The organism is Comamonas nitrativorans, assembly GCF_042654765.1.
Taxonomy (GTDB): Bacteria; Pseudomonadota; Gammaproteobacteria; order Burkholderiales; family Burkholderiaceae_C; genus Comamonas; species Comamonas nitrativorans.
In genome coordinates this window covers 309,914-422,417 of sequence record NZ_JBHSEW010000001.1, presented here as the reverse complement: position 1 = coordinate 422,417, position 112,504 = coordinate 309,914, and the positions used below count along the sequence as shown (strand labels likewise).

Genomic DNA, 112,504 nt, shown 5'->3' with positions numbered 1-112,504 from the left:
GCCCCGCATGGCGTGCCGGTGACGCTGAAAATGCGCACCGGCTGGTGTGCGGCGCAGAAAAACGCCGTGGCGCTGGCCCGGCGTTTCGAGGCGGCGGGCGTGCAGATGCTCACCGTGCATGGCCGCACGCGCGAGCAGGGGTATTCGGGCGATGCCGAATACGCCACCATTGCGGCGGTCAAGCAGGCCGTGCGCATTCCGGTGGTGGCCAATGGCGACATCGCCAGCCCGGAAAAAGCCCGGGCCGTGCTGCAGGCCACGGGTGCCGATGCGCTGATGGTGGGCCGGGCGGCGCAGGGGCGGCCCTGGATTTTTCGGGAAATCGCCCACTACCTGGCCACGGGCGAGCATCTGGCGCCCCCCCTGGTGGAAGAGGTGCGGGCCTTGCTGCTGGAACACCTGCAAGACCATTACCGCCTGTACGGCAGCGCCACTGGCGTGCGCAGCGCCCGCAAGCACATCGGCTGGTATGTGCGCGATTTGCCGGGCGGCGAAACGCTGCGCCGCCACACCAACACCCTGGACGACTGCGCGGCACAGACCCGGGCGGTGAACGACTATTTCTTGCGCCTGGGCCGGCAGATGGAGCGTCTGCCCCGGCCGGCCTTGCAAGGCGCAAGTCCTTTGACTTTGGAGAACCCTTTGGAATGCTTGTTCGAGGTGGCTGCATGATCGATGCAGCGACGAACCCGATTACCGACGTGCAGGCCTGCATCCGTGCCAGCCTGCAAGCCTATTTTGACGACCTGGGGGGCGAAACCCCCAGCAACGTCTACGACATGGTGCTGCGCCTGGTGGAGCGCCCCCTGCTGGAAGAGGTCATGGCCCAGGCCGACCAGAACCAGTCCCGCGCTGCCCAGTGGCTGGGGCTGAACCGCAACACCCTGCGCAAGAAGCTGCTGGAGCATGAATTGCTCTAATTCAATAGCTGCTTGCGCTGATGAATAAACGATTTCAGTAACATTTATCTCAACTTTATAGAAGATTCAAGCGATGAAAGCTCTCCTTTCTGTATCCGACAAGACCGGCATCGTGGAATTTGCCCAAGCCCTGCACGGCCTAGGCGTGCAGTTGCTCTCGACCGGCGGCACGGCCAAGCTGCTGGCCGACCAGGGCCTGCCCGTGACCGAAGTGGCCGAAGTTACCCAGTTCCCCGAAATGCTCGATGGCCGCGTCAAGACGCTGCACCCCAAGGTGCATGGCGGCCTGCTGGCCCGCCGCGACCTGCCCGCGCACATGGCGGCCCTGAAAGAACACGGCATCGACACCATCGACCTGCTGGTGGTGAACCTGTACCCCTTCGAGGCCACCGTCGCCAAGCCCGGCTGCACGCTGGCCGATGCCATCGAGAACATCGACATCGGCGGCCCGGCGATGGTGCGTTCTGCGGCCAAGAACTGGAAGGACGTGGGCGTGGTCACGGCGGCCGACCAGTACGAAGCCGTGCTGGTCGAGCTGAAGGCCGCCGGTAAGCTGAGCGACAAGCTGCGCTTTGCGCTGTCCGTGGCCGCCTTCAACCGCATCGCGCAATATGACGGCGCGATCAGCGACTACCTCTCCAGCGTCCAGTTCGAGGACGAAAAGCTGTCCGAGGACTACGTGCCCCAGCGTGCCCTGTTCCCCGGCCAGAGCAACGGCCACTTCGTCAAGCTGCAAGACCTGCGCTATGGCGAAAACAGCCACCAGCAGGCCGCGCTGTACCGCGACCTGTACCCCGCGCCCGGTTCGCTGGTCACGGGCGAACAATTGCAGGGCAAGGAACTGTCCTACAACAACATCGCCGATGCCGACGCCGCCTGGGAATGCGTCAAGAGCTTCGAGCAGCCCGCCTGCGTCATCGTCAAGCACGCCAACCCCTGCGGCGTGGCCGTGGGCCAGGACGCGCACGAAGCCTATGCCAAGGCCTTCCAGACCGACCCGACCAGCGCCTTCGGCGGCATCATCGCCTTCAACCGCACGGTGGACAAAGCCGCCGCCGAGGCCGTGGTCAAGCAGTTCGTCGAAGTGCTGATGGCCCCGGACTTCACCGCCGAGGCGCTGGAAATCTTCAAGCCCAAGGTCAATGTGCGCCTGATGAAGATCGCCCTGCCGCAAGGTGGCAAGACCGATTGGGACAATGGCCGCAACGCCATCGAATCCAAGCGCGTCGGCTCGGGCCTGCTGTTGCAAACCGCCGACAACCACGAGCTGGCGCTGGCCGACCTGAAGATCGTTACCGTCAAGCAGCCGACGCCCGAAGAACTGCAAGACCTGCTGTTCGCCTGGAAGGTCGCCAAGTTCGTCAAGAGCAACGCCATCGTCTTCTGCAAGAACGGCATGACCATGGGTGTCGGTGCCGGCCAGATGAGCCGCCTGGACTCGGCCCGCATCGCCAGCATCAAGGCCGAAGCGGCCAAGCTCTCGCTGCAAAACACCGTGGTGGCGTCCGACGCCTTCTTCCCCTTCCGCGACGGCCTGGACGTGGTGGTCGATGCCGGTGCCACCTGCGTGGCCCAGCCCGGCGGCTCCATGCGCGACCAGGAAGTGATCGACGCCGCGAACGAGCGCGGCGTCGCCATGGTGTTCACCGGCGTGCGCCACTTCCGCCATTGATCCGGCAGGCCGCAAGGCCACAGGCAGCCAGCCCGGGCGCTGCCGCCCGGGCTGGCTGCCTGCCATTCTTTCCTCCCATGACTTCTGCCCCCTTACCGGGGGCCGGCACCAGTGCGCTGGCCTCCCTGAACGCCCTGGACCAGGCGCTGATGTATCCGCCGCGCCACTGGCAGCCGCAGGGGGTGCGGCGGGCGGGTCTGGAGTTTCTGTTTTTCGGCTTCAAGGAGGCACGCAGCTGCCTGTTTGTCGGTCTGTTCTTTCTGGCCGTCTTTGCCGTGCCGCGTGCGGGTGTGCTGGGCCTGCCGCGCTATGACGTGCTGCTGCTGGCGGCGTTGGCGATTCAGGTGGCCATGGTGGCCACGCGGCTGGAGACGTGGGATGAGCTGAAAGCCATCACCCTGTTTCACGTCGTGGGATTTGCGCTGGAGGTGTTCAAGACGTCCAGCGGCATCAAGTCCTGGGCCTACCCCGACTTTGCCTACACCAAGCTGTGGGGCGTTCCCCTGTTTTCCGGGTTCATGTATGCCGCCGTGGGCAGCTACATCATCCAGGCGTGGCGCTTGTTTGACCTGCGCATCCTGCACCATCCGCCGCACTGGATGGCCATCCTGATTGCGCTGTCGATCTACGCCAACTTCTTTACCCACCACTTCATCGGCGACTACCGCTGGTATCTGGCCGCCTGCGCCCTGGGGCTGTATGCCCGCACCACGGTGGTTTTCCGGCCCCTGGACCGTGACCGCCAGATGCCGCTGCTGCTGGCCTTTGTGCTGATCGGCTTTTTCATCTGGCTGGCCGAAAACATCTCCACCTTCGCCGGAGTCTGGAGCTACCCGAACCAATTGGGCGCGTGGTCGGCGGTGCATGTCGGCAAATGGAGTTCCTGGTCGCTGCTGGTCATCATGACCTTCACCATCGTGGCCAATCTCAAACACGTCAAAGCCAAAATTCATGTGCCGGGCTGAACAGGTTCTTACCGTCCCAGCAGCCCCCGCGCCACGATTTCTTTCATGATTTCCGAGGTGCCGCCGTAGATGCGCATCACCCGCGCATCCGTCCAGAAGCGGGAGATGGGGTATTCGGCCATATAGCCGTAGCCGCCGAACAGTTGCAGGCAGGCATCGGCCACGCGGCCGAACATTTCGGTGGTGTGCAGCTTCAGGGCGCTGACGGCTTCGGGCGTGAGCTGGCCCTGTTCGTAGGCGGCGATGCTGGCGTGCAGAAAGGCCTGTGCGGCGGCCACTTCGGTGGCGCATTGGGCCAGGGTGAAGCGGGTGTTCTGGAACTGGGCGACGGGCTGGCCGAAGGCCTGGCGCTCCTGCACGTAGCGCAGCGTGGCGTTCAGCGCCCCTTGTGCCCCGTGGACGGATTGCACGCCGATGACCAGGCGCTCGCGCGGCAGCTCGCGCATCATTTGCGTGAAGCCCTGGCCTTCCACGCCGCCAAGCAGCGCATCGGCGGGCACGCGCAGGTCGTTGAAGAACAGTTCGGACGTGTCGCCTGCGTGCTGGCCGATTTTTTCCAGGTTCTGCCCGCGTGCGAAGCCGGGGGTCTTCGTATCCACCAGGAACAGGCTCACCCCCCTGGCGCCGCCTGCCGGGTCGGTCTTGGCGGCCAGGACGATCAGGTCGCAATGCTGGCCGTTGCTGATGAAAATCTTGCTGCCGTTGATGACGTAGCTGTCTCCATCCCGGATGGCGGTGGTGCGGATGGCTTTCAAATCGCTGCCGGCGCCCGGCTCGGTCATGCCGATGGCGGCCACGGCCTGGCCGCTGACCAGGCGCGGCAGCCAGTGCTGGCGCTGGGCTTCGGTGCCGCAGTGCAGCAGATACGGGGGAATGATGTCGTTATGGACTTCCAGTCCGCCCACCAGTCCGCCGTAGCCCCGACGGGCCAGCACTTCGATCACGGCAAAGGAGAAATGCACGCTGGCCCCGCTGCCGCCGTATTGCTCCGGCACATCGGCGCACAGGTAGCCGTTTTCGCCCATTTTCAGGAACAGCGCACGCGGCACGATGCCGGCTTTTTCCCAATCGCGGTAATGGGGTTCGATCTCGGTGTCGCAAAAGCGCTCCAGGGAATCGGTGAACAAGGCCAGCTCGGCCTGGGCATCGGCGGTCAGCAGGGTATTGGGCAGCATGGGGGAAGGCTCACACTCGTTCAAAAATGGCAGCAATGCCCTGGCCGCCGCCGATGCACATCGTCACCAGCGCGTAGCGGCCGCCCGTGCGGTGCAGCTCGGCAATCGCCTTGGTGGTGATGATGGCGCCGGTGGCTCCCACCGGGTGGCCCAGCGAGATGCCGGAGCCGTTGGGGTTGACCTTGGCCGGGTCGAAGCCCAGTTCCTGCGCCACGGCGCAGGCCTGGGCGGCGAAGGCTTCGTTGGCTTCGATCACGTCGATGTCGGCCAGCTTCAGGCCGGTGCGCTCCAGCACCTTGCGCGTGGCGGGGACGGGGCCGATGCCCATGTAGGCCGGTTCCACCCCGGCGTGGGCGTAGCCGACCAGGCGGGCCAGGGGTTTCAGGCCCAGGGCGGCCACGCGCTCGCCGGTGGCCAGCACCACGGCACCAGCGCCGTCGTTGATGCCCGAGGCGTTGCCCGCCGTCACCGTGCCGCCGTCCTTCTTGAAGGCGGGCTTCATGCCGGCCAGCGTCTCCAGCGTGGTGCTGGCACGCACATGCTCGTCTTCCTGGAACAGCACCACGCCTTTGCGCGTGGCGATTTCCACGGGGGTGATCTGCTCTTTGAAGTAACCGGCGGCAATGGCGGCGGCGGCGCGTTGCTGGCTGACCACGGCCAGCTCGTCCTGCATCTGGCGGCTGATGCCGTAGCGCTCGGCCACGTTCTCGGCGGTGATGCCCATGTGCATTTTTTGCCAGGGGTCGTGCAGGATGCCCAGCATGTAGTCGATGCTCTTGGCATCGCCCATGCGGGCGCCGTAGCGGGCGGCCTGGTCGAAGTAGGGGCCACGGCTCATGGATTCGGAGCCGCCGCCCACGGCCACGTCGCAATCGCCCAGGGCGATGGCCTGCGCGGCGCTGACGATGGCCTGCAGGCCCGAGCCGCACAGGCGGTTCACGTTGAAGGCGGGCGTTTCGATGGGGCAGCCCGCGTCGATGGCGGCCACGCGGGCCAGGTAGGCGTCCTTGGTGTCGGTGGGGATGACGTTGCCCATGACGACGTGGCCCACGGCATCCGGGGCAATCCCGGCGCGGGTGATGGCGGCCTTGACCACGGTGGTGGCCAGCTGGGTGTTGGGCACGTCTTTCAGGCTGCCGCCGAAGGTGCCGATGGCGGTGCGGGCGGTGCCGACGATGAAGATGTCGCGGATGGTCATGGGTTCTCCTTGGGGGTGGGCATGAAGCCGGTGTTCAGCCCGTGAATTGGGCGGGGCGTTTGGCAAAGAAGGCGGCAACGCCTTCACGGAAATCGCTGGTCTGGGCGCAGGCCAGAAAGGCCTGCGCCTCCGCCTGCAACTGTGCCGGCAAATCGCGCGTCAGGCTGTCACGCAGCAGACGGCGCATCTGGCCATAGGCCACGGTGGGGCCGCTGGCGATGCGCTGGGCGAAGGCGTGGGCTGCGGCCTCCAGCTCGGCGGCGGGCAGCACGCGGTTGATGAGGCCCAGGCGCAGCGCTTCGTCGGCGTTGAAGCTTTCGCCCAGCAGGGCAATCTCCAGCGCCTGGCGCAACCCGACCAGGCGCGGCAGTGCCCACGAGGCACCCACGTCGCAACTGGTGCCCAGGTTGATGTAGGCGAGGTTGAACTTGGTGCCTTCGGCGGCCAGGACGAAGTCGCACATCAGCATCAGCGACAGGCCCGCGCCAGCGGCTGCGCCATGCACCTGGGCGATGACGGGGGCGTCCAGGCCATGCAGCAGTTCCAGGGCGGCATTGAGCGGCTCCAGCAAATCCCTGGCCCCTTGCACCGGGTTGGCCTGCAGGGTGGCCAGATCGCCCCCGGCGACAAAGGCCCGGCCAGCCCCCTTGAGCAGCACGGCCCGCACGCTGCGGTCGGCGGCAATGGCCTGCACCGCCGTCAGCAGCGCCTGGGCGGTGGGGGCATCCAGGGCGTTGAGCGCCTCGGGGCGGTTGAATTGCAGGGTGGCGATGCCGTCGGCCTGGGTAAAAATCAAAGGATGGGTCATAAAGGATAGCTGCTTGCGCTTGCTGGATAAGGATTTTTCCGTTTTTTCTGCAATCAATACAGCGCCTCGATCTCCGCCGCATAGGTTTTGTAGATGCTGCTGCGGCGCACCTTCATGGTGGCGGTGACTTCGCCGTCGTCGTGGTCCAGCTCCTTGGTCAGCAGGTGGAATTTGCGGATGTGCGACACCTGGGCCAGCTTGGCGTTGCCGGTGGCGATTTCGTCCTGGACGAGCTGGCGCACCTCGGGCATTTCCACCAGCGAGCGAAAGTGCGTGAACGCCAGCCGCCGCGCCTCGGCCCATTTGCCGACGGTTTCCATGTCGATTTGCACCAGTGCGGCCACGTATTTGCGGCCGTCGGCCACCACGATGCACTCCTTGATGTAGGGGCTGGCCTTCATGGTGTTCTCGATCTCCGAGGGCGTCAGGTTCTTGCCCCCGGCGGTGATCATGATGTCCTTCAGCCGATCGACGATCTTGATCTGGCCGCTGACTTCGCGCACCACGTCGCCGGTGTGCAGCCAGCCGTCCACGATGGTTTGCGCCGTGGCCTCGGGGTTTTTGTAGTAACCGGCGAACACCATGTCGCCGTGCACCTGGAACTCGCCGCTGCCGCTGTCGTCCGGGTTGGCAATGCGGTACTGCACGCCGTCGATGACCGGGCCGACGGTGCCGACGATGACCGCATCGCTGCGGTGGCCGGTAATCATGCCGGTGGATTCGGTCAGGCCGTACACCTCGATCAGCGGTACGCCGATGCTGCGGAAAAAGCGCACCACGTCCGGCGCGATGGGCGCGGCGCCGGTCAGCGCCACCCTGGCGTTGCGCAGGCCGATGAAGTTTTGCAGCGCCCGCAGCACCAGCCAATAGTGCCAGGCGTAGCCCAGGCGCTCGGCCAGGCTCCACTGATCGCGGGGTTTTTCCGCCAGCGGGGTGCAGGCGGCCAGGGCACGCTGGTAGAGCGTGCGGCGCAGCGGCCCGGTTTCCAGCATCTTGATGGTGATGGCCGAATGCAGCTTTTCCCAGATGCGCGGCACGCCCAGGAACATGCTGGGGGCTACCTCGCGCAGGTCTTCCTGCACGGTGCGGATGGATTCGCCGAAATTGACGGTGGAGCCCAGGTACAGCGGGCAGAAGGTGGTGAGCATCTGCTCGGCCACATGGCACAGCGGCAGGTAGGACAGGTGGGAGGTGTCCCGGCCCAGTTGCAGCCGCTCGATGATGCCGGGGGCCACGCCGCGCATGTTGCGCCACGAGATCATCGCCCCCTTGGGTTTGCCGGTGGAGCCGCTGGTGTAGATCATCAGCCCGATGTCGTCCAGCGTCTGTGCGGCCAGCACCTGTTCGATCTGTCCCGGGCCGGTCTGGACGTGCGCCTGGCGGCCCAGGGCCTCGACTTCGGCGAAGGGGACGATCAGGGCGCGATGCTCGGGGGCAAAGCTGCGCAGGCCCTTGGTCTCCATGACGATGATTTTTTGCAGCAGCGGCAGTTCGTGCAGCGCCTCCAGCACCTTGTCGGTCTGCTCCTGGTCTTCGCAGACGATGTGGGTGATGTCGGCATGGCCGACGACGTAGGCCACCTCGGGGCTGGGGCTGGTGGGGTAGACGCCCACCGTGATGCCGCCGACCAGCCCGGTGCCCATTTGCGCCAGCACCCATTCGATGCGGTTTTCGGCAATCACGCCCACATGGCCGCCCGGCGGCAGGCCCAGCGCCAGCAGGCCCAGGCCGAAGTGGCAGGAGCGCTCGTAATACTGCGCCCAGGTGAAGGGCTTCCAGATGCCGAAGTCTTTTTGCCGGATGGCCACGCGCTGCGCGTCGGCACGGGCACGCTCGCGCAGCATCTGGGGCAGGGTCAGTTCGGGAAGGTTCATTGCGTTATCCATTGCACGTCATGTGGCACGGTTGGGCGGTTGGGTTATGACAGCCAACGCTTGCGGCGCTTGTAGTGTTTGATTTCCTTGAAGCTTTTCGCTTCGCCCGTCTCGCCGCCCATGCCCAGGTAGAACTCGCGCACGTCCGGGTCGCTGGCCAGGCGCTCGGCCGTGCCGTCGATGACGATCTTGCCGCCTTCCATGATGTAGCCGCTGTGCGCCACGGCCAGGGCCACGGTGGCGTTCTGCTCGACCAGCAGCATCGAGGTGCCGCGCTCGGCATTGATGCGGGCGATGATGGCGAAGATGTCCTCGGTCAGCTTCGGTGAAAGGCCCAGCGACGGCTCGTCCAGCAGGATCAGCTCGGGCCGGGCGATCAGGGCGCGGCCAATGGCCAGCATCTGCTGCTCGCCGCCCGAGAGGTAGCCCGCCAGCCCCCGGCGCCGTTCGTGCAGGCGGGGGAAGTATTCATAGACCAGATCGAAATCGGGCCTGCCGACGCCGGGGCGGCCATTCAGGGCGTAGGTGGCGGCGATCAGGTTTTCCTCGATGGTGAGGTCTTCAAAAATGCGCCGCCCCTCCATCACGTGCGACAGCCCCCGGCGCACCAGCGCCTGCGGGGCGATGCCGGCGGTGTCCTGGCCGTTGAAGCGGATGCTGCCCCCGGCCAGGGCGCCGTTTTCCAGCGGCAGCAGGTTGGAGATGGCTTTCAGCGTGGAGCTTTTGCCCGCCCCGTTGCTGCCCAGCAGGGCCACGATGTGCCCGCGCGGCACGGCCAGCGACAGGCCGCGCAGGGCTTGCACGACTTTGTTGTAGATGACCTCGATGTTGTTCACTTCGAGGACGTGATCGGTGGGCATGGGCGTCATGGCATGGGCAGGGTTATGGTTTCAGTAGCTGCTACCGATGATGAATAGTGGATTTCAGATATGAAACCATCTGAAATCCTTTTTTATTCAGCGGTAGCAGCTATGAATAGCTTGTTTACAGACGAATCCAGTCGGAGGCGGGCAGCATCTTCTGCGCCTTCATGTCGGCCTTGTAGACGCGCCCGACGGGGATGGAATTGCCGGTGATGGTGATGGGCACGCCGATCACGCCGCCGGTGTCGAAGTCCTTCAGGCTGTTGAGCGCTGCCTTCATGTTGGCGCCGGTCAGGGGCTTTTTCGCCTCCAGGCAGCGCTTGGCCGATTCCAGGAACAGCATGGCGGCGACAAAGCCTTGCATGTAGGGCACGCTCTGGTACTCGGGGCGCATGGCGCGGATTTTTTCCAGCATGGGCGCCGGTTCGGTGTCGTAGTAGTAGCGGAAGGGCATCACGCCCATGAAGCCGTCGCCGTCCGGCCCCATCTTCATGACGGTGGAGTTGTCCATCGTCCAGAAGGTACCCATCCATTGGCTGGTCATGCCCTGCTGCTTGCCCTGGGTGATGAACTCGGGGATGGGCGCCAGGATGTAGCCGTGGAAGATGGTGTAGTCCGGTCTGGCGCGGCGCAGCTTGATGACCTCGGTGGACACATCCACGCTGCCGGCGGGCGTCATGATCTTGATGGGCACCGACAGGCCCAGCGCCTTGGCGGCGGCTTCGCTCTTTTCGATCGGGTCGCGGCCGAATTCGGAGTCGGAATAGACGAAGGCCACCTTGGCGCCCGGTTTTTCCTTGGCGATGTGCTTCAGCAGAATGCCGAACATCTCGGTGTAGTCGGGGCCGACCAGGAACTGGTTGGGGTACTTCTGCGGGTCGTTCAGCTCGCTGGCGAACGAGGCCCCGGCCATCAGGATGTTGCCGTTGCGCTCCAGCTCGGGGTTGATGGTTTTGGAGAAGCCGGTGGAGTCGCCGTAGTACAGGTTCACCTTGTTCTGGCTGGTGATCTTCTTGAAGGCGGCCACCGACACGTCCACCTTGTAGCCTGTGTCCTCGGGCACGTAGCGCACCTTGCGCCCGGCAATGCCGCCCGCGCCATTGACGATCTTGACGTAGTCTTCGATCCCGGCGTTGATGCCCACCCCGGCGAAGGCGAACACCCCGGTCATGGGGATGGAGCCGCCGATGACGACTTCGTCGGCGGCCTGCGCCAGCACCGACAGCGGGTGCGTCAGTGCGGCCGCACCGGCGGCGGCAGCGCCCAGCATCAGGCTGCGGCGGCGGTGGGAAATTCCTTGCTGGTTCATGTCTGTCTCCTTCATGGTGGTAGTGAAAAGTCGTGGCTTAGTTCTTGAACGGCCACAGGTGGAAGAACCGGCGCGTGCGCCGCCACATTTCGGCCAGGCCCAGCGGCTCGAAAACCAGAAAGCCGATGATCAGCGCCCCGAAAATCACCAGCCGCACGGGCGAGAGGAACACCGCCAGCGATGCGCCGCCGGGCAGCAGATCGACGGCCAGCTTGAGCAGCTCCGGCACCATCGTCATGAACGCCGCGCCCAGGATGCCGCCCAGAATCGAACCCATGCCGCCGACGATGATGGCCGCCAGGAAGAAGATGGATAGGGTGAGCGGAAAGCTCTCGGGCGTGACCACGCGAAAGAAGTAGGCCCACAGTCCCCCGGCCACCCCGGCATAGAACGACGACAGCGCAAACGACAGCAGCTTGTATTGCAGCAGCGGGATGCCCAGCACCTCGGCAGAAATGTCGCGGTCGCGGATGGCGATGAAGGCCCGCCCGATGCGCGTGCGAAACAGGTTGGCCGCGCCCAGCAGCATCAGCACCATGACCGGCACGATCAGCCAGTACAGGCGAAACGACGTGTCCAGGTCCATGCCGAACAGGCTGGCCGGTGGCATGGAGATGCCCGCCGTGCCGCCCGTGAAATCGAAGTTGGCAAACAGAAAGTGCGCGATGAACGAGGCGGCAATCGTCACGATGGCCAGGTACAGCCCCTTGACGCGCAGCGACGGAATGCCCACCACCATGCCGCCGAGCATGGCTACCACGCCCCCGGCCAGCAGGTTCAGCAGAAACGGCGTGCCGTAGCGCGTCTGCAAGATCGCCACCGTGTAGGCGCCCAGGCCCATGAAGGCCGCCTGCCCCAGGCTGACCAGGCCCGTGTAGCCGGTCAGAATGTTCAGCCCCGTGGCGCTGGCAATGTTGATGGCCACCAGGCAGGCCATGTAAAGCCAGTAATCGCTGGCCATGAAGGGAAAGACGAGCAGCAGCAGCGCCGCCACCGCCAGCCAGACGTGCTGGGTGCGCGAGTCGAACAGCGCCGCATCGGCGACGTAGCTCTCCTTGAAGGTTCCGATACGCATGGGGGAAGGTTCCTTTTACAGTCGTTCGATATCGCGGGTGCCGTACAGGCCGTAGGGGCGCAGCATCAGCACGCACACCAGCACGATGAAGGTGGCCAGCAGCTTGTATTCGCCGCCCAGGTAGGCACCGGCCAGTGCTTCCACCAGGCCGATCAGCACCCCGGCGACCAGGGCGCCCAGCACGCTGTCCAGCCCGCCGACGATCACCACCACCAGCACCGACAGGCCGAACACCCCCATGCTGGAAGAAATGCCGCCGATCGAGCCGACGATGATCCCGGAGATGGCTGCCAGCATGGCCGAGGCCACCCAGGCCAGCGAGAACACCCGGGGCACGTTGATGCCCACCGAATACGCCGCGCCCTGGTCGCTGGCCGTGGCCCGCAGCGCCACGCCGCCGCGCCAGTAGCGAAACAGCAGCAGCACGGCGGCGATGAACACGGCGGCCACCACCGCGCCCCAGAACACCTTGGGCGCCAGGAAGGCATCGCCCACCATGATGGGCTGGCTGGGCATGAAATCGGGCAGGCGGCGCTGGTCGGCGCTCCAGATCATCTCCACCAGCCCGACCAGCACCGAACCCAGGCCCACCGTGACCATGAAGACGGAAATCGGCGGCTCGCCCAGCAGCGGGCGGATCACGGTGCGCTCGATCACCGCCCCCAGCACCCCCGAGGCCAGCACGGCAGCGGGAATCGCCAGCCACAGCGGCAGCGCCCACATTGCCGCGAAGGTGAAGAACAGATAGCCCCCGGCCATCAGCATCTCGCCGATGGCGATATTGACCACGCGAGTGGCCTTGTAGACCAGCACGAACGCCAGCGCGGCCAGCGCATACAGCCCGCCGCCGGCAATGCCGGTCAGGCTGATTTCGAACAGATAGGCCCAGTCGAAGTCCATCATGCTGCTGCCTCCTGTTTTTGCGCCTGGGCAGGGCGGGCGGCGGCCTGCAACTTGGCCCGCAGTTCATGCACGTTGCCCGAACCCAGGTAGGCGCGGTTTACCTCCGGGTCGGCCTGCACCACGGCGGGCACGCCCTGGGCAATCACCTGCCCGAAGTTGAGTACCACCACGTGGTCGGACAGATCCATCACCATGCCCATGTCATGCTCCACCATCAGCACCGTCACGCCCCATTCGGCCCGCACGTCCAAGATGAAGCGGGCCATGTCCTCGGTTTCCTCGCGGTTCATGCCGGCCACGGGTTCGTCCAGCATCAGGATTTCGGGCCGCATCGCCAGGGCGCGGGCCATTTCCACGCGCTTTTGCAGGCCGTAGGACAGGGCCGAAACGGGCGCGTGGCGGATGTGGTCGATTTCCAGGAAATCGATGATGCGCTCCTCGATCTCGCGGCGCAGCTCGGCCTCTTCCCGGCGGGCGCGGCCCCCGTAGAACAGCGCATCGAACACATTGCTTTTGAGGTGCGCGTGGCGGCCCAGCTTGATGTTGTCCAGCACCGTCATGCCGCGAAACAGCGCAATGTTCTGAAAGCTGCGCCCCAGCCCCAGTTTGGCCCGCTGCGGCGCCGGGGTGTGCGTGATGTCCTGGCCTTTGAAGCGGATGCTGCCCCTGCCGGGCCGGTAAAAGCCCGAGATGGTGTTGAACAGCGAGGTCTTGCCCGCGCCGTTGGGGCCGATGACGGCGGTAATGCTGCCGGGCTGCACGGCAAAGCCCACGCCGGACAAAGCCTTCACGCCGCCGAAGGTCAGCGTCACGTCGCTGACCTCCAGCAGAGGGGCATTCCCTGGGGGCTGACCGATGGTTGTCTCCATAACGTTCCTTGAAGGGCTTCCGAAAAAGCGGTAGGGGTCAGGGTTTTTACTTCTACGTAAAATAAGTTACTCAGGAGTAGATTCTTGGTGCGCCAGACGGTTCTGGGCATTGGTACTTACCCGAAACTTGCAAATTCAAGGAACAAAGACGGTTATGGCTGCTTCCCCTTCATCCGCTGCAAACCTGCCTGTGTCCCCCTGGGCGCAAGCCCCTTCCCGCGCCGAACAACGCCAGGCCAAGCGCGATGCGGTGCTGCAGGTGGCGGCGCAAATGTTCAACGAGCGCGGCTTTCACGCCACGTCGCTGGACGACATCGCGGCCCGCCTGAACGTCACCAAGCCCACGCTGTACTACTACGTCAAGAACAAGGACGCCATCCTGCTGGCCTGCGTGAAAAAGGGGCTGGACATGACGCTGGAGGGCATCGAGGCCTCCCGTGCCGGTGGCGGCAACGCCCTGGACTAGTTGCGTGCCTGCATGCGTGCCTATGCCGAAGTCGTGACCCAGCCCTTTGGCATGTGCCTGATCCGCGTGGGCGACGAAGAGGTGCCGCAGCCCAGCCGTACCGAGCTGCGGCGCCTGAAATCGGAAATCGACCATGCCTTTCGCCGCCTGGTCGAGCAGGGCGTGCAAGAAGGCGTGCTGGCCCCGTGCGACCCCAAAATGGCCGCCTTCGTGATTGCCGGGGCGCTCAGCTGGATAGGGCGCTGGTACCAGCCTGCAGGCACCTACAGTGCCGACCAGATCATTGAGCAATGCACGCAATTGCTGCTGCAGGGGGTGCTGGCCCGCCCTGCCGCAAAGTAATTAAAACAACAGCTATTCGCACCTGTGTCCGGTGTTTCTTTGATGCCACGGAATCGTACTATTCTGTAAAATGAGACTGATTATCATTTGGTGAAACTCTCGTTCACCACCAGTCACAGGGCGACGAAAGGGCATCATGGGCACAGCGGAAACCGCGCTTGAGCAAGGCGTCAGGAGCTTGTACATCGACCACCACGGTTGGCTGCAAGGCTGGCTGCGCCGCAAATTGGGCAATGCTTGCGACGCTGCCGATCTGGCGCACGACACCTTTGTGCGCGTCATGGTTTCGCGCCGCCTGCCCGCGCAGATGGGTGACGAGCCGCGTGCCCTGCTCACCCACATCGCCAAGGGGCTGGTGATTGACCACTGGCGGCGCCAGGACGTGGAACGTGCCTATCTCGACGCCCTGGCCTACCTCCCTGAACCCGAAGTCCCCTCGCCCGAAGCACGCCTGCTGATCCTGGAGGCGCTGCACCGCATCGATGCCATGCTGGCCAGCTTGCCCATCCGCACCCGCCACATCTTCGTGCTGGCGCAGATCGACGGTCTGACTTACCAGCAGGTGGCCGACCAGCTCGGCACCTCGCTCATCACCGTCAAGCGCCACATGCGTACCGCATTCGCCGCCTGCCTGACCCTGGCATGACAAGGCCTGTCGCTCCTGCGCCGGATACAGCGCCGGACATCCCCGCCGCCATCCTGCTCGAAGCAGCCGACTGGCTCGTGCTGCTCCAATCCGGCGAAGCCACTGTGCAAGACCATGCCCGGCTGGAACGCTGGTGCCAGCACAGCCCCGCCCACGCCGCCGCCTGGGAGCGTGCCCAAGGAATGCTCGGCACCTTTCGGCAAGTACCGCCTAAGCTGGGGCACGGCACCTTGCTGCGTCCCGCCCGCCCCCGGCGCAGGCAATTCCTGCTGGGGCTGGCCGCCGTGCCCGCCGGCCTGCTGGCGTGGCGGCTGCTGCCCTGGCAGGAATGGCGTGCCGACCTTGCTACCGGCCCCGGCCAGCAGCAAACGCTCACGCTGGCCGACGGCAGCCAGCTCGTACTCAACACCCGCAGCGCCCTGAACGTCGCCTTCACCGCCGCAGAACGGCGTTTGACCCTGGTGGCCGGGGAAATCCTCGTCACCACCAGCCACCAAGACCCATCGCCCGCACCGCGCCCCTTCATCGTCGGTACTGTCCACGGCAGCATGCGTGCCCTGGGCACGCGCTTTACCGTGCGCCGTGCCCAGGACGCCACCCATCTCACGGTGCTGGAGGGCGCGGTCGAAGTTCGCCCTGCAGACGGCGGCCAGCCCGCCATCGTCCGCGCGGGCGAGCAGATCGGCTTTACCGCTGCTGCTGCCCAGTCCGTGCAACCAGTGGACGTTGCCAGCGCCGCCCTGTGGGAGCGCGGCCTGCTGCTGGCACGCGATATGCGCCTGGACGAGCTGGTGGCCGAACTGGCCCGCTACCACAGCGGCGTGCTGCGCTGCGACCCTGCAGTGGCGGGGTTGACCGTCTCTGGCGCATTTCCCGTCACCGACACCCTGGCCAGCCTCGACATGCTGGAGCAATCCCTGCCCGTGCGCATCGGCAGCGTCACGCCGTACTGGTTGATCGTGAAGCCGCGTTAAAAAAATTTTCAGACGGGTGATACCTTTTTTGCTCTCGTCCGGTGTGTGGGGTGATGAACACACACTGACGAAAGGTTTCCTGCATCATGGCTTTCAAGCAACAACAACTTCGGCCCACGGCGTTGGCCCTGTCCATCGGCTGCGCGTTGGCAGGGCTGGGCGCAGCCCCGGCAATGGCGCAGACCGCCACGCAGGCGCAAAGCGGTGCGGCGGTGCAGGACTACGCCATTGCCCCCGGCAAACTCAGCGACGTGCTGGCGCAATTTGCTGCCGTAGCGGGTGTGCCCCTGTCCTTCGACCCCAAGGCGCTGGATGGCGTGTACAGCAGCGGCTTGCAGGGCCGCTACACCACCGCTTCGGGCTTTGCACGCCTGCTGGCGGGCAGCGGTTTTGAGGCGGTGGATGCCGGGCAGCAGCGCCACGTGCTGCGGCGGGTGGCGCCCCGGCCCAGTGCCAGCCCTGGCGCAAACAATGCCGAAGCCACTCTGCCCAGCGTGACGGTGACGGCACAGTCTGCACGTGGCGATGGATTGCCTGGAGTCTATGCAGGCGGGCAGGTGGCGCGTGGCGGGCACGTGGGGTTGTTGGGGAATAAGGATGTGATGGACACGCCTTTCAGCCAGACCAGTTACACAAGCAAAACAATCGAGGATCAACAGGCACGAACTCTAGTTGACATCATGGCTAATGAGTCATCAGTAATCGTTGGCACCAAGAGCGGTGGCAGGAATGATTTCTGGAGTTTTCGCGGATTTCCGGTTCAGACCTATGGGGGGAGCAATAGTCTGAACGGGTTGGCCGGCATGGCGCCGCTGCAATTTGCCTCCACCGATTTTATCGAACGTGTCGAGGTGCTGCGGGGAGCCAACGCACTCCTGAAGGGCACGACCATGGCTGGGCACGGTGCATTGGGAGGTACAGTCGATCTGGTCACCAAAAAAGCTGACGACGAGCCGTTGACTCAATTGACCACGCGCTACATGTCGGACTCGCAGTTCGGAGTCCACGCTGATGTCGGCCGACGCTTTGGTACGCACAAGGAATTTGGCATCCGCTTCAACGGTTCATACGACGGCGGTGACACGCCGGTCGACACCCAGTACTCGAAGTTCGGCACGGCAGCGATCAATTTGGATTATCGCGGTGAGCGTGTCCGCGTGTCGGCCGATTTCGCGCATCAGTCGTCAGAACTCAGTTCTCCTAGCAGCACGCTTACGATCAATGGGGTATCAGGTGTACTTGGTACGCTTACGGAGGTGCCGATGGCGCCAAGCAACAGCACTGTCTTTTCGCCTTCGTGGGCAGAAGGAACGCATAAGATTACGCTGGGCATGATACAGGGCGAGGTTGACGTCACCGAGAATGCGACTGCCTACGCTGCCATTGGCAAGCAGCAATATGAGGCCTCAGCCACTGACGATGATCTTCTCCTGCTCAACAACTCCGGGGCAGTTGGCATTAAATCCGCCAGATTTCACGATCGAACCGATGTTCTTTCCATGCAGGGCGGCGCCAATGTCAAATTGAATACTGGCCCCATCGGTCACGCGTTTAGCCTGAACTTGTCAAGGATCGAACGGACGTATGACTCTACACCACTGAGCCGGGCTGGTGCCGGTACCGGCACCACTATTCCCGTGGGCTCCCTCTACAACCCGTCCTTCCCGACGGCGCCGGTGTATCCTGCATCACAGGATATTCTGCCGGCCAATGAGATCAAGTCTTCCAGCATTGCAATCGCGGACACCATTTCGTTTATGGATGAGCGCATTCAATTCACTGGGGGCGTGCGATACAACAAAATAGAACAAAATAGCTTCCAATATTCATCAGTCAGCACCCTGACGTCCGTGTACGAATCCACAGCATGGTCGCCGTCTTTCGCGCTGGTCGTGAAGCCGCTGCAGAACGTTTCACTTTATGCCAACTATATTCAGGCGCTTGAAGTGGGCTCTGTTGTCGGCAGTCGCTACATTAATGCAGGTGAAGTATTTTCGCCTTATACAAGCAAGCAATATGAGATGGGCACCAAGGTCGATTGGGGTTCGGTCGCGACAACCTTGGCGGTATTCCAAATCGCCCAGCCGAGCACGATGGCCGTTCCCGCCTCCGGCGGTGGAGAGATGTTGACACTTGACGGCGAACAAAGGAATCGTGGTATTGAATTGACTGCCTATGGAGAATTGTTCAAAGGTGTAAGGCTGCTCAGTGGCGTCACCTTTATGGATGCCACCCAGACGAAAAATGATAGCGGCCGCAACGGCTGGCGGGCCGCCCTTGTGCCGAAGTTCCGGGCGGTGATTGGCGGCGAGTGGGATACGTCGATCATCAAGGGGCTAACGCTGACGGGGCGTCTCACACATACCGGCGATGTGGTGGCTCTCAACCGCAGGCCAGACCTGACCATCCCCTCATGGACGAAGGTCGATATCGGCGCTCGGTATGCTTTCAGATCTTTGTGGAATAACAAACCGATCCGCATAAACTTTAACGTCGATAACCTGTTCGATAAAAGCTACTGGAAGGTCGCACACCCAACAGCAGGCAACCTCATGAAGAGCGACCCGCGTACGTTCCGCCTTTCGGCAACCATGAACTTCTGATTTATGGTGTCTTTTTTGGCTCTGGCGCTGACCATGCTCGGTTGTGCCTGTATTTACCTTGCAAGCCCAAATCAGAAATGGCATGTACGGACTTCTCCTGTCATGTCGTTTTGGGCTGTCGGCAGCCTGTTATTGGCAACCGGTTTTTCCCTATGGATGACGGCATGGCGGCCTTTGGCTGGCTTTTTTGTGGCGCTGCATATCACGATGGTATGTTTGTTTGCCCTTCCCTATATCGCTGCGCTACGCGCAGCACGGCGAGAGGATGGGCATGACTAACGAAATCCGTTCGAATCAAATTCGCCCAGATTGGTGGGGCAAGGCCAGTGCTGGCGCAATTCTGGGTATCGGTTTGGCGCTTGCGCTGGTGGGCCTCTACGCTTATTTGGGGCCGGGGGGGATCAATGCGCCGGGTGGGCGCTATTCGTTGATGCGTTATTTAGAGGCGTTCATCTGGATTGCGGTGTTCAGTACCTGCTTTTTGTTTCGCAGTGGCCGCGCAGCTTGGGTGTGGCTTGGCGTGGCCAACCTTATTGCCTTTGCCGCGCTGTTTGCCTGTCGCTTCCATTTCTTTGCGTGAGGGCCGCATGATTCGCTCTGACACCATCAAAATCTATAAGACTGTCCATACATGGACTGGCATTGCGTGCGGCTTTGCGCTGTTCATTGCCTTCTACGCGGGGGCGCTGACCATGTTCAAGGAGCCGATTGCCCGCTGGGCGTCGCCGCCTGCAGTGGGGGTGGCGGCGGTTCCTTTGGACGATGCGCTTCGCCTTATAGAACTGGTCGCCGCTGCCCATCCTGAAGCACGCGAGGACGGCATCAAGCTGCATTTGCGGGGCCACGAAAATGAGCCTGCACGGGTAACGTGGGAAGAGGACGCCCCGCACCAGGCTGACCAGCCGCATGAACACATCCACTGGTGGGCGACGCTCAAGCCCGATGGCACGTTGCTGACGCAGCAGGAGGAGCCGAGCGAACTGGCAGATTTCATCAACGATATTCACATGCACGTCGGTATTCCACAGCCATGGGGAGCCTATTTCATGGGAGTGATTTCGGTGCTTTACGGCGTGGCGCTGATTGCTGGTGTAATCGTGCTGCTGCCGTCACTCGTCAAGGATTTTTTTGCGCTGCGTGTTGGAAAGAATCTGAAACGCATGTGGCTGGATGCCCACAATGTTGTGGGTATTACTGCATTGCCATTTCATATAGCGATGGCGGTTACTGCAACCGCCTTGAGCTTCAGCAGTCCGCTGTGGTCTTTGCAAGAGGCCGTTATTTTTGGTGGCAAGCAGGCGGTATTGGACGATCTGGATAACGAGCCTTACAGAGCGCCAAAGCCGGTGGGTGAGGCGGGTGTCATGATGCACCCCGCTCAACTGCTTGAAAAACTCAAGGCCCAGGTTCCGGATTTTGAGCCGAAATTCATGGTTTTCAAGAATTTTGGAGATAAAGCAGCCTCGGTAAGAGTCCCGGGCGCCGAGCGCGGTTATGTCGGAGATACCCATCTTGGTGGTGTCATGCTGAGTGCCGTAACCGGCGAATTGCTCAAAGACAGCACACGCCCATCGCGCCAGGACCCGGATCGGCGTGCGTCGGAGACGTTTTACGGACTGCACAGCGGGCAATATGGCGGCGCCGTGGTGCGCTGGAGCTATTTCCTGCTCGGCCTGGCGGGCGCGTGGCTGTTCTACGGCGGCAATTTGCTCTGGGTGGAGGCCCGGCGCAAGGCGCAGCGCAAAGGCGGCGAATGGCCCGTCCAGCGCCGCGATACCTACTGGCTGGCTGCTGGCACCGTGGGCGTGTGCATGGGCTGCATGGCGGGTTTGTCGGCCACCATCGTGGCGGGCAAGTGGCTGCATGGGCATGTGGATGATCTGAACCACTGGCATGCAATCGTCTATTTCGCCGTGTTTTTTGCCTCCATCGTCTGGGCCTTCGCACGCGGCGCGGCGCGGGCGGCGGTGGAACTGTTGTGGCTGTCGGCGGCGTTCACGCTGGCGATTCCGCTGACCACGCTGGCCGCAGCGCTGCTGCCTGCACTGGGGTGGTGGGCGCATACCAGTGCGGCGGCGCTGGGGGTGGACGCGACGGCCTTGGTCGGCGCCCTGTGCTTCGCCTGGATGGCCCGTGCCACCGCCCGGCGTGTGCAGTGCGGCCCGGCGGACAGCGTGTGGTCGGTGCAGCGAACCGTGTGATTGCTATTGCAGGGCGTGCCGATCCGCCCTGCGCAGGAATGAGGGGGATGATTGAAAAGATAGCTTCTTGCGCTTGAAAACAAAAGATTTAAATATGTTTCTATATTGAAATTCAATATTCATCAGCGCAAAAAGCTATCTTTTTCATATGACTGCGGGAATCATTGCGACAGGGCTGCTTCCTCGCTGCTCAGGCGCAGCAGCCGCATGGTGCTGGTGACGTTGCCCGCCTGCTTGCGCAGCGACAGCGCGGCGGCGGCCACCTGCTCGACCAGTGCGGCGTTCTGCTGGGTGATGACGTCCAGGTCGGCAATGGCGTGGTTGATCTGCGCAATGCCCTGCTGCTGTTCGTCGGTGGCGGCGTTGATGTCGGCCAGCAGCGCATCGACCTGGGCCACGGCCTGCAAGGTTTCGTCCATGCGCTCCAGTGCGCCGCCGGTGGCGCTGGTGCCGTCGGCCACGCGCTCGGCCGATTGCCCGATGAGCTGGCGGATGCTGCCTGCCGCATCCGCCGTGCGCGAGGCCAGGGCGCGTACCTCACCGGCCACCACGGCAAAGCCGCGCCCGGCTTCGCCCGCGCGGGCGGCTTCCACTGCCGCGTTCAGGGCCAGCAGATTGGTCTGGAAGGCCACGCCCTCGATCAGCTGGACGATGCTTTGAATGTCCTGCGAGGCGTGGGCGATGCCCTGCATCGTCTGGCCTGCCGCCTGCACGGCGTCGTGGCCGCTGTCGGTCAGCGTTCTGGCATGGGCGGCCAGGCGGGTGCCTTCGGCTGCCGAGGCCGCGCTGTTGCGCACCATGCCGGTGATCTCCTGCACCGCCGAGGCGGTCACGGCCAGGTTGTTCGCCTGGGTCTGCGTACGCTCGAACAGGTGGCTGTTGCCCTCGGCCACTTCCTGCACGCAGCGTTCGAGCTGCTGCACCTCGCTGCGCACGTCCTGCACCACGGTGCGCAGATTCACACTGAGCTGGAACAGCGCCCGTTGCAGGTGGCCGATGCTGCCGCTGGCGCCGGTGGTCACGGTCTGCGACAGGTCGCCGGAGGCCAGCAGGTTCGCCTCGCGCACCAGGTCGGCCAGGGGCGCGACGGCCAGTCGCCGTGCCAGCCAGCCGGCCCCCAGCGTGGCCGCGCCGGCGGTTGCCAGGGTCAGGGGCAGGGGCGCTTGCGCCAGGGCGGGTGCCAGCGCCACGGCCACGGCGGCGGCTTGCAGCCAGACCAGGCGTGCGCCGGTGCCCGCTTGCAGCCAGCGGGCGGCCTGGCCGATCAGGCCCACGCGCTGCACGGCGCCGCGATGCAGGCACAGGCGTATCCGCCCCTGCCGGGCCTGCGCCTGCAATTGCGCGTAGAGCGTTTCGGCGCTTTGCACCTGCTGGCGGGTGGGGCAGGTGCGCACCGATAGATAGCCGACGATGCGTTCGCCCGCCCGCAGGGGCGTGACGTTGGCCTGGACCCAGTAGAAGTCGCCGTTCTTGCGGCGGTTTTTCACCAACCCCGTCCACGGCAGGCCGGCCTGGATGCTGGCCCACAGGTCGCGGAAGGCTTCTGCGGGCATGTCCGGGTGGCGGATGATGTTGTGCGGCTGGCCCAGCAGTTCCTCCTCCTCGAAGCCGCTGACGGCGATGAAGGTCGGGTTGCAATAGGTCAGGTAGCCCTGGGTATCGGTGACGGACACCAGGGTTTCCTGTGGGGTGAACTGGTATTCGCGGTCGGTCGTCGGTTGGTTGATGCGCATGGCGGGGGAAGGGCGGTACCTGGTACTAAATGGCGGAATCGAGGGTGGGAACGGGCGGGGCAGCGGCGGCGGCCTCCTGGCGGCTGGCGCGGCGCAGCCAGCGCTGTTCCAGCTCGGAAGGGGGCAGCGGCCTGCTGCACAGGTAGCCCTGCACCTCGTCGCACAGCAGGGAGCGCAGGGTGTCGAACTGTTCGGCGGTTTCCACCCCTTCGGCCACGGTGCGCAGTTGCAGGGCGCGGGCCATGCTGATGACGGCGGTGACGATGGCCATGCTCCCGACATCGGCCAGCATGTTGGCGATGAAGGCCATGTCGATCTTCAGGCGCGACAGCGGCAGCTTGTGCAGCCGCGCCAGGGAAGAGTAGCCGGTGCCGAAGTCGTCGATGGCCAGGGAAAAGCCCATCTCCACCAGGCGGCGGGAGGTTTTCTCGGCCTTTTCGGCGTTGCACATCAGGGCGGTTTCGGTGATCTCCAGCTCGATGGCCGAGGGCGGCACGTCGTGGCGCTGCACCAGGGCCAGTGCCCGGTCGGCAAAGCCGTCTTGCAGCGAGATTTCCACCGCCGAGATATTGACCGCAATGGTCGGCACCTCGGCCCAGCCCGCGTCGTGCCACTGGCGCCACTGGCGGGCTGCGCTCTCCAGGCACCAGGCGTCCAGGGCGCTGATGAGGCCGCGCTCCTCGGCCACGGGGATAAATTCGCCGGGGCTGACCCAGCCCCATTCGGCGTCGTGCCAGCGGGCCAGCGCCTCCACGCCGCGCAACTGGCCGGTGGCGATATCCACCTTGGGCTGGTAGTGCAGCGCCAGCTGGCCGTCGGTCAGGGCCAGCTTCAGGCGCTGCGCCACGGCGATGCTGCGGGTGTGCCGTTCGCTCATGCCCGCCTCGTACATCAGGTAGCCGCCGTTGCGGGCCTTGACCTGGTACATGGCCAGGTCGGCGCAGTGCAGCAGGGCGCTGACGTTGTCGGCATGGTCGGGGTACAGGGCCACGCCCACGCTGCCGCCGATGCCCCAGGCGCGGTCGTCGATCTGCAAGGGCTGTTGCAGCAGGGCGTCCATCGCGGCGGCCAGCGCCAGCGGGCCGTCGCCGGGCTGGAGCAGGCGGGCCAGCATGAATTCGTCCCCGCCCAGGCGGGCCAGCACGTCGCCGGGGCGCAGCAAGGTCCGGGCCTGCCGGGCAATGGCTTGCAGCACGCGGTCGCCCATGCTGTGGCCCAGGGTGTCGTTGATCTCCTTGAAGCGATCCAGGTCGATGAATATCAGCGCCACCTGTCCGCCCTGTGCATGGGCCTGGTGCAGCAGGCCGTCCAGCAAGTCCAGGCCATGCTGGCGGTTGGCCAGGCCGGTCAGGGCGTCGAACAGGGCCAGGTGGCGGATGTGGTCTTCGGCCAGATGGCGCTCGGTAATGTCCAGCACCGTGCCGTAGCCGCGCACGGGGATGCCCTGGGCGTCGTTTTCAAACGCGCAGCGCACCTCCACCCAGCGCGGCAGCGGGGTGTGGCAGGTGCGGATCAGGAACACACCGGCACCCTGGGCCACGCTGGCCTGCCACTTGGCCTGCACCAGGGCGCGGTCTTGCGGATGCACGCAGTCCAGCAATTGGCCTGCGCCTGCCTCCGGGCCGAAGGCGCCGCCCAGGATGCGGGCGGCCTGGGGCGTGAGGTCGAAGCGCCCGTCCAGCGCGGTGTGCCAGGTGCCGATGTTGGCCACCTCCTGGGCCTGCACCAGATCGCGCTGCAATTGCTTTTGCTCGCGTAGGTCCTGCACCGTCAGCAGCACCCGCGCTGCTGCCTCGGGCTGCGGCGCAGGCAGGGCATGGGCGGTGACGGCCACGGGCAGGGCCAACGGCTGCGCCAGGGGACGCACTTCCAGAATGTCCTGCGCGGGCTGCGCACGCAGCGCTTGGTGCACCAGTCTGGGCAGGCTGCCCGTCTCCAGCCACTGCTGCAAGGGGGTGCCGGCAAGCTGCCGGGCATCGGTCCCCAGCCATTGCCCGAAAGACTGGTTGGCGAAGACCACCTCCATCTGCGCCGTCACCACCAGCGTGCCGTAGGGCAGGTGGGCAAAGGCGGCGCTGTAGTCGCGCAGCTCGGCGATCAGCTCGTCGCGCAGCGCCATATAGGTGTCGATGGCGATGCCCATGTCTAGAAAGATCACTTTGACCAGCGCCCGCAGCGCTGCCGTTTGCTCGTGCGGCGACAGCCCCGCAAACCCGGCCACCTGGGGCAGCAGTTCGCACAGGTAATGGCTGTACGCGCCCAGGTACCACCCTGGCGGCAGCCCGATGCGGGCATGGGTCAGGCCCACGCGCTCCCGATCCTGGGCATAGGCCGGGCCGTAGTCGCCCGCCGTCAGGCGCTGGAAGTAGGCCGTGTGCAGGCGCTTGAGCTGTTCCAGTGCCTGCCCGTCGGGCAGCAGGGTGCGCATCTGCGGGTAGGCCATCAGGTGGCGGTAGAAGCCATCCACGAAGCCGGGGCCGTTGGCCCCGAAAGCGCTGTGCAGCTTGGCCAGGGCCTGCTCGTCGGCAGCGTCCAGCATCAGAAAGCGCTTGCGTGTCTCGAAGGTGGGTTGGTTGTTCATGGGCGTTGCCAGGGGCAGGCGATGCGTGCAAGGGGGGTGAAATCGCCTGCCGACGGGCAGCCAGGGCGCTATCCGGGCGTCAACCATCCGCAACAATTTACGTTTGTTACAACTGTATGAAATCTACGGGAAAACACGGGTTATTTTGATGAATATCAAACAATTGTTATCGGACTTTATTAATTGATGTGTTTCCCGCGTTTCCTTGGTATAGCGCTGCGGCCCTGGCTGGCCAAAGATCGGTAAGCCCTTGAATGTGCGAATCAATGTGTGTATGAAATAGTGTTCATGGCACGGCGTGGGGCCGATGTCTCTCCCCAATACCGACTTCCGTGTGCAGCTCGGTTGGCGCGTCAAAGAGTTGTGTTCCTGCTACAGCCTGACCTGGGTGGCCGGGTGGAATCGGGCCAGGCTGACCCGACGCTGACAGCGCTGCACGCGCATAAAAAAATCCCCGCCAGTGCAAAACCGGCGGGGATGTTCATGTCCAGATGCAGGGGGTTACAGCGTCTTGAACACCGCCCGCGCCGCTTCCAGCGTGCGGTCGATGTCGTCCTGGCTGTGCGCGGCGCTCATGAAACCGGCTTCGTACAACGCCGGGGCGAAGTATTCGCCGCGCTCCAGCATGCCGTGGTAGAAGCGGTTGAAGCGGGCCTGGTCGGTGGTCATCACCTGCGGATAGTGGGTGGGCAGCTCGGGCAGGAAGAAGAAGCCGAACAGCCCGCCCTGCCAATCGACGCTGAAGGGAATGCCGGCGGCATCGGCTTCGGATTTCAATCCCTGCATCAGCTGGCCGGTTTTCAGGTGCAGCTCGGCATGAAAGCCCGGGGCGCCGATCAGCTCCAGCGTTTTCAGGCCGCAGGCCGTGGCAATCGGGTTGCCCGAGAGCGTGCCCGCCTGGTACACCCCGCCGGTGGGCGAGAGTTTTTCCATGATGTCGCGCCGCCCGCCAAAGGCGGCCAGCGGCATCCCGCCGCCGATGACTTTGCCCAGTACGGTGATGTCGGGCTTGAAACCCTCGATCTTCTGCGCGTACAGGCTCTGGGCGCTGCCCAGGGCGACGCGAAAGCCGGTCATCACCTCGTCGTAAATCATCAAGGCGCCATGCTGCTGCGTCAGCTCGCGGATGCGGCGGGTGAAGTCCACGCTGGCCCGCACGAAGTTCATGTTGCCGGCAATCGGCTCCATGATCACGCAGGCGATTTCGTTGCCCATCCGGGCGAAGGCTTCTTCCAGCTGGGCCACGTCGTTGTATTCCAGCACGATGGTGTCTTTCACCACGTCGGCGGGCACGCCGGCCGAGGACGAGCTGCCGAAGGTGGCCAGCCCCGAGCCGGCCTTGACCAGCAGCGCGTCGGCATGGCCGTGGTAGCAGCCGTTGAACTTGATGATTTTGTTACGACCGGTAAATCCGCGTGCCAGGCGCAGGGCGCTCATGCCCGCCTCGGTGCCGGAGCTGACCAGCCGCACCATGTCCATGCTGGGCAGCATGGCGAGGATTTTTTCGGCCAGAGCCACTTCGCGTTCGGTCGGGGCGCCGTAGCTGAAGCCCTCGTCCACGGCGGCGTGGACGGTGGCGACCACTTCCGGGTGGCCGTGGCCCAGGATCATCGGCCCCCAACTGCCGATGTAGTCGGTAAAGCGCTGGCCGTTCTTGTCCCAGAAGTACGCGCCCTGGGCGCGTTCGACAAAGCGCGGCACGCCGCCGACGGCGTTGAAGGCGCGGACGGGCGAGTTCACGCCGCCGGGAATGACGCGCTGGGCGCGGGTGAGCAGGTCTTGGTTCAGGTCAGTGGTGCTGGTCATTGTCATCAAGGGAAAGGCCCGCCGTGGGCGGGGAATCGGGAAGCGGTGCATCAGAAGAAGCCGGGGCCGCCGTGGTGCCTGCGGCATCGCCTTCCTCCTCGTCGTCGGGCTGCGCCCAGAACATGCGGTCGGGAATCAGGCGGCCCATGCCGGGGCGAAAGGCGCTGCCCAGGCAGTGGTCCATGTATTCCAGGGCTTCCTGGGCGGCCTGGCCCAGGTCGTCGCCCACGGCCAGCAGCGCGGCCAGTGCGGCGGAAAGGGTTTCTCCGGCACCGACGAATTCGGCATCGAACAGTTCGAATTTGCTGCTGCCCAGCACGGTTTCGGGGCTGGCCAGGGCGTTGTCCAGAAAGTCGCCCGCCTGGGCCATGCCCGTTACCAGCACATAGGCCACGTCCCGCGCTTCGGCGGCCTTGGCGATGTCACGCGGGGTTGGGGGGCGTTCCGAGGTCCAGTCGGGCAATAACCAGCGTGCCAGCGTGCCGTGGTTGCCCACGAGGATGGCGGTTTGCGGCAGCAGCAGCTCCTCGAAAGCGTCCAGGTACTCCTCCAGCGCATCGCCCTCCTGCCACCAGGACAGGTCGGGCATGTAGCTGATGACGGGAATTTCCGGGTAATCGCTGCAAATGCCGGCAATGGTGCTGATGTTGGCGGTCGAGCCGACAAAACCGATCTTGATGGCCTGCACGGCCATGTCCTCCAGCACGGTGCGGGCCTGATCGGCCACCAGTTCGTCGTCCACCGGGCTGTGGCTGAAGATGCGGTTGGTGTCGCTGATCTGGATGCAGCAGGCCACGGTGACAGGGTAGGCACCGACGCTGGCAATCGTCAGGCTGTCGGCAGTCAGCCCCAGGGCGCCGGTCGCGTCCAGGGTGTTGAAGCTCATGATGCAAACGGCATTATTGGCTTCGGTTTCTGTGGAAGGGGGGGCAGTGGGGATGACTGCGGGGGAAAGATCTGCCATGTGCCTGCCGTGACTGACTGACACTTAAGGAAAGGGTCAGGGTAAAAGACTATATAGAATCGTTGCATTCTATGTGAACCCGTTTTAAGCTGCGCCGGGTGTTGAAATCTCGCTTCTCCGGGAAGGGTGGGGAATGCCGGAAAAAGTGTCTCCCGCAGCTCGGTGATGAAAGATAAGCAGAAACTTCAAGAAGTTATAACGACAAAGGGACGTTCCACTTGAGCACCTCCAGTTCATCATTCAAAGTGCTGGTCATTGACGACAGCAACACCATTCGGCGCAGCGCTGAAATTTTCCTCAAGCAGGGCGGTCACGAGGTCTTGTTGGCGGAAGACGGGTTTGATGCCTTGGCCAAGGTGAATGACTTTCAACCGCAACTGATTTTTTGTGACATTTTGATGCCGCGCCTTGACGGTTACCAGACCAGCGCCATCATCAAGCGCAATGTCCGGTTTGCCGACACGCCCATCGTCATGCTGTCCTCCAAGGACGGCGTCTTCGACAAGGCCCGTGGGCGCATGGTCGGCTGCGAGGAATACCTGACCAAACCTTTTACGAAAGATCAATTGCTGCAGACCGTGCAAAAACTCGGCAAGGCGGTTGGTTGAGATTATTGTTTTCTTTGAGGGTAAAGAATGCCTATTAAAAACGTCCTGGTGGTGGATGATTCCAAAACGGAATTGATGTTTCTGTCTGATTTGCTGCAGAAGCGGGGATTATCTGTGAAAACGGCAGAAAATGCCGAACAGGCCATGGCCGTATTGGCGACGGCAAAGCCGGATTTGATTTTGATGGACGTGGTCATGCCCGGCCAGAATGGTTTTCAACTCACCCGCGCCATTGCGCGTACTCCGGAATATGCCGGTATCCCGATTATTATCTGCACCAGCAAGAATCAGGAAACGGACAAAGTATGGGGGCTGCGCCAGGGGGCGCGGGATTACATTACCAAACCGGTCGATCCGGCGGAACTGTTTGCCAAAATAGCGGCATTGGATTGACATGGGGCAGGGGCAGTCCAAACAATCCCTGCAGGAATTGCAGAAGCGGCTTGCGCAGCGTCTTCTGGCTGCCCAGACCGATAACGCCCAGGCCGCCCAGTGGCTGGCGGTTCAGGCCGGCGGGCAGCACTACCTGATTCCCCTGGCGCAGGCGGGCGAGATTTATCCCTGGCAGGAGGTGCAGCCCGTGCCGTACGCGCAAACCTGGTTTTTGGGCGTGGCCAACGTGCGCGGCAGCCTGCTGGGGGTGATTGACCTGCCGGCCCTGCTGGGGCATCCGGCCGAGCGCACGCAGCAGTCCCTGCAGGACACCAGCTTGCTGGTAATCAATCCTGCGCTGCAGGTCAATGCCGCCTTGGTCGTGGACCGGTTATTGGGGCTGCGCAATGCGGATAACCTGCAGCCCTGCACGGCGACAGAAAACCCGGGCCAGTGCTACCAGGATGGCCAGGGGCAAATATGGCAAGAACTGAGTTTGCAGGCGCTGGTGCAGTCAGCGGAATTTCTGCGTGTTTCTCAGTAATTCATTCCGATAGAAGAGGTACTAATGTCTGTCTTCCAGCAATTGGGCGCGAAATTTGGTCGTCGTTCCTCATCAGAAAACCTTAACGCTGCCGCTGCTGGCGAGGCCCTGCTACAGCAAACCTTGCAGAACTCGGACTTTCTCGATGGCAATGCCTTGCTTGAGCAAGACAATATCTCTCTGCCTATTTTGGGTTCGGCTTCGGCGGGCCAGCACCAGCGTAAATTGCTGGTAATTCTGGCCGCCAGCGGTATTGCGTTGGGCGGTTTGTTCGGCTGGGTGCTGCAGCAGACCGACCATGCCGCCAAACAGGTGGCGGCTACCGGGCAGGCGCTGATGCAGGCGCAGCGGATGGCGAAATCCGGCACCCAGGCGCTGCTGGGGGTGCCCCATGCTTTTATCGAGCTGAAGGAAAGTACCCAGGTGTTTGCCAGCAATGCCCGGGGGCTGGCCCAGGGCAATGCTTCTTTGGGGCTGGCTCCGGTGAAGGAGGCGTACCAGGACGACGTACAGGCCCTGCTCAAGCAGGCGGACGCCACCGAAAAAAATGCCAAGGCCGTGCTGGGGCAGGAGGATGTGCTGATCAAGGTGGCAACGGCCCTGCGGGACGTCAATGAGCAGTCCGGCGCATTGCTGGATTTGTCGGAGACGGTTGCTTCTCTGCTGTTGCAGGCCAATGCCACCCGGCCGGAAATCGAAGCGGTCAGCCAGATGGCCATGCTGACTCAGCGCATTGGCAAGTCCGCCAACGAGTTTCAGTCGATCGAAGGGGTGAACCCCGAGGCGGTTTTCCTGTTGGGCAAGGACTTGAACACCTTCCAGGAAATCGTCAAAGGGCTGCTGACCGGCAGTGAAGACCTGGATTTACCGGGGACGGAGAACGACCAGGCGCGTCAGCAGCTCACCACCTTGCTGGCGCAGTACGAGGCAACGCGTGCGGATGCGGAAACCATTTTGAGCAATTTGCAGGGCCTGGTTTCGGCCCGTGAGGCGCAAAGTGCGGTGGTCAGCGACAGTGAACCCTTGCGCGAGAAGCTGGAGACATTGCAGCAGCGCCTGTCGGCCGATGCCGGTGTCGGGTTGACCGAATCCATCGCTCTGGCGGGCCTGGCGTTGCTGGTGCTGTTGTGCGGCGTGGGTATTGCCCGGGTGGCCCTGCTGGACAGCCGTCAGCGGCAAGCACAGGCCGAACAGCAGCAGCGCGAGGCCCGTTTGCAGGAGCAAGAAGCCAAGCGCATCAACGATGCCAACCAAGCCGCAATTCTGCGTTTGATGAACGAACTGCAAAACCTGGCCGACGGTGACCTGACCCAGGAAGCCACCGTGACCGAGGACATTACCGGTGCTATTGCCGACTCGGTGAACTACACGGTGGAAGAATTGCGCCTGCTGGTCGGCAACGTGCAGAAAACCGCTTCCCAGGTGGTGGACACCACCTCGCAGGTGGACACCACGTCGGCACAACTGCTGGCGGCATCGACCGAGCAGTTGCGCGAAATTCGCGGCACGGGCCAGGCCATTCTGGACATGGCCCAGCGCATTACCGAGGTGTCCATGCAGGCGCAGTCCTCGGCAGAGGTGGCCAACCAGTCGCTGCACGCCGCTGAGCAAGGGCAGCAGGCGGTGCAGAACACGATTGGCGGTATGAATGCCATTCGTGACCAGATGCAGGAAACATCCAAGCGGATCAAGCGCCTGGGCGAATCGTCCCAGGAAATTGGTGAGATTACCGAGCTGATCTCGGACATTACCGAGCAGACCAACGTGCTGGCGCTGAATGCTGCCATTCAGGCCGCTTCGGCGGGGGAAGCCGGACGCGGTTTCTCGGTGGTGGCCGAGGAGGTGCAGCGGCTGGCCGAGCGCTCCGGCGAGGCCACGCGCCAGATTGCTACGCTGGTGAAAACCATTCAGACCGATACTCAGGACACCGTGGCCGCCATGGAGCGTGCCACCCTGGGGGTGGTCGAGGGGGCGCGTCTGTCCGACTCGGCCGGTGCTGCCCTGGCAGAAATCCATAGCGTGTCGCGCAAGCTGGCCGAGCTGATCGAGAAGATTTCCAAGACAACGCAACACGAAGCGGGCCTGGCCAACGAAGTGGCCGATGACATCCAGCATATTTTCGTGGTGACCGAACAAACGGGTGAAGGTACCCGCAGTACCGCCGATCAGGTGCGGGAACTGGCCCGCATGGCGCAGGAACTGCGTCAGTCGGTGGCGCGTTTCAGGATCGCATAACAACCACGGGCACCCGGTGCGATGGCCGGAGTGACCCGTCAAGGATGAAGCATGTCATTGCATCAAGACACTTCCCCCCGCACGGGTCTGGCAGAACAGGACTTGGGCCCGCTGGCGTGGGTGCAGGAGGAGTTGCGCAAATCGCTTGAGGCAGCTGTCCGGCTGATGCGCCGCTTTGTGCTGGAAGCCCAGGAGGCCCGTGAATCCGACCTGGCCGCGCTGGACACCAGCCCGCTGCGCATGGCCAAGCAGCAATTGCACCAGTCGGCAGGGGCTCTGGATATGGTCGATCAGCCCCAGGTGGGTCTGGTGCTTCAGGCCATGGAAGCGGCGGTGCAGCACTATGTGCAGCACCCCCAGGACTGCACCAATGCTGCCGTCCAAACCCTGGAAAAAACCAGTTTTGCTCTGCTGGAGTACCTGGATGTCGTCCTGGCGGGCAAGACCGTGCTGCCGGTGGCCTTGTTCACGCAGTACCGCGACGTGCAGGCACTGCATGGGCAGGAAGGCAAAGTGCATCCGGCCGATTTGTGGCCGGTGGAGCGGCGCCTGCGCGAGCCGGTTTTGCCGGTCGATGTGCCGCCTGTTGCGTACGGGGCACAGGCGCGAAGTGTTCTGGATGCCGCCGTGCTGCAAGTGGTGAAAACTGCCGACAAGGCTGCCGCCGCACGGCTGCGCCAGTTGAGTCTGGGGCTGGCCCAGGGGCAAGGCGCTGTTCCGTGGCGCACTTTCTGGAAAGTGTGTGCAGGCTTTTTTGATGCCATGGCACATGGCCTGCTCAAGGAAGACGTCTATACCAAGCGCGTTGCCTCGCGGGTGTTGATGGTCTATGCCAGTCTGGCCAAAGGCCAGGAAGTCGGAACGGATCGGCTGTTGCAGGACATGCTGTTCTTTTGCACCCAGGCGGGCGATCCGCCAGCCGGTCAGGCGCCTGTCCTGCAGGCCGTACGTGCCGGGTTGGGCCTGCAACGTTACCAGTCGGTGGACTACGAGAAAGCCCATTTCGGGCGCTTCGACCCGGCTGTATTGGCCCAGGCCCGCAAGCGCCTGGCCGCTGCGGCAGAGTTGTGGTCGGCCCTGGCCGGAGGGGACCGGCAGAAGATCAAACCCGTTGTCGGCCAGTTCTCGCTGGTGACCGAGTCGCTGGTGCAATTGAACCCGGGCAGCCAGGCGCTGGAGCAGGCGCTGACCCTGATTGCGCGACGCCTGGAGCAAACCGGACAATTGCCCAGCACCGAAGTGGCCATGGAAGTGGCCACTGCCGTACTGTATTTGCAGGCGGCATTCAGCTCCCTGGATGTCGGCGAAGCCGACATGGCGATGCACACGCAGGTTCTGGCCCGGCGTCTGATGCGTGTGCTGGAAGGCCAGGCGCCAGCGCCGCTGGAAGACTGGATGGAGCGGCTCTACCACCAGGTCAGCGATCAGCAGACCATGGGCAGCGTCGTGGGGGAACTGCGACAAACCTTGAGCGAGGCGGAAAAACACCTCGACCAATACTTCCGCGCTCCGGACGACGTGCAGCCGCTGCAGCCCGTGGGTGGGCTGCTGGCGCAGATTCGGGGCGTCCTTTCGGTACTCGGCCTCGATCCGGCAGCATCGGCCATGGCGCAGATGCGCCGTTATGTCGAGGGCCTGCAAACCGGAGCCGTCGCGCCCGAGGAGCGCCAGACCGTATTCGACAAACTGGGCAACAGCCTGGGGGTGCTGGGCTTTCTGATCGACATGTTGAGCTACCAGCCCAGCATGGCCCGCAAGCTTTACAGCTACGATGAAGTGGCGGGAGAGCTCAAGCTCACCATGGGCCGCACCCGTCAGCGCCAAAGCGATGGCAATACGCAGGATGCCGAACATATTGTCCAGGCCCGTTCCGAACAGCCCAGCAGCACCTTGATGCCGGGCGTGCCATCCGCTGCCGCAGTCATGCCTGCCGTCGAGTCGGCCCCCGTGCCTGCGCCGGCGCCCGCGCCTGTGGCGCCTGCCGAACTGGTGCCTTCCGAGCCGGCCCAGCCTCTGGAGGTGGCTGCCGAAGAAGACTCCGATGCCGAACTGCGTGACATCTTCTTGGAAGAAGCGGCAGAAGTCATCGCCAATGGCCAGGCTGCCTTGCAGGCGCTGGCACAGAACCATGGCGATCTGAGCGAGCAGACTGTATTGCGCCGGGCCTTCCACACGCTCAAGGGCAGCTCGCGCATGGTGCAGCTCGATGAATTTGGCGAAGCCGCCTGGGCCATGGAGCAGATGCTCAACGCCTGGCTGGCCGAGCAAAAACCCATGCCCGCGCCGATGCTGGCCCTGGCCGGGCAGGCCATGCAAGGATTTGCCCAATGGGTGCAAGCCATCCGCACGGGCCAGGATGCGCCGTGGCAGGCTACTGCGTTTCGGGCCAGTGCCGATGCCATGCGCCTGCAAGGGCAATTGCTGGAATTGGATATGGCAGCAGCCAGCGGCCAGGCAACGGCTGCGGCGCAACCCGCCGTGCAACCTGCGCAACAGGCACAAGCCGATGCCTGGGTGCTGGAGTCGGTGGCGCAGGACGCCCCCACCCCGCCGGAGCCGGAGCCGGAGCCGGAGCCGGAGCCGGAGCCGGAGCCGGAGCCGGAGCCGGAGCCGGAGCCGGAGCCGGAGCCGGAGTTTGCGCCCGAACCCGAACCCGAACCCGAACCCGAACCCGAACCCGAGTTTGTCCCGGAACTGGAACTGGAACTGAAACCGGAGCCGGTTCGGGTGCCCGAATCCTTGCCAGAGCCAGAGCCAGAGCCAGAGCCAGAGCCAGAGCCAGAGCCAGAGCCAGAGCCAGAGTTTGTGCTGGAACCGGATTCGATACCTGTGCTTACCCTGGAGCCGGAGCTGCCCGCAGCAGAACAAGCCGTCGGTGCCGACAGCACCGCGCTGCCTGTGCTGGATCAAAGCCTGTCCTTCGATTTCGACCTGCCCGTGCCGGGGCCGGAAGACGATCCGCAGATCAAACGCATTGGCGACTTGCGTATCTCCCTGCCGCTGTACAACGTGTATCTGGCCGAGGCCGAGGAATGGTCGCAAAAGCTGTGCGACAGCCTGGACGCCTGGCAAGCCGACGTGCGCCATCCCCAGCCGGAGGGCGCCCATGCCTGGGCACATTCGCTGGCCGGCAGTTCGGCCACGGTGGGGTTTGCCGATCTGTCCCGTCTGGCGCGGCTGTTGGAGCATGTCCTGCTGCATCTGCTGCCTTTGCCCGATGGGCAGCAGGCCCGGGTGCCGGTGCTGGTGGCCGCAGCGGAGGAAATCCGTCGCCTGCTGCACCAGTTTGCCGCCGGCTTCCTGCCCTTGCCGCAAGAGGCAGTGCAAACGCAGTTGGCGCAATTGCTGGAGCTGCCGGTATTGCAGGAGTCCCCGGCGCAGGAAACTTACGCCGAACCAGGGGCAGCAGATGACAGCGATGCCGACGCTGCAAGCGTTGAAGCGACCGAAGCCGCCCTTCTCGATCTCCTGCCGGGGCAGGAGGTAGAGGACAGCGTTGCAGCACCGGCACCGGTCGAAACAGCCGGGCCTGCTGCCGCCGCCGAGCCACTGGCGCAGGCATTGCAGGCCCAGCACGCACTGGATGCCGCCATGGTGCGGGCCATGGCCCTGGAGGAAGAGGCCGACGAGGATATCGACGTGCTGGACATGGTCGATGCCGAACTGTTCCCGATTTTCGAGGAAGAGGCGCAGGAGCTGCTGCCCACCTTGAGCGGCGCCCTGCGGGAGTGGAGCGCCCACCCCCAGCGTCCGCAGCCACGGGCCGTGCTGCTGCGTGCCCTGCACACCTTGAAGGGCAGTGCCCGCCTGGCCGGGGCGATGCGCCTGGGCGAAATGGCACACCGCCTGGAATCCACCCTGGAGCAGGTCGACACCGAGTCGGTCACCAGCGAGGTGCTGGAGCCGCTGTTTGTCAAGCTCGATGCCATGGAGGCCGCCTTCCAGTTGCTGCGCACCGTCAGTGAGCAGCAGGAGGCCGCCGCTGCGCTGGAGCCTGCCGCCCCTGCGCCGGTCGTTGCGGCCCAGCCCCCGGTTTTGGCCGCTGCGCTGGCCGCGCCTGCAGCGCCGGTGACACCTGCCCGTGGCCCGCAAGCCATGGTGCGGGTACGCACGCAGTTGCTCGACCGCCTGGTCAATGATGCTGGAGAGGTGATCATCACCCGCTCGCGCCTGGATGCCCGGGTCGGGCAGATCAAGAACTTCCTGGGCGAATTGACCAGCAACCTGGAGCGCCTGCGCTACCAGTTGCGCGATATGGAAGTGCAGGCCGAGTCGCAGATGCAGTCGCGCCAGCAACTGGCCAGGGACAGCGGCGCCGACTTCGACCCGCTGGAGTTCGACCGCTTCACCCGCGTGCAGGAACTGACCCGGATGCTGGCCGAGTCGGTCAACGACGTGGCCACCGTGCAGCGCAACCTGCAACGTGAAGTCACCGGCGCGGAAGACGAGCTGCTGGTGCAGGGCCGTTTGTCGCGTGATTTGCAGCGCGACCTGCTGCGCACCCGCATGGTGGAGTTCGACTCCGTGGCCGAGCGCCTGTACGCCGTGGTGCGCCAGGCATCCAAGGACACGGGCAAGCAGGTCAGGCTGGAAGTGCTGGGCGGCACCATCGAAATGGACCGGGGCGTGCTGGAGCGCATGACCCCCGCCTTCGAACACCTGCTGCGCAACTGCGTGGCCCACGGCATCGAGGCGCCGGCGGTACGCGAGGCGGCGGGCAAGGCCGCTGCCGGGCAGGTCAGTATTCGCGTGCAGCAGTCGGGCAACGAAGTTTCGGTGCGGTTTGAGGACGATGGCGCGGGCCTGAACCTGGAACGCATCCGCGCCAAGGCGCTGGAAAACGGCCTGATCGATGCCGATACCACCGTGGATGCCGCCCGGGCGGCGCAACTGGTCTTCATGCCCGGGTTCAGTACCGCCGAGCAGGTCTCCGGCATTGCCGGGCGCGGCGTGGGCATGGACGTGGTGCGTTCCGAGGTGCTGGCGCTGGGCGGGCGCATCGAAACTACCACCCAGCCCGGTCAGGGCACGGTATTCGAGCTGGTGCTGCCCCTGACCACCGCCATGACCCAGGTGGTGCTGTTGCGCATGGGCGATTTCGTCGTCGGCGTACCGGCCAGTCTGGTCGAAGTGGTGCGCCGCCTGCCGTTGCCGGAGCTGGAACTGGCCTACCAAAGCGGCGAGCTGGCCCAGGCCGACGGCAGCCATCTGCCCTTCCTGTGGGCCGGGGCGGTGTGGAAGCAGTCGCCGCGCAGCACCGACAGCACGGGCGGCAAGACCCGCCCGGTGGTCATCGTCAATAGCGCCTCGCAGCGTCTGGCGCTGCACGTCGATGAAGTGCTGGGCAGCCAGGAAGTGGTGGTGAAGAACCTGGGCCCCCAGCTGGCGCGTCTGCCCGGTCTGGCCGGCATGTCGCTGCTGCCTTCGGGGGCGGTGGTGTTGATTTACAACCCGGTGGCGCTGGTCGCCGTGCATGGCGAGAGAATCCGCGCCCTGGGTCAGGGCTTGCCCGCAATTCTGGACGACGCCCAGGTCAGGCAATTGCGTCAGCAGTCTGCAGCGCAGGACGTGCAGGCCGGCCGCCCCGTGGTGCAGGCGCCGCTGGTGATGGTGGTGGACGATTCGATCACCGTGCGCCGCGTTACCCAGCGCCTGCTGCAACGCGAGGGCTTCCGCGTCAGCGCCGCTGCCGATGGTTTGCAGGCATTGGAAAAATTGCAGGACGAACTGCCCGACGTGGTGCTGTCGGACATCGAGATGCCGCGCATGGACGGCTTCGACCTGCTGCGCAACATCCGCTCCAGCGAGCGGCTGAAGGACCTGCCCGTGATCATGATCACCTCGCGCATGGCGGCCAAGCACCGCGATCTGGCGATGGAGCTGGGCGCCAACCACTACCTGGGCAAGCCGTATGGCGACGAGGAACTGCTGGGGCTGATCCACGGCTACACCGATTGATAGCTAGGTAGTTTGTTAAAACATATAGCTGTTTCCGCTCTTATATAAACGATTTCAGGTATAAAAATGTCTGAAATCGTTATATATAAATCGGAAGCAGCTATTTTTTTATTTTGTTTGCACAGGGGAACGGCTTCCTGCGCCAACGCCCGGGGGCGGCGGGCTGGGGGGCATAAAATCGCCCCCTATGTCTGATGCCGTGCTCAACCTTGCCAACCACTTTCTGATTGCCATGCCGCAATTGGAAGACGAGTTTTTCGCCCGCAGTGTGGTGTATGTGTGTGAACACAACGAACGCGGCGCCCTGGGGCTGGTGGTGAACAAACCCGGCACCCTGACCTTGAAGGGGTTGCTGGAAAAAATCGAATTGCCCATGGGCCGCGCCGATCTGGCGGACGGCCCGATCTTTCGGGGCGGCCCGGTGCAGACCGACCGGGGTTTCGTCCTGCACGACCCGGTGGTGCTGGATGCTCCGCACGCCGAGGAAGCCGTCTACGCCTCCACCCTGACCGTGCCCGGCGGGCTGGAGATGACCACCTCCAAGGACGTGCTGGAAGCCGTCGCCCACGGCGCCGGCCCCAAGCGCGTGCTGGTCACCCTGGGCTACGCCGCCTGGGGCGAGGGGCAGCTCGAATCCGAACTGCGCGAGAACGCCTGGATGACCGTCGGTGCCGACACCGGCGTCGTCTTCGACGTGGCCCCGGAAGAGCGCTACGCCGCCGCCCTGCAATTGCTCGGCCTGCAGCCCTGGATGTTGCATACCGAAGCCGGCAACGCATGAGCGCCAACACTGCACCGGACGCTGCACCGGCGCTGCCAGCCAGCCAGCAGCAGTTTCTGGCCTTTGACTTCGGCGCCAAGCGCACCGGCGTGGCCAGCGGCAACCGCGTGCTGGGCACGGCCAGCCCGGTGACGACCATCCGGGCCGAAAGTGCCGACGCCCGTTTTGCTGCCGTGAAAAAATTGATAGCAGAGTGGCAGCCGCAGGCGCTGGTGATCGGCGTGCCCTACCACCCCGATGGCGCGGCGCACGACAACACCGCCCGGGCGCTGAAGTTTGGCCGCCAGTTGCGCGGGCGCTTCGGTCTGCCGGTGTACGAAGTCGATGAGCGCTACACCACCACCGAAGCCCTGTCGCTGGGCGCCAAAGATGCCGACGCCGCTGCCGCCTGCATCATCCTGGAACAGTTTTTAAGGAGTCTTGCATGAGTTCCCCCCCCGCCGCTACCGTCTCCGCTTCTACTTCCCCCCTGGCCACCAGCCTGGTGCTGGACGCCGAAGCCCTGTACCGCGAGCTGCTGCGCGGCGTGCGCAGCCTGATGGGGCCGCAGACCCGGCTGGCGGGCATCACCTCGGGTGGTGCCTGGCTGGCCGAGCGGCTGCACCAGGACCTGGGCCTGACCGAGCCGGTCAGCGTGCTGTCCTCGGCCCTGCACCGCGACGACTTTGCCCAGCGCGGCATGGCCAGCAGCGCCCAGACGCAGCTGCATTTCGATGTGAACGGCGCCGATGTGCTGGTGCTGGACGACGTGCTTTACACCGGCCGCACCGTGCGGGCCGTGATCAACGAGCTGTACGACTATGGCCGCCCCGGCTGCGTGCGCCTGGCCGTGCTGGTCGATCGCGGGGGCCGCCAGTTGCCCTACGCCGCCGACTTTGCCGCCGCCCGCGTGGCCTTGCCGCCCAGCCAGGTGCTGGCCCTGGTGCGGGCCGACGATGGCCGTTTTCACTTTGCCGTTAAAGAAGCTTAAAACCCCCGACAGGCGTTCTCCATGCCCACCACCCGCAATCCCCAACTGAACAAGAACGGCGAGCTGATCCACCTGCTCTCGCCCGAAGGGCTGTCGCGCGACATCCTCACGCACATCCTGGACACGGCCAGCAACTTCGTCAGCGTCAATGACCGCGAGGTCAAGAAGCTGCCCCTGCTGCGCGGCAAGAGCGTGTTCAACCTGTTCTTCGAGAACAGCACCCGCACCCGCACCACCTTCGACATTGCCGCCAAGCGCCTCTCGGCGGACGTGTTCACGCTGGACATTGGCCGCAGCTCCACCGCCAAGGGCGAGACGCTGCTGGACACCATCGACAACCTGAGCGCGATGGCCGCCGACATCTTCGTCGTGCGCCACAGCGAATCGGGCGCTCCCTACCTGATCGCCAAGCACGTTGCGCCGCATGTCCACGTGGTCAACGCGGGCGATGGCCGCCACGCCCACCCCACCCAGGGGCTGCTGGATGCCTACACCATCCGCCACTACAAAAAGGATTTCACCAACCTGCGCGTGGCCATCGTCGGCGACGTGCTGCACTCGCGCGTGGCGCGGTCGGACATCCACGCCCTGCTGGCCCTGGGCTGCCCGGAAGTGCGCGTGGTCGGCCCGCGCACCCTGGTGCCCTCCGATCTGGCCCACATGGGCGTGCGCGTGTTCCACAACCTGGAAGAAGGTATCCGCGACTGCGATGTCATCATCATGCTGCGCCTGCAGAACGAGCGCATGAGCGGGGCGCTGCTGCCGTCCAGCCAGGAGTATTTCAAGAGCTTCGGCCTCACGCCCGAGCGCCTGCAACTGGCCAAGCCGGACGCCATCGTCATGCACCCCGGCCCGATCAACCGGGGCGTGGAGATTTCCTCGGCGGTGGCCGACGGGCCGCAGTCGGTCATCCTGGCGCAAGTGACTTTCGGCATTGCCGTGCGCATGGCGGTGATGTCCATCGTGGCCGGCAACGAGGCTTGAGGTCTGATACAACTTCATGAATGAGAGCGGCTGGCGCTTGTCTGACAAGCCCCGGCACCCTATTGGGTAGTTAAAAATGACGCAAATACTTCTTCGCAATGGCCGGGTGATCGACCCGGCCTCGGGCCTCGACCAAGTGGCGGACGTGGCCATTGCCGACGGCAAAATCCTCGCCATTGGCGCGGCCCCGGCGGGCTTTGCCGCGCAGCAGACCATCGATGCCAGCGGCTGCTGGGTGCTGCCCGGCCTGGTCGACCTGGCCGTGCGCCTGCGCGAGCCGGGGCACGAACACGCCGGCATGTTGCACTCCGAAATGCAGGCCGCCGTGGCCGGTGGCGTGACCAGCCTGGTCTGCCCGCCGGATACCGACCCGGTGCTGGACGAGCAGGGGCTAGTGGAAATGCTCAAGTTCCGCGCCGAAAAGCAGCACAAGGCGCGTCTGTTCCCCATGGGGGCGCTGACCCAGGACCTGAAGGGCGAAATCCTCACCGAAATGGCCGAGCTGACCGAATCGGGCTGCGTTGCCTTCGGCCAGGCCGACGTACCCATGGCCAACACCCAGGCGCTGGCCCGCGCCCTGGCGTATGCCAACACCTTCGGCTTTGCCGTCTGGCTGCGCCCGCTGGACAAGGACCTGGGCAAGGGCGTGGCGGCCAGCGGCCCCTCGGCCACGCGCATGGGCCTGGCCGGGGTGCCGGTGGCGGCGGAAACCATTGCCCTGCACACCATCTTTGAATTGATTCGCGGCACGCAGACGCGCGTGCATCTGTGCCGCCTGTCCAGCGCTGCCGGCGTGGCGTTGCTGCGCCAGGCCAAGGCCCAGGGGCTGAACGTGACGGCGGACGTGTCCATCCACTCCCTGCTGCTCACCGATGCTGATATCGGCTATTTCGACAGCAGCGCCCGCCTCATCCCGCCGCTGCGCCAGCAGGCCGACCGTGACGCGCTGGCCGCTGCGCTGGCCGACGGCACCATCGACGCCCTGGTGTCCGACCACACCCCGGTCGAGGAAGATGCCAAGGTCAAGCCCTTTGCCGAAGCCGAACCCGGCGCCAGCGCGGTGGAGCTGCTGCTGTCCGCCGCCATCCTCTGGAGCCAGCGCGATGGCGTGCCTCTGGCGCGTGCCCTGCAAACCGTCACCAGCGCTCCGGTGGACGTGCTGGGCCGGGCCGTAGATGCCCAACTGGGCCGCCTGCAAGTGGGCGGCGTGGCCGACGTGTGCATCGTCGATCCGCAAGCGGCCTGGACGGTGGCGCCCGCCGCCTTGCGCAGCCAGGCCAAGAGTACGCCGTTCACCGGCACGGAACTGCCCGCCCAGGTGCGCCATACGCTGGTCGATGGCGCCGTGGTGTTCAGCCGCAATGTCTGACGTGGCTGCCATGCGTGCCCTCTGGATACTCGTCACCGCCGCCCTGCTGGGCAGCACCGGCGTCGGTCTGGCGGCCTATGCCAGCCATGGCCTGGGCTTTATCGCCGACCCTGCCGCGCGGGAAGCCGCCCGCGCCACCTTGCAGCAGGCCGTGCAGCAGCAGTTGCTCCATGCCGTCGTGCTGCTGGCCCTGGGCGTGTGGGCACGGCAGGGGGGTGGCCGCTGGCTGCACCTTGCCGCCCTGCTCATCACCCTGGGGGTGCTGCTGTTCAGCGGCCTGATCTATCTGCGCACCTTTACCGGCGTGGAAACCTTCCGTCCCTTCGTGCCCTGGGGCGGCACCAGCCTGATGCTGGGCTGGCTGGCCATCGGCATGGCGGCGTTTTGCCGCAAGGGCGGCTCTCCAACATCTCAGCAATGATTCCGAAAGGGTGGACGATGATTTCACGCAGAACATGTTTGGCGCTGGGGCTGGCGGCGGGCCTGAGCGCCTGTTTCGGCAGCGGCCCGGAGGCGACCGTCAAGGGCTTTTACGCTGCCGTGGCGGCGGGCGATACCGACAAGGCCATCGGTTTTCTGGCGCTGCAAAGCGTTTCGGCCAACGAGATGATCATGGTCAAGGGCAAGGTGCAGATGATGGTCGCTGCCGGGAAAACGCAAATCGATGCCAACGGCGGCTTGCAGGACGTGCAGATCGTCAGCCAGCAGGAGCAGGGTGAGGCGGCCTTGCGCGTGCAATTGCAGGTGACGTTCAAGAACGGCAAGACCGACACCGACAACATGAATCTGGTCAAGGAAAAAGACGGCTGGAAGATTAGGCTGTAATGCCAGCGTGCCGCTGGCGTGGGGCGGCCCTGGGTGCCGTCCTTTTTTCCATCTGCGCCCAGGCCGCTGCCCAGGTGCGGCTGCCGGCCCAGGCGCAGGCCGGCGACCTGGTGTTCCGCCAGGGCACCGAGGCGGTCAGCCACATGGTGCGGGCGATCGACCAGCAGGGCCTGTTCAGCCACGTCGGGATGCTGGTGGGCGAAAGCGGGGCCTGGCAGGTGGTTCACGCCACGCCTTCGGAGCGAGCGGGCCAGCCCGATGCCGTGGTGCTGGACAGCCTGGATTTTTTCCTGGCCCCCGAACGCGCCCGTGCCTTTGCGCTGCACCATGTGGCGCAGGCCGACACCGCAGCCCGTCGGCAGGCCGTGGCCTGGGCGCTGGCCCAGCTGGGGCGGCCCTTTCAAGTGCAGGAACAGGCGCCGGGCAACGGCATTTACTGCACCACCCTGGTCTGGCAGGCATGGCAGCGCAACGGCCTGGATTGGCAGGTGCCTTTTACCCGGGTGGACATCCCCTGGTTCCGTGGCCGCTACCTGCTGCCCAGCGCCCTGGCCGCATCGCCGCGCCTGCAGCGGCTGGTGTTTGTGCAGGTTCCCCTGAAACAATAGCTTGTTGCGCTTGATATGATTGGATTTGAATACATAAATACTTTCAAATCTTTTGCATGAGCGCAGTTAAAGCTCCTGTTTTTGAATTTTCATCCCATCGATACATAAAACAAGCCGCCAGGCAAAATGCTCTGGCGGCCATGTTTGTTTCTGGGCTTAGCTGAAGAAGCGCTTCAACTTGTCCGTCCAGCTCTCTCCGCTGGGCGAGTGGCGCGAGCCGCCTTTTTTCAGCGACTCTTCCAGCTCGCGCAGCAGCTTGCGCTGGTACTCGGTGAGCTTGACCGGCGTCTCCACCACGATGTGGCAGTACAGGTCGCCGGGGTAGCTGGCCCGCACGCCCTTGATGCCCTTGCCGCGCAGGCGGAACTGCTTGCCCGCTTGCGTGCCTTCGGGGATGTCGATCGCCGCCTTGCCCGACAGGGTGGGCACCTCGATCTCGCCGCCCAGCGCGGCGGTGATGAAGCTCACCGGCACCTGGCAATGCAGGTCGTCGCCGTCGCGCTCGAAGATGTCGTGCTGCTTGATGCGGATTTCGATATACAAATCGCCCGCCGGGCCGCCGTTGACGCCCGGTTCGCCGTTGCCGCTGCTGCGGATGCGCATCCCGCTGTCGATACCGGCGGGGATTTTCACTTCCAGCGTCTTGTGTCGCTTGATCTTGCCCTGGCCGTGGCAGGCGGTGCAGGGCTCGGGAATGATCTTGCCCGTGCCCCGGCAGTGCGGGCAGGTCTGCTGCACGCTGAAAAAACCCTGGCGCATCTGCACCGAACCGTTGCCGCCGCAGGTGTTGCAGGTCTTGGGCTGGGTGCCGGGCTTGGCGCCGCTGCCGTGGCAGGTGTCGCAGGTGTCCCAGCTGGGGATGCGGATTTCGGTGGACTTGCCCTTGGCTGCTTCTTCCAGGGTGATTTCCATGGCATACGACAGGTCGTTGCCCCGGTACATCTGCCGCCCGCCCCGGCCACCGCCGCCGCCGCGCTGGCCGCCGAACATGTCGCCGAAGATGTCGCCGAACGCCTCGGCAAAACCGCCGAAGCCTTCTGCCCCGCCCGGGCCGCCGCGCATGTTGGGATCCACGCCCGCGTGGCCGTACTGGTCGTAGGCGGCCCGCTTCTGGCTGTCGGAGAGCATCTCGTAGGCCTCCTTGACCTCCTTGAACTTCTCCTCGGCCTCCTTGGCCTTGTCCCCCTGGTTGCGGTCCGGGTGGTACTTCATGGCCAGCTTGCGGTAGGCCTTCTTGATTTCGTCGTCGGAGGCGGTCTTGCCCACCCCCAGCACTTCGTAAAAGTCGCGTTTCGCCATAAATTTGCTGCCGATCCAAATGACAAACGCCGCGCCAGACCTTTACCGGGAAAAACCGGGGCAAAGGGCTGCGCGGCGGACAGCGGTCAGGTCTGCCGCTGCACGGGAGGGATTACTGCTTCACTTCCTTGACCTCGGCGTCCACGATGTCGTCATCGTTGGCACCGGCGGCCTGGCTGGAAGCCTGCTGCTGGGCACCGCCCGCCTCGGCACTGGCGCCTGCACCGGCGGCCGCTGCTTCGGCCTGGGCCTGGGCATAGACCTTCTCGCCCAGCTTCTGGCTGGCGGTCATGAGGTCGTTGGTCTTGGCCTCGATGGCGTCCTTGTCCTCGCCCTTCAGGACTTCTTCCAGCGCCTTGATGGCGGCTTCGATGGCTTCCTTCTCGGCGGCTTCCAGCTTGTCGCCATGCTCGCCCAGGCTCTTCTGCACGCTGTGTACGGCAGCTTCGCCCTGGTTGCGGGCCTGGATCAGCTCCAGCTTCTTCTTGTCTTCGGCAGCGTTCAGCTCCGCGTCCTTGACCATCTGCTGGATTTCTTCTTCCGACAGGCCGGAGTTGGCCTTGATGGTGATCTTGTTTTCCTTGCCCGTGCCCTTGTCCTTGGCGCTGACGTGCAGGATGCCGTTGGCGTCGATGTCAAAGGCCACCTCGATCTGCGGCACGCCGCGCGGTGCGGCGGGGATGCCTTCCAGGTTGAACTCGCCCAGCAGCTTGTTGCCGCTGGCCATCTCGCGTTCGCCCTGGAAGACCTTGATGGTCACGGCCGGCTGGTTGTCGTCGGCGGTGGAGAAGGTCTGCGCGAACTTGGTCGGGATGGTGGTGTTCTTGGTGATCATCTTGGTCATGACGCCGCCCAGGGTTTCGATGCCCAGGGACAGGGGGGTCACGTCCAGCAGCAGCACGTCGGAGCGCTCGCCGCCCAGCACCTGGCCCTGCACGGCAGCGCCCACGGCCACGGCCTCGTCGGGGTTCACGTCCTTGCGCGGTTCGCGGCCGAAGAACTCTTTGACCTTGTCCTGCACCTTGGGCATCCGGCTCATGCCGCCGACCAGGATCACGTCCTGGATGTCGGACACGGACAGGCCCGCATCCTTGATGGCGGTGCGGCAGGGGGCGATGGTGCGCTCGATCAGGTCGTCCACCAGGCTCTCCAGCTTGGCGCGGGTGAGCTTCAGGTTCAGGTGTTTCGGGCCGGAAGCATCGGCGGTGATGTAGGGCAGGTTGATGTCCGTCTGGGTGGAGTTGGACAGTTCGATCTTGGCCTTCTCGGCCGCTTCCTTCAGGCGTTGCAGGGCCAGCACGTCCTTGGACAGATCGACGCCTTGTTCCTTTTTGAACTCGCCGATGATGTAGTCGATGATGCGCTGGTCGAAGTCCTCGCCGCCCAGGAAGGTGTCGCCGTTGGTGGCCAGCACCTCGAACTGCTTTTCGCCATCGACGTCGGCAATCTCGATGATGGACACGTCGAACGTGCCGCCGCCCAGGTCATACACGGCAATCTTGCGGTCGCCCTTGCCCACCTTGTCCAGGCCAAAGGCCAGGGCGGCAGCGGTCGGCTCGTTGATGATGCGCTTGACTTCCAGGCCGGCGATGCGGCCAGCGTCCTTGGTGGCCTGGCGCTGTGCGTCGTTGAAGTAGGCGGGCACGGTGATGACGGCCTCGGTCACTTCTTCGCCCAGGAAGTCCTCGGCAGTCTTTTTCATCTTGCGCAGCACTTCGGCGCTGATCTGCGGCGGGGCCAGCTTCTGGCCGCGCACTTCCACCCAGGCGTCGCCGTTGTCGGCCTTGATGATCTGGAAGGGGGCCAGGTCCAGGTCTTTCTGCACTTCCTTCTCGTCGAACTTGCGGCCGATCAGGCGCTTGGCGGCGAAGATGGTGTTGCGGGGGTTGGTCACGGCCTGGCGCTTGGCCGAGGCGCCGACCAGGATTTCGCCGTCTTCCTGGTACGCAATGATCGACGGCGTGGTGCGGGCGCCCTCGCTGTTCTCGATCACGCGGGTGTTGTTGCCTTCCATGATGGCCACGCAGCTGTTGGTCGTGCCCAGGTCGATACCGATGATTTTTGCCATTTTGAATAGCTCCGAAAAAAAGAATGTTGGTTAAGTTGGCTTGTAACTAGGGTTCAGCCCCAGGGTTTCAAGCCATGCCGCAATAAAAACGCAGGGCTTATTTCGGGGCGGCCACAGTGACCAGCGCCGGGCGCAGCACGCGGTCGACAATCAGATAGCCCTTTTGCAGCACGCTGACGACGGTGTTGGCCTCCTGCTCGGCGGGCACAACGCTGATCGCCTGGTGCTGGTGCGGATCGAACTTCTCGCCCGCAGCGGGGGCGACCACCACCACCTTGTTGCGCTCCAGCGCCTGCAGCAGCTGGCGCAGCGTGGCTTCGCTGCCTTCGCGCAGTTGTTCGGCATTGGCGTTCTGGATGGCCAGGGCGGCATCCAGGCTGTCGCACACGGGCAGCAGGCTTTCGGCAAAGCCTTCGATGCCGAACTTGCGGGCCTTGGCCACTTCCTCCTCGGTGCGGCGGCGCATGTTTTCCGTATCGGCCTTGGCCCGCAGGAACTGGTCGGCCAGATCGGCGTTCTTGGCCTTGAGTTCGGCCAGCTCCGCCTGCAGGCGGGCCATTTCGTCGGCCACGTTGGCCGCCATGGCGGCTTCTACTTCTTCGGGGCTGGCATCCAGGGGAGCTTGGGAGTGAGCGGAATCGGTCATTGGTCTTGCAATAGAAAAAAGAGAAGGTGAAAAAGACTTGCCTGCCCATATGGGGCGGGCTGGACGTCTTTCAAGGCGCTGCCGGCAGGAAGTCGAAGCGGCATCCCGCCATTTTGATTCATGGTTTATAATCTACAGTTTTGCCTTGCCCCACTGCTACTTTTTGGCGCAGCAGGGGGCTTTACCCACAAGGGAGTTTTCATGCGTCATTACGAAATCATTTTGTTGATCCACCCGGATCAAAGCGAACAGGTTCCGGCCATGCTGGAGCGTTACAAGGGCATGATCACCCAGGGCGGTGGCAAGGTGCACCGCGAAGAAGATTGGGGCCGCCGCCAACTGGCGTACCTGATCAACAAGCTGGCCAAGGCCCACTACGTGTGCCTGAACATCGAAGCCGACCAGACCATCATGCAGGAACTGGAACACGCCTTCAAGTTCAACGACGCCGTGCTGCGCCACCTGACCGTGCAGAAGAAGAAAGCCGACACCGGCGCTTCGACCATGATGAAGACCGTCGAGCGCGAAGAAGCCCGCAAGGCTTCCCAAGCCGCCGCTGCCGAGCAGGCTTAAGTCGATCCGTTTGGTCTGGAGGTGGAAAACCGGCTGGTACTGAGCGCCTGCATCACCGAGCGAGCCCCCATGCGTTTTACGCCTGCCGGAGTGCCAGCCTTGGATTTGCGCTTGCTGCACCAATCGCAGCAAATGGAAGCAGGCAGCACGCGCACGGTACAAGCCAGCATCAAAGCCATTGCGTTTGGCGCCTTGGCGGAAAAGCTGGCCCGGCAGGCCCCCGAAAGTTGCTGGCGGTTTCGAGGCTTTCTCGCCTCGCCGCGCAACAGCAAATCGGTGGTGTTCCACATCCAGGATATGCAACAAGATTAATTTTCAAAGAGGTCCAGCAATGGCCACGTTCAAGAAATTCAACAAAGACAAGCGCCCCAAGCGCAACACCCAGTCGCTGCTGTTCAAGCGCAAGCGCTTCTGCCGCTTCACCGTCGCCGGTGTCGAAGAAATCGACTACAAAGATGTGGACACCCTGCGTGACTTCATCGCCGAAAACGGCAAGATCATCCCCGCCCGTCTGACCGGCACCCGCGCCATCTACCAGCGCCAGCTGAACACCGCCATCAAGCGTGCCCGCTTCCTGGCGCTGCTGCCGTACACCGACCAGCACAAGATCTAAGGAGAAGCCGACATGCAAATCATCCTGCTCGAAAAAGTGCTGAACCTGGGCAACCTGGGCGACATCGTCAAGGTCAAGGACGGCTACGCCCGCAACTTCCTGATCCCCACCGGCAAAGCCCGCCGTGCTACCGAAGCGGCCAAGGCCGAATTCGAAGCCAAACGCGCCGAACTGGAAAAGCAAGCCGCCGAGAAGCTGGCCGCTGCCCAGGGCGTGGGCGAGAAGCTGGCTGGCTTCACCGTCAAGCTGCTGCAAAAAGCCGGTGTGGATGGCCGCCTGTTCGGCTCCGTCACCAACGCCGACATCGCCGAAGAACTGGCCAAGGCCGGTTTTGAAGTGGTCAAGGCCCAGGTGCGCATGCCCAACGGCCCGATCAAGACCGTGTCCGCCACCACCGTGGACGTGGCCCTGCATACCGACGTGGTCGTGGAAGTGAACGTGGAAGTGGCTGGCGAACAAGCCTAAGCCGGTTCCGGGGCGCTGTACGCGCTACAGCGCTACGCTTGCCAAGCCGCCTTCGGGCGGCTTTGTCGTTTTTACCTGCCTGGAGGTGCCCGATGCTTTCTGCCCAACTGGATATGGCCCAGCCCCTGGAGGGGCCGCACCGCCGATTGCGGCAGCAGTTTCGGGGCGCACCGGTGCAGGTGCTGGCGGCGCACAGTGCCGAACAGTTGGCCGCCGTGCTGGAGGCGGTGGAAGCCGCGGCCCGCAGCGGCGCATGGTGCGTGGGCGGCCTGCAGTACGAGGCGGCCAGCGCCTTGCAGCCCGGTCTGATGACCCATGCTGCCACCGGCCCGCTGGCCTGGTTTGCGGTGTATGCGCCGCCTGTTGTCGATGCAGATGCCGCTGCGCCCGATGAAGCCCCTGGCCTTTGGGCGCAGTCCCTGGAGTGGCAGCCGGGCATGGATCAGGCCGTTTTTGCCGAGGTGCTGGCGCAGATTCATGCCGACATTGCCGCCGGGCGCTATTACCAGCTCAACCTGACCCAGCAGCACCACGGCCACAGCGCCGCGCCGATCGACCGCGCCGCGCTGTTTGCCGCCTTGCAGCGGGCGCAGCCCGAAGGCTACGGCATCTACCTCGACCGGGGGGAGGAGGCGCTGCTCTCCGTCTCGCCCGAGCTGTTTTTCGACTGGCACCAGCCGGCCAGCGGCAGCGGCCATATCCTCACCCGCCCCATGAAGGGCACCGCCGCACGCGGCAGCACGCCGCAGCAGGATGCGGCCCAGGCCGAATACCTGCGCAGCAGCGCCAAGGAGCGGGCCGAGAACGTGATGATCGTCGATCTGCTGCGCAACGATCTGGGGCGCATCGCCGAAGTCGGCAGCGTCACCGTGCCCCGGCTGTTTGGCTTGCAGGCGCTGCCCAGCGTCTGGCAAATGACCTCGGACGTGCAGGCGCGGCTGCCCCGTGGCACGGGCTTGCAAACTATTTTTCAGGCGCTCTTTCCCTGTGGTTCGATCACCGGCGCCCCCAAGCGCAGCAGCATGGCGGCGATTGCCGCGCTGGAGCCTGCGCCGCGTGGCTGGTATTGCGGCGCCTTGGGCGTGGTGCGCAGCGATGGCGCCGGCGGCGTGCGGGCCACGTTCAACGTGCCGATCCGCACCCTGGTGGTGCAGGGTGCCAGCCAGGTGCGCTGCGGCATCGGCAGCGGCATCACCGCCGATGCCCACGCAGCGGGCGAGTGGCGCGAATGGGCGGCCAAACGGGCGTTTTTCGAGCGCGTGAGCCAGCCTTTCGACATTCTGGAAACCCTGGCCCTGGCCGATGGCACGCTGCGCCACGGCGCTTGGCACCTGGAGCGCATGGCCCGGGCCGCGCAGCATTTCGCCTACCCCTGGGATGCCGATGCGGCCCGGGCGGCGGTGCAGACCCTGGCCTGCCAGCACCCCCAGGGGCTGTGGCGCGTGCGCCTGCTGCTGCATGCCGATGGCCGGTTTACGGCGCAGGCCTTTGCCTGCCCGTCGTCGCCCGATCAGGTGCTGCTGCACTGGGCTGTGGCCCCGCTGGCGCAGACGCACAGCGAGTTCGTGCGCTTCAAAACTACGCGCCGCGGCCATTACGACGCGCTGGCCCCTACGGCTGGCAGCGGCGCGTTCGACAGCCTGCTGTTCAACGCGGCGGGCGAAATCACCGAATGCACGCGCGGCAACATCGCAGCCCTGCTGGACGATGGCCGCTGGGTCACGCCGCCGCTGGCCTGCGGCCTGCTGCCCGGCATTGGCCGCGCCGTGGCCTTGCAGGCGGGACGGGTGGAAGAAGGCGTGCTGCGCCTGGAGGATGTGCCCAGGGTGCGGGCCTGGGCTTTCATGAACAGCCTGCGCGGCTGGATACCGGCGCAGGTGGCGGGGCTGCCGCCAGTGCTTTGACGGTCGGCCTACTCGGTAAATACTTCCTGCAAGGTGGTGAGGATGGCGCTCAAGGTGGGCGGTGGCACCGTTCCCACCTTTTTGGCCAGTCTTTTTTTATCCACCGTCCGTAGCTGGTCGAGTACGACCAGCCCTTGCTTGCCCGCATGGGTGACAGGGATGCGAAACGGCGCGGCAAACCCTTGCGAAGTCATGGGGGCGACGATGACGGTTCTCAGGTTGTCGTTGAGTTCGCCCGGAGAGACGACGACGCAGGGCTGGGTCTTTTGAATCTCGCTACCCACCGTGGGGTCGAGATTGACCAGCCAGACCTCGCCGCGCTTTACCACGGCAGTTCCCCATCGGGGTTGTCGCCATCGTTGCCGAACTCGCCCATCAGCAGCGCGTCCTGCCCTTGGGCGGCAATGCTGGCGGCGGCCTCGGCCCAGCCTTGGCGTAGTGGTTGTTCAGGCTTGCGCAGGACGATGGTGCCGTTTTCTATGGCGATGGTGGCAAAGGCCAGGTTGTCCAGCCCGGCCTGGGCCAGCAGGGCTTTGGGCAGCACAACCCCCTTGCTGTTGCCGATGTTGCGAATGGCGATCTGCATTTTGCACCTCCAAAAGTTAAAACAATGTTATTACTTTGGAGGGGTTTGTCAAGGCAGCGCAGACAGGCTCAGAACTCCAGATTGTCGATAAGCCGCGTGCTGCCCAGCCGTGCTGCGCCCAGGGCGACCAGGGGGGTGCTGGCCAGTTGCGCGTGGTCGGGGCTTTGCAGGCTGTCGCGCAGGCGTACGGTGAGGTAGTCGGTCTGCCAGCCCAGGGCGTTCAGGGCCGCGCTGGCCTGGGCTTCGAGTTGTGCCAGCGGCGTTTGGCCCTGGCGGGTGGCCTGGGCCAGGGCGTGCAGGGCGCGGGACAGTGCCTGGGCCTGCTCCAGTTCCTGGGCGCTCAGATAGCCGTTGCGCGAGCTGAGGGCCAGGCCGCCCTCGGCGCGGGCGATTTCGGCACCGACGATGGTGACGGGCAGGGCCAGCTGCTGCACCATGCGCTCGATCACCAGGCGCTGTTGGTAGTCCTTTTTGCCAAATACGGCGGTGCCGCCGCCGGTGCTGCCGAAGACGGCGTTGAACAGTTTCAGCACCACGGTGCAGACGCCGGTGAAGAAGCCGGGGCGAAAGTGGCCTTCCAGAATGTCGGCCAGCGCCGGGTCGGGCTGCACCTTGAAGGTTTGCGGCTCGGGGTAGAGGTCGCTTTCCTTGGGTGCGAAGACGATGTCGCAGCCCTCGGCCTGCAGCTTGGCGCAGTCATCCTGCAGGGTGCGCGGGTAGCTGTCGAAGTCTTCGTTGGGCAGGAATTGCAGGCGATTGACGAAGATGCTGGCCACCAGCACATCGCCCAGCGGTTTGGCCTGGCGCACCAGGGACATGTGCCCCGCGTGCAGATTGCCCATGGTGGGCACGAAAGCCGGACGGCCACGCCCGGCCAGGGCGCTGCGCAGATCGGCGATGGTGTGAACGACTTGCATGGATTGAATGAGATATAGGAGCTGTTAACGCTGATCAACAAACGATTTCAAGGATAAAAGGTGTTGAAAACGTTTGTTGATAAGCAGAACAAGCTATTGAAATAGTGATTGCTTACCAGGCGTGCAGCGCGTTGTCGGGGAAGCTGCCGTCCTTGACGGCCCGCACGTAGGCGGCCATGGCGTCCTTGATGCTGCCGGTGTCCTGCATGAAGTTGCGCACGAACTTGGGCATCTTGCCCAGGTTCATGCCCAGCATGTCGTGCAGCACCAGCACCTGTCCGGCGGTGCCGTTGCCCGCGCCGATGCCGATGGTGTGGCAGTGCGGCAGCTCTTGGGTCAGGCTGGCGGACAGGGCGGCGGGCACCATTTCCAGCACCAGCATGGCGGCGCCTGCATCCTGCAATTCCAGCGCGTGGCGGCGCAGCTGCTGCGCCCCGGCATCGTCGCGGCCCTGTACGCGGTAGCCGCCCAGGGCGTGAACGGTCTGCGGCGTCAGCCCCAGGTGGGCGCAGACGGGGATGCCGCGCTCGACCAGAAAGCGCACCGTCGGCGCCGTCCAGCCGCCGCCTTCGAGCTTGACCATGTGCGCCCCGGCCTGCATCAGCACCGTGGCGCTGCGCATGGCCTGCTCGGGCGATTCGTGGTAGCTGCCGCTGGGCAGGTCGGCCACCACCCAGGCCGTGCCCTGGGCGCGGCGCAGGCCACGGGTGACGCTGGCAGTGTGGTAGGCCATCGTCTCCAGGCTCACGCCCACGGTGCTGGCCAGTCCCTGGCAGACCATGCCCAGGGAGTCGCCGACCAGAATCGTCTCCACCCCGGCGGCATCGGCCACGGCGGCAAAAGTGGCGTCGTAGGCGGTGAGCATGGTGATTTTTTCCCCGGCAGAGCGCATCTGCGCCAGGCGCGGCAGGCTGATGGGTTTGCGCTGGGGCAGGGGCGAGGCGGGCGGAATGGTGCCGTAGGGCGTGCCGGGGGCGGTGCTGTCAGCAGTCATCGACGAATCTCCTGGGGGGCGAAAACAAAAGCCGCGAGTCTATGCCCATGCGCTGCCAAGCGCTAGCCGGGCAGGGGCCGGGCTCAACCCTGGTGCTTGTAGTAGCAGGGGCGGTTCATTTCGGCCACGTCCACGCTCAGTTGTACGTGCAGACCGGGGCGGGGCGGAACCTGCTGGCGCAGCACCGCGCCCAGCGCCTGGGCCAGCTCCTGGCGCGTGGCTTCGCTGCGCCCTTCCAGCAGTTGCAACAGGACATGGACAAAGGCCCGGTCTTGCGGCTGGGTGCCGATGCGAAACGATGCGATGCGGTGGATGCGGGCCTTGACTTCCGAATCGTGCAATACGCTGGGATGGCTGCACACCACCTGGTTCAGGGCCGCCATCAGCGCTTGCTCGTCCAGGTCGGGCAGGTTGGCGGTGTATTCGATATGCAGATGGGGCATGGGATGATGGGGGGCGAAAAAAGCCCGCAGTGTAGCGCCAGGGGGCGGCAGGGTTTGCTTGCCGTCTTCCGCAAGCGAAGTCGGTTGCCGCTATGCTTGGCGCCCTCAAAGACACCGAGACTTGGGTTTCCCCTGTATGACTTCTGAAAACATTGCTGCCCAGGCGCAAGAAGATGTGCGCCGCGCCTTGGCCGAAGATGTGGGTACTGGCGACCTGACCGCCGCCCTGGTGCCCGCCAACCAGCGCGTGCGGGCCCGCATCCTGGCGCGGGAAGCGGCCGTGATTTGCGGTGCGCCCTGGGCCGAGGCGGCGCTGCGTGCCCTCGACCCCGGCGTGCAACTGACTTGGCATGTGGCCGAAGGCCAGCGCTGCGCCCCCGACCAGGTGGTGCTGGAGATGCTGGGCGATGCCCGCGCCCTGCTGTCGGCCGAGCGCACGGCGCTCAACTTCCTGCAACTGCTTTCGGGCGTGGCGACCAAAACGGCACGGTATGTCGAGGCGGTGGCGGGCACCAGGGCCGCGATTGTCGATACGCGCAAGACCCTTCCCGGCCTGCGCGTTGCCCAGAAGTACGCGGTGCAAGTCGGCGGCGGGGTGAACCACCGCATCGGCCTGTACGACGCGGTGCTGATCAAGGAAAACCATATCGCCGCTGCCGGCGGCATCGCCCCCGTGCTGCGGGCCGCGGAAAAAGTGGCCGCGCAGGCCAGCTTCATCGAAATCGAAGTGGAAACCCTGGCGCAGTTGCAGGAGGCACTGGATGCCGGGGCCAGGATGGTGTTGCTGGACAACATGCCGCTGGCCGACTTGCGCCAGGCCGTGCAGATCAATGCCGGGCGGGCGGTGCTGGAGATTTCCGGCGGCGTGACGTTCGACGGCCTCAAGGCCCTGGCCGAAACCGGGGTCGATCGGATTTCCATCGGTGTGCTGACCAAGGATGTCCAAGCCACCGACTTTTCCATGCGTGTGCAGGAGTTGTAATGCCCCAAGTCATCGACGTTGAATATGAACAGCCCGCCGAAGGCGCCGTCTGCTCCACCAAATACGCCTGGGCACGGGTGCCGCCCGAACTGACCGAGGCCGAGCGCGGGGCGCTGAAAGACAAAATCCGCCGCCTGCTCAAAGAAAAGAATGCCGTCATGGTGTCGCACTACTACGTGCATCCCGATTTGCAAGACCTGGCGGAAGAAACCGGCGGTATCGTCAGCGATTCGCTGGAAATGGCCCGCTTTGGCCGCGATCATGCGGCGCAGACGCTGATCGTCAGCGGCGTGCGCTTCATGGGCGAGACGGCGAAGATTCTCTCGCCCGAAAAAACCGTCCTCATGCCCGACCTGGACGCCACCTGCTCGCTCGACCTGGGCTGCCCGGAGGACGAGTTCAGCGCCTTCTGCGACCAGCACCCGGATCGCACCGTGGTGGTCTACGCCAACACCAGCGCCGCCGTCAAGGCGCGTTCGGACTGGCTGGTCACCTCCAGCTGCGCTCTGGACATTGTGAGCGCCCTCAAGGCCAAGGGCCACAAAATCCTGTGGGCGCCCGACCGCCACCTGGGCGGCTACATCCAGCAGCAGACCGGGGCCGACATGCTGTTCTGGAATGGCGCCTGCATCGTCCACGATGAATTCAAGGCGCTGGAGCTGGAGCAGCTCAAACAGGAACACCCCGGCGCGAAAATCCTCGTTCACCCGGAAAGCCCTGCCGAAGTCGTCGCCCTGGCCGATGCCGTGGGTTCGACCAGCGCCATCCTGAAAGCCGCGCAGGAGCTGGATGCGACCGAGTTCATCGTCGCCACCGACAAGGGCATGATGCACAAGCTGCGCACCCTGAACCCCGGCAAAACCTTCTACGAAGCGCCCACCGCCGGCAACAGCGCCACCTGCAAAAGCTGCGCCCACTGCCCCTGGATGGCCATGAACGGCCTGGCCGGTGTGGCCCATGTGCTGGAAACCGGGGCCAATGCCGTGCATGTGGACCCGGCCATCATCCCCCGTGCCCGCCAGCCGATCGACCGGATGCTGGCGTTTACCGCTGCGCTCAAGAACGGCCAGAACGCCGGGGCGCTGGTGCCGCACCTGGGCGCGGCCTGACCGGGGGGGGACATTCCCCCGCCCGCACACTCCCAAGGCAAGGCCCGTGCGCCTTGCCTTTTTCATGTGCGCAGCACCCGCCCGCGCGAGATGGGCGGGTCGGCACGCACCCGGATGTGCCGGGCATCCTCGGGCCCCAAAGGGGGGTCAAGCAGTTCCTGCACCGAAACCTCCAGCCCCTGCGCCAGTGCGTGCAGCACCGTCAGGGTCGGGTTGGCCTGGCCGGATTCCACCCGGCTCAGATAGGTGCGGAAGATCTGGCAGCGGTCGGCCAGCTCTTCCTGGGTGATTTTGTTGCGGGCACGCAATTCTTTGACGCGCAAGCCAAGCTGAACACGGGGGTCGGAAGCGGAAATAGACATCCGGCCCACCTTTTTCTACGTACACTATTTCATACACACATTAATTCGTACATTCAGTGACTTGCTGATACACAACAACTCCATCGGCCATGGCGGGGCGGCTATTTCATCACTTCTTCCGCAGCCTTGCCGTTTTTCCGTGGATATGAAAACGCAACCCTCTTTCTCCAAGCGTCAGCATTTTTTGTGCCTCGGGGCGGCGGATATGCACATCCTGGCCAGGCTCTCTGCGCTGCTGGATGCGGAGTTGCCGGGTTTTGTCGATGGTTTCTACGACCACCTGATGCAGTACCCGGAGATACAGGCCCTGCTGCCCGATGCGCAGATGCTGGAGCGGCACAAGCGCCTGCAGGTGACGTACCTGCAGCAACTGATGGCGGGCCATTACGACGAAGCCTATGGCCGTAGCCGGGAGCGTGTCGGTCTGGTGCATGCCGGCGCAGGGTTGTCGCCGGGGTGGTATCTGGGGGCGTACAGCCAGTATCTGTGTGCGTTTTTGCCCCGCATTGCCCAGCACCCGCAGCTGTCGCCCCAGGAGCGGGTGGCGGCCCTGCAGGCCGTGACCAAGGTGGTTTTTCTGGACATGGGGCTGGCCATCGACACCTACATCACGCTGCACGAACAGCGGATGGCCCGGCTGCACGACTACAGTGCCGTCTTCACCCATCTGCCCTATGGCACGCTGGTGCTGACGGCACAGATGGAGGTGGTTTTTGCCAACCGGGCCTTTGCACAACTGCTGCAGTGCCCGGGGGCGCAACTGGCGGGCAGCCCCTTGCAGCAGTGGCTGCAGCTCGATGGCCTGGACTGCCTGGTGCAGCGTGCCCTGGCGCACGAGCAGGTACACGATGTTCTGGACGTGCATCTGGTGGGGTCGGGGCGCGTCGTTCCCGTGGCGGTCACGGCGCACACCATGTCGGCCTTGCAGCCCGATGCCGATGCCCAGGTCTTGCTGACGGTGGTGGACATTACCGAGCGCCACCGCGCCGAGCAGCGCATCCGCAGTCTGGCGCAGTTCGATGCGCTGACGGGGCTGGCCAATCGCCAGCATGGCCTGGCCCTGCTCGACGGCCTGCTGCAACAGGCCCGGGGCACGGGGCAGCAGGTGGCGCTGCTGTTCATCGATCTGGACCGGTTCAAGGAAATCAACGACACCCTCGGGCACAGCATGGGCGACCGCGTGCTGCAGGCCATTGCCGGGCAGGTCCAGCAGTTGTTGCAGCCCGGGGACGTGCTGGCGCGTCTGGGCGGCGATGAGTTCATGCTGGCCCGCCTGCTGCCGCTGCAGGAGCGGGGCGGCCTGGCATTGGTCACGCAGGTCGATACGATGCTGCAAAGCCCGGTGCAGGTCGAGGGCCGGGCCTACGGCATCAGCGCCAGCGTCGGCGTTGCCCTGTACCCGGACCATGCCGACAGCGTCAGCAGCCTGCTGCATTGCGCCGATCTGGCGATGTACCGGGCCAAGGCGCAAAGCGGCAGCTACCTGATCTACGAGGCGGGGATGCGCCAGCAGCAGTCGCGCAGCATTGCGCTGGCCCAGCGCCTGAAACAGGCCCTGGCCGATGGCCAGCTGGAGCTGCACTACCAGCCCAAGGTGGACACCATCACCGGCAAGCTGCACGGTGTCGAGGCCCTGGCCCGCTGGCGCGATCCGCAGTGGGGTTGGGTCAGCCCGGCAGAGTTCATTCCCGTGGCCGAGGAGCGCGGCCTGATCGGCGCCCTCGATGCCTGGGCGCTGGAGACGGCTGCCCGCCAGTGGCGCCAGTGGCAGGACGACGGCTGGGCCCAGGTGCCGCCGATTGCCGTCAATGTCTCGGCGGTGGAGATTTCCATGGTCGAAGGGTTTGCCGAACACGCCCTGGCCCTGGTGCAGCGCCACCGGGTGCCGCCCCAGGCGATCGAGCTGGAAATCACCGAAACGGCCTTGATGCGCAATGCCGAGAAGGCCATCCAGACCACCCGGCAACTGGTGGCGATGGGCTTTTCGCTGGCGATCGACGACTTCGGCACCGGCTACTCCTCGCTGGCCCGGCTGCACCGGCTGTCGCTGGCGCGGCTGAAGATCGACATGACCTTCATCCGCACCATGCTGGACGATGCGGGCAGCATGGCCATCGTCACCGCCGTCATCGGCATGGCCCGCGCCCTGCAGCTGCGCACCGTGGCCGAGGGGGTGGAAACCGCCGCCCAGCTCGATACCTTGCGCCGTTTGCAATGCGATGAAATTCAAGGGTATTTCTTTAGCAAGCCGTTGCCGGCGCGGGAGCTGGAAGAGCGCTGGCTGTGTGCTGTGGATGCGATGGGGTGATGCTGGCTAATAAGATAGCTGCTTGCGCGAGTATTTAAAGGAATCCAGGTATAAAAATACCTGGATTCCTTTGTTTTTATGCGGTAGCAGCTATTTTTTTATTTTCTGCAAGCCATTCGGACAGTTACAGCATCTGCGTCGGCACCTTGTGGCGCAGTTCGACCTGCTGGTTTTTGTCATTGACGAAGACCAGTTGCGGCTGGTGGCTGGCCACGTCTTTTTCTTCGACCTGGGCGAAGCTGGCAATGATCAGCAGATCGCCCGTACAGGCACGGCGGGCGGCCGAGCCGTTGACCGAGATCATGCCGCTGCCGCGCTCGCCCTTGATGGCGTAGGTGACGAAGCGCTCGCCGTTGTCGACGTTCCAGATGTGGATCTGTTCGTTCTCCATGATGTTGGCCGCATCCATCAGGTCTTCGTCGATGGCGCAGGAGCCTTCGTAGTGCAGCTCGCAGTGGGTGGTTTTCACGCGGTGGATCTTGGATTTGAGCAGGGTGCGGTACATGGTGTCTCTCGTGGTGGGTGGGGCGCCAGTCAGGAGCGTTGGCGAAAAAACGCGAAGTCTATGCAGGTTTTCACGAACTTGTCACATACCGTCCGTGTAATAGCGGCAGCCTCCGGGCTATTGCATAGAGAGCATTTCATTGAACCCATTACCGTAGTGAAGACTGTATGAAAACCACACTTCTTGCCCTTGCTGCCCTCACCGCTGCCGGTGGCGCCCTGGCCCAAAGCTCCAGCGTTACCCTTTTCGGGGTGGTGGACGCCTCCATCGCCCATGTTTCCACCAAGGATGGCTCCGTCACCGGCATGGCCAATGGCGGCAACTCCAGCAGCCGCCTGGGCTTTCGCGGCACGGAAGACCTGGGCAACGGCCTGAAGGCCGGTTTCTGGCTGGAAGGCGGCATCAATGTCGATGACGGTGGCGCAGGCTTCAAGTTCGACCGCCGCTCCACCCTCAGCCTGCTGGGCAATTTCGGTGAAGTGCGCCTGGGCCGCGACAAGACCCCCACCTACCAGAACCTGGAAACCTTCCATGCCTTTGGCGATTCGGGCATGGGCGCCGTCAACGGCCACAACCTGATCAGCAGCGGCGCGGCCGGCACGCTGGAAGGCAGCAATCCCAAGCGGGCCTCGAACAGCATCAGCTACCTGCTGCCCAAGATGGACGGCGTGTACGGCCAGGCCAGCTATGCCTTTGGCGAGAAGGCCAAGGGCAACAGCAACAGCCTGTCCAGCAGCATGGGCCTGCGCCTGGGCTACGCCAACGGGCCTCTGAACGTGGCGCTGGGCTACGGGGTCGTCAAGGGGGGCACGGCGGCCAGCACCATCAACTACAAGAACTTCAACCTGGGCGCGTCGTACAACTTCGGCGTGGTCACCCCCCCTGGTGCTGCTGGCTTCGGAGCGCGGCGACAACCAGCGCGTGGACTTGTACAGCATCGGGGTGAAGGCCCCCGTCGGCCCGGGCGAGCTGCGGGCCGCCGTCTCCTGGTACAAGGACAAGAAGCGCGACGACCGCGATTCCGTGCGCCTGGCCCTGGGCTACGGCTACAAGCTGTCCAAGCGCACCGAGATTTACGCCACCATCGCGCACATGAGCAACGACGACAAGGCCAGCCGCAAGCTGGGTACCTCGCTGGCCCACACGGTGGTGGCGGGCAAGAATGCGACCGGTTACGAGCTGGGCCTGCGGCACAACTTCTGACCGTTGCATGGCGGTGCCGGACACCGCCTACCTTTATTCCTTTTGACAGAGGAAGCGGCTGCGAAATAGCTTTCGCAGCCGTTTTTTTATGCCCGCTTCGGCTTGCGCCGCAGATGCAGGGGGCATGTCCCCATGGCCTTGCGGGGGTGGCGCCCATCAGCGCTGGCGCAGGTGGGTATGGGGTTGCGCACCGGGCGGCTGCCCCTGCGCAGCGTCCAGTGCCTGGAAAAATTCCGAAGGCTGCATGCCCAGCCCGCTGATGATCTTGGCGATGTTGATCAGGGCGATATTGCGCTCTCCCCGCTCCACACCGCCCATGTAGCTGCGGTCAATGCCGCATTCGTCGGCAAAGGCCTCTTGCGAGAAACCTTGCGCTTTGCGCAAGTGCCGTACGGTGCGTCCGAACGCGACGAGTACCGGGGATCTTTCTTCGGATGGAGAGGTTAGAGCCATATATGGATGGTTCCTTTTTACGGCCTAAAACACCACGGACGATAGGTACGCTTTCTAAAAGTTCACGGACTATAAGAATCAATTCAGTTACACTTAAATACTTTGTTAATTAAAAGAGGCGGCCACGCGAGGCCTTCTTCCCATGCGCACCAATCTGCCGGTTACGGATCGCGAGTACCGCTTCAACTCGCAGGAGACGCTGGTTTCGGTCACCGATACCAAAGGCCACATCACCTACTGCAACCCGGCATTCATTGCCGTGAGCGGCTTTGCCGAGGAAGAGCTGCTGGGCCAGCCGCACAACATCATTCGCCATCCGGACATGCCTGCCGAGGCCTTTCGCGACCTGTGGGCCACCATCCGCGCGGGCCAGCCATGGACGGGGCTGGTCAAGAATCGCCGCAAGAACGGCGATTTCTACTGGGTGCAGGCCAACGTGACGCCTTTGCGTGCGGGGGCGGCCATCACCGGCTACCTCTCGGTGCGCACCCTGCCCACCCAGGAGCAGGTGCAAGCGGCCCAGGCGCTGTATGCCACCTTGCAGGCCGAGGTGCGTGCGGGCCGCCGTCCAAGCCGCCGTCTGTCTGCCGGCACGGTGCAGCGCACCGGCTGGCGTGGCTATATCGCCCGTGGGCTGCAACCGGGTACGGGTGCGCGGTTGGTGGGCTTGTGTGCTGCTGTGGCAGCGGTTACGGCATGGCCGGCCATGGCGCAAGCGCCGCTGGCCGTCACTGTGGCCACGGCAGCCATTGCCGTGTTCGGGGCCGGCTGGCTGGCGCGGCGCTGGGCCGTGGCGCCGCTGGCGTCCCTGGTGTACGACGCCAATCTGCTGGCCTCGGGCGACCTGTCGCATACGGTGACCACCGGGGCTGACGGCAGCATCGGTCAATTGCAGCGTGCGCTGTTCCAGCTCAGTGTGAACCTGCGCACCGTGGTGCAGGATGTGCGCAGCGAGGTGCAGCAACTGGAGCAGTCGGTGCAGGAGGTCGCTGCCGGCAACCACCATCTGTTCGAACGCACCCAGACCCAGGCGAACAATCTGGCGGTCACCGCCTCGGCCATGGAAGAAATCACCAGCACGGTACACAGCAGTGCGGCCTCGGCGGCAGAGGGCGCACGCCTGGCGGCCCACACCAAAACGCTGACCGACAGCGGCCACGAGGCGGTGCAGGCGGCGGGCCACACCATGCAGGGCATCGCGCACGCCGCCCAGGACATTCAAAGCATCGTGCAGCTGATCGAAGGGGTGGCCTTTCAGACGAATTTGCTGGCTTTGAACGCGGCAGTGGAGGCCGCCCGTGCCGGGGAAGCCGGGCGCGGCTTTGCCGTGGTGGCCGGCGAGGTGCGGGCCCTGGCTGCACGCACGGCGGATGCGGCAGGCAGCATCCGCCATCTGATCGGGCAATCGACCGGGCGTGTGGCCGATGGCACCGAGGCCACCGGCGCGGCGCTGCAACGCATGGACGCCACCCTGCAGGCCGTGGCGCAGGTCGATGCCTTGCTGGCGCAAATCAACACCGCTGCCAACGAGCAGCAGCAGGGCATTGCGCAGATCAACCACGCCATTGCCGATCTGGATGCCATTACCCAGCAGAACGCGGCCCTGGTGGAGCAGGTGACGGCAGCGGCGCTGGCCTTGCGCACCCAGGCGGGCAACGTCCGCAACACCATGCGGCTGCTGCGCCTGAGCAGTGCCGAGGCGGCCTTGTCCCAGTACGGCTCCGCCCCGGAGCCTGTTCATCCTCTTTCCATGGAGCCTGCAAGCCAGCAAAAGGCCGCAATCTAGGCGCAGCCGCAGGCCGTGTTGCCGGCCTGGGCAAGACGGGCAACACCCCCAGCCCGGTAGGAAAAGCGCCCTGCGGCGCTGCGGGCTACTTGACCGTGGGCACCAGGATGGTCGAGGCCGCAGGCGCGGCCAGTTCGGGCCAGTCGCGGCTGAAGTGCAGGCCTCGGCTTTCGTGGCGCATCTGGGCGCTGCGGATGATCAGCTCGGCCACCTGCACCAGGTTGCGCAGCTCCAGCAGGTCGCGCGTGACGTGGAAGTGGGCGTAGAACTCGTCGATCTCGCTTTGCAGCAGGGCGATGCGGTGCGCGGCGCGTTCCAGCCGCTTGTTGGTGCGCACGATGCCCACGTAGTCCCACATGAAGCGGCGCAGCTCGTCCCAGTTGTGCGAGATGACCACGGCCTCGTCGGCATCGGTGACCTGGCTGTCGTCCCAGGCGGGCAGGGGCGGGCGGTCGGTGGCGGGGGCGCTCTGGATGTGCTTGGCCGCTGCGCGGGCGAACACCATGCACTCCAGCAGCGAGTTGCTGGCCAGCCGGTTGGCGCCGTGCAGGCCGGTGCAGGCGGTCTCGCCAATGGCGTACAGCCCGGCGATGTCGGTGCGCCCGCCCAGATCGGTCAGCACGCCGCCGCAGGTGTAGTGGGCGGCGGGCACGACGGGGATGGGTTCGCGCGTGATGTCGATGCCCAGCTCGGCGCAACGCGCCAGGATGTTGGGGAAATGCTCCTGCAGGAACTGCGGGCTTTGGTGCGAGATGTCCAGGTGCACGCAATCGAGGCCGTGCTTCTTCATCTCGAAGTCGATGGCGCGGGCCACGATGTCGCGCGGGGCCAGTTCCTCGCGGGTGTCGTGCTGCGGCATGAAGCGCGTGCCGCCTGCGCCGGGCGGCAGTTTCAGTTGCCCGCCCTCGCCGCGCACGGCCTCGCTGATGAGGAAGGATTTTTCATTCGGGTGGTACAGGCAGGTCGGGTGGAACTGGATGAACTCCAGGTTTGCCACCCGGCAGCCGGCCCGCCACGCGGCGGCAATGCCGTCGCCGGTGGCCGTGTCGGGGTTGGTGGTGTAGAGGTAGACCTTGCCCGCCCCGCCCGTGGCCAGGATGGTGTGCGGGGCGCGGAAGGTGATGACTTCGTCGGTGGCCTCGTCCAGCGCGTACAGGCCCAGGCAGCGCTGCGGGCCGGGCAGGCCCAGCTTGCGGCTGGTGATCAGGTCGACCAGCGTGTGCTGCTCCAGCAGGGTGATGTTGGGCGTCTGGCGCACATGGGCGATCAGGGTCTGCTGCACGGCAGCGCCCGTGGCATCGGTGGCGTGGACGATGCGCCGGGCGCTGTGCCCGCCTTCGCGCGTCAGGTGCAGGTGGCCGTCCTCTTCGGAAAACGGCACGCCCAGGTGGCGCAGCCAGTGAATCGTGTCCGGCGCGTTTTCCACCACGTAGCGGGTCGAGGCCATGTCGCACAGGCCGGCACCGGCCACCAGCGTGTCCTGCACGTGGGCATCGAAGCTGTCGCCTTCGGCCAGCACGGCGGCGATGCCGCCTTGCGCCTGGCCGCTGGAGCCGGCCTGCAGCTCGCGCTTGGTAATCACGGCCACGCGGTGCGTGGGCGCCAGTTGCAGGGCGGCGGTCAGGCCGGCCAGGCCGCTGCCGACGATCAAAACATCGAAATCCTGGGGGGTGGTGTGTGTCATGGCACTCTCTTGAGAAGTCTCTCGCCATGGCCCGCGCGGGTCTGGCGGGGTGGGGCGTCAGACCGTGCTGATGGGCAGGTAGGTCAGGCGCAGGTAAATGGGGGCAAAGGCTTCGGCCTGGGTGATTTCCAGCAGGTTTTCCTTGGCCAGTTCCAGCAGGGCGATGAAGGTGACCACCAGCACCGCCGAGCCTTCCTGCGGGGCAAAAACAGCCTCGAACGGCACGAAGCGCTGGCCTTGCAACTGTTTCAGCACCCGGCTCATGTATTCGCGTACGGACAGCGCCTCGCGCGAGATGTGATGGTGCTGCACCAGCCTGGCGCGGCGCACGATGTCGCGCCAGGCTGCCTGCAGCTCGGCCACGTCCACGTCGGGAAAGCGCGGCTGCAGGCTTTGCTCGATGAAGATCTGCGTCTGCACGAAGTCGCGCCCGTGCTGGGGGATGTCGTTCAACTGCTGGGCGGCGAGTTTGATCTTCTCGTACTCCAGCAGGCGGCGCACCAGCTCGGCGCGGGGGTCGGCGGCTTCTTCCTCGCCCTCCTTGACCTTGGGCGGCAGCAACATGCGCGATTTGATTTCGATCAGCATGGCGGCCATGAGCAGGTACTCGGCGGCCAGCTCCAGGTTGCGGCTGCGGATTTCTTCCACATAGCCCAGGTACTGGTCGGTGACTTGCACCAGCGGAATGTCCAGGATGTTGAAGTTCTGCTTGCGGATCAGGTACAGCAGCAGGTCCAGCGGGCCTTCGAAGGCTTCCAGAAAGACCTCCAGCGCATCGGGCGGGATGTACAGGTCGTGCGGAATCTTGAACAGCGGCTGGCCGTACAGACGCGCCAAAGCCACCTGGTCGGTCAGCGCAGGTGGCGTCGGTTCGGTCAGGGGGGCGGTATCGGCCGCCACGGGGCGGGCGGCTTCCAGCACGGGCGGCATGGCAGGCGTGGGGCCAGACCGTGGGCCGGCTTACATCGGGCTGGTGCGTTTACCAGCCGGGGTGTAGGAGTAGTACACGTACGCTTTTTGCGCCACTTTGCCGGCGCGGTAGTCTTGCCAGACTCCGGCATCGACGTCCTTGTCCCACAGCAGGCCACGGCCTTGCTGCTGCTGGGCGTCGAGCTGGGGTTTGTCCTGTTTCAGCTGACGGATGAAGTCGGTGGTGTCCGAGGTGTAGTGGGGGCGGGCAAAAAATGACATGGCAATTGCGCGGGCGCAGGGTGGCACAAAAGGCCGGATTTTACGGTCTGCGCCCGGCTTGGGGCATGAATTGGCCGGTTTCGATAAAAAAGAGAGCTTCCAGCGCTTTCTACACAAGGGCTGGATGCCATTCAGGGCGCAATTTTGCGTTTCAGCGCCTGCGCCATGGCAGGCGGCAGGCCGGGCAGGGATTTGAGCAGCCAGGGCAGCAGCCTGCGCTTGGCACCGGCCAGCGCCTCGGGCACCAGGGCCTCGATCAGATGCGGCCCCGGCTGGGCCAGGGCGTATTCCAGCGCGGTGCAGAAATCCTCGGCGGTCTGCGCCCGCACGGCGTGTACGCCCATGCCCTGGGCCAGTTGGGCAAAGTTCAGTTGCGGCCCGCCCAGGTCGAGCTGCGCCCGCGCCTTGGGGCCGCCGGCGCTGGCACCTACGCGGTCCAGCTCGACGTTCAGCACCGAATAGCTGGCGTTGTTGAAGATGATGGCCGTCACGTTCAGATTTTCCCGCGCCATGCTCCACAGCGCCTGGAGGGTGTACATGGCGGTGCCGTCGCCGATCAGGGCGATCACCGGGCGTTCGGGGCAGGCAATGGCTGCGCCGACCGCGTTGGGCAGGCCCTGGCCGATGGCCCCGCCGGTCAGCGTGATCAGGTCGTGACGCGGGCCGCCTTGCGTCATGGCCCCCAGCATCAGGCCGCTGGTGATGGCTTCGTCGATCAGGATGGCGTTCTCGGGCAGCAGGTGGCCCACGGCCTTGCACACCTTGGGCGCGGTGAGCTTGCCCGTGGGGCGGGCGGGGCGCTGCGGTGTTTGCAATCGGGGTGTTGCGGTATCGGCGCCCAGCAGTGCTGCCAATTGCTCCAGGCTGGCGCAGGCGTCCTGCGCGGGGGTGGCCAGGGTATGCACCTGGCAGCCTGGCGGCACCAGATCGCTGGCCTTGCCGGGGTAGGCAAAGAACGAGACGGGGGATTTGGCATCCACCAGCACCAGGTGCTGCAGCGGGGCCAGTTGCACTCCGGCCATTTCCGCGAGGTAGGCGATGCGCTCCACGGCAGGCAGGCCCGCGCCGCGTTCCATGCGGGTGGGAAAGACTTCGGCCAGCAGCCGCACGCCGGTGGCTGCCGCAATGCGGGCGGCCGCCAGCAGGCCGCGTTCGCGCAGCGCCTGGGGGCCCAGCAACAGGGCGGTGGCCTGGCCGCTGCGGATGTGCTGGGCAATGGTCTGCAACGTGGCGCTGTCTGCCGCTGGCGGCTGCGGCAAGGGCGGCGGGGCGCAGGGGGCCGCGCCTTCGCCCCACGACACATCGGCGGGCAGGATGAGGGTGGCGACCTGCCCTGGCAGGCCCCGGGCGGCGGCGATGGCATCCGTCGTGTCCTGCGCCAGTTGCGCGGTGGATTGGGCGGTGCGCACAAAGCCGGGCGAGACGTTGCGGGCCACGGTTTCGATGTCGGACTGCAACTGCGCGTCGTACCGGGTGTGGGTGGTGGCGTGGTCCCCGACGATGTTCACCACCGGCACCTTGCCCTTGCGGGCGTTGTGCAGGTTGGCCAGCCCGTTGCCCAGGCCGCAGCCCAGGTGCAGCAGCGTGGCGGCGGGTTTGTCGGCCATGCGGGCGTAGCCGTCGGCCGCGCCGGTGGCGACACCCTCGAACAGCGCCAGCACGGCACGGATGCGCGGCTCGGCGTCCAGCGCGGCGACGAAGTGCATCTCGCTGGTGCCGGGGTTGGTGAAGCAGACTTCGACGCCGGCATCGGCCAGGGTGTGGATCAGGGCATGGGCACCGTTCATGGCGTAATCTCCTTGTCACTTTATGGATAGCTTCTTCCGCTTTCTGGATAAGCGTTCAAGGCCGTTTTGGCTTGAAATTCAACGGTTGCGCCAGAACATGAAGTTCAGCAACCGGTAGGCCCGCTGGCCATAGGGCGGCATCAGCAGATCCACCGTGCGCCAGCGGCTTTGCCGGAACACCGGGCGCAGCTTGGAAAAGGTCAGAAACCCCTCGTAGCCGTGGTAATGCCCCATGCCGCTGTGGCCCACGCCGCCAAAGGGCAGGTCGTGCAGGCCGGTGTGGATCAGGCTGTCGTTGATGCTGACGCCGCCCGAGAGTGTTTGCGCCAGGTAAAAATCTTGCAGCGCCCGGTCGTGGCTGTAGATGTAGAGGGCCAGCGGGTGGTGGCGGGCGTTGATGTAGTCGCGCACCTCCTCTTTGCTGCGGTAGGTGAGGATGGGCAGCAGCGGGCCGAAGATTTCGCGTTGCAGGATCTGCATCTGCTCCGTCACGTTCAGCACCAGCATGGGCGGCAGGATGCGCCGCGCGGCATCGCCTGCCTGGCCCGGCAGCAGCGGCACGATGCGGGCGCCCTGAGCGACGGCGTCCTGCAGCACGGCCTGCAGGCGGCCGTACTGGCGCTGGTCGATGATGGCGGTGTAGTCGCCGCCCAGCAGGTCGGGAAAGCGCTCGGCTGCAATGCGCCGGGCGTGGGCGATGAAGGCTTCCTCGCTGCCCTCGGGCAGCAGCAGGTAGTCCACATTGGTGCAGATCTGCCCGGCGTTGAGCAGCTTCACCCACAGGATGCGCTCGGCCGCCTTGTCCAGCGGAAAGTCCGGCGCAACGATGGCCGGGGACTTGCCGCCCAGCTCCAGCGTCACCGGCGTCAGGTTGGCGGCGCAGTTGGCCATCACGGCCTTGCCGGTCTGCGGCGAGCCGGTGAAGAACAGATGGTCGAACGGCAGTTGCGTGAACAGCGGCCCCAGGCTTTGCCCCGGCCCGGCGTCGTCGTCGGCCAGAAAAGCCAGCTTGTCGGCGGGGAAGTAATCGGGGCTGATTTTTTGCAGCAGCCGCGCCAGGTGGCCGGAGTTTTCCGACATCTTCACCATGGCCCGGTTGCCTGCGGCAAAGGCGCAGATCAGCGGTTGAAAGGCCATGGCGATCGGAAAATTCCACGGCACCACGATGCCCACCACGCCCAGCGGCTGGGCAAAGGTGAAGGCCCGCGCCAGCGGGTACTGCGTGGGGTCGAGGCGGCGCTTTTGCGGCCGCATCCAGCGCTTGAGGTGGCGCATGGCGGCCAGGGCGGCCTCCTGGCCCTGGAGCAATTCCGTGAGCAGGGTTTCAAAGCGGCTGCGGCTGCCATAGTCCTGGGCGATGGCCTGCACGATGGCCTCGCGGTGGTCACGCAGCAGATGGTGCAGCTGGCGCAGGTCGGCCCGGCGCTCCTGCAGGCCGGGGTTGCGCTGCTTTTGGAAGGCGGCCCGCTGCGCGGCAAAAGTGTCACGCAGCACGGCGGGCAGATGGTCTGGCGCGGGGGGCAAGAAGGGGGTCATGGGTGGCTTCCTTTCAACAGCTCGGCGCATTTCTCGCCAATCATGATGCTGGGGGCGTTGGTGTTGCCGGTGGTCAGCGTCGGCATGATGGCGGCATCGGCCACGCGCAGGCCGTCCACGCCATGCACGCGCAGGTCGGGGCCGACGACGGCCAGCGGGTCGCTGGCCGGCCCCATCCGGCAGGTGCCGACCGGGTGGTATTCGGTATCGGCGTGGCGGCGCATTTCCTCGGCGATGGCCTCGGGGTCGTCCGCTGCCAGGGGGCGCACCATCGCGCCGCGCCAGGGGGCCAGGGCGGGGTCGTTCATTACCGCCAGCCCCTTTTGCACGCCGCGCACCATGTGCGGCAGGTCGTCCGGGGCGCTGAAGTAGCGCGGGTCGATCAGCAGGCTGTCGCGCGTATCGGCGCTGGCCAGGCGCACTTCGCCCCGGCTTTCGGGGTGCGTGAGCGTGACGTGCAGGCCAAAACCGTGGCCCCAGTGCAGTTTGCGGCTGTGGTCGTCGACCATGGCGGCAACGAAGGTGAACTGGATGTCGCTGGCCCGCAGGCCCGGCGCGGTGTGCAGGAAGGCCACGGCCTCGGCCACGTTGCTGGTGATGGGGCCGCTGCGCTGGCGCTGCCATTCCCGGATGCCGCGCAGCAGTTGCACGGCGCCCGAGGGGCAGATGCCGAAGCCCGCCTCGCTCCCGGGGCTGTGCCAGTTGAGCGAGGCGGTGATGTGGTCCTGCAGGTTCTGCCCCACGCCCGGCAGCGCGTGCAGTACGGCAATGCCGTGCCGGGCCAACTGCGCCGCCGGGCCGATGCCCGAACACATCAGGAGCTGGGGCGAGCCGTAGGCGCCGCCCGATAGCACCACTTCGCGCCGCGCCCGCAGCACGCGCTCCTGCCTGCCCTGCACCACACGCACGCCCACGGCGCGGTGGCCTGACCAGACGATGGACAGGGTCTGCGTGCGGGTCAGCACCTGCAGATTGGGGCGCTGCACATGGGGCGCGAGGTAGGCGCGGGCCGCGCTGCAACGCTCGCCCCCGCGCTGCGTGGCCTGGACGGGGCTGCTGCCTTCCTGCCGGGCGCCGTTGTAGTCCGGCGTGGGCGCAATGCCCTGCGCGGCGCAGGCGTGCAGAAAGGCTTGCGTGGTGGGAAAGCGGCTGCGCAGCCAGTCCACACCCAATGGGCCGCCCGCGCCGTGGTAGTCGTTGGCGCCGAAGCAGGCGCTGTCCTCGGCCTTTTTGAACAGGGGCAGCACGCTGTCGTAATCCCAGCCCGGGTTGCCCAGCGCCGCCCAGTGGTCGTAGTCGCTGCGGTGGCCCCGGCAGTAGATCATGGCGTTCACCGCGCTGCTGCCGCCCAGCACGCGCCCGCGCGGCTGAAAGCCCTGGCGGCCATGCAGGCCCGGCTGCGGCACGGTGGCGTAGTGGGCGGAATGGCGGGGCAGCCGCGCCTCGGCCACGAAACCCAGCGGGGCGCGGATGAAGGCGCTGCTGTCCGGCCCGCCCGCTTCGACCAGGCAGACGGTGGTGGCCGGGTCTTCGGTCAGGCGGCTGGCAATCACGCAGCCGGCGGAACCTGCACCGATGACGAGGTAGTCGAATTCCATCATGTCTCCTTATATTGATAGCTTTTTCCGCTGATAAACAAACGATTTCAGATTGATAACTATCTGAAATCCAATAGATACCATCGGTATAAGCTCTGTTTTTTAATGACCCACAATATTCCGCGCTGCGGCCCGTGCCGTCAGGATGCAGCCCGGCAGAAACGTGCCTTCCAGCGAGCGCTTGCCCGATGCCCCGCCGCCGCCAAAGCCTGCCGCCTCGCCCACGCAGTACAGGCCGTTGATGGGCTGGCCGCTGCCATCCAGCACGCGGCTGTGCAGATCGGTTTGCAGCCCGCCCAGGCTTTTGCGCGTGATGAGCTGGGTGTGGATGGCGATGAACGGCCCCGCGCCCGGCTGTTGCAGCGGTGCGGGGGCGCAGGTACGCAGGCGGTCGGGCTGCCACTTTCTGGCTTCCAAAATGCGGCGCACCTGGCTGTCGCTGTCCGGCTGGCCGCCGGGGGCAAACAGGCCATCCCAGGCATTGACCGTGGCCTGCAACTGCTCCACCCGGATGTCGTGCGAGGCGGTGAGCTGGTTCATCCGGCCTGCCAGCTCTGTCAGCGTATCGGCCACGATGAAGTGCGGGCTTTGCTGCGCCATCTGATCGACCAGGCGGTGGTTGCCCAGCAGCGTCTCCTTCACAAAGCGCAGAAACTGCCGGTCGCGGATGCGCGGGTTGTGCTCCGCCCCGGAAATGGCAAATTCCTTCAGGGCGATGCGGCGGTTGAGCAGCTGCCACGTCCAGGGCTGCGTCTGCGCGGCCACCTGCTGGCACAGCCAATGGGTGTCAAAGCCGGTGACCAGCGGCTCGGGGCCGATGCGTTCGCCCCGGTGGTTGAGCCACAGCGCCGACTTGCACGGAATCAAGGAAAGGCCGTGGCCGGGAAAGTGCGGAAATGGATGCGGAATACCGGCGGCGTAGTTCCACATCTCCCCCGCGTGGGTGATGCGTGCGCCCAGCGTGTCTGCCGTCCAGTGGTGCAGGCGGCCGTCGGCAAACGGGTGGGCGCCGTTGAGCATGGTTTTTGGCAAGGGCCGATCTGGGGGCCAGTTGCGCCGCGCTTCTTCGTGGCCGCCGTTGATGCCGCCTGTGGCCAGCACCACGGCAGAGGCGCTTAAACGGATTTCCCGCCCCGTGGCCTCATCGACCGCTACTGCGCCTGAAAGCCGGCCTCCTGCATGTTCCAGCGCCGTGACACGGTGGCGGTGCAGCACCGTCAGCCGCCCGCCCTGGCCTGCGGCGTGCATCTGCGCGATCAGCCGCAGCGTCATGAAGCGCGACGTGCCCCAGACGATGTGGTACCGCGCCACGCTGTTGCCGTCGCTATTCATGCCGCGCTCGACCAGATTCACGGCGGGCATGAAGCGGATGCCCTCGCCCAGCAGCCAGTCGTACACCTGCGGGCGCGATTGCTCCACGTAGTAGCGGGCCCATTGCCGGGGCCAGTGGTCATCCTCGGCCAGCTCGCCAAAGCGCAGCCAGTCGGCCAGGGCGCGTTCGGGGCTGTCGGCAATCTTGCGCCTGGCCTGCAGGGGCGCGCCCACCAGCGCCATGCCGCCAAAGGCCCACAGCGCCAGGCCGCCCAGGCGTTCGGGCGTATCGCGATCGACCAGTGTGACGCGCCGGCCTGCCCGCAGCAATTCAAGCGCGGTGACGATTCCTGCCAGCCCGCCGCCGATGATGAGGGCGTCGGCTTTTTTTTCTGCCGCCATGTCCATGTCTCCTTGGAATGTTCTGCACGATAGCCCGTTAAGATGGCTCGTGATTGACTTTGAAGGACAGAAAAATTGACTTTGGATGCCACCGCCTCGCTAGGCTGGGTAAACACCGTGCTGGCCGCCGCCGAGGCACTGGGCGTGCCGCGCGAGCAACTGCTGGCGCAGGCGGGCCTGCCCCCCGATGCGCTGGAGCGCGAGCGCTGGCCCATGGACCACCTGACCCGCCTGTGGCGCTCGGCGGTGCAATGCACCGGGGACGCCAGCTTTGGCCTGAAAGTCGGCGCCCAGGCGGGGCTGGACAATTTCAGCGTGGTGGGCGATGTGTTGCAGTCGGCCGCCAGCCTGCGTGCGGCGATTGGCTGGGTGCAGAAATACCAGCGGCTCATCAGCGATGGCGGGCGCTTTCAGATGCTGGCGGGCAGCCAGGCCAGCTGGCTCATCTACCACCCGCGCCAGGGGGTGCTGCCGTTCAGCCCGCACCAGATCGAGGCCGTGCTGGCCACCGTGCTGGCGCTGGCGCGGCGGCTGGCCGGGCGGGCATTGGTGCCGCAGGCCGTGCAGTTCAACCAGCCGCGCATCGGCCCGCTGGCCGGTTACCACGCGGCGTTTGGCTGTGCTGTGCAGTTCGAGCAGGCTTTCAGCGGGCTGTGGCTGGCCAATGGCGTGCTGGACGCCCCCTTGCCCCAGGCCGATGTATTGCGGGCCCACGACCACCATCGCCATGCCACCCAGCGGCTGGCCGCGCTCAGTACCCGGACGGACTGGCGGCAGGCGCTGCACGCCTGGCTGGCGAGCAGCCTGCAAAGCGGCCATGTGCCGACGCGTGCCCTGGCTGCCCAGGCGGTGGGGTGCAGCGAACGTACCCTGGCGCGGCGCCTGCAGGTGCAGGGCACCAGCTTTGCGCAGTTGTTCGATGGCGCCCGGCGCGAGCAGGCCCTGCAGGCCGTGGCGCAGACCGATCAGCCGCTGGCCGACATCGGCCAGCAACTGGGCTTTGCCGAACCGGCGGTGTTCTGGCGGGCCTTCAGGCGCTGGACGGGGCTTACTCCTGCACAGTGGCGGGCGCAGCATCCAGCTGCACGCCCCGCAGACTGCGGCTGAACGAGGTGGCGCTGGGGTTGTCCACGAACACGCACTGCTTGCCCGTGCGCTTGCAGAAGTCCTTGACGCGCCAGTAGGCGTTGTGGCTGATGCAGCCGGTCTGGCAGATCACCAGGTCGGCAGCGGCCAGCACCGAATCCAGGGCGCTGTGCTTGTCGTCGATGCCGCCGTCGTGGTGGGCGAACTGGCCGCCGGCCTTTTCGATCACGGCGCGGTAGTTGGCCACGTTGGTGTGGCGCCCGCCCACGCACACGACTTTCTTGGCGTGCAGCTGCAAGACGGGCTCCGGCGCAGGCTCGGACACTGCCGGGGCGGGCTGCAGGGCCTCGATGGCTTGCTGGCGGATCAGGCGCTCGGATTGGGTCAGGGCGTGGCGCAGCTCGGCGTTCTGGGTCTGTAGCTGGCTCTGGTGCTGCGTCAGCAGCTCTATTTTTTTCTGGAGTTTGGCGACCAGATCATGCTCGGGCAGTTCGTTTTTCAGCCGCTCGACATCCTGCTGCAGGAACGTGATGCGCGAGGCCTGGCCGATGGCGTGGGCGCGTGCCTGCACCAGTTCGGTGTGCAGATGCTCGATTTCGTTGGATTTTTCGGTAATCACGCGGGTGCAGCGCTCCTGAACCCGGCCCAGTTCCTGGGTCAGGACGGCGTTTTCCCTGGCCAGCGCCTGCACCTGGGCGACGTCCACGCGCACGGCGGCGCCAGCCTGGTGTTGCAGCATGTGCATGTCGCGCAGCAGCACTTCCTGCAGTACGTCGTCGCAGCGCGGGTGGGTCAGTGCGGCCCAGAAAGCACCGGAAACATCCCCCAGCCGCACGGCCTGGGCCCAGAGCTGGGCGACGGCCTTGGCATCCTTGGCGGCGCGGAAGGCGCGGATGTGCGGGGCGAAACGTGCTTCCAGGTCCTTGTGGAACAGCTCGGTCAGGCGGGTGCGCTTGCCGCATTCGGCCACTGCGCCCAGGTGGATGTCGTAGTCATCGGCCACGGGCGGGTTGGCCAGGGCCTTGTGTACCAGCTGGCGCAGCCGTGCCAGGGGGAAGCACACGCCGATGACCGGGCAGTGGCATTGCTGGGGCAGATCCCACAAGCGGCGGCGGCGCGAACCGGTGGACGAGGGGGCGGGGGTGCTGCAGGCGTCGCACATAGAAAGAGTCTCCAAAACAAGAACGATTCGTATTCTAAATAAAAATAAATCTCATTCATAGATTTTTTTGTTGCCCCTTTCCGGAAAGATGCAACGGCCTGTTAGGCTTCTTCGTCCACGGGACAAGAAAAAGGAGGGATGCCGATGCTGCATCGTCTATGGCGGGCCGCGGCGGCGGTCGGAACCAGCGTGCTGGCGCTGCTGGGCTGCGACCAGCAGCGCATCGACGCGCTGGAGGAAGGGCTGTCGACCGAGGCCGATGTCCGCGCCCAGTTCGGCGAGCCGGCCACCATCTGGCCCGAGCAGGATGGCGGGCGCACCTTTGAATACAACCGCCAGCCCATGGGGCACCAGAACTTCATGATCACCATCGGCGCCGATGGCCGGATGAGTGCCCTGCGCCAGGTGCTGGCCCCGCACGTCTTTGCGCAGGTGCAGCCGGGCATGAGCCAGGAACAGGTGCGCCGCCTGCTGGGCCAGCCGGCCAGGCGCATGACCTACGACCTGAAGCAGGAAACCGACTGGGACTGGCGCTGGGTCGATCCGCCCGCGCGGGAGATGGTGTTGACCGTCACCTTTGGCGCCGATGGCCGGGTGCTGCGCTCGGGCAGCATCGAGAAACTGCCGGAGGGGCGTTAGCGATGGCGTCTTCGGCAGCGGCGGCGTACGCCTACCTGGGCACGGCGATCATTGCGGAGGTGATCGGCACTTCGGCGCTGAAGGCGTCGGACAGCTTCACCCGGCTGTGGCCCAGCCTGGTCACGGTGCTGGGGTATGCGCTGGCGTTCTATTGCCTCTCGCACACCCTGAAAACCATTCCTACCGGCGTGGCCTACGCCATCTGGTCGGGCGTGGGCATCGTGCTGATTTCGCTGGTCGGCTGGTTCTGGCTGGGGCAGCGCCTGGATGCCCCGGCGCTGCTGGGCCTGGGCTTGATCATCGCCGGGGTGCTGGTGATCAATCTGTTCTCGAAAACCGTGGGGCATTGAAAATTCATAGCTGTTTCCGCTTATAAAAAAAGGATTTCAGATAGTTTTATGTATGAAACCCTTGGTTTGTCAGCGGAAAAGGCTACTTATTTTGGTTGAAATGCGATGATGCCCATGCCCGCCAGGGCCACCAGCACGCCTGCGGCGTCCCACGGGGTGGGCCGCACCCCGTCCACCGCCCACAGCCAGGCAATGGCCACGCCGATGTAGACACCGCCATAGGCGGCATAGACGCGCCCTGCGGCGCTGGCGTGCAGGGTGAGCAGCCAGGCAAACACGGCCAGGCTGACGGCGGCGGGCAGCAGCAGCCAGGCGGACTTGCCTTCTTTCAGCCACAGGTAGGGCAGGTAGCAGCCCAGGATTTCGGCCAGCGCGGTGGCGACGTACAGGGCGAGGGTGGACATTTTTTCTTGTTCCTTGTTTTTCCGAATCAGTGCGCGTCCCCGTCCAGCGACTGCAACTGCCCCAGCTGGTGCGCCAGCTCGATGGCCGATTCGACCCCCATTTTTTCAAAGATGTTGGCGCGGTGAAATTCCACCGTGCGCTGGGTGATGCCCAGGTGTTCGGCGATGTTCTTGTTGTAGTGGCCGCGCAGCAGTTCGCCCAGGACTTCGCGTTCGCGCGGGCTGAGGCTGGCCAGCGCCTGGCGCAGCCGCTGCGTGTGGCGCTGCGCCTGGGTCTGGCTGGCGGCGGCCTGCAGGGCCTGTTCGACGCGATCGACCAGCAGGTTGTCCTGGAACGGCTTTTCCAGAAAATCCCAGGCGCCGTTCTTGACGGCCTGCACGGCAGTGCTGACATCGCCGTGGCCGGTGAGGAACAGCACCGGCCAGGGGCAGCCCAGGGGCTTGAAATGCTCGAAGGTGACGGGCCCCGACCAGGGCTGCATCCGCACGTCCAGCAGCACCACCGCTGCGCCCCAGTCGGGGGCCTGGGCGGCAATGCCTTCGATGAAGGCCGGGCCGCTGGCCCAGCCGCAACTGCGCCAGCCGCGCGAGTCGAACAGCCAGGCCAGGCCGTCGCGGATGTCCGGGTCGTCGTCCACGATGTGGATGCAGGGGGGCAGGGATGTCATGGCTTGGGTGGGGCGGGTGTGCGGGGCAGGGTGACGGTGAACAGGGCGCCGCCCAGCAGCGGGTCGCGGCCCACGGCAATGCTGCCGTGGTGCGCCTCGACGATGGAGCGGCAGATGGCCAGCCCCATGCCCATGCCGCCGGGCTGGGTGCTGAAAAAGGCGTCGAAAATCCGCGCCTGGTCTTCGGCGGGCACGCCGGGGCCGGTATCGGCCACGGCCAGGGTGAGGGCGCTGTCGGCCACGTCCAGGCGCACCTGCACTTGGGGGTGGGCTGCCTGCCCGCGTGCGGCCCAGGCCAGGGCGTTGCTGCACAGGTTGTGCAGCAGATGTTCCAGCAGCAGGGCGTCGCCTTGCACCGGGGTGGGGGCGCTGGGCAGCAGTTGGTGGATGCGCAGTGCCTGCCCCTCTTGCGCGGCGTTGCAGGCGCGGCGGGCCAGGGCGTTCAGGTCGATGTGTTCCAGGTTCAGCTCGCGGCGGCGGGCAAAGGCGTTGACGCGTTGCAGCACGCTGCCGGCGCGTTCGGCCAACTGGGCCATGCGCTGCACCACGGGCTGCATGTCGGCCAGGGTGATGGTGGCGCTGTTCAGGCGGTTGAGCAGCCCGGTGGCGAAGCTGGACAGCGCCCCCAGCGGCTGGTTCAGCTCGTGCGCCAGGGTGGAGGCGACTTCGCCGACGGCCACCAGGCGCTCGGAGGCTTCGAGCTTTTCCTGCTGCAACTGCGCCAGTTGCTGGGCGCGTTTGCGCTCGCTGATGTCGACGATGGAACTCATCCAGCCCAGTTGCACGCCGTGGCTGTCGCGCAGCGGTGCTTCGTGGATGAGGACGTCCACGCGCTGGCCGTTGCGGTGCTGGAACTGCACTTCGATGCCCTGGGGCCGGGTGCCCTGGCGGATGATGCGTTCATGCTCGTCGAAGATGCGTGGCACATGCTCGGCGGGCCAGTAGGGGAAGGGCGCCCGCTGGCCGATCAGCTCCTCGGCGGGGTAGCCCAGCATGGCGCAGAAGGCGGGGTTGACGTACAGCACCCGCCCCTGCATGTCCCAGGCCCGCATCCCGACGCTGGCCGATTGCTCCATGGCCGTGCGCAGGGCCACCTCGGCCTGCAGGCGCTGCTGCACCTGGCGGCGCTTGCGCAAGTCCTGGCGCAGCGCCAGCAGGCTGACCAGCATCCCCAGCAGGAACAAGAGCGCCACCAGGAAGAACACCCGGGGCACGGTGGAGCTGCGTGGCCCTTGCGGGACGACCTCCAGCAGCAGGTCGGTGCCCGGCAGATTGATCGCGGTGTTGTAGCGGCCATCCGGGGCCGGCGGCGCGGCGGGCGCGGCATCGACCACCAGCCGCACGCTTTGCTGGGCCAGGAACCACGGCGGCAGCAGGGCGGCCAGGGCATGTTCCATCGACACCGCCAGCACGTAGTTGCCCAGCAGGCGGCTGTCGTCGAAGTAGGGCACGGCCAGCCAGACGGTGTCGCCCGCAATGCCGTGGGCGTTGCGCATCGGCCCGGCGTAGCTGGAGCGGCGCAGGCCGGTGGTGATGTCCAGCAGCGTGTCCAGCGCCTGCCGGTTGCTGGGGTGCAGGGCCATGTGTTCGCGCCACAGCGGGACGTCGGCGTCGTGCCCCTGGCGGGCGGGCAGCCACGTCTGGGCGACGATGGTGTCCGGGCTGCGCCAGAGCAGGCCGACGGGCAGGTCATCGTCCAGGTAGGTGTCCTGGCCGGGGGCGGGCACCAGGGCGTCGGGGCCGTCCAGCGCGGCGCGGCGGGCCAGGCGGGCGGCATCGTCCTGCAGGCGGCGGAAGTGGAACAGCACGCTTTGCTCCAGCCACTGGGCGTCGGCCCCACGGCGGCGCTCTTCTTCCTCTTTCTCGAAATGGTCCAGGTACCAGGCCAGCGCCACCACGGTGGCGATGACCAGCGCGGCAAAGCCCATCATCCAGACGACGGCCCAGCGGCTGCGTTCGCTCAGGCGCTGGGTGTGCAGCAGGATGTAGTCCAGGGCGTCCGGCGAGTCGGGGGACTCCTGGGACACCTGCGATGGCGGAGGGACGGGGGGCACGGGGCAGGCGGAATGGTCAAGCGAAAGGGACTGGCAATAATAGCGGGCTATGAATGACGCCAACCCGCTGCGCCGCCGCTGTTTGCAAGCCCTGGTTTGCGCCCCCTGGGTGCGCACGGCCTCGGCCCGGCCGCTGGTGCTGCGCCTGTCGCACGTCGTCAAGGAAGCAACGCCCAAAGGGGTGGCTCTGCAACAGTTCGCCCAGCAGCTCGATGCCGTCAGCAAGGGGCGTATGCAGGTGCAGATTTTTGCCAACGCCCGCCTCTACAGCGATCTGGACGAGATGCAGGCGCTGCAACTGGGCGCGGTGGACATGCTGGCGCCCTCGCTGTCCAAGTTCGGGCGCATCGGCTTTCCGGAGTTCGAACTGTTCGACCTGCCCTTTCTGTTCGAAACCCACGCCCAGGTGCATCGCACCATGCAGGGGCGGGTGGGACAGGCGCTGCTGGCGGCCTTGCAGCGCCAGCGGCTGGTGGGGCTGGGGTATCTGGACAACGGCTTCAAGCACATGAGCGCCAACCGCGCCCTGCTGGAGCCGCAGGACTTCGTCGGCCAGCGGATGCGGGTGCAAGGCTCGCGCGTGATTGCCCACCAGATGCGCGTGCTGGGGGCGCAGCCGGTGGAGCTGGACTTTGCCCAGACACGCCGCGCCCTGGCGCTGGGCGTGGTCGACGGCACGGAGAACCCCGTCTCCAACTTCTGGACGCAGCAGATGCACGAGGCGCAGACCGACCTGAGCCTGACCCGCCACGGTTACCTGGGCTACTGCCTGGTCGTCCACCAGCGCTTCTGGCAGCACTTGCAGCCCCAGCAGCGCGGCTGGATGCAGCAGGCGCTGCGCGTGGCGCTGGACTGGGGCAATGCCATGGCCCAGCAGCAGAACGAGCGCGACCTGGCCGCACTCCGCGCCACCGGCGCAACCCGCATCCACCACCCCGGCGACCGGCAGCGCGAGCAGTTGCGCCAGGCGCTGCAACCGGTCTACGAGGGGCTGGCGCAGCGCATCGGCGGGCAGTGGGTGCAGGCGATGCTGAAAGACAGGGGTAAACCCTAGCTGTGGAACGCCACAGTTTGCAAGCGGCGGGGGCTTTCCTACATTGCGGGGCGTGTTGTTCATCCCGTCATTCAAGGAGACCTGTCCCATGCAATTTCCCGTCAAACATGTTCTGGCCTGCGCCCTGCTGGCCTTTGGCGCCACCGTGGCCCATGCCCAGACCGTGATCAAGTTCAGCCACGTCGTGGCGCAAGACACGCCCAAGGGCAAGGCCGCCGAGTTCTTCGCCAAGAAGGCCGAGGAGCTGACGGGCGGCAAGGTGAAGGTGGAAGTCCACGCCAACAGCGCCCTCTACAAGGACAAGGAAGAGATGGAAGCCCTGCAACTGGGCGCGGTGCAGATGCTGGCCCCCTCGCTGGCCAAGTTCGGCCCGCTGGGCGTGAAGGAGTTCGAGGTGTTCGACCTGCCCTTCATCTTCGACAACCGCGACGACCTGCACAAAGTCACCACCGGCCCCGTGGGCCAGAAGCTGCTGGACAAGCTGCAAAAACGCGGCATCACCGGCCTGGCGTACTGGGACAACGGCTTCAAGGTGTTCTCCTCGAACAAACCCATCCACAGCGTGGCCGACTACAAGGGGCAGAAGTACCGCATCCAGTCCTCGAAAGTGCTGGAGGCCGAAATCCGCGCCCTGGGCGGCATCCCGCAGGTGATCGCCTTCGGTGAAACCTACCAGGCGCTGCAAACCGGCGTGGTGGACGCGACCGAGAACCCCCCGTCCAACTTCTACACCCAGAAGATGCACGAGGTGCAGAAGCACGTCTCCATGACCAACCACGGCTACCTGGGCTACGCGGTGATCGTGAACAAGAAGTTCTGGGACGGTCTGGACGCCACCGTGCGCGGCCAGCTCGAAGAGGCCATGAAGCAGGCCACCGCCTACGCCAACCAGATCGCGCAGGACGAGAACGACCAGTCCCTGGAAGCGGTGAAGAAAAGCGGCAAGACCACCATCTACACCCCCACCGCCGAAGAGCGCAATGCCCTGAAGAAAGCGCTGGTGCCCGTGCACAAGCAGATGGAAAGCCGCATCGGCAAGGACGTCATCCAGGACGTGTACCAGGCCACCGGCTTTGACCCCAGCAAGCTCTAAACCCACCCCCTAAAGACAGCGGGCACCGCAGCCATGTTGCGGTGCCCGCTGTGCCAGGGGCGCACGGTACGTACGGTATGTACGGCCCGGCTTACCTGGGAGAAGTTGTCTCATGATGAAAATACTCGATCACCTGGAGGAGTGGCTCATCGCCTTTTTGATGGGCGCGGCCACCCTCATCGTTTTTATTGCGGTGCTGCACCGCTACAGCGCAGGCTTTGCCATACCGGGCCTGCAGGACTGGCTGCTGGGCATCAACATGACCTGGGCGCAGGAGCTGACGATCATCATGTTCGTCTGGATGGCCAAGTTCGGCGCGGCCTACGGCGTGCGCACCGGCATCCACGTCGGCGTGGACGTGGTCATCAACCGGATGGGCACGGCCAACCGCAACAAATTCATCATCTTCGGCCTGGCCGCCGGGGCGCTGTTCACCGGCATGGTGGCGGTCATGGGCGCCACCTTCGTCTGGGACAACGGGGCGCACTACGGCATCAGCGAGCTGCTGGGCATGAATGTGGACGACCTGATCGAAGGCCCGACCACCCCCGACCTGGAGTGGCCCACCTGGATCGTCTACAGCGCCATTCCCCTGGGCAGCAGCCTGATGTGCTTCCGCTTCCTGCAGGTGCTGGTGGCCTTCCTCCGCACCGGCGAGCTGCCGCACCACGACCACGGCCACGTCGATGGCCTGGACGACGAGCTTGAAGAAGCCAGCCAGAGCCAGAAGGGAGACAAAGCATGAACGCGGCCATTATTTTTCTGATCCTCACGCTGCTGATGGTCTCCGGGATGCCGGTGTCCATCGCCCTGGGCCTGACGGTGCTGTCCTTTCTGTTCGGCTTTACCGAGGTGCCGCTGGAATCGGTGGCGCTCAAACTGTTCACCGGTATCGAGAAGTTCGAGATCATGGCGATCCCCTTCTTCATCCTGGCGGGCAACTTTCTCACCCACGGGGGCGTGGCCAAACGCATGATCAACTTCGCCACGGCGATGGTCGGCCACTGGCACGGCGGCCTGGGCCTGGGCGGCGTGCTGGCCTGCGCCCTGTTTGCGGCGGTGTCCGGCTCCAGCCCGGCGACGGTGGTGGCCATCGGCTCCATCCTGCTGCCGGCGATGGCCAGGGCGGGCTTTCCCAAGCGCTTTGGCGCGGGGGTCATCACCACCTCCGGGGCGCTGGGGATTCTGATTCCGCCGTCCATCGTGATGGTGATGTACGCCGTGGCGACCAATACCTCGGTCGGGGCGCTGTTCATGGCGGGCGTCGTGCCCGGCCTGCTGCTGGCCATGATCCTGGGCGGCGTGACTTGGTGGCGTGCCCGCAAGAACAACTACCCGCGCCTGCCCAAGGCCTCGTGGGCGCAGCGCTGGGATGCCTTCCGCAAATCCGCCTGGGGCCTGTTCCTGATCGTGGTGGTGATGGGCGGCATCTACAGCGGCATCTTCACCCCCACCGAGGCGGCCGCCATGAGCGCCGTGTACGCCTTCGTCGTGGCCGTGTTCATCTACAAGGACATGGGCCTGAAAGACGTGCCCAAGGTGCTGCTCAGTTCCGCCAACATGAGCGCCATGCTGCTCTACATCATCACCAACGCGGCGCTGTTCAGCTTCATCATGGCCAATGAAGGCATCCCGCAGGCCATGGCCGACTGGATGCTGGGCAACGGCCTGGGCGTGATCTCCTTCCTGCTGATGGTCAACGTCATCCTGCTGCTGGCGGGCAACTTCATGGAGCCGTCGTCGATCATGCTGATCTTCGCGCCCATCATGTTCCCCATCGCCATGCAGTTGGGCATCGACCCCATCCACCTGGGCATCCTGATGGTGGTGAACATGGAAGTGGGCATGTGCCACCCGCCCGTGGGCCTGAACCTGTACGTGGCCTCCGGCATCACCAAGATGGGCATCACCGAGCTGACCGTGGCCGTCTGGCCCTGGCTGCTGTCCATGCTGTGCTTCCTGGTGCTGGTCACCTACTGGCCCGGCCTGTCCCTGTGGCTGCCGCGTGCCTTGGGGATGATGTAAAGCATAGCTTTTACCGCAGATAAATAAAGGGTTTCAGATAGTTTTCTATCTGAAACCCTTTGTTTTAGAGCGGTAGCAGCTTCTTTTTTAGAACGTTTTCTTAAATACTGCGTGCCCGTGCCGTGGGCGGGTACTTGGCGAAATACTGGCGGATGCCCTGCATGATGGCGTCGGCCAGCTTGGCCTGGTAGGCGGGGTTGCGCAGGCGCAGCTCCTCGTCGGGGTTGCTGATGAAGGCGGTTTCGATCAGCACGCTGGGGATGTCCGGCGCCTTCAGCACGGCAAAGCCCGCCTGCTCCACCTTGGGCTTGTGCAGCTTGGCAAAGCTGCCGATCTGCCCCAGCAGCACGCTGCCCAGTTGCAGGCTGTCGCGGATTTGCGCGGTGGTGCTCATGTCCAGCAGGGCGTGCTGCACAGTTTTGTCCTTCTGGTTGCCCATGTTCAGGCCGCCGATCAGGTTGGCCTGGTTTTCCTTGTCGGCCAGCCAGCGGGCGGCGGTGCTGGAGGCGCCCTTCTGGCTCAGGGCGAACACGCTGGCGCCGTTGGCCGAGGGCTTGGTGAACGCATCGGCGTGAATGCTGATGAACAGGTCGGCCTGCACGCGCCGCGCCTTGCTCACGCGCGTGGCCAGGGGAACGAAGAAGTCGCCATCGCGCGTCAGAAACGCCCGCATCGGGTTGCCGTTGATGCGGCTGGCGTTGATGCGGTCACGCACCAGGTGGGCGATTTTCAGCACCACGTCCTTCTCCCGCGTGCCGCGCGGGCCGATGGCGCCCGGGTCTTCCCCGCCGTGGCCGGGGTCCAGGGCGACGATGATGATGCGCTCGGTCTTGGTCGCCGCAGGAATGCTTTTGGGCGGCGCAGGCTGGGCGGCGGGGGCTTTTTCCGGGGCCGTGGCCACGGCGGCGGGCGGCTGCGCGGGGTGTTCGGGCGTCGGCTGGCGTTGGGCGATGAATTGTCCCAGCGGGTCGTCGTCCTCCTGCGCATCGTCGGCGGCGGCTGCGGCGCTGGCCGACAGTTCCGCGCCGGGCAGGCGCTCCTGGATCAGCAGCGCCAGGGGGTCCTGCTCCTGCTCCGGGTACAAATCCAGCACCAGGCGGTGCTGGTAGGGGGGCACGGGCTTGAGCGTGAACACCTGGGGCTTGGCCGCCTGTTTCAGATCGAGTACCAGCCGCACCACGCTGGGGCTGTTCTGGCCGATGCGGATGGCGGCGATGTTCGGGTCGTCGGGCTGCACCTTGACGGCCAGTTCCTTGAGCGTGGCGTTCAGCACCATGCCCTCGATGTCCACCGCCAGGCGCGGCGGGTTGGGGATGAAGGTCTGCGTGGTTTTCAGCGGCGTGTCCGATTCGAGCGTGACGCGCGAATAATCCGGCGCCGGCCAGACGCGCACCGCCACGATGCTGGCGCCGAAGGCGATGTGCTGGCGCCCCAGCAGCAGTGCCAGGGTGCCCGCTTGCAGCAGGCGGCGACGGGGGTGGGAGATCGGGGGGCGGTCTGCGCTCATGAAAACCAGGTTTGCAACAGTTGCTTGCCGCGTGCGCTGCCCGGACGCAGGCCGACACGGCGTTGGGTGGAATCAATCGCTTCTATATAGATAGCTAGATCGGCTTTGGGAGTAAGCCCTGCGGCTTTTTCCGGCCATTCTGCCAGCTTCAGTCCGGGGCGGGCAAAGATATCCCGAAAACCCGCATCTTCCCACTCCAGCGGGTCGTCGAAGCGGTAAAAGTCGAAATGCCAGATGGCGCACTGGGGCACTTCGTAGGGTTCCACCACCGCATAGGTCGGGCTTTTGATGCGCCCCTGCACGCCCAGGGCCTGCAGCAAATGGCGCACCAGCGTGGTCTTGCCTGCGCCCAGATCGCCGTGCAGGGTGATGAAGGCATCCTGGATGGCAGGGCTGGCGGCCAGTTGCCGGGCAAAGCGGGCGGTATCGGCTTCGCTGGCCCAGGTAAGGGTGTGTGCCTGGGGCGGCTGGGGAGAATCGGACATTTCTACAATCGCTCGCTTATGGACGAGAACAGTCAATGGCTGGCCCGCATCGCTGCCTGGGCCAAGGAGCTGGGATTTTCGCAAATTGGCGTGGCCGGCGTGGATTTATCTTCCAGCGAACCGGGCTTGCTGCGCTGGCTGGAACAGGGCTTTCACGGGCAGATGCACTACATGGCCGCGCATGGCCTCAAACGCGCCCGCCCGGCCGAGCTGGTGCCGGGCACCGTCAGCGTCATCACCGCCCGCATGGATTACCTGCCGCAGGACACGCCCCCCGGCTGGCAGGAGCGCGAGTGGCAGCGCCTGAAAAATCCGCAGGAGGCCATCATCTCCGTCTACGCCCGGGGGCGCGACTACCACAAGGTGTTACGCGCACGCCTGCAAAAGCTGGCCGAACGCATGGCGCAGGAGCTGGGGCCGTTCGGCCACCGTGCGTTCACCGATTCCGCCCCGGTGCTGGAGGCCGAACTGGCCCGGCGCAGCGGCCAGGGCTGGCGTGGCAAGCACAGCCTGGTGCTGAACCGCGAGGCCGGCTCCACCTTCTTCCTGGGCGAAATCTACGTGGACATGCCCCTGGCGCCGACCGACCCGGTGACGGTGCATTGCGGCAGCTGCACCGCCTGCATCGACGCCTGCCCGACCGGGGCCATCGTCGGCCCGCTGCACGTCGATGCGCGGCGCTGCATCTCGTACCTGACGATCGAGTACGGCGGCAGCATTCCCGAGGAACTGCGCCCGCTGATGGCCAACCGCATCTACGGCTGCGACGACTGTCAGCTGGCCTGCCCCTGGAACAAGTTCGCCCAGCCCAGCGTGCTGGCCGATTTCGACGTGCGCCCGGGGATGCAGGACGTGGGCCTGGCCGAACTCTTCGCCTGGGACGAGGCCACCTTTTTGCGCCGCACCGAAGGCAGCCCCATCCGGCGCATCGGCCACGAAAAATGGCTGCGCAACATCGCCGTGGCGCTGGGCAATGCCCTGCGCAGCGCCGGGGATGCCGCCACGGCGCAGGCCATCGCGGCCACGCTGGACACCCGCCGGGACGACGCCAGCGAGCTGGTGCGCGAGCATGTGCAGTGGGCGCTGGCGCAATCGTTGCTCTTGAATCGATAGCTTCTACCGCTGGTATTGCGTTGATTTCAATATCAAATAATATTGAAACCCAAGATAAATCAGCGGAAAGCGCTCACTTATAAATACTGTACCAGGGCCATGGCCAAAGGCAGACTCAGCGCCGCCAGGGCCGTGGAGAGCGTCACCAGCATCGCCACATAGCCGCCGTTGAAGCCCATTTGCGCCGCCAGCACGTAGCAGGTCGAGGACGCGGGCAGGGCATTGAACACCAGCAGCACCAGCGCCTGCTCGCTGGACAGGTGCAAGGCCCAGGCGGTGCCGAAGGCGATCAGCGGCAGCAGCAGGTGGCGAATCGCCAGCACCCCGCCGCTGAGTTGCCAGGCGTGCCCGAGCAAGCCCAGGCGCATACCCGCACCCGCGCACATCAGCCCCATGGCGATGGCCGCCGCGCCGATGCGGCTGGCCGGGGCGTGCAGCAGTTCCGGCAGGTGCCAGCCCAGTGCATTGGCCGCCAGACCGCTGCTGGTGGCGAGGATGAGCGGATTGCGCAGCAACTGCCGCGCCAGCTGATGCCCGCCGCTGCGGGCCATCGGCCAGACGGCGGCCACGTTCATCAGCGGCACGCAAAAACCGATCAGCACCGACATGAGCAGCAACCCCTGGGCGCCGCCCAGGCGCTGGGCCAGCGCCAGGCCGATGAAAGAGTTGAAGCGAAAGGCAATTTGCGCACTGGCGGCATGTTCACGCCGGTCGATGCGCCGGCCCAGCAGCGGCCAGTACGGCAGGCTGTACGCCAGGGCCACGCCGCCGCCCGCGCACAGCAAACCGGCCAGCACCAGTTGCGAGGTGGCGGCCCAGTCCAGCGTGCTTTGCGCGATGGAGGTGAACAGCATCACCGGAAACAGCAGGTAGTACACCAGCATCTCCACGCTCTGCCAGACGCTGCGGTTCAACGGCGTCCAGCGGCACAGCACATAGCCCAGCACGATCAGGAAAAAATCGGGGAAAAGCAAGGTCACGTACTGCATGGCGGCGATCATAGAACGCCACAATAGCGCCGCTATGGAAGAACACGACAACGCAGCACTGGCGGCCAGCTGGGCCGGGCTGGATGCCTTTCTGCAAGCCTTGCTGCTGGAAGACGGTCTGGCAGAAAACACCTTGCAGGCCTACCGGCGCGATGCCGGCGCCTGCGCCCGTTTTCTCGCGGGCCGGGGGGTTGCGCTGGATGCCGCGCAGGCGGCCGACCTGCAAGCCTGGCAGGCCCGGCGCCATGCCCAGGGGGCCAAGGCCACGTCCAGCAACCGGGGCCTGAGCGTGCTGCGCCGCTACTACCACTGGGCGCTGCGCGAAGGACGGCTGCAGCACGACCCGACCCTGGGGCTGCTGGCCGCCAAGCGGCCGCCGCGCGTGCCCCAGGTCTTGAGCGAAGCGCAGGTGGAGCAGTTGCTGGCCGCCCCGGAGGTCGGCACGCCCCTGGGGCTGCGTGACCGCGCCATGCTGGAGCTGCTCTACGCCAGCGGCCTGCGCGTGAGCGAACTGGTCGGCCTGCCATTGCAGCACATCGACCTGCAGCAGGGCGTGCTGCGCGTACTGGGCAAGGGCAGCAAGGAGCGGCTGGTGCCTTTTGGCCAGGTGGCGCAGGATTGGTTGCAGGCGTATGTGCAGGATGGCCGGCCCGCGATTCTGGGCGGCCAGCGCAGCCACGATTGCTTTGTCACCCAGCGCGGTAGCGCCATGACGCGGGCCATGTTCTGGGTGCTGGTGAAAAAATACGCTGCGCAGGCCGGGATTACCGTGCCGCTGTCGCCGCACACGCTGCGCCATGCGTTTGCCACGCACCTGCTCAACCATGGGGCGGATTTACGCGTGGTGCAACTGCTGCTGGGGCACGCCGACATTTCCACCACGCAGATCTACACCCACGTGGCCCGCGCCCGGCTGCAGCAGCTGCACGCCCGGCACCACCCGCGTGGGTAGGCAGGTTCAGCCCATTTCGCTGAAGGTTTCCGCCCAGGCCAGCGCCTGCAGGTGGGCCCAGTTGACCTGGTGGTTGGACAGGTGCAGCGCCTCGGCCAGACGGGCGAAGTTGCTGTCGTCCCCTGTCTCGCAGGCCAGCGTCAGCTCCAGGAAGGGGGCGAATACCCCGGTCTTGTGCAGCAAGGCGTCCCGCACGGGTTGCGGCAGCGAAATCACTTCCAGCGCCACGGCCATCGGAATGCCCAGCATCGAGTCGAGCAGCGAGAACATGCCGACGATGAAGGCGTTGTCCGTATCCTCCTTGGACAACAGCTCGGTGGCCAGCAACTCCATCAGGCGGCCACGCACCACCGCCGTCTGGCCGATCGCCGGGGCGGTATCGCTGCCGCGCGAGGTGGTCAGCAGCAGCGCGGCCCAGCGAAAGAGTTTTTTCAGGCCCAGAATCATCACTGCGTGGCGGAACGAGGTCACTTCCACCGACAGGCCAAACCCGGCAGAGTTGATGAAGCGCAGCAGGTTGAACGACAGGGCGGGGTCTTTTTTCAGCAGATCCTCGATTTCGCTGGTGCTACCCTGGTTGCGCACCAGGTTGAGCAGCTGCATGATGGCTGCCTGGTTGGGGCGCACCGTCTTGGCCTGCACCACGTCGGGCTTGGCAAACCAGTAGCCCTGAAAGAGCTTGACGCCCAGGGCTTTCATGGACTCGAACTGTTCCTGGGTTTCGACCTTTTCTGCCACCACCTGGGCCTTGGTGTGCGCCTGGGCAAAGCCCACGATGGCTGGCAACTGGGGGGCCGGGATGCTGAGCATGTCCAGCTTGATGAAATCGGCCAGCGGCAGCCAGCTGGCGTAGTTCTGGCTCAGAACGTGCTGGTCGAAGGCGATGCGAAAGCCACGCTCTTTCAGGCTGGCAAATACCCCGCACCGCGCGGCAATGTCGTAGGCGTTGGCCCCTTCGGCCAGGGCGGGGATTTCCAGAATCACTTTTTCCGGCGCGATCAGTTCCAGGTGGCCGCCGGCCAGGCCGTCGTGGGTGGTGTTGATGAACACCAGCTTTTTACCGACCAGGGCTTCTGCGCCGGCATAGGACAGGGCGTTGAACAGCAGGGCGGCGTCGCTGGCGGCGGTAAAGGCCGCCACGCTGCGGTCGAACAGCTCGTAGCCAAAGACTTCGCGATGCTCGTTCAAAATGGCCTGGCGGCCAATGAAGGCGTTGGCTTCAGGAGAGGCCGCTGCCGGGGTTGGAGAATCGGTGGTAGTGCTCATACAGAAAAATAAAGGAATCGCAGGAGTTGCCTGTGGGCTCCGAAGGTATGCGCCGACTGTACCCCGATTGGGTGCCGCAGAATGTCAAGTATGGTCAGGGTCAGCCGTCGACACTGTCGCTCCAGGCCAGGGCCCGCAGGTGGGCCCAGTTGATTTGCTGGTTGGTCAGGCCCAGCTTTTCGGCCACTTCGTCGAAGGCGCTGTCGTCGTTGTTTTCACAGGCTTTGGCCAGGGTGAGCAAATCGGCCAGCGGGCCGGTGTGCTGCAGCAGCGCCTGATTGACCAGCTCCGGGGCGTGGATGAGCTGCAGCGCATTGGGGATGGGAATGGAGAGCATCACGTCCAGCAGCGAGAAGATGCCGGTGACGAAGGCCATGTCGGTTTCTTCTTCGGTCAGGAATTCCTCGGCCAGCAGTTCCATCAGGCGGCCGCGCACCACGGCGGTCTGCCCCAGCGAGGGGGGCGTGTCGGCGTATTTGGTGGCGGCCAGCAGCAGGGCGGCCCAGCGAAAGAGTTTTTTCAGCCCCATGAGCAGCACGGCCTGCCGAAAGGAGGTGATCTCGCGCTGAATGCCGAAGCTGGCCGAGTTGATCAGGCGCAGCAGGTTGAAGGCCAGACCGGCGTCTTTCTTGAGGACATCCTCCAGGTCGTCGGTGCTGGCCTGGCGGCGCAACAGGCCGATCAGCTCGACCAGGCTGGCCTGCCGGGGGGCCAGGATCTTGGCTTCGAAAACCGCAGGCCGGGCAAACCAGAAGCCCTGGAAGAGCTTGACCCCCATGTGCAGGAGCAGGTCAAACTGCTCGGCGGTCTCCATCTTGGTGGCGATGATGTGTGCGGTGCTGTTTTTCTGTGCGTATTGCGTCAGCACGCCCCATTGCTGGCGCGGCAGCACGGTCAGGTCCAGCTTGATGAAATCGGCCAGCGGCAGCCAGCTGGCATAGACCGATTCGAGTACGGAGTGCCCGAAGGACAGCCGAAAGCCGCGCTGCTTGAGTGTCTGCAGCATGGGCAGGCGCAGGTGTGCTTCGGCGCTGGCGCTGTGACCCAGGTCCTGGATTTCGAGGACGATCTTGCTCGGATCCAGCAACTCCAGATGGCCGCCGGCCAGGCTTTCGTGGGTGCAGTTGACGAACAGCAGCTTGTCGCCGACAAGGTCTTCTGCCCCGGCGTGCGACAGGGCGGTAAATACCAGCAGGACGTCGGAGGCCGCAGTGTGTTGCGCAGGCGCACGGGAACGGTTGAACAGCTCGTAGCCGATGACGGATTTCTCGCTGTTCACAATCGCCTGGCGGGCAATCAGGGCAGGCGAATGTTCAAGGGAGGGGGAACGAGTGGTCATAGTAGATTGGCAACAAATGTGGCGAAGCGCCGGCGCATCATGGTCACGCCGGCGGCCCCATTTCCAGCCAGAGTATTTCTTCTTGGGTAAAGCCGGCCGCCTTGCGTGCCGGTGTGTTCAGGGGAGGTTTGGGCCAGGGTGCCTGGTAGCGCTGCACCAGGGCAGTGTAGTGTTCCTGCGGGGCCAGCGCCTGGCATCCGCATAACCAGTTGTACCAGTGGTTGCCGATGGCAACATGGCCGATTTCTTCGCGCAGTATGGTATCCAGAATTTCCACCGCCGCCAGCGCATCGGGCGTGCCGATGTGGCGCAGTTTGTGCTGGATCTGCGGGGTGGCATCCAGCCCCCGCGCCTCCAGGGTGCGCGGCACCAGGGCCATGCGGGCGGTGATGTCGTGCGCGGTTTTTTCGCACATCGTCCACAGCCCCTGGTGGGCCGGAAAATCGCCGTAGGCAAAGCTGTGGGTCTGCAGCCAGTTTTCGATCAGCATGAAGTGCCGGCCCTCTTCCCCGGCCACCTGCAGCCAGTCCAGGTAATACGCGGCGGGCATGTCGGCAAAGCGCCAGATGGCGTCCAGCGCCAGGTTGATGGCGTTGAACTCGATGTGGGCAATGGCGTGCATCAGCACGGCCCGGCCTTGCAGGGTGGCCGGCGAGCGGCGTGCGACGGCCGTATGCGGCAGCAGCGCGGGCCGTGCCGGGTGGCCCGGCAGGGGGGCGCTGCATTCCAGTGCAAGCTCGGGGTCGATCGTGTAGCGGTGCGCTTGGGCCAGCATGGCGATGGCGGCTTGGGCTTTTTCCTGCGGATTGGACAGGAGCAAAACCTCCAAGGCATGATGTCGAAGTTGCATACCGATAATTGTAGGTAATAACCCGAGAAGACTCATGGAGGAGAACCATCATGGCGGTTTATGAACTGGATGGCATTGCCCCGCAGATTGCCGATTCGGCCTGGGTGGCCGACAGTGCCCAGGCCATTGGCCGGGTCACCCTGGAAGCCGAAGCCAGCCTGTGGTTCGGCGTGGTCGCCCGGGGCGACACCGATCACCTGCACATTGGCGCGGGCAGCAATATCCAGGATGGCACGGTGCTGCATGCGGATGTGGGCCAGCCCTTGACCATCGGGCGCGACGTGACCGTCGGGCACAAGGCCATGCTGCATGGCTGCACGATCGGCGACGAGTCCCTGATCGGCATTGGCGCCGTGGTGCTCAACGGCGCCAAGATCGGCAAGCACTGCCTGGTGGGTGCGGGGGCGCTGGTCACCGAGGGCAAGGAATTTCCCGACGGCAGCATGATTCTGGGCAGCCCCGCCAAGGCCGTGCGGATGCTGACCGAGGAACAAATCGAAGGACTGCGCCGCAGCGCCCGGCACTACCGGGATAATGCGCGGCGTTTTAAAACCGGCTTGCGCCAGCTGGATTGAGGCGCAGGCGAAAGGAACACGATGTCTGAACTGCACAAATTCTTGTTTGATGGTTTGCCCGTGCGCGGCATGGTGGTGCGCCTGACCGATGCGTGGCAGGCCATCCTGCAGCGCCGCGCGGCCAATACCGAGACGGGTGCCTACCCGGCGGCGGTGCGCGAGCTGCTCGGCGAGATGACCGCTGCTGCGGTGCTGATGCAGTCCAACATCAAGTTCAACGGTGCCCTGGTGTTCCAGATTTTTGGCGACGGCCCGGTGAAAGTGGCCGTGGCCGAGGTGCAGAGCAATCTGGCGCTGCGGGCCACGGCCAGCGTCAGCGGCGCCGTGGAGGACGGGCAAAGCCTGGCCAGCCTGGTGAATGCGCATGGCCAGGGCCGCTGCGCCATCACCCTGGACCCGCAGGAGCGCCAGCCCGGCCAGCAGCCCTACCAGGGCGTGGTGCCGTTGCAAAGCTCCGAGGGCGGCAGCCTGCAAACCCTGGCGCAGGCATTGCAGCACTACATGCACCAGTCCGAGCAGCTGGACACCACCCTGGTGCTGGCGGCCAACGACCAAGTGGCGGCAGGCCTGCTGATCCAGCGGATGCCGCTCAAGGGCCAGGACAACCTGGCGGGTGCCACCGAGAGCGCCGACGACGGGCAGGACGCCCTGGGCGGCAATGAGGATTACCAGCGCATTGCCACCCTGGCGGCCAGCCTGCAGCGCGAGGAGCTGCTCAGTCTGGATGTGGACACCATCCTGCGGCGCCTGTTCTGGGAGGAAAAGCTGCTGCGCTTCGTGCCGCAGACCGGGGCCAACGGCCCGCACTTTGCCTGCACCTGCAGCCGCGAACGGGTGCAGGCCATGCTGCGTGGCCTGGGGCAGGAGGAAGTGGCCGGTGTGGTGGCCGAGCGCGGCAGCGTGGAAGTGGGTTGCGACTACTGCGGGACGCAGTACCGGTTCGACCCGATCGACATCACCCAGCTGTTTACCGACACCAGTCATTCTGCGCCCGGGTCGGTGCAGTAAAAAAACCGTAAAAATCACAAAAAAACCGCAGCAGCCCTGGTGAGGGGCCGCTGCGGTTTGGCTTTGGGTGTAGTTTTTTCGGTTCTGGCGCCTTACAGGCCGCCGGTGCGCTTGACCTTGGGTTCTTCGTAGGTCAGGGGTTCGGTGCGCACTTGCAGCATGTTGCGCTCCTGCTGGTCGGCTTTTTGCGCCTGCTCGGCGGCTTCGACGGCCATGGCGCTGGCCCGCCACATGGACTGGATGAACTCGATGAGCTGCTTGGACAGGGGCTCCTTGTTTTTTTCTTCCTCGATTTCCTTCAAGGATTTTTCCTGCAGTTCTTTCTTGGCTGTCCAGTCCAGATCCTGCTCGCTCTTGTCGGTGGGTTTGTCCGGGTTCTTGATGCTGACGGTCACGCCCTCGCCCAGCTTGTCCACGGATTCCACGGCGTTGACGGCATGGATGGGGCGCACGGCGGCTGGCCCGGAGGCGCCTGTGGAATACAAATTGGCACCCTGCGTGTTGGCCCATTCGATGGGATGGCGGTCTAGTGGTGGAATTTGCATGGTGCGCCTCTCGTGAAAAATTCAAACTACATCAAATATTTGGGTGAAAACAACCGTTCCTCGTACGCCTTATCGGCAGGTTTTAGCTAAAGTTTAGTACGGTTGCAATTTTTTACATTTTCTCATGCTACGCCGCCTGTAGGGAATATCGGCCAGGGCGGCGCAAAGTTCAGAGAAAACGTTCGATGCGCTTGAGCGAGGCGCGGTCGAGCCGGCCCAGGTCGGGGATGCGGTACTGCACGCCTTCGCGGCTGGTGATGAGCAGGTGCTGCGGCCCCAGGCGGCGGATGTCTTCCTCGGCTTTCAGCACCAGGGTGCTGGCGCCCCGGTCGGTCACGACCTGCCAGCGGCTGGGCACGGAGATGGAGTCCACGGCGTCGATGCGCTCGATGACGGGGACAAATTCGCGCTGGGCCAGGGCGTCTTCGAGCAGTTCGCGGGCGGTGGCGCTCAGGTCGTCCAGATGGGCAATCCACAGCACTTCCTTGCCGTCCTGCCCGACCAGGGAGATGCTGTGCTGCGGCGCGTGGATGGGGAAGGCCCGCACGGGCGTCAGGCCCGTGTGGCGGCTGCCGTCGGATAGCGTCAGGCACAGTTGGCCGTGGGAGTTGCAGTGCAGGGTGACGGGGGTGGGTTGTGCAGGGTGGGCAGGGCTGGCCGCAGCGGTCATGGTGTTCCTTGAATGATTTGATAGCTTCTTGCGCTGATGAATAAACGATTTCAATGTGTTTTATTTTTGAAATCGTTTGTTTGTCGGCGCAATAAGCTCCTTATTTATGCTTTTTCGTGCGACAGGCTGTCCTGCGCCAGCACCAGCCCGGCGGCGTGGGCGTCTTCCTCGGCGCGGCGGGCCTGGGCCTGGTACAGGCGCCAGTACGCGCCCTGGGCGGCCATCAGTGCATCGTGCGGGCCGACCTCGACGATCTCGCCCCGGTCCATGACGACCAGCCGGTCGGCCTTGCGCAGGGTGGACAGGCGGTGGGCGATGGCGATGGTGGTGCGCCCCTGCACGAGGTTGTCCAGGGCTTTCTGGATTTCCTTCTCGGTTTCCGTATCGACGGCGGAGGTGGCTTCGTCCAGGATGAGCAGACGCGGGTTGATGAGCAGGGCGCGGGCGATGCTGATGCGCTGGCGTTCGCCGCCGGACAGGCCCTGGCCGCGCTCGCCCACCACCGAGTCGTAGCCGTGCGGCAGGCGCAGGATGAAGTCGTGCGCGTGCGCGGCGCGGGCGGCGGCGACGATTTCCTCGCGCGTGGCCTCGGGCTTGCCGTAGGCGATGTTTTCGGCCACGGTGCCGAAGAACAGGAACGGCTCCTGCAGCACCAGGCCGATGTTGCGCCGGTAGTCGGCCACGGCCAGGCGGCGCACGTCGATGCCGTCAAGCTGGATGCTGCCTTCGGTCACGTCGTAGAAGCGGTTGATGAGGTTCACCAGCGTGGACTTGCCCGAACCGCTGTGGCCGACCAGGCCGATCATCTCGCCGGGCTGAATTTGCAGGTTGAGCTGGCGGATGACCTGGCGGCTGCCGTAGCGAAAGCCCACGTCCTGCAGGCGGATGCCGCCCTGCACGGGCTGGGGCAGGGCCACGGGGTGGACGGGGTCGGGCACGCTGCTGACCTGGTCCAGCACGTCGAAGATGCGCTTGGCCCCGGCGGCGGCCTTCTGCGTGATGTTCACGATGCGGCTCATGGAATCGAGCCGGGTGTAGAAGCGCCCGATGTAGGCGATGAAGGCCGACAGCACGCCCACGGTGATCTGGTCGTGCGCCACCAGCCAGATGCCGAAGGCCCAGACGATGAGCAGGCCGATCTCGGTCATCAGCCCGACGGTGGGGGAGAACAGCGCCCAGACCTTGTTCACGCGGTCGTTGGCCTCCAGGTTGCGCTGGTTGGCGGCGCGAAAGCGCTGCATTTCCCGCGCTTCCTGGGCGAAGGCCTTGACCACGCGCACGCCGGGGATGGTGTCGGACAGGACGTTGGTGATCTCGGCCCAGACGCGGCTGGTGCGGTCGAAGCCCACGCTCAGGCGGCTGCGCACCTTGTGGATCAGCCAGGCGATGAAGGGCAGCGGCACCAGCGTGACCAGCGCCAGCCAGGGGTTGATGCTGGCCAGGATGGCGGCGGTCATCAAAATCATGATGACGTCGGTCACGAAGTCCAGCGCGTACAGCGACAGGAACATGTTGATGCGGTCGGTGTCGGAGCTGATGCGGCTCATCAGGTCGCCGGTGCGCTTGCTGCCGAAATACTCCAGTGACTGGTTGAGCATGTGCGCGTAGATGGTGGTGCGCATGTCCGCGCCGATGCGCTCGGACACCTTGGCCATGACCCAGGTGCGTGCCCAGCCCAGCCCCCAGGCGAGGACTGCCGACAGCAGCAGCCCGCCCAGGTAGAGGGCGACCAGCGCCGGGTCGATGGGCTGGCGGTTGTTCTGGTAGGGGATGAGGATGTCGTCCAGGATGGGCATCGTCAGGTAGGGCGGCACCAGGGTGGCCGCCGTGCCCAGCAGGGTCAGGACGAAGCCCAGCAGCAGCAAGCCCTTGTACGGCCTGGCAAAGCGGCCCACGCGCAGCAGCACCCAGGTGGAGGACTTGGCCTGCGGCTGGCGGGCGCAGGCGGGGCATTCGTCGGCCTCGGGCGGCAGGGTTTCGTGGCAATCGGGGCAGCGCGGCGGTTCTTGCGCAGGCGGCATGGCCTGCGGCTGGCCTGCGCGGCGGGCGGCGCACAGCGCCTCGAAGCGCAGCTGCAGGCGCAGCGCCTGGGCCTGGTGTTGCAGAGTGAAGCGCCACACGCCCAGGCGCTGCTGGCCGTCGTGCAGCTCCAGGGTGCCGATGCCGGCGTGGTCGCTCATGCGCAATTGCAGGGCGGGCGACAGCGGCCAGGACTGCCAGCCGGTGTCGGCCGGGGCATCGCCGTCGCGGGCGAGCAGGCGGGTGTCGGTCAGCACCAAAGCCCCGTTGGCAAAGCGCAGGTTGCGGCTGAGGTCAACCGCCAGCTGTTCTTGCACGTTCTCCTGGGGTGCCAGCAGCGCCTGCAGGCGGGCTTGATCGTCTATCTGTGGTGGTTGCATGGTGAATCTTCAAACGCAGCACACTGCATTCTGGCTGACAGAGCGTTATGGCCCATTTTCAAGACATACAACTGCTTCGTACCACCTACCTGCGCGGCCCCAGCATCTGGACGTACCGCCCGGTGCTGGAAGTCTGGCTCGACCTGGGCGCCCTGGAGGACTATCCCTCCAACCTGCTGCCCGGCTTCAACGAGCGCCTGACGGACTGGCTGCCCGGCCTGGTCGAACACCATTGCGGCGTGGGCCACCGGGGCGGTTTTCTGGAGCGCTTGCAGGAAGGCACCTGGTGCGGGCATGTGCTGGAACACACCATCATCGAGCTGCTCAACCTGGCCGGCATGGGGGCCGAATTCGGCCAGACCCGCAGCGTGCGCCAGCGCGGGGTGTACCGCATGGTGTTCCGCTGCCCGGAAGAGCTGGTGGCCAAGGTGGCCCTGCAGCAGGGCCACGCCCTGATCATGGCGGCGATCAATGACCGGCCCTTCGACGTGGCCGCCGCCGTGGCCGCCATCGAGCAGGCCATCGAAGCGCGTTACCTGGGGCCCAGCACGGCCAGCATCGTCGATGCCGCAGCGCAGCGGCGCATTCCCTTCATCCGCCTGAACGACGGCAATCTGGTGCAGCTGGGCTACGGCGCGGCGCAGCGGCGCATCTGGAGTACGGAAACCGACAAGACCAGCGCCATCGGCCTGGGCATCAGCGAAGACAAGGATCTGGCCAAGCAGCTCCTGAAGGCCAGCGGCGTGCCTGTGCCCGAGTGGGAGCTGGTCGGCAGCGCCGACGAAGCCTGGGACGAGGCGCAGGACATCGGCCTGCCCGTCACCGTCAAGCCCTACAACTCGAACAAGGGCGAAGGCGTGGGCGTGAACCTGACCACCGAGGCGCAGGTGCGCAGCGCCTACGCCGCCGCCCGGCAGCTGACCCGCTACGTGATGGTCGAGCGCCACATTCCCGGCCACGTCCACCGCCTGCTGGTGGTCGGCGGCAAGCTGGTGGCGGCCTCGCGCGGGGAATATCCCCAGGGCGGCGCCAACCCCCGCGCCGCGATGGCCACCGTCGATTGCACGGCCCAGGTGCATCCGGACATCGCCTATCTGGCCACCCTGGCGGCCAAGGTGGTGGGGCTGGACATTGCCGGCGTCGATCTGGTCTGCCAGCACATCGACCGGCCGCTGGCCGCCCAGGACGGCGCCATTCTGGAAGTGAACGCCGGGCCGGGCCTGCTGATGCACCTCAAGCCCAGCCACGGCGTGCCCCAGCCGGTGGGCGAGGCCATCGTCGAACACCTGTTCCCCCAGCCCGAAACACCCCTGGCCGACAAGGAGGGCATGGCCGCCCGCATCCCCGTGGTGGGCATGGTCGGCACGCGGCACAACGCCTGGACGGCACGCCTCGCCGGCTGGCTGCTGCAACTGTCGGGCAAGCGCACCGGCGTGGCGTGCAGCCAGGGCAGCTTCCTCAATGGCCGTTTGACGCAGGCGGGCGACCACACGCGCTGGCAGGCGGCGCACCGGCTGCTGGTCAATCGGCTGGCCGAGGCCGCCGTCATCCAGACCACGGCCCGCTCCATCCTGGAAGAAGGGCTGGCCTACGACCGCTGCCAGGTCGGTCTGGTGACCGATTGGGACGGCTGGCAGACCCTGGCCGACCATGACGTGCATGAAGCTGCCGACCTGCGCCGGGTGCTGCGCACGCAGATCGACGTGGTGTTGAGCCAGGGCACCGGCGTGCTGAATGCCGACGACGATGCCGTGGCCGAACTGGCCAGCCTGTGCGACGGCCAGGTGCTGCTGTTCAGCCAGCAGGCAGCCAATCCGCACATCGCCGCGCACCGCGAGCAGGGCGGGCGGGCCGTGTTCGTGCAGCACGGCCAGGTGGTACTGGCCCAGGGCGGCACCGAGCGCAGCCTGGGCAGCGTGGCTGCCCTCAGCCCCGCCGCCGCAGCCGTGCCGGACACCCCGGCCCTGCTGGCCGCGCTGGCCTGCGCCTGGGCGCTGGACATCAGCCCCGAGCTGCTGGCGGCAGGCTGCAAGACCTTTGTTTTTGAATAAATGTGAGCTGCTGCCGCTTGTTCAAAAAGCGTTTCAGACTCGATTCATCCTGTTTTCCTTACTGTTACTGCGAGACGTACTATGGAAATATCCCGTATCCGTGCCCTGCGCGGCCCCAACCTGTGGAGCCGCAATACCGCCATGGAGTGCGTCGTGCACTGCACGCCGCAGGAATGCGACTTCACGCAAATCCCCGGTTTTGAGGAGCGCGTGCGGGCCCGCTTCCCGGCCATCGGCGGCCTGCAGGCGCAGGGCGTGGACAACCTGCTGTCCATGGCCCACGTGCTGGAATCGGCGGCCCTGGCGCTGCAGGCCCAGGCGGGCTGCCCGGTGACGTTCAGCCGCACGCACGCCACGGTGGAGGCCGACACCTTCCAGGTCGTCGTCGAATACACCGAAGAAGCCGTGGGCCGCCGCGCCATCGACCTGGCCGAGCAACTGGTGCAGGCCGCCCTGCAGGATGCGCCCTTCGACATCCAGGCTGCGATCGCCGAGCTGCGCGAGCTGGACGAGGATGAGCGCATGGGGCCGTCCACCCAGTCCATCGTCGATGCCGCGCTGGCCCGGGGCATTCCCTTCAAGCGCCTGACCAAAGGCAGCCTGGTGCAACTGGGCTGGGGCAGCAAGGCCCGCAAATTCCAGGCTGCCGAAGTCGATCAGACCAGTTCCGTGGCCGAAGCCATTGCCCAAGACAAGGATTTGACCAAGCGCCTGCTGCACGCCGCCGGGGTGCCCGTGCCGCTGGGCCGCCCGGTGCAGGATGTCGAGGATGCCTGGGCCGTCGCCCAGGAAGTGGGACTGGCCCAGGGCTGGCCCGTGGTGGTCAAACCCCAGGACGGTAACCAGGGCAAGGGCGTGACGGTGAACATCACCACGCGCGAGCAACTGGCCGCCGCCTACGCCACCGCGCTGGAGCACGGCAGCGTGGTCATGGTCGAGCGCTTCCTGCCCGGCCACGACTTCCGCCTGCTGGTCGTCGGCGACCAGCTGGTGGCGGCAGCACGGCGCGACCCGCCGCAGGTGCTGGGCGATGGGCAGCACACCATTGCCGAACTGGTCGAACAGGTCAACCGCGACCCGCGCCGGGGCAGCGGCCATGGCACGGCGCTGACCAAGATCCGCCTGGACGACATCGCCCTGGGCCGCCTGGCCAGCGCCGGGCTGACGCCAGAGAGCGTCCCCGCCCAGGGCCAGCGCGTGGTGCTGCGCAACAACGCCAACCTGTCCACCGGCGGCAGCGCCACCGACGTGACGGACGACGTGCATCCGGCCATTGCCGCCCGCGCCATCGAGGCCGCAGCCAGCGTTGGCCTGCACATCTGCGGCGTGGACGTGATTGCCGAATCCATGCTCAAGCCCCTGGAGGCGCAAGGCGGCGGCATCGTCGAGGTGAATGCCGCCCCCGGCCTGCGGATGCACCTGGCGCCCTCGTTCGGCAAGCCGCGCAATGTTGGGCAGCACATGGTCGACCTGCTGTTTGCGGCGCACGACGATGGGCGCATTCCCGTGGTGGCGGTGACGGGCACCAACGGCAAGACCACCACCACGCGGCTGATCGCCCACATCTTTGCCGCCCAGGGGCTGCGCGTGGGCATGACGAATACCGATGGCGTCTACGTGCAGGGCCGCCAGATCGACAGCGGCGACTGCTCCGGCCCGAAAAGCGCCCGCAACGTGCTGGCCCACCCCGAGGTGGATGCGGCGGTGCTGGAGTGCGCCCGGGGCGGCGTGCTGCGCGAGGGGCTGGGCTTCGACCGCTGCCAGGTGGCCGTGGTCACCAACGTGGGCGAGGGCGACCACCTGGGGCTGAACTACATCACCACGGTGGAAGACGTGATGGTTCTGAAGCGCGTCATCGTGCAGAACGTCGCCCCCGGCGGCTACGCCGTGCTCAACGCCATCGACCCGCACGTCGCGCCCATGGCCCGCGTCTGCACCGGGCAGGTGATCTTCTTCGGCGCCGACCGCAACCACCCCGTCATGGCCACCCACCGCGCCCAGGGGCGGCGCGTGGTCTACGTGGATGCGGCCAAGGGCTGCATCGTCGCCGCCGAAGGGGCGCTGAAGGAAAGCATCGCCCTGGCCGACATCCCCCTTACGCACAACGGCAGCATTGGTTTTCAGGTGGACAACGCCATGGCGGCGGTGGGCGCGGCCTGGGCGGCGGGCCTGCCCTGGGAGGTGATCCGCCGCGGGCTGGCCGGTTTTCACAACGACAGCGCCAATGCGCCGGGCCGCTTCAACGTCATGGACTACCGGGGCGCGACCATCATTGCCGACTACGGCCACAACCCGGACGCCATCCGCGCCCTGGTGCAGGCGGTGGATGCCATGCCGGGCAAGCGGCGCAGCGTGGTCATCAGCGGCGCAGGCGACCGGCGCGACCAGGACATCGTCGAGCAGACGCGTATTCTGGGCGCAGCCTTTGACGAAGTGATTCTTTACCAGGATGCCTGCCAGCGCGGCCGCGCCGACGGCGAGGTGCTGGCCCTGCTGCGCCAGGGCCTGGAAGGTGCGCCGCGCACGCGCTACAGCACGGAAATCCACGGCGAGTTTGCCGCCATCGACCACGCACTGGAGCGCCTGGCCCCGGGCGACCTGTGCCTGGTGCTGGTCGATCAGGTGGAAGAAGCCCTGGCCCACTTGCAGCAGCGCATTGCGGCGGTGTGAGGCCTGACGGGCCGGGCTTGCCCCGGCTCTGGCTTACTGTGTGATCTGCACGTAGATTTCGCCGGGCTTGACCATGCCCAGCTCGCCCCGGGCCTGTTCCTCGATCATCTCGCTGCCTTCCTTGAGGTCCTGCACTTCCGAGTGCAGGCGGTCGACCTCTTGCTGCAACCCGGCATTGATCACCTGCTGGGCCTGGATTTGCGACTGCAGGGCCTGCGCCCGGGCCACGCTGCCTTCGCCCAGCCACAACTGGTTGTGGATCAGGGCCAGCAGCCCCAGCAGAACGAGGGTGACGATGCGTGCAACCATAAAAGCCGAATGGGTGGGTGAAAAAACAGGCTCGCCGGGAACCGGGAGCCTGTTTTAGAACCTGTTCACGATCTTTTCATGGTGCCCGTTGCCCCGCCAAGGCGGCAGATGCAAGGCGCAAACCGCAGACGCCCTGGTGGGGCGGCGAGGATTTGCAACGCAGCAGATGCTGTCTTGGCGGGGCAACCCTTCGGGCAAGGCAGCAAAAAACCGCACTCGTCGTTGCGCACCTTGCTCAGGCCACCAGCCTGAGCTGCGGCACGCGCCTGGATTGCGGCTTTTTGCTGCCTTGCGGGCACCATGAAAAGATCGTGAACAGGTTCTTACAGGGGCAGGATCAACGCAGGTTGTAGAACGCCGCGCGGCCCGGGTACTCGGCCACGTCGCCCAGGTCTTCCTCGATGCGCAGCAGCTGGTTGTACTTGGCGATGCGGTCGCTGCGGCTCATGGAGCCGGTCTTGATCTGCCCGGCGTTCAGGCCCACGGCGATGTCGGCAATGGTCGAATCCTCGGTTTCGCCCGAGCGGTGCGAGATCACGGCGGTGTAACCGGCGCGTTTGGCCATTTCGATGGCGGCAAAAGTCTCGGTCAGCGTGCCGATCTGGTTGATCTTGATGAGGATGGAGTTGGCAATGCGCTTGTCGATGCCTTCCTTCAGGATCTTGGTGTTGGTCACGAACAGGTCGTCGCCCACCAGCTGCACCTTGGTGCCCAGGCGCTCGGTGAGCAGCTTCCAGCCGTCCCAGTCGCCTTCGTGCATACCGTCTTCGATGCTGATGATGGGGTACTTGTCGCACCAGCCCGCCAGCATGTCGGTCCATTGCGCGGCCGTCAGAGTCATGTTGCCTTCACCGGCCAGCACGTACATGCCGTCCTTGTAGAACTCGCTGGCGGCGCAGTCCAGGCCCAGGGCGATTTGCTCGCCCGCCTTGTAACCGGCCTTCTCGATGGCTTCGAGGATGAGCTGGATGGCCGCTTCGTGGTTTTCCACGCTGGGAGCAAAGCCGCCTTCGTCGCCCACGGCGGTGCTCATACCCTTGTCGTGGATGATGGCCTTGAGTGCGTGGAAGGTTTCCGCGCCCCAGCGCAGGGCTTCGCGGAAGGTGGGGGCGCCCACGGGGATGATCATGAACTCCTGCAGATCCAGGCTGTTGTTGGCGTGGGCGCCGCCGTTGATGACGTTCATCATCGGCACCGGCAGCTGCACGCCGCCCATGCCGCCGAAGTAGCGGTACAGGGGCAGGCCGGCTTCCTCGGCCGCAGCGCGGGCCACGGCCATGGAGACGGCCAGCATGGCGTTGGCGCCCAGGCGCGATTTATTCTCGGTGCCGTCCAGCTCGATCATGGTCTTGTCGAGGAAGGCCTGTTCGGCGGCGTCCAGGCCGATGACGGACTGGGCGATCTCGCTGTTGATGTGCTCCACGGCCTTGAGCACGCCCTTGCCCAGGTAGCGGGCCTTGTCGCCGTCGCGCAGTTCGATGGCTTCGCGGCTGCCGGTGGAGGCGCCCGAAGGCACGGCGGCGCGGCCCATGACGCCGGACTCCAGCAGCACGTCGCATTCCACGGTGGGGTTGCCACGGCTGTCCAGCACTTCGCGGCCTACGATGTCAACAATTGCACTCATGAAGATTTCCTTTAAAAGAGGCTGGCATTACAAACGCAAACGGATGCCAGCGGCAGGGGTTTAAACGGTAAAACTGTTTTCCAGAAAACCGTGGCGTTTCGTCACGCGGTCGAGTTCGACCAGGGTGGACAGCAGCGCACGCATGTGCTTGAGCGGCACGGCGTTCGGCCCGTCCGACAGGGCGTTGCACGGGTCGGGGTGGGTTTCCATGAACAGGCCGGCCACGCCCACGGCCACGGCGGCACGCGAGAGCACGGGCACCATCTCGCGCATCCCGCCGCTGCTGGTGCCGTTGCCGCCGGGCAGCTGCACGCTGTGCGTGGCGTCGAAGACGACGGGCGCACCGCTTTCGCGCAGGATGGCCAGGCTGCGCATGTCGCTCACCAGGTTGTTGTAGCCAAAGCTGGCGCCGCGCTCGCAGGCCATGAAGTTGTCTTCGGGCAGGCCCGCTTCCCGGGCCGCAGCGCGGGCCTTGGCGATGACGTGCTGCATGTCGTGCGGGGCCAGGAACTGGCCCTTCTTGATGTTCACCGGCTTGCCCGACTGGGCGCAGGCGCGGATGAAGTCGGTCTGGCGGCACAGGAAGGCGGGCGTTTGCAACACATCGACCACGGCGGCCACGGGGGCGATTTCCGCCTCGGTGTGGATGTCGGTGAGCACGGGCACGCCCAGCTCTTTTTTCACCTTGGCGAGAATCTCCAGGCCCTTTTCCATGCCGGGGCCGCGAAAGCTGCTGCCGCTGGAGCGGTTGGCCTTGTCGAAGCTGCTTTTGAAGATGAAGGGAATGCCCAGGCCCGCGCAGGTTTCCTTGAGCTGCCCGGCCACGTCCATTTGCAGTTGCTCGGACTCGATCACGCAGGGGCCGGCGATCAGGAAGAAGGGGTGTTCCAGGCCGACGTTAAAACCGCAGAGTTGCATAGTATGGCTTCTTTAAAAAAATAGCTGCTACCGCTGGTGAAATAAGGATTTCCAATTCTTTTATATTGGAAATCCTTGTATGCCGCGTGGTAACAGCTCTTGTTTTTAATCCTTACCCCTGCTTGGCCGCCAGGGCCGCACGAATGAAGGCATTGAACAACGGGTGGCCGTTCCAGGGCGTGGACTTGAACTCGGGGTGGAACTGCACGCCGATGAACCAGGGGTGGACGCTGGCGGGCAGCTCCACGATCTCGGTGAGCTGCTCGCGCTGCGTCAGCGCCGAGATCACCAGCCCGGCCTCGCGCAGGCGATCGAGGTACTGCACGTTGGCCTCGTAGCGGTGGCGGTGGCGCTCGGTCACCACGTCGCCGTAGATGCTGTGCGCCAGTGTGCCTTTCTGCACGTCCGAGCTTTGCGCCCCCAGGCGCATGGTGCCGCCCAGGTCGGAATCGGCGCTGCGCGTGTAGACGTTGCCGTCGGCATCCTTCCACTCGGTGATCAGGGCGATCACCGGATGGGGCGTGCCGGGCTTGAACTCGGTGGAGTTGGCATCCGCCAGCCCGGCGACGTTGCGGGCGAACTCGATGGTCGCCACCTGCATCCCCAGGCAGATGCCCAGGTAGGGCACCTTGCGCTCGCGGGCAAAGCGGGCGGTGGCGATTTTTCCTTCCACGCCGCGCTCGCCAAAACCACCGGGCACCAGGATGGCGTCGTAGCCGCCCAGGGTCTGCGCGGCATTGGCGTCGGTGATGGTTTCGGAATCGACGTGGTCGATCTTCACGCGCACATGGCTTTGCATCCCGGCGTGCCTCAAAGCTTCGTTCACCGATTTGTAGGCGTCGGACAGCTCGACGTACTTGCCCACCATCGCCACGCGCACCTCGCCCTGGGGATGCTCGGTTTCGTGCACCAGATCGTCCCAGCGCTTCAGGTTGGCGGGCGGCGTGTTCAGGCGCAGCTTGTCGCAGACCATGCCGTCCAGCCCCTGCTCGTGCAGCATGCGCGGCACCTTGTAGATGGTGTCCACGTCCCACATGCTGATGACGCCCCATTCGGCCACGTTGGTGAACAGGGAGATTTTTGCCTTCTCGTCCGCCGGCACGCGGTGCTTGGCGCGGCACAGCAGGGCGTCGGGCTGGATGCCGATCTCGCGCAGCTTCTGCACCGTGTGCTGGGTGGGCTTGGTTTTCAGCTCGCCCGCCGTCTCGATGTAGGGCAAGTAGGTCAGGTGCACGAAGGCCGCGTTGTTCGGCCCCAGCTTCAGCGCCAACTGGCGCACGGCTTCGAGGAAAGGCAGCGATTCGATGTCGCCCACCGTGCCGCCCACTTCGCAGATGGCCACGTCCACCGCATCCGGCGTGCCCAGGCCCGCGCCGCGCTTGACGTACTCCTGGATCTCGTTGGTGATGTGCGGAATCACCTGCACCGTCTTGCCCAGGTAGTCGCCCCGGCGCTCCTTTTCCAGCACGCTCTGGTAGATGCGGCCCGTGGTGAAGTTGTTGGACTGTTTCATGCGCGTTTCGATGAAACGCTCGTAGTGGCCCAGGTCAAGGTCGGTTTCCGCGCCGTCGTCGGTGACGAAGACCTCGCCGTGCTGGATCGGACTCATGGTGCCCGGATCGACGTTGATGTAGGGGTCTAGCTTGATGAGGGTGACTTTCAGGCCACGCGACTCCAGCAGTGCAGCCAGCGAGGCGGAAGCGATGCCCTTGCCCAGGGAGGACACCACGCCGCCTGTGACGAAGACGAATTTGGTCATGTCGTTTTTAGGAAGCAGGAAACCGCGATTATACGAAGGGCCTTTGCAAATCTTCGGCCCCTGCGATCAATGCACCCCGGCGCTCTGCTAGCATTTGCCGATGCAAGAGCTTCAAGGCAAACACATCGTTTTAGGGCTGACTGGGGGCGTGGCCTGCTACAAGGCCGCGCAACTGTGCCGCCTGCTGACCAAGGCCGGTGCCAGCGTGCAGGTCGTCATGACCGAGGCGGCGCAGCAGTTCATCACCCCGGTGACCCTGCAGGCGCTGTCGGGCCGCCCGGTCTTCACCTCGCAATGGGATGCCCGGCCCGAGAACAACATGGCGCACATCAACCTGAGCCGCGAGGCCGACGCCATCGTCATCGCCCCGTGCAGCGCTGACTTTGCCGCCAGGCTGGCCCAGGGCCGTGCCGATGAGCTGCTAAGCCTGCTGTGCCTGGCCCGGCCGCACGGCAAGCCCCTGTTGCTGGCCCCGGCCATGAACCGCGAAATGTGGGCGCACCCGGCCACGCAGCGCAACTTCGCCCAGGCTGGCGCCGACGGCGCCCAGGTGCTGGATGTGGGCCAGGGCGAGCAAGCCTGCGGCGAGTGCGGCGATGGCCGGATGCTGGAACCGGAAGAGCTGCTGCAGGACATTGCCGCCAGCTTCGTGCCGAAACGGCTGGCCGGGCAGCAGGTGCTGATCACGGCTGGCCCCACGTTCGAGGCGCTCGACCCCGTGCGCGGGCTGACCAACCATTCCAGCGGCAAGATGGGCTTTGCCATTGCCGCTGCGGCGCGGGCGGCGGGGGCGCAGGTCACGCTGGTGGCCGGGCCGGTACATTTGCCGACGCCGCGCGGCGTGCGCCGCATCAACGTGCAATCGGCCCGCGACATGCTGGCGGCGGTGCAGGGCGCGGCAGATGCGGCATCCGTCTTCATCGCGGCGGCGGCGGTGGCGGACTGGCGGCCTGCCGAATTTGCCGCACAAAAAATCAAGAAGGACGGCAGCGGCCAGGTGCCCGGCCTGACGTTTGTGGAAAACCCGGACATTCTGGCCACCATCGCCGCCAGTGACCGCGCCCGCAGCGGCCAGCTTTATTGCGTCGGCTTTGCGGCAGAGAGCGACAACCTGCTGGCCCATGCCAGCGCCAAGCGCCTGCGCAAAAACGTGCCGCTGCTGGTCGGCAACATCGGCCCCGCCACTTTCGGGCAGGACGACAACACCCTGCTGCTGATCGACGACCAGGGCAGCAGTGCCTTGCCTCGCGCCAGCAAAACCGCGCTGGGCCACGCCCTGGTGGCGGAAATCGCCCGCCGCCTGCCGTCCGTGGGCGGCCAGCCTGCCACCTGAATTTTTTTGCCGTCGGGAGAGGGCCATGTCGAAAAAAACACCATCCGATCTGCGTCACCTGCCGCCGCCTGCGTTGACCGATTACAGCGGCCCGCCCGATGGGGACTATGTGCGTTACGTCGAGCGGCTCATGGCCTGGGCCGAACAGGAGCACGCCCGTACCGGCGGATTTGCGCTGTCCAACGTCACCAATACCACCGCCGCACCGAAAGCCGCTGCGCCCAAGGCCGCCGACATCGTGCGGCAGGTATCGGCCATGCTGGAGAAAAACGGCCCGGCTCAGCCCGGTGCCGGCAAAAAACGCCCGGCCGTAAAAACGGCGGCTCCGCGCCAAAAGGCTGCCGCCGCCAAGGCCTTGCAGCCTTCCAAGGCCGCGTCCTTTTTGTTTGGCCTGGCGCTTCTGGCCGCCTTCATCTTCAAGCCGGAATTCATCCCTCTGGCCATCGGGCTGTGGGTGGTGCTGGGCGTGCGCCGCGCCTTGCAGGCCGCCAAGGCCAAGTAAGCGGGCACTTGCGGGCACAATCCCTGCCCATGCAAGTTGATCTGAAAATTCTCGACGCGCGGCTGCGCGACACCCCTCCCACCTACGCCACTCCCGGCAGCGCGGGCCTCGATCTGCGGGCCTGCATCCAGGCCCCGCTGGTGCTGGAACCCGGCCAGTGGCAGCTCATCCCCACCGGCATGGCCATGCACCTGCGCAACCCCGGCTACGCGGCGCTGATCCTGCCGCGCTCCGGCCTGGGGCACAAGCACGGCATCGTGCTGGGCAACCTCGTCGGCCTGATCGACTCCGACTACCAGGGCGAGCTGATGGTCAGCGCCTGGAACCGCTCTGCCACCGCCTTCACCCTGGAGCCGATGGAGCGCCTGGCGCAACTGGTCATCGTGCCCGTGGTGCAGGCGCAGTTCAACGAAGTGCAGGACTTCTCCCATGCCAGCGAACGCGGCACGGGCGGGTACGGCTCCACCGGGAAGGCCTGATTTTTCCAGCCGGGCAATATTGCTTTCAAACCATGTTATTCAGTCTGGAAAACATCCAGGGGCGTGAACCCCTTGCGGATTATCCCTGGCGCCATGAAATAGACAGGCTGTTGCACTGGTCGAAAGGGAGGGGCACATCCCTTCAGGCATTTTGTTTCGATCTTGTCATGTCAGCGGCCTATATGGATGCCGCCTCTGGGGTCGAAAAATCGATTGAGCAATGCAATAACATCTCCGATAAATACAATGCCCACCTTGGATTTATCAATCTTTGCGCTCCATGCCATGTCCATCAATCCGTCTGGCAGTACCAGAAGGCGATAAAACCCCAGTCTGGCGCATTGGGCAAGCTGAGCAGCGAGGTGGTGCTAAGGTTTGTCCAGCAGCTTTACGACAAATTCACGGCTGTCAGTGTGGTGGGCGGCGTTGAATTTGTGGATGCGGTTCTGCACCATGCGTCGGGCGCGGTGATTCTGGCGGAGGTGAAATCGGCGCCATTATTGACCTATCCGTTCCTGTTTGCCTTGCCGGAAAGCAGCCTGCAAGGCCCGCACAGGAATGTCGTCATCACAAGCTCGCAGCTTCGGGAGTCTGAAGCGGGATTGTATTTACATGGCCCTGAAAAAATCATCCCTCTTGGCCGGGTAGGTGATAAATTGTGGCCATTTAAACCTTTGGTGGATTTTGTTATCGATCCTGCGAACACGGCTTTCATGAATGAGTGCGTTCAGTCCTGGAAGCAGGCGAAAATTGCTTATATAGAAAAAGACCGGAAAAATAAGACGTATTATTTGACCAACGCCTGTGGCCAACCTCCGGCCCTTGCCCGGGAACGGGATGCCTGGCCCGCCAAAGAATCCATTAGCGATGGTAAAACCAGTGCAGGCATGGACAGAACGGATGATATTAAAAAAGGTATTTACCAGGCGCTGAAAATCGGCACTCAGGCGCAAGAATGGGTCGAAGTGAAAACGGCGATTGTTTCCAATCTTCCCGCCTATCGGCATGGCGCTGAGTACGTCGCGCCGTTTCAGGGAATGTTGTGGGGCAGCGAAAACGATCTTCAGAACATTGCGGGCGTGCAGGCTTTGCCCCGGGAAAAAATGAGACGGGTTTTTGACTACCTTATCACCCTGGAAGATCCCGTATTGCGGGAGCTGGTGGTATGAGTTTACCGAACCATGAAACCAGAAAATACACCGGGATCGTTCTGGAAAGAATGAAGCACCTGCCCCCTGGCGGAAAAATGGGGGACTTGCCCGAACACCTGCAGCATGAGAGCTTTGTAAGAACGGGCGATAAAAAAACGGGCGGCCCCAATATGCGGCTGATTCGTCTGGAGCAGGACAAGCCCTCGCTGACGGTGACGGCTTATATTTTCAATAAATTCGTTCATCCCACAGAGAATCGGTATATCACTCCTCGGGAAGCGGCGGTTTTGCAGGAATTTCCGCTGGACTATGTGTTCATGGGCACGTTGGGGCAGGTGCAGAAGCAAATAGGCAATGCCGTGCCGGTGGGGTTGGCGTGTGCGCTGGCGCGGCAGGTGAAAAAATATTTGCAGCACCAGGGGATGTCCGGTTCGGTGCGTATCGCATCTTATTTTTCTGGAGCCGGGGGACTGGATCTGGGGTTTGAGCAGGCCTCCGGCGAGGGGATGGATTTTGAAACCTGTTTTTCCACGGACATAGAGCCTTGGGTGGAAGCAACCATCCAGCAAAATAGAAAATCCTGGAACTTTCACCGTGCGGATATTGTAGAACTGTCGCCAGCAACTGTGCGCATGTTCATGCATGGAACGCCTGATGTCATCATCGGCGGTCCCCCGTGTCAGCCTTTCAGTGTGGCAGGAAAACAAAAGGCAACCCAGGATCCATTGGGTATTTTGTACCGTGACTATATTCGGCATGTAGAAGATTTGCAGCCAAAAATTGTGGTCATGGAAAATGTCTATGGCTTGGCGCAGGTCAAGAGCGCAAATATGATTGAAGAGATTTATAAATCATTTCAAGCCATCGGCTACCAAGTGATGCACCAGGAGTTGATGGCCGCTGATTATGGAGTGCCGCAAAAAAGACGCCGTTTGTTTTTTGTGGCTGCCAGAAATCTGGAAGGTTTTGAATATCCGACACCGACGCACAGCGCTACGGAAAACCTGCTTGGCTTGCCGTTGTACCGAGGGGCCGGTGCTGCTTTGTGCGCCTTGCCGGCACCTGCGTACCGCGATTAAGGAGCCGGAGGGAGCATGTGCGGGATTTTGTCTCGCCCGGCCTTGAAAACACAGGCGCTGTCGTTATCTGGGCAACAACTATTTTTGTTTGTTGTAAAGGAAGCATTCCATGCGTATCGACAAGCTCACCACCAAATTTCAGGAAGCCCTGTCGGATGCCCAGACGCTGGCCCTGGGTAACGATCACGCCTACATCGACCCGCTGCATCTGCTGGCTGCCATGCTGCGCCAAAGCGATGGCCCCAAGGCCCTGCTGCAACGTGCCGGGGTCAATGCAACGGCGCTGGCTACAGCGGTGGAAAACGCCATGAAGCAACTGCCCCAGGTGCAGGGGCACGACCAGGTGCAGGTCGGCCCGGACCTGGGCAAGCTGCTGCAGGCGACCGAAAAAGAAGCCTTGCAGCGCGGCGATCAGTTCATTGCCAGCGAGCTGTTTTTGCTGGCCCTGGCCGACAGCGACACCAAGGCTGCCAAGCTGGCCAAGGAGCACGGCCTGACCCGCAAGGCCATGGAGGCGGCCATCAACGCCGTGCGCGGCGGCCAGACCATGGACAGCGCCGAGGGCGAGAGCCAGCGCGATGCCTTGAAAAAATACACCCTCGACCTGACCGAACGCGCCCGCCAGGGCAAGCTCGACCCGGTGATTGGCCGCGACGATGAAATCCGCCGCGCCATCCAGGTGCTGCAGCGGCGCAGCAAGAACAACCCGGTGCTGATCGGCGAGCCGGGCGTGGGCAAGACCGCCATCGTCGAGGGGCTGGCCCAGCGCATTCTGGAGGGCGAAGTGCCCGAATCGCTCAAGAACAAGCGCGTGCTGTCGCTGGACATGGCCGGCCTGCTGGCCGGGGCCAAGTACCGGGGCGAGTTCGAGGAGCGCCTGAAAGCCGTGCTCAATGACTTGGCCAAGGAAGAAGGCCGGGTGATTCTGTTCATCGACGAGATCCACACCATGGTCGGCGCAGGCAAGGCCGAGGGCGCGATGGATGCGGGCAACATGCTCAAGCCCGCCCTGGCGCGTGGCGAGCTGCACTGCATCGGTGCCACCACGCTGGACGAGTACCGCCAGTACATCGAGAAGGATGCGGCGCTGGAGCGGCGCTTTCAGAAAGTGCTGGTGCAGGAGCCATCGGTGGAAGACACCATCGCCATCCTGCGCGGCCTGCAGGTGCGCTATGAAGCGCACCACGGCGTGGACATTACCGACCCGGCCATCGTTGCGGCCGCCGAACTGAGCCACCGCTACATCACCGACCGCTTTCTGCCCGACAAGGCCATCGACCTGATCGACGAGGCCGCCGCCAAGATCAAGATCGAGATCGACTCCAAGCCCGAAGTCATGGATCGCCTGGAGCGGCGCATGATCCAGCTCAAGATCGAGCGCGAGGCGATGAAGAAGGAAACCGATGAGGCTTCGCAAAAACGCCTGGGTCTGATCGAGGACGAGCTGCAAAAGCTGGAGCGTGAATACGCCGACCTGGAAGAAGTCTGGAAAGCCGAGAAGGCCAGCGCTCAGGGCAGTGAGCAACTGCGCAAGGACATCGACCAGGTGCGCCTGCAGATCACCGAACTGCAACGCAAGGGCGACCTGGCCAAAGTGGCCGAACTGCAATACGGCAAGCTGCCCGAGCTGGAAAAACGCCTGAAAGCCGCGCAAGCCAGCGAAGAGGGGGAGGCCGTGACGCACAAGTTGCTGCGCACCCAGGTGGGCGCAGAGGAAATCGCCGAAGTCGTCAGCCGCGCCACCGGCATTCCCGTAGCGAAGATGATGCAGGGCGAAAAGGAAAAGCTGCTGTTCATGGAAGACAAGCTGCACCAGCGCGTGGTCGGGCAGGACGAGGCGATTTCCGCCGTCGCCAACGCCATCCGCCGTTCGCGTTCCGGCCTGTCCGATCCGAACCGGCCTTTGGGCAGCTTTTTGTTCCTCGGCCCCACGGGGGTGGGCAAGACCGAGCTGTGCAAGGCGCTGGCCGGTTTCCTGTTCGACAGCGAAGATCACCTGCTGCGCGTGGACATGAGTGAATTCATGGAAAAGCATAGCGTGGCCCGCTTGATTGGTGCGCCTCCCGGCTATGTCGGCTATGAAGAAGGCGGCTACCTGACCGAGGCCGTGCGCCGCAAACCGTATTCCGTGCTGCTGCTCGACGAAGTGGAAAAAGCCCATCCGGACGTGTTCAACGTGCTGTTGCAGGTGCTGGACGATGGCCGCCTGACCGACGGCCAGGGGCGCACCGTGGACTTCAAGAACACGGTCATCGTCATGACCAGCAATATCGGCTCGCACATGATCCAGGCCATGGTCGGCCAGGATGCGCAGGACATCAAGGATGCCGTCTGGGATGAGCTGAAAACCCACTTCCGCCCCGAATTCCTGAACCGCATCGACGAGACGGTGGTGTTCCACGGTCTGGACGCCCAGCACATCCGCGCCATTGCCGACATCCAGTTGCAGCACCTGCGTGCCCGGCTGGAG

100 protein-coding genes and 2 pseudogenes (2 of these 102 cut by a window edge) are annotated in these 112,504 nt (G+C 64.9%); 54 read left to right on the top strand and 48 right to left on the bottom strand.

Translation table 11 applies throughout. The features are described 5' to 3' along the window. The 4 genes from dusB to ACFO3A_RS02020 all read left to right on the top strand — a co-directional run. Positions 1-672, top strand: partial view of a tRNA dihydrouridine synthase DusB gene (gene dusB, locus ACFO3A_RS02035; protein ID WP_377723507.1) — the 3' portion only. 405 nt of this gene lie to the left of the window's left edge; the window shows 672 of its 1,077 coding nt (coding positions 406-1,077); the start codon falls outside the window, past its left edge; its stop codon occupies positions 670-672. Next, positions 669-920: a helix-turn-helix domain-containing protein gene (locus tag ACFO3A_RS02030; RefSeq protein WP_377723705.1), complete on the top strand. Its 252-nt coding sequence runs from the start codon at positions 669-671 to the stop codon at positions 918-920. Before dusB ends, ACFO3A_RS02030 begins: the two co-directional genes overlap by 4 nt. A gap of 73 nt (positions 921-993) precedes the next feature. After that, positions 994-2,592 carry a bifunctional phosphoribosylaminoimidazolecarboxamide formyltransferase/IMP cyclohydrolase gene (gene purH, locus ACFO3A_RS02025; RefSeq protein ID WP_377723505.1) on the top strand — a complete coding sequence of 533 codons (1,599 nt, stop codon included), beginning with the start codon at positions 994-996 and terminating at the stop codon, positions 2,590-2,592. Positions 2,593-2,741: 149 nt separating this feature from the next. Further along, the gene (locus tag ACFO3A_RS02020; RefSeq protein ID WP_377723704.1) at positions 2,742-3,557 is read left to right on the top strand and encodes a DUF817 domain-containing protein; all 816 of its coding nucleotides are present in this window, start codon (positions 2,742-2,744) and stop codon (positions 3,555-3,557) included. 8 nt (positions 3,558-3,565) lie between these two features. Here the strand turns inward: ACFO3A_RS02020 and ACFO3A_RS02015 are convergent, their stop codons facing one another. From ACFO3A_RS02015 to ACFO3A_RS01975, 9 genes are all read right to left on the bottom strand, one after another. Next, the gene (locus tag ACFO3A_RS02015; RefSeq protein ID WP_377723503.1) at positions 3,566-4,732 is read right to left on the bottom strand and encodes an acyl-CoA dehydrogenase family protein; all 1,167 of its coding nucleotides are present in this window, start codon (positions 4,730-4,732) and stop codon (positions 3,566-3,568) included. A 10-nt stretch (positions 4,733-4,742) separates the two neighbouring features. Then, entirely contained in the window at positions 4,743-5,930 is a 1,188-nt protein-coding gene (locus ACFO3A_RS02010) for an acetyl-CoA C-acyltransferase family protein (RefSeq protein WP_377723501.1), read from the bottom strand. A 34-nt stretch (positions 5,931-5,964) separates the two neighbouring features. Further along, positions 5,965-6,738, bottom strand: a complete 774-nt coding sequence (locus ACFO3A_RS02005) for an enoyl-CoA hydratase/isomerase family protein (protein ID WP_377723499.1) — start codon at positions 6,736-6,738, stop codon at positions 5,965-5,967. Between the two features lie 53 nt (positions 6,739-6,791). Further along, positions 6,792-8,612 carry an AMP-dependent synthetase/ligase gene (locus ACFO3A_RS02000; protein WP_377723498.1) on the bottom strand — a complete coding sequence of 607 codons (1,821 nt, stop codon included), beginning with the start codon at positions 8,610-8,612 and terminating at the stop codon, positions 6,792-6,794. Between the two features lie 44 nt (positions 8,613-8,656). Then, positions 8,657-9,481 (bottom strand): ABC transporter ATP-binding protein, encoded by an 825-nt coding sequence (locus ACFO3A_RS01995; RefSeq protein WP_377723496.1) that lies wholly within the window; start codon positions 9,479-9,481, stop codon positions 8,657-8,659. 115 nt (positions 9,482-9,596) lie between these two features. Next, positions 9,597-10,784, bottom strand: a complete 1,188-nt coding sequence (locus ACFO3A_RS01990; RefSeq protein ID WP_377723495.1) for an ABC transporter substrate-binding protein — start codon at positions 10,782-10,784, stop codon at positions 9,597-9,599. A 37-nt stretch (positions 10,785-10,821) separates the two neighbouring features. Further along, positions 10,822-11,859: a branched-chain amino acid ABC transporter permease gene (locus ACFO3A_RS01985; RefSeq protein WP_377723493.1), complete on the bottom strand. Its 1,038-nt coding sequence runs from the start codon at positions 11,857-11,859 to the stop codon at positions 10,822-10,824. 15 nt (positions 11,860-11,874) lie between these two features. Next, complete coding sequence (locus ACFO3A_RS01980) at positions 11,875-12,759, bottom strand: branched-chain amino acid ABC transporter permease (protein ID WP_377723702.1); 885 nt, start codon at positions 12,757-12,759, stop codon at positions 11,875-11,877. After that, complete coding sequence (locus ACFO3A_RS01975) at positions 12,759-13,631, bottom strand: ABC transporter ATP-binding protein (RefSeq protein WP_377723492.1); 873 nt, start codon at positions 13,629-13,631, stop codon at positions 12,759-12,761. The genes ACFO3A_RS01980 and ACFO3A_RS01975 overlap by 1 nt, the downstream gene beginning before the upstream one ends. Positions 13,632-13,785: 154 nt before the next feature. Between ACFO3A_RS01975 and ACFO3A_RS01970 the strand changes: the two are divergent. The 7 genes and pseudogenes from ACFO3A_RS01970 (at position 13,786) to ACFO3A_RS01940 (ending at position 20,863) form a co-directional block, all read left to right on the top strand. Beyond that, a pseudogene (locus ACFO3A_RS01970) lies at positions 13,786-14,439 on the top strand (TetR/AcrR family transcriptional regulator). Positions 14,440-14,575: 136 nt separating this feature from the next. Beyond that, a complete protein-coding gene (locus ACFO3A_RS01965; protein WP_377723491.1) occupies positions 14,576-15,085 on the top strand; it encodes a sigma-70 family RNA polymerase sigma factor in 510 nt (169 codons plus the stop codon). Further along, complete coding sequence (locus tag ACFO3A_RS01960) at positions 15,082-16,059, top strand: FecR domain-containing protein (RefSeq protein ID WP_377723489.1); 978 nt, start codon at positions 15,082-15,084, stop codon at positions 16,057-16,059. The genes ACFO3A_RS01965 and ACFO3A_RS01960 overlap by 4 nt, the downstream gene beginning before the upstream one ends. An 86-nt stretch (positions 16,060-16,145) precedes the next feature. Beyond that, the gene (locus tag ACFO3A_RS01955) at positions 16,146-18,662 is read left to right on the top strand and encodes a TonB-dependent siderophore receptor (protein WP_377723487.1); all 2,517 of its coding nucleotides are present in this window, start codon (positions 16,146-16,148) and stop codon (positions 18,660-18,662) included. Positions 18,663-18,665: 3 nt separating this feature from the next. Beyond that, a complete protein-coding gene (locus ACFO3A_RS01950) occupies positions 18,666-18,941 on the top strand; it encodes a hypothetical protein (RefSeq protein ID WP_377723486.1) in 276 nt (91 codons plus the stop codon). Next, positions 18,934-19,242, top strand: a complete 309-nt coding sequence (locus ACFO3A_RS01945; protein WP_377723484.1) for a hypothetical protein — start codon at positions 18,934-18,936, stop codon at positions 19,240-19,242. Before ACFO3A_RS01950 ends, ACFO3A_RS01945 begins: the two co-directional genes overlap by 8 nt. Before the next feature lie 7 nt (positions 19,243-19,249). After that, positions 19,250-20,863, top strand: a complete 1,614-nt coding sequence (locus ACFO3A_RS01940) for a PepSY-associated TM helix domain-containing protein (RefSeq protein WP_377723482.1) — start codon at positions 19,250-19,252, stop codon at positions 20,861-20,863. A 161-nt stretch (positions 20,864-21,024) separates the two neighbouring features. On the opposite strand, the gene ACFO3A_RS01935 is transcribed toward ACFO3A_RS01940, so the two are convergent. The 4 genes from ACFO3A_RS01935 to thiD all read right to left on the bottom strand — a co-directional run bounded on the left by ACFO3A_RS01935 (position 21,025) and on the right by thiD (position 27,947). Next, on the bottom strand, positions 21,025-22,596 hold the full coding sequence (locus ACFO3A_RS01935; RefSeq protein WP_377723481.1) for a methyl-accepting chemotaxis protein: 1,572 nt from the start codon (positions 22,594-22,596) through the stop codon (positions 21,025-21,027). A gap of 25 nt (positions 22,597-22,621) precedes the next feature. Beyond that, positions 22,622-25,177 carry an EAL domain-containing protein gene (locus ACFO3A_RS01930; protein ID WP_377723479.1) on the bottom strand — a complete coding sequence of 852 codons (2,556 nt, stop codon included), beginning with the start codon at positions 25,175-25,177 and terminating at the stop codon, positions 22,622-22,624. Positions 25,178-25,678: 501 nt separating this feature from the next. Beyond that, positions 25,679-26,983 carry a glutamate-1-semialdehyde 2,1-aminomutase gene (hemL, locus tag ACFO3A_RS01925; RefSeq protein ID WP_377723478.1) on the bottom strand — a complete coding sequence of 435 codons (1,305 nt, stop codon included), beginning with the start codon at positions 26,981-26,983 and terminating at the stop codon, positions 25,679-25,681. Further along, on the bottom strand, positions 26,967-27,947 hold the full coding sequence (thiD, locus tag ACFO3A_RS01920) for a bifunctional hydroxymethylpyrimidine kinase/phosphomethylpyrimidine kinase (RefSeq protein WP_377723476.1): 981 nt from the start codon (positions 27,945-27,947) through the stop codon (positions 26,967-26,969). The genes hemL and thiD overlap by 17 nt, the downstream gene beginning before the upstream one ends. Before the next feature lie 218 nt (positions 27,948-28,165). On the opposite strand from thiD, the gene ACFO3A_RS01915 reads away from it, so the two are divergent. The 13 genes from ACFO3A_RS01915 (at position 28,166) to ACFO3A_RS01855 (ending at position 43,201) form a co-directional block, all read left to right on the top strand. Next, on the top strand, positions 28,166-28,555 hold the full coding sequence (locus ACFO3A_RS01915; protein WP_377723474.1) for a response regulator: 390 nt from the start codon (positions 28,166-28,168) through the stop codon (positions 28,553-28,555). Between the two features lie 27 nt (positions 28,556-28,582). Then, complete coding sequence (locus ACFO3A_RS01910) at positions 28,583-28,948, top strand: response regulator (RefSeq protein ID WP_377723472.1); 366 nt, start codon at positions 28,583-28,585, stop codon at positions 28,946-28,948. Between the two features lies 1 nt (position 28,949). Beyond that, the gene (locus ACFO3A_RS01905; RefSeq protein ID WP_377723471.1) at positions 28,950-29,471 is read left to right on the top strand and encodes a chemotaxis protein CheW; all 522 of its coding nucleotides are present in this window, start codon (positions 28,950-28,952) and stop codon (positions 29,469-29,471) included. 24 nt (positions 29,472-29,495) lie between these two features. Beyond that, positions 29,496-31,706 carry a methyl-accepting chemotaxis protein gene (locus ACFO3A_RS01900; protein WP_377723469.1) on the top strand — a complete coding sequence of 737 codons (2,211 nt, stop codon included), beginning with the start codon at positions 29,496-29,498 and terminating at the stop codon, positions 31,704-31,706. 51 nt (positions 31,707-31,757) lie between these two features. Beyond that, complete coding sequence (locus ACFO3A_RS01895) at positions 31,758-37,664, top strand: hybrid sensor histidine kinase/response regulator (RefSeq protein WP_377723467.1); 5,907 nt, start codon at positions 31,758-31,760, stop codon at positions 37,662-37,664. A 187-nt stretch (positions 37,665-37,851) separates the two neighbouring features. Then, positions 37,852-38,445 carry a YqgE/AlgH family protein gene (locus tag ACFO3A_RS01890; RefSeq protein ID WP_377723465.1) on the top strand — a complete coding sequence of 198 codons (594 nt, stop codon included), beginning with the start codon at positions 37,852-37,854 and terminating at the stop codon, positions 38,443-38,445. Beyond that, positions 38,442-38,873, top strand: a complete 432-nt coding sequence (gene ruvX / locus ACFO3A_RS01885) for a Holliday junction resolvase RuvX (RefSeq protein WP_377723463.1) — start codon at positions 38,442-38,444, stop codon at positions 38,871-38,873. The genes ACFO3A_RS01890 and ruvX overlap by 4 nt, the downstream gene beginning before the upstream one ends. Then, positions 38,870-39,415, top strand: coding sequence for a bifunctional pyr operon transcriptional regulator/uracil phosphoribosyltransferase PyrR (pyrR, locus tag ACFO3A_RS01880; RefSeq protein ID WP_377723461.1), 546 nt, complete (start codon positions 38,870-38,872; stop codon positions 39,413-39,415). Before ruvX ends, pyrR begins: the two co-directional genes overlap by 4 nt. A gap of 21 nt (positions 39,416-39,436) precedes the next feature. Next, entirely contained in the window at positions 39,437-40,399 is a 963-nt protein-coding gene (locus ACFO3A_RS01875; protein ID WP_377723459.1) for an aspartate carbamoyltransferase catalytic subunit, read from the top strand. Between the two features lie 76 nt (positions 40,400-40,475). Next, a complete protein-coding gene (locus ACFO3A_RS01870; protein ID WP_377723458.1) occupies positions 40,476-41,768 on the top strand; it encodes a dihydroorotase in 1,293 nt (430 codons plus the stop codon). Beyond that, on the top strand, positions 41,761-42,189 hold the full coding sequence (locus ACFO3A_RS01865) for a DUF423 domain-containing protein (RefSeq protein WP_377723456.1): 429 nt from the start codon (positions 41,761-41,763) through the stop codon (positions 42,187-42,189). The genes ACFO3A_RS01870 and ACFO3A_RS01865 overlap by 8 nt, the downstream gene beginning before the upstream one ends. Before the next feature lie 17 nt (positions 42,190-42,206). Further along, positions 42,207-42,593, top strand: coding sequence for a DUF4878 domain-containing protein (locus tag ACFO3A_RS01860; RefSeq protein ID WP_377723453.1), 387 nt, complete (start codon positions 42,207-42,209; stop codon positions 42,591-42,593). Continuing rightward, positions 42,593-43,201 (top strand): YiiX/YebB-like N1pC/P60 family cysteine hydrolase, encoded by a 609-nt coding sequence (locus ACFO3A_RS01855; protein ID WP_377723451.1) that lies wholly within the window; start codon positions 42,593-42,595, stop codon positions 43,199-43,201. Before ACFO3A_RS01860 ends, ACFO3A_RS01855 begins: the two co-directional genes overlap by 1 nt. 156 nt (positions 43,202-43,357) lie before the next feature. On the opposite strand, the gene dnaJ is transcribed toward ACFO3A_RS01855, so the two are convergent. From dnaJ to grpE, 3 genes are all read right to left on the bottom strand, one after another. Then, positions 43,358-44,500 carry a molecular chaperone DnaJ gene (dnaJ, locus tag ACFO3A_RS01850; RefSeq protein ID WP_377723449.1) on the bottom strand — a complete coding sequence of 381 codons (1,143 nt, stop codon included), beginning with the start codon at positions 44,498-44,500 and terminating at the stop codon, positions 43,358-43,360. A gap of 112 nt (positions 44,501-44,612) precedes the next feature. Continuing rightward, the gene (dnaK, locus tag ACFO3A_RS01845; protein WP_377723447.1) at positions 44,613-46,568 is read right to left on the bottom strand and encodes a molecular chaperone DnaK; all 1,956 of its coding nucleotides are present in this window, start codon (positions 46,566-46,568) and stop codon (positions 44,613-44,615) included. Positions 46,569-46,665: 97 nt separating this feature from the next. Next, a complete protein-coding gene (grpE, locus tag ACFO3A_RS01840) occupies positions 46,666-47,214 on the bottom strand; it encodes a nucleotide exchange factor GrpE (RefSeq protein ID WP_377723445.1) in 549 nt (182 codons plus the stop codon). A gap of 201 nt (positions 47,215-47,415) precedes the next feature. Between grpE and rpsF the strand changes: the two genes are divergently transcribed. The 5 genes from rpsF to ACFO3A_RS01815 all read left to right on the top strand — a co-directional run bounded on the left by rpsF (position 47,416) and on the right by ACFO3A_RS01815 (position 50,769). Then, complete coding sequence (gene rpsF / locus ACFO3A_RS01835) at positions 47,416-47,787, top strand: 30S ribosomal protein S6 (RefSeq protein ID WP_377723443.1); 372 nt, start codon at positions 47,416-47,418, stop codon at positions 47,785-47,787. A gap of 21 nt (positions 47,788-47,808) precedes the next feature. Continuing rightward, complete coding sequence (gene priB / locus ACFO3A_RS01830; RefSeq protein WP_377723441.1) at positions 47,809-48,099, top strand: primosomal replication protein N; 291 nt, start codon at positions 47,809-47,811, stop codon at positions 48,097-48,099. Between the two features lie 19 nt (positions 48,100-48,118). Beyond that, positions 48,119-48,400: a 30S ribosomal protein S18 gene (rpsR, locus tag ACFO3A_RS01825; protein ID WP_042411225.1), complete on the top strand. Its 282-nt coding sequence runs from the start codon at positions 48,119-48,121 to the stop codon at positions 48,398-48,400. Between the two features lie 12 nt (positions 48,401-48,412). Beyond that, positions 48,413-48,865 carry a 50S ribosomal protein L9 gene (gene rplI / locus ACFO3A_RS01820; protein WP_377723438.1) on the top strand — a complete coding sequence of 151 codons (453 nt, stop codon included), beginning with the start codon at positions 48,413-48,415 and terminating at the stop codon, positions 48,863-48,865. 92 nt (positions 48,866-48,957) lie between these two features. Further along, a complete protein-coding gene (locus tag ACFO3A_RS01815; protein WP_377723436.1) occupies positions 48,958-50,769 on the top strand; it encodes a chorismate-binding protein in 1,812 nt (603 codons plus the stop codon). Positions 50,770-50,777: 8 nt separating this feature from the next. On the opposite strand, the gene ACFO3A_RS01810 is transcribed toward ACFO3A_RS01815, so the two are convergent. The 5 genes from ACFO3A_RS01810 to ACFO3A_RS01790 form a co-directional block, all read right to left on the bottom strand. Beyond that, positions 50,778-51,098, bottom strand: coding sequence for a type II toxin-antitoxin system PemK/MazF family toxin (locus ACFO3A_RS01810; protein ID WP_377723435.1), 321 nt, complete (start codon positions 51,096-51,098; stop codon positions 50,778-50,780). Further along, positions 51,092-51,355, bottom strand: coding sequence for an AbrB/MazE/SpoVT family DNA-binding domain-containing protein (locus ACFO3A_RS01805; RefSeq protein WP_377723434.1), 264 nt, complete (start codon positions 51,353-51,355; stop codon positions 51,092-51,094). The genes ACFO3A_RS01810 and ACFO3A_RS01805 overlap by 7 nt, the downstream gene beginning before the upstream one ends. Positions 51,356-51,423: 68 nt before the next feature. Further along, the gene (gene panC / locus ACFO3A_RS01800; RefSeq protein WP_377723433.1) at positions 51,424-52,272 is read right to left on the bottom strand and encodes a pantoate--beta-alanine ligase; all 849 of its coding nucleotides are present in this window, start codon (positions 52,270-52,272) and stop codon (positions 51,424-51,426) included. Positions 52,273-52,384: 112 nt separating this feature from the next. Beyond that, on the bottom strand, positions 52,385-53,266 hold the full coding sequence (gene panB, locus ACFO3A_RS01795; RefSeq protein ID WP_377723431.1) for a 3-methyl-2-oxobutanoate hydroxymethyltransferase: 882 nt from the start codon (positions 53,264-53,266) through the stop codon (positions 52,385-52,387). Positions 53,267-53,349: 83 nt separating this feature from the next. Next, positions 53,350-53,709: a 5-carboxymethyl-2-hydroxymuconate Delta-isomerase gene (locus ACFO3A_RS01790; protein ID WP_377723430.1), complete on the bottom strand. Its 360-nt coding sequence runs from the start codon at positions 53,707-53,709 to the stop codon at positions 53,350-53,352. 136 nt (positions 53,710-53,845) lie between these two features. Between ACFO3A_RS01790 and nadC the strand changes: the two genes are divergently transcribed. Continuing rightward, complete coding sequence (gene nadC, locus ACFO3A_RS01785) at positions 53,846-54,691, top strand: carboxylating nicotinate-nucleotide diphosphorylase (protein ID WP_377723428.1); 846 nt, start codon at positions 53,846-53,848, stop codon at positions 54,689-54,691. Then, positions 54,691-55,800 (top strand): quinolinate synthase NadA, encoded by a 1,110-nt coding sequence (gene nadA, locus ACFO3A_RS01780; RefSeq protein ID WP_377723426.1) that lies wholly within the window; start codon positions 54,691-54,693, stop codon positions 55,798-55,800. The genes nadC and nadA overlap by 1 nt, the downstream gene beginning before the upstream one ends. A 62-nt stretch (positions 55,801-55,862) precedes the next feature. Here the strand turns inward: nadA and ACFO3A_RS01775 are convergent, their stop codons facing one another. After that, the gene (locus tag ACFO3A_RS01775) at positions 55,863-56,162 is read right to left on the bottom strand and encodes a helix-turn-helix domain-containing protein (protein WP_377723425.1); all 300 of its coding nucleotides are present in this window, start codon (positions 56,160-56,162) and stop codon (positions 55,863-55,865) included. A gap of 145 nt (positions 56,163-56,307) precedes the next feature. Here ACFO3A_RS01775 and ACFO3A_RS01770 point away from each other — a divergent pair, with 145 nt between their 5' ends. Next, positions 56,308-58,470, top strand: a complete 2,163-nt coding sequence (locus ACFO3A_RS01770) for a putative bifunctional diguanylate cyclase/phosphodiesterase (protein ID WP_377723423.1) — start codon at positions 56,308-56,310, stop codon at positions 58,468-58,470. Between the two features lie 124 nt (positions 58,471-58,594). On the opposite strand, the gene panD is transcribed toward ACFO3A_RS01770, so the two are convergent. Then, on the bottom strand, positions 58,595-58,975 hold the full coding sequence (panD, locus tag ACFO3A_RS01765; protein ID WP_377723422.1) for an aspartate 1-decarboxylase: 381 nt from the start codon (positions 58,973-58,975) through the stop codon (positions 58,595-58,597). Positions 58,976-59,142: 167 nt separating this feature from the next. Between panD and ACFO3A_RS01760 the strand changes: the two are divergent. Together ACFO3A_RS01760 and ACFO3A_RS01755 are read left to right on the top strand one after the other, a co-directional pair. Beyond that, positions 59,143-59,802 (top strand): annotated as a pseudogene (locus ACFO3A_RS01760) (porin); the annotation flags it as partial. Between the two features lie 58 nt (positions 59,803-59,860). Then, complete coding sequence (locus tag ACFO3A_RS01755; protein ID WP_377723420.1) at positions 59,861-60,178, top strand: porin; 318 nt, start codon at positions 59,861-59,863, stop codon at positions 60,176-60,178. A gap of 156 nt (positions 60,179-60,334) precedes the next feature. On the opposite strand, the gene ACFO3A_RS01750 is transcribed toward ACFO3A_RS01755, so the two are convergent. Then, positions 60,335-60,631, bottom strand: coding sequence for a helix-turn-helix domain-containing protein (locus ACFO3A_RS01750; RefSeq protein WP_377723418.1), 297 nt, complete (start codon positions 60,629-60,631; stop codon positions 60,335-60,337). Positions 60,632-60,773: 142 nt separating this feature from the next. On the opposite strand from ACFO3A_RS01750, the gene ACFO3A_RS01745 reads away from it, so the two are divergent. Beyond that, on the top strand, positions 60,774-62,417 hold the full coding sequence (locus tag ACFO3A_RS01745; protein WP_377723416.1) for a methyl-accepting chemotaxis protein: 1,644 nt from the start codon (positions 60,774-60,776) through the stop codon (positions 62,415-62,417). Positions 62,418-62,502: 85 nt separating this feature from the next. Here ACFO3A_RS01745 and nadB read toward each other — a convergent pair whose 3' ends face one another. The 7 genes from nadB to ACFO3A_RS01710 all read right to left on the bottom strand — a co-directional run bounded on the left by nadB (position 62,503) and on the right by ACFO3A_RS01710 (position 71,926). Further along, positions 62,503-64,101, bottom strand: coding sequence for an L-aspartate oxidase (nadB, locus tag ACFO3A_RS01740; RefSeq protein WP_377723415.1), 1,599 nt, complete (start codon positions 64,099-64,101; stop codon positions 62,503-62,505). Positions 64,102-64,158: 57 nt separating this feature from the next. Further along, a complete protein-coding gene (locus tag ACFO3A_RS01735; protein WP_377723413.1) occupies positions 64,159-65,031 on the bottom strand; it encodes a segregation and condensation protein A in 873 nt (290 codons plus the stop codon). A gap of 30 nt (positions 65,032-65,061) precedes the next feature. After that, positions 65,062-65,292, bottom strand: a complete 231-nt coding sequence (locus ACFO3A_RS01730; protein ID WP_377723410.1) for a DUF3460 family protein — start codon at positions 65,290-65,292, stop codon at positions 65,062-65,064. A 131-nt stretch (positions 65,293-65,423) separates the two neighbouring features. Next, a complete protein-coding gene (locus ACFO3A_RS01725) occupies positions 65,424-67,079 on the bottom strand; it encodes an acetolactate synthase large subunit (RefSeq protein WP_377723408.1) in 1,656 nt (551 codons plus the stop codon). Between the two features lie 78 nt (positions 67,080-67,157). After that, positions 67,158-68,615 (bottom strand): coniferyl aldehyde dehydrogenase, encoded by a 1,458-nt coding sequence (locus ACFO3A_RS01720; protein WP_377723406.1) that lies wholly within the window; start codon positions 68,613-68,615, stop codon positions 67,158-67,160. Then, entirely contained in the window at positions 68,612-70,216 is a 1,605-nt protein-coding gene (locus ACFO3A_RS01715) for a GMC family oxidoreductase (RefSeq protein WP_377723404.1), read from the bottom strand. The genes ACFO3A_RS01720 and ACFO3A_RS01715 overlap by 4 nt, the downstream gene beginning before the upstream one ends. 99 nt (positions 70,217-70,315) lie before the next feature. Further along, complete coding sequence (locus tag ACFO3A_RS01710; RefSeq protein WP_377723402.1) at positions 70,316-71,926, bottom strand: FAD-dependent oxidoreductase; 1,611 nt, start codon at positions 71,924-71,926, stop codon at positions 70,316-70,318. Between the two features lie 75 nt (positions 71,927-72,001). Here ACFO3A_RS01710 and ACFO3A_RS01705 point away from each other — a divergent pair, with 75 nt between their 5' ends. Then, positions 72,002-73,033, top strand: a complete 1,032-nt coding sequence (locus ACFO3A_RS01705; protein ID WP_377723400.1) for an AraC family transcriptional regulator — start codon at positions 72,002-72,004, stop codon at positions 73,031-73,033. Here ACFO3A_RS01705 and ACFO3A_RS01700 read toward each other — a convergent pair. After that, positions 72,975-74,174 carry a DUF2325 domain-containing protein gene (locus tag ACFO3A_RS01700; protein ID WP_377723397.1) on the bottom strand — a complete coding sequence of 400 codons (1,200 nt, stop codon included), beginning with the start codon at positions 74,172-74,174 and terminating at the stop codon, positions 72,975-72,977. The genes ACFO3A_RS01705 and ACFO3A_RS01700 overlap by 59 nt on opposite strands. 138 nt (positions 74,175-74,312) lie before the next feature. On the opposite strand from ACFO3A_RS01700, the gene bamE reads away from it, so the two are divergent. Continuing rightward, positions 74,313-74,813 carry an outer membrane protein assembly factor BamE domain-containing protein gene (gene bamE / locus ACFO3A_RS01695; protein ID WP_377723394.1) on the top strand — a complete coding sequence of 167 codons (501 nt, stop codon included), beginning with the start codon at positions 74,313-74,315 and terminating at the stop codon, positions 74,811-74,813. 2 nt (positions 74,814-74,815) lie between these two features. After that, the gene (locus tag ACFO3A_RS01690; RefSeq protein ID WP_377723393.1) at positions 74,816-75,163 is read left to right on the top strand and encodes an SMR family transporter; all 348 of its coding nucleotides are present in this window, start codon (positions 74,816-74,818) and stop codon (positions 75,161-75,163) included. Between the two features lie 86 nt (positions 75,164-75,249). On the opposite strand, the gene ACFO3A_RS01685 is transcribed toward ACFO3A_RS01690, so the two are convergent. The 3 genes from ACFO3A_RS01685 to ACFO3A_RS01675 are packed head-to-tail and all read right to left on the bottom strand — an operon-like array spanning position 75,250 to position 78,289. Further along, the gene (locus tag ACFO3A_RS01685; protein ID WP_377723391.1) at positions 75,250-75,567 is read right to left on the bottom strand and encodes a YnfA family protein; all 318 of its coding nucleotides are present in this window, start codon (positions 75,565-75,567) and stop codon (positions 75,250-75,252) included. 26 nt (positions 75,568-75,593) lie between these two features. After that, on the bottom strand, positions 75,594-76,235 hold the full coding sequence (locus ACFO3A_RS01680; RefSeq protein ID WP_377723389.1) for a response regulator transcription factor: 642 nt from the start codon (positions 76,233-76,235) through the stop codon (positions 75,594-75,596). Further along, positions 76,232-78,289, bottom strand: a complete 2,058-nt coding sequence (locus ACFO3A_RS01675; protein ID WP_377723386.1) for a two-component system sensor histidine kinase NtrB — start codon at positions 78,287-78,289, stop codon at positions 76,232-76,234. Before ACFO3A_RS01675 ends, ACFO3A_RS01680 begins: the two co-directional genes overlap by 4 nt. Positions 78,290-78,338: 49 nt before the next feature. Between ACFO3A_RS01675 and ACFO3A_RS01670 the strand changes: the two genes are divergently transcribed. From ACFO3A_RS01670 to ACFO3A_RS01655, 4 genes are all read left to right on the top strand, one after another. Then, positions 78,339-79,343 carry a DctP family TRAP transporter solute-binding subunit gene (locus tag ACFO3A_RS01670; RefSeq protein WP_377723384.1) on the top strand — a complete coding sequence of 335 codons (1,005 nt, stop codon included), beginning with the start codon at positions 78,339-78,341 and terminating at the stop codon, positions 79,341-79,343. Positions 79,344-79,431: 88 nt separating this feature from the next. Next, positions 79,432-80,436, top strand: a complete 1,005-nt coding sequence (locus tag ACFO3A_RS01665; protein ID WP_377723382.1) for a TRAP transporter substrate-binding protein — start codon at positions 79,432-79,434, stop codon at positions 80,434-80,436. Positions 80,437-80,551: 115 nt separating this feature from the next. Beyond that, complete coding sequence (locus ACFO3A_RS01660) at positions 80,552-81,181, top strand: TRAP transporter small permease (RefSeq protein WP_377723700.1); 630 nt, start codon at positions 80,552-80,554, stop codon at positions 81,179-81,181. Beyond that, positions 81,178-82,461, top strand: a complete 1,284-nt coding sequence (locus ACFO3A_RS01655) for a TRAP transporter large permease (protein ID WP_377723381.1) — start codon at positions 81,178-81,180, stop codon at positions 82,459-82,461. The genes ACFO3A_RS01660 and ACFO3A_RS01655 overlap by 4 nt, the downstream gene beginning before the upstream one ends. A 100-nt stretch (positions 82,462-82,561) precedes the next feature. On the opposite strand, the gene ACFO3A_RS01650 is transcribed toward ACFO3A_RS01655, so the two are convergent. Both ACFO3A_RS01650 and tsaE read right to left on the bottom strand, forming a co-directional pair. Beyond that, positions 82,562-83,968: an N-acetylmuramoyl-L-alanine amidase gene (locus tag ACFO3A_RS01650; RefSeq protein WP_377723379.1), complete on the bottom strand. Its 1,407-nt coding sequence runs from the start codon at positions 83,966-83,968 to the stop codon at positions 82,562-82,564. Further along, on the bottom strand, positions 83,965-84,489 hold the full coding sequence (gene tsaE / locus ACFO3A_RS01645) for a tRNA (adenosine(37)-N6)-threonylcarbamoyltransferase complex ATPase subunit type 1 TsaE (RefSeq protein WP_377723378.1): 525 nt from the start codon (positions 84,487-84,489) through the stop codon (positions 83,965-83,967). The genes ACFO3A_RS01650 and tsaE overlap by 4 nt, the downstream gene beginning before the upstream one ends. Between tsaE and queG the strand changes: the two genes are divergently transcribed. Continuing rightward, a complete protein-coding gene (gene queG / locus ACFO3A_RS01640; RefSeq protein ID WP_377723376.1) occupies positions 84,472-85,566 on the top strand; it encodes a tRNA epoxyqueuosine(34) reductase QueG in 1,095 nt (364 codons plus the stop codon). The genes tsaE and queG overlap by 18 nt on opposite strands. Before the next feature lie 77 nt (positions 85,567-85,643). Here the strand turns inward: queG and ACFO3A_RS01635 are convergent, their stop codons facing one another. Beyond that, on the bottom strand, positions 85,644-86,567 hold the full coding sequence (locus tag ACFO3A_RS01635) for an AEC family transporter (RefSeq protein WP_377723374.1): 924 nt from the start codon (positions 86,565-86,567) through the stop codon (positions 85,644-85,646). Positions 86,568-86,589: 22 nt separating this feature from the next. Here ACFO3A_RS01635 and xerD point away from each other — a divergent pair, with 22 nt between their 5' ends. Next, positions 86,590-87,507 carry a site-specific tyrosine recombinase XerD gene (gene xerD / locus ACFO3A_RS01630; RefSeq protein ID WP_377723373.1) on the top strand — a complete coding sequence of 306 codons (918 nt, stop codon included), beginning with the start codon at positions 86,590-86,592 and terminating at the stop codon, positions 87,505-87,507. A 6-nt stretch (positions 87,508-87,513) separates the two neighbouring features. Here the strand turns inward: xerD and ACFO3A_RS01625 are convergent, their stop codons facing one another. The 3 genes from ACFO3A_RS01625 to ACFO3A_RS01615 form a co-directional block, all read right to left on the bottom strand. Then, positions 87,514-88,773 carry an EAL and HDOD domain-containing protein gene (locus ACFO3A_RS01625; protein ID WP_377723372.1) on the bottom strand — a complete coding sequence of 420 codons (1,260 nt, stop codon included), beginning with the start codon at positions 88,771-88,773 and terminating at the stop codon, positions 87,514-87,516. Between the two features lie 100 nt (positions 88,774-88,873). Further along, positions 88,874-90,112: an EAL and HDOD domain-containing protein gene (locus tag ACFO3A_RS01620; protein ID WP_377723370.1), complete on the bottom strand. Its 1,239-nt coding sequence runs from the start codon at positions 90,110-90,112 to the stop codon at positions 88,874-88,876. Between the two features lie 43 nt (positions 90,113-90,155). After that, positions 90,156-90,962, bottom strand: coding sequence for a ferritin-like domain-containing protein (locus ACFO3A_RS01615; protein WP_377723368.1), 807 nt, complete (start codon positions 90,960-90,962; stop codon positions 90,156-90,158). A gap of 50 nt (positions 90,963-91,012) precedes the next feature. Here ACFO3A_RS01615 and ACFO3A_RS01610 point away from each other — a divergent pair, with 50 nt between their 5' ends. Further along, positions 91,013-91,537, top strand: coding sequence for a gamma carbonic anhydrase family protein (locus tag ACFO3A_RS01610; RefSeq protein WP_377723366.1), 525 nt, complete (start codon positions 91,013-91,015; stop codon positions 91,535-91,537). A 21-nt stretch (positions 91,538-91,558) separates the two neighbouring features. Further along, positions 91,559-92,545, top strand: a complete 987-nt coding sequence (gene hslO / locus ACFO3A_RS01605; protein WP_377723364.1) for an Hsp33 family molecular chaperone HslO — start codon at positions 91,559-91,561, stop codon at positions 92,543-92,545. Between the two features lie 92 nt (positions 92,546-92,637). Here the strand turns inward: hslO and ACFO3A_RS01600 are convergent, their stop codons facing one another. The 3 genes from ACFO3A_RS01600 to ACFO3A_RS01590 form a co-directional block, all read right to left on the bottom strand. Next, positions 92,638-93,090, bottom strand: a complete 453-nt coding sequence (locus ACFO3A_RS01600; RefSeq protein WP_377723362.1) for a hypothetical protein — start codon at positions 93,088-93,090, stop codon at positions 92,638-92,640. A 169-nt stretch (positions 93,091-93,259) separates the two neighbouring features. Further along, positions 93,260-93,760 carry a cyanophycin metabolism-associated DUF1854 family protein gene (locus ACFO3A_RS01595; protein WP_377723360.1) on the bottom strand — a complete coding sequence of 167 codons (501 nt, stop codon included), beginning with the start codon at positions 93,758-93,760 and terminating at the stop codon, positions 93,260-93,262. Positions 93,761-93,864: 104 nt separating this feature from the next. Continuing rightward, positions 93,865-96,159, bottom strand: coding sequence for a cyanophycin metabolism-associated ABC transporter (locus ACFO3A_RS01590; protein WP_377723358.1), 2,295 nt, complete (start codon positions 96,157-96,159; stop codon positions 93,865-93,867). A 47-nt stretch (positions 96,160-96,206) separates the two neighbouring features. On the opposite strand from ACFO3A_RS01590, the gene ACFO3A_RS01585 reads away from it, so the two are divergent. Both ACFO3A_RS01585 and cphA read left to right on the top strand, forming a co-directional pair. After that, positions 96,207-98,210, top strand: a complete 2,004-nt coding sequence (locus tag ACFO3A_RS01585; RefSeq protein ID WP_377723356.1) for a cyanophycin synthetase family protein — start codon at positions 96,207-96,209, stop codon at positions 98,208-98,210. An 81-nt stretch (positions 98,211-98,291) separates the two neighbouring features. Further along, entirely contained in the window at positions 98,292-100,880 is a 2,589-nt protein-coding gene (gene cphA, locus ACFO3A_RS01580; protein ID WP_377723354.1) for a cyanophycin synthetase, read from the top strand. A gap of 33 nt (positions 100,881-100,913) precedes the next feature. Here cphA and ACFO3A_RS01575 read toward each other — a convergent pair whose 3' ends face one another. The 4 genes from ACFO3A_RS01575 to ACFO3A_RS01560 form a co-directional block, all read right to left on the bottom strand. Next, entirely contained in the window at positions 100,914-101,189 is a 276-nt protein-coding gene (locus tag ACFO3A_RS01575; protein ID WP_377723352.1) for a septum formation initiator family protein, read from the bottom strand. A 337-nt stretch (positions 101,190-101,526) separates the two neighbouring features. Beyond that, positions 101,527-102,813 (bottom strand): phosphopyruvate hydratase, encoded by a 1,287-nt coding sequence (eno, locus tag ACFO3A_RS01570; protein WP_377723351.1) that lies wholly within the window; start codon positions 102,811-102,813, stop codon positions 101,527-101,529. Positions 102,814-102,873: 60 nt separating this feature from the next. After that, a complete protein-coding gene (kdsA, locus tag ACFO3A_RS01565; RefSeq protein ID WP_377723349.1) occupies positions 102,874-103,731 on the bottom strand; it encodes a 3-deoxy-8-phosphooctulonate synthase in 858 nt (285 codons plus the stop codon). Positions 103,732-103,843: 112 nt separating this feature from the next. Beyond that, complete coding sequence (locus ACFO3A_RS01560; protein WP_377723348.1) at positions 103,844-105,490, bottom strand: CTP synthase; 1,647 nt, start codon at positions 105,488-105,490, stop codon at positions 103,844-103,846. 100 nt (positions 105,491-105,590) lie between these two features. Between ACFO3A_RS01560 and coaBC the strand changes: the two genes are divergently transcribed. The 6 genes from coaBC to clpB all read left to right on the top strand — a co-directional run. Continuing rightward, complete coding sequence (coaBC, locus tag ACFO3A_RS01555) at positions 105,591-106,823, top strand: bifunctional phosphopantothenoylcysteine decarboxylase/phosphopantothenate--cysteine ligase CoaBC (RefSeq protein WP_377723346.1); 1,233 nt, start codon at positions 105,591-105,593, stop codon at positions 106,821-106,823. Positions 106,824-106,848: 25 nt separating this feature from the next. Next, positions 106,849-107,325, top strand: a complete 477-nt coding sequence (locus ACFO3A_RS01550; protein WP_377723345.1) for a hypothetical protein — start codon at positions 106,849-106,851, stop codon at positions 107,323-107,325. 29 nt (positions 107,326-107,354) lie between these two features. Then, a complete protein-coding gene (dut, locus tag ACFO3A_RS01545) occupies positions 107,355-107,804 on the top strand; it encodes a dUTP diphosphatase (protein ID WP_377723344.1) in 450 nt (149 codons plus the stop codon). 32 nt (positions 107,805-107,836) lie between these two features. After that, entirely contained in the window at positions 107,837-108,973 is a 1,137-nt protein-coding gene (locus ACFO3A_RS01540; RefSeq protein WP_377723342.1) for a hypothetical protein, read from the top strand. After that, positions 108,970-110,034, top strand: a complete 1,065-nt coding sequence (locus ACFO3A_RS01535; RefSeq protein ID WP_377723340.1) for a DNA (cytosine-5-)-methyltransferase — start codon at positions 108,970-108,972, stop codon at positions 110,032-110,034. Before ACFO3A_RS01540 ends, ACFO3A_RS01535 begins: the two co-directional genes overlap by 4 nt. A gap of 109 nt (positions 110,035-110,143) precedes the next feature. Beyond that, positions 110,144-112,504: the 5' portion of an ATP-dependent chaperone ClpB gene (gene clpB / locus ACFO3A_RS01530; RefSeq protein ID WP_377723338.1), read on the top strand. It continues 243 nt past the right edge of the window; the window shows 2,361 of its 2,604 coding nt (coding positions 1-2,361); it begins with the start codon at positions 110,144-110,146; its stop codon lies beyond the right edge, outside the window.

Coding starts and splice junctions, on each gene's coding strand:
- ACFO3A_RS02030 (WP_377723705.1), top strand. CDS start 669: ATGATCGATGCAGCGACGAACCCGATTACCGACGTGCAGGCCTGCATC.
- purH (WP_377723505.1), top strand. CDS start 994: ATGAAAGCTCTCCTTTCTGTATCCGACAAGACCGGCATCGTGGAATTT.
- ACFO3A_RS02020 (WP_377723704.1), top strand. CDS start 2,742: ATGTATCCGCCGCGCCACTGGCAGCCGCAGGGGGTGCGGCGGGCGGGT.
- ACFO3A_RS02015 (WP_377723503.1), bottom strand. CDS start 4,732: ATGCTGCCCAATACCCTGCTGACCGCCGATGCCCAGGCCGAGCTGGCC.
- ACFO3A_RS02010 (WP_377723501.1), bottom strand. CDS start 5,930: ATGACCATCCGCGACATCTTCATCGTCGGCACCGCCCGCACCGCCATC.
- ACFO3A_RS02005 (WP_377723499.1), bottom strand. CDS start 6,738: ATGACCCATCCTTTGATTTTTACCCAGGCCGACGGCATCGCCACCCTG.
- ACFO3A_RS02000 (WP_377723498.1), bottom strand. CDS start 8,612: ATGAACCTTCCCGAACTGACCCTGCCCCAGATGCTGCGCGAGCGTGCC.
- ACFO3A_RS01995 (WP_377723496.1), bottom strand. CDS start 9,481: ATGACGCCCATGCCCACCGATCACGTCCTCGAAGTGAACAACATCGAG.
- ACFO3A_RS01990 (WP_377723495.1), bottom strand. CDS start 10,784: ATGAACCAGCAAGGAATTTCCCACCGCCGCCGCAGCCTGATGCTGGGC.
- ACFO3A_RS01985 (WP_377723493.1), bottom strand. CDS start 11,859: ATGCGTATCGGAACCTTCAAGGAGAGCTACGTCGCCGATGCGGCGCTG.
- ACFO3A_RS01980 (WP_377723702.1), bottom strand. CDS start 12,759: ATGGACTTCGACTGGGCCTATCTGTTCGAAATCAGCCTGACCGGCATT.
- ACFO3A_RS01975 (WP_377723492.1), bottom strand. CDS start 13,631: ATGGAGACAACCATCGGTCAGCCCCCAGGGAATGCCCCTCTGCTGGAG.
- ACFO3A_RS01965 (WP_377723491.1), top strand. CDS start 14,576: ATGGGCACAGCGGAAACCGCGCTTGAGCAAGGCGTCAGGAGCTTGTAC.
- ACFO3A_RS01960 (WP_377723489.1), top strand. CDS start 15,082: ATGACAAGGCCTGTCGCTCCTGCGCCGGATACAGCGCCGGACATCCCC.
- ACFO3A_RS01955 (WP_377723487.1), top strand. CDS start 16,146: ATGGCTTTCAAGCAACAACAACTTCGGCCCACGGCGTTGGCCCTGTCC.
- ACFO3A_RS01950 (WP_377723486.1), top strand. CDS start 18,666: ATGGTGTCTTTTTTGGCTCTGGCGCTGACCATGCTCGGTTGTGCCTGT.
- ACFO3A_RS01945 (WP_377723484.1), top strand. CDS start 18,934: ATGACTAACGAAATCCGTTCGAATCAAATTCGCCCAGATTGGTGGGGC.
- ACFO3A_RS01940 (WP_377723482.1), top strand. CDS start 19,250: ATGATTCGCTCTGACACCATCAAAATCTATAAGACTGTCCATACATGG.
- ACFO3A_RS01935 (WP_377723481.1), bottom strand. CDS start 22,596: ATGCGCATCAACCAACCGACGACCGACCGCGAATACCAGTTCACCCCA.
- ACFO3A_RS01930 (WP_377723479.1), bottom strand. CDS start 25,177: ATGAACAACCAACCCACCTTCGAGACACGCAAGCGCTTTCTGATGCTG.
- hemL (WP_377723478.1), bottom strand. CDS start 26,983: ATGACCAGCACCACTGACCTGAACCAAGACCTGCTCACCCGCGCCCAG.
- thiD (WP_377723476.1), bottom strand. CDS start 27,947: ATGGCAGATCTTTCCCCCGCAGTCATCCCCACTGCCCCCCCTTCCACA.
- ACFO3A_RS01910 (WP_377723472.1), top strand. CDS start 28,583: ATGCCTATTAAAAACGTCCTGGTGGTGGATGATTCCAAAACGGAATTG.
- ACFO3A_RS01905 (WP_377723471.1), top strand. CDS start 28,950: ATGGGGCAGGGGCAGTCCAAACAATCCCTGCAGGAATTGCAGAAGCGG.
- ACFO3A_RS01900 (WP_377723469.1), top strand. CDS start 29,496: ATGTCTGTCTTCCAGCAATTGGGCGCGAAATTTGGTCGTCGTTCCTCA.
- ACFO3A_RS01895 (WP_377723467.1), top strand. CDS start 31,758: ATGTCATTGCATCAAGACACTTCCCCCCGCACGGGTCTGGCAGAACAG.
- ACFO3A_RS01890 (WP_377723465.1), top strand. CDS start 37,852: ATGTCTGATGCCGTGCTCAACCTTGCCAACCACTTTCTGATTGCCATG.
- ruvX (WP_377723463.1), top strand. CDS start 38,442: ATGAGCGCCAACACTGCACCGGACGCTGCACCGGCGCTGCCAGCCAGC.
- pyrR (WP_377723461.1), top strand. CDS start 38,870: ATGAGTTCCCCCCCCGCCGCTACCGTCTCCGCTTCTACTTCCCCCCTG.
- ACFO3A_RS01875 (WP_377723459.1), top strand. CDS start 39,437: ATGCCCACCACCCGCAATCCCCAACTGAACAAGAACGGCGAGCTGATC.
- ACFO3A_RS01870 (WP_377723458.1), top strand. CDS start 40,476: ATGACGCAAATACTTCTTCGCAATGGCCGGGTGATCGACCCGGCCTCG.
- ACFO3A_RS01865 (WP_377723456.1), top strand. CDS start 41,761: ATGTCTGACGTGGCTGCCATGCGTGCCCTCTGGATACTCGTCACCGCC.
- ACFO3A_RS01860 (WP_377723453.1), top strand. CDS start 42,207: ATGATTTCACGCAGAACATGTTTGGCGCTGGGGCTGGCGGCGGGCCTG.
- ACFO3A_RS01855 (WP_377723451.1), top strand. CDS start 42,593: ATGCCAGCGTGCCGCTGGCGTGGGGCGGCCCTGGGTGCCGTCCTTTTT.
- dnaJ (WP_377723449.1), bottom strand. CDS start 44,500: ATGGCGAAACGCGACTTTTACGAAGTGCTGGGGGTGGGCAAGACCGCC.
- dnaK (WP_377723447.1), bottom strand. CDS start 46,568: ATGGCAAAAATCATCGGTATCGACCTGGGCACGACCAACAGCTGCGTG.
- grpE (WP_377723445.1), bottom strand. CDS start 47,214: ATGACCGATTCCGCTCACTCCCAAGCTCCCCTGGATGCCAGCCCCGAA.
- rpsF (WP_377723443.1), top strand. CDS start 47,416: ATGCGTCATTACGAAATCATTTTGTTGATCCACCCGGATCAAAGCGAA.
- rpsR (WP_042411225.1), top strand. CDS start 48,119: ATGGCCACGTTCAAGAAATTCAACAAAGACAAGCGCCCCAAGCGCAAC.
- rplI (WP_377723438.1), top strand. CDS start 48,413: ATGCAAATCATCCTGCTCGAAAAAGTGCTGAACCTGGGCAACCTGGGC.
- ACFO3A_RS01815 (WP_377723436.1), top strand. CDS start 48,958: ATGCTTTCTGCCCAACTGGATATGGCCCAGCCCCTGGAGGGGCCGCAC.
- ACFO3A_RS01805 (WP_377723434.1), bottom strand. CDS start 51,355: ATGCAGATCGCCATTCGCAACATCGGCAACAGCAAGGGGGTTGTGCTG.
- panC (WP_377723433.1), bottom strand. CDS start 52,272: ATGCAAGTCGTTCACACCATCGCCGATCTGCGCAGCGCCCTGGCCGGG.
- panB (WP_377723431.1), bottom strand. CDS start 53,266: ATGACTGCTGACAGCACCGCCCCCGGCACGCCCTACGGCACCATTCCG.
- ACFO3A_RS01790 (WP_377723430.1), bottom strand. CDS start 53,709: ATGCCCCATCTGCATATCGAATACACCGCCAACCTGCCCGACCTGGAC.
- nadC (WP_377723428.1), top strand. CDS start 53,846: ATGACTTCTGAAAACATTGCTGCCCAGGCGCAAGAAGATGTGCGCCGC.
- nadA (WP_377723426.1), top strand. CDS start 54,691: ATGCCCCAAGTCATCGACGTTGAATATGAACAGCCCGCCGAAGGCGCC.
- ACFO3A_RS01775 (WP_377723425.1), bottom strand. CDS start 56,162: ATGTCTATTTCCGCTTCCGACCCCCGTGTTCAGCTTGGCTTGCGCGTC.
- ACFO3A_RS01770 (WP_377723423.1), top strand. CDS start 56,308: ATGAAAACGCAACCCTCTTTCTCCAAGCGTCAGCATTTTTTGTGCCTC.
- panD (WP_377723422.1), bottom strand. CDS start 58,975: ATGTACCGCACCCTGCTCAAATCCAAGATCCACCGCGTGAAAACCACC.
- ACFO3A_RS01750 (WP_377723418.1), bottom strand. CDS start 60,631: ATGGCTCTAACCTCTCCATCCGAAGAAAGATCCCCGGTACTCGTCGCG.
- ACFO3A_RS01745 (WP_377723416.1), top strand. CDS start 60,774: ATGCGCACCAATCTGCCGGTTACGGATCGCGAGTACCGCTTCAACTCG.
- nadB (WP_377723415.1), bottom strand. CDS start 64,101: ATGACACACACCACCCCCCAGGATTTCGATGTTTTGATCGTCGGCAGC.
- ACFO3A_RS01735 (WP_377723413.1), bottom strand. CDS start 65,031: ATGCCGCCCGTGCTGGAAGCCGCCCGCCCCGTGGCGGCCGATACCGCC.
- ACFO3A_RS01730 (WP_377723410.1), bottom strand. CDS start 65,292: ATGTCATTTTTTGCCCGCCCCCACTACACCTCGGACACCACCGACTTC.
- ACFO3A_RS01725 (WP_377723408.1), bottom strand. CDS start 67,079: ATGAACGGTGCCCATGCCCTGATCCACACCCTGGCCGATGCCGGCGTC.
- ACFO3A_RS01720 (WP_377723406.1), bottom strand. CDS start 68,615: ATGACCCCCTTCTTGCCCCCCGCGCCAGACCATCTGCCCGCCGTGCTG.
- ACFO3A_RS01715 (WP_377723404.1), bottom strand. CDS start 70,216: ATGATGGAATTCGACTACCTCGTCATCGGTGCAGGTTCCGCCGGCTGC.
- ACFO3A_RS01710 (WP_377723402.1), bottom strand. CDS start 71,926: ATGGCGGCAGAAAAAAAAGCCGACGCCCTCATCATCGGCGGCGGGCTG.
- ACFO3A_RS01700 (WP_377723397.1), bottom strand. CDS start 74,174: ATGTGCGACGCCTGCAGCACCCCCGCCCCCTCGTCCACCGGTTCGCGC.
- bamE (WP_377723394.1), top strand. CDS start 74,313: ATGCCGATGCTGCATCGTCTATGGCGGGCCGCGGCGGCGGTCGGAACC.
- ACFO3A_RS01690 (WP_377723393.1), top strand. CDS start 74,816: ATGGCGTCTTCGGCAGCGGCGGCGTACGCCTACCTGGGCACGGCGATC.
- ACFO3A_RS01685 (WP_377723391.1), bottom strand. CDS start 75,567: ATGTCCACCCTCGCCCTGTACGTCGCCACCGCGCTGGCCGAAATCCTG.
- ACFO3A_RS01680 (WP_377723389.1), bottom strand. CDS start 76,235: ATGACATCCCTGCCCCCCTGCATCCACATCGTGGACGACGACCCGGAC.
- ACFO3A_RS01670 (WP_377723384.1), top strand. CDS start 78,339: ATGAATGACGCCAACCCGCTGCGCCGCCGCTGTTTGCAAGCCCTGGTT.
- ACFO3A_RS01665 (WP_377723382.1), top strand. CDS start 79,432: ATGCAATTTCCCGTCAAACATGTTCTGGCCTGCGCCCTGCTGGCCTTT.
- ACFO3A_RS01660 (WP_377723700.1), top strand. CDS start 80,552: ATGAAAATACTCGATCACCTGGAGGAGTGGCTCATCGCCTTTTTGATG.
- ACFO3A_RS01655 (WP_377723381.1), top strand. CDS start 81,178: ATGAACGCGGCCATTATTTTTCTGATCCTCACGCTGCTGATGGTCTCC.
- ACFO3A_RS01650 (WP_377723379.1), bottom strand. CDS start 83,968: ATGAGCGCAGACCGCCCCCCGATCTCCCACCCCCGTCGCCGCCTGCTG.
- queG (WP_377723376.1), top strand. CDS start 84,472: ATGGACGAGAACAGTCAATGGCTGGCCCGCATCGCTGCCTGGGCCAAG.
- ACFO3A_RS01635 (WP_377723374.1), bottom strand. CDS start 86,567: ATGATCGCCGCCATGCAGTACGTGACCTTGCTTTTCCCCGATTTTTTC.
- xerD (WP_377723373.1), top strand. CDS start 86,590: ATGGAAGAACACGACAACGCAGCACTGGCGGCCAGCTGGGCCGGGCTG.
- ACFO3A_RS01625 (WP_377723372.1), bottom strand. CDS start 88,773: ATGAGCACTACCACCGATTCTCCAACCCCGGCAGCGGCCTCTCCTGAA.
- ACFO3A_RS01620 (WP_377723370.1), bottom strand. CDS start 90,112: ATGACCACTCGTTCCCCCTCCCTTGAACATTCGCCTGCCCTGATTGCC.
- ACFO3A_RS01615 (WP_377723368.1), bottom strand. CDS start 90,962: ATGCAACTTCGACATCATGCCTTGGAGGTTTTGCTCCTGTCCAATCCG.
- ACFO3A_RS01610 (WP_377723366.1), top strand. CDS start 91,013: ATGGCGGTTTATGAACTGGATGGCATTGCCCCGCAGATTGCCGATTCG.
- hslO (WP_377723364.1), top strand. CDS start 91,559: ATGTCTGAACTGCACAAATTCTTGTTTGATGGTTTGCCCGTGCGCGGC.
- ACFO3A_RS01600 (WP_377723362.1), bottom strand. CDS start 93,090: ATGCAAATTCCACCACTAGACCGCCATCCCATCGAATGGGCCAACACG.
- ACFO3A_RS01595 (WP_377723360.1), bottom strand. CDS start 93,760: ATGACCGCTGCGGCCAGCCCTGCCCACCCTGCACAACCCACCCCCGTC.
- ACFO3A_RS01590 (WP_377723358.1), bottom strand. CDS start 96,159: ATGCAACCACCACAGATAGACGATCAAGCCCGCCTGCAGGCGCTGCTG.
- ACFO3A_RS01585 (WP_377723356.1), top strand. CDS start 96,207: ATGGCCCATTTTCAAGACATACAACTGCTTCGTACCACCTACCTGCGC.
- cphA (WP_377723354.1), top strand. CDS start 98,292: ATGGAAATATCCCGTATCCGTGCCCTGCGCGGCCCCAACCTGTGGAGC.
- ACFO3A_RS01575 (WP_377723352.1), bottom strand. CDS start 101,189: ATGGTTGCACGCATCGTCACCCTCGTTCTGCTGGGGCTGCTGGCCCTG.
- eno (WP_377723351.1), bottom strand. CDS start 102,813: ATGAGTGCAATTGTTGACATCGTAGGCCGCGAAGTGCTGGACAGCCGT.
- kdsA (WP_377723349.1), bottom strand. CDS start 103,731: ATGCAACTCTGCGGTTTTAACGTCGGCCTGGAACACCCCTTCTTCCTG.
- ACFO3A_RS01560 (WP_377723348.1), bottom strand. CDS start 105,490: ATGACCAAATTCGTCTTCGTCACAGGCGGCGTGGTGTCCTCCCTGGGC.
- coaBC (WP_377723346.1), top strand. CDS start 105,591: ATGCAAGAGCTTCAAGGCAAACACATCGTTTTAGGGCTGACTGGGGGC.
- ACFO3A_RS01550 (WP_377723345.1), top strand. CDS start 106,849: ATGTCGAAAAAAACACCATCCGATCTGCGTCACCTGCCGCCGCCTGCG.
- dut (WP_377723344.1), top strand. CDS start 107,355: ATGCAAGTTGATCTGAAAATTCTCGACGCGCGGCTGCGCGACACCCCT.
- ACFO3A_RS01540 (WP_377723342.1), top strand. CDS start 107,837: ATGTTATTCAGTCTGGAAAACATCCAGGGGCGTGAACCCCTTGCGGAT.
- ACFO3A_RS01535 (WP_377723340.1), top strand. CDS start 108,970: ATGAGTTTACCGAACCATGAAACCAGAAAATACACCGGGATCGTTCTG.